Raw genomic sequence first — 115,343 nt, 5'->3', positions numbered from 1 at the left:
CATGACCACGGTGCGCGGGCCGGGCGCGGTGAACTCCGCGCGGACCGGGACGACCAGCCGCCCGGCGACCTTGAAGGAGACGTCCACCGTGAACGCGTCCGCCGGGCCCGCCGGGCCGCCCGCCACGGTCAGGTCGACGAAGGAGTACGGGTGGAACCACGCGCCGTGCCACGGGTCGAGCCGGTTGGCGACCACATCGTCCGGCTCGCAGCGCCCGACGCCGGTGTACACGGCCGTGACGGCACCGGCGGTGTCCGGGCGTTCGGGGACGCGGGGCCGGTCCAGCGGTTCCTCGCCCCCCGCCCGGTCCAGACGTACCCACACCAGCACCCCGTCGTCGTACACCGGATACGGCTCCCACCCGGCGAAGGGCCCGCCGTCCAAGGCGAGTCCGTGCCAGTGGCAGACGAGAGTGCCGCACCGCACGGGACTGTCCTTCAAGGGCGCGCCCAGGTGCGGGCAGGCTCCCGGGCCGCCGCGCAGCCGTCCGTCGGCGGCGCGCCACAGCACCACCTCCGTTCCGGCGATGGTCCGGCCCAGCGGCCGGTCCCGGCCGACTTCGCGCGAGCCGGCCACGGTGTACCAGTTGCCGGACGGCCGGGTCTTGGCGCGGGCCAGCGCGCCCGCGATCACGCCGGGTGCGGCGTCCCGCCAGGTCGGCCGCTGGCGGTCCCACGCCACGGGCCGCCGGCGCAGGCTCAGCGGGTAGCGGCCGCGTCCGGCGGGGCGGCGGGGAGCCTCCACGGTGCTTCCTCCGGGGCGTGCGGTGAAGCGCGCTGCGGTGCGTACGGATGTGGCGTGGCGCGCGGGTTCCGGGGGACGGGCGGAGGCCGGGGCGCCGGGCATGGTTCGCATGCGGGCGGAGGCCGGAGAGCCGGGCTGCCTGGTCCGGGTGCGGGCCGCCGTCACCCGTACCAGCCCGTCCAGGGCCACGGTCGCGCGGACCGGGCGCGACACGACGGCACGGCGGTGCAGGACCGCGTAACCGTCGGCCTCCACGGCGTCCAGGATGCCGCGGTAGAGGATGAACGCGGTACGGATGCACGGCCGGGACGCCGGGTCGAGCATGGCGACACCGGGCGCGGCCCGCCGGTAGACGCCGTGGGTGAGGTCGGCGGCGGCCCGCAGCGCGGCGGTGATCCGCGGGTCCGTGGCGCCCGTCAGCCTGCTCCACCGGAGCAGTTCCCGGTCGACGCCGTGCGCGGCCAGCAGGTCGGCGGGCAGGTAGACCCGGCCCCGGTCCAGGTCCTCGCCCACGTCCCGGAGGAAGTTGGTCAGCTGGAAGGCCGCTCCGAGGGCGGCGGCGTGCGGCGCGGCCTCCTCGCGGGGCGTGACCGTGCCGAGGACCGGCAGCATCTGGAGGCCGATCACCTCGGCCGAGCCGTACATGTAGCCGCACAGCGCGTCGTAGGTCGGGTAGTCGGTCACCTCCAGGTCGGCGCGCATGGAGGCCATGAACGCGGTGAAGTACGCCGGGTCGATGCCGTAGACGGCGCTGGTGTGGGCCAGGGCCCGTACGACCGGTTCGTCGCCGCCGCCCCGGGCGAGGCCCGCACGGAGCTGGGTCTCCAGAGCGCGCAGAGCCGCGGCGCGTTCCTGACAGGAGGCGTCGCCGTCCAGGCTGTCGACGATGTCGTCCGCCCAGCGGGCGAACCCGTACAGGGCGTGCACGGCGGGCCGGCGGGCGACCGGCAGCAGCCGGGTGGCCAGGAAGTACGTTTTGCCGTGCCGGGCGTTGAGCCGGCGGCAGTGGGCGTAGGCGGCGCGCAGCGCGGGCTCGGTGATGCCCGCGGCGTCGAGTTCCCGGGCGGTCACGAGGTCCCTTCCGGCGTACGGGTGGCGGGACGGCGCGCGCCGAGGTCGGTCACCCTGGCGGTCCTCGTGGGCCCGCCGCCCGTCACCCGAGCGGCGGCCAGCTTCCCCGAGACCAGCACGGTGGGCACCCCGACGCCCGGGGTGGTGCCGCACCCGGCCAGCACGGCGTTCTCGGTGCCGCGTACGAGGTTGCGGGGCCGGAACGGGCCGGTCTGCGCGAAGGTGTGGGCGGCGGAGAACGGCGTGCCCGCGCCGTGCCCCTGGCGGCTCCAGTCCGCCGGGGTGACCAGGCACTCCTCCTCGGCCGCCGCGCCGAGGCCGGTGAAGCCGCGCCGTTCCAGTTCGGCGAGGAGCGCGGTGCGGTAGCGGGGACCGAGATCCCGCCAAGCATGCACGCCGGGACCGATGTCGGTGTTGGGGCAGGGCGCCAGGACGTAGTGCAGGTGGCGGCCCGGCGGGGCCAGCGACGGGTCGGTGGCGGTCGGCCGGGTCAGCAGCAGCGAGGGGTCGCTCATCAGGGCGCCGCTACGGGTGAGTTCGTGGAACGTACGGTGCCAGGCGGCGCCGAAAGAGAGGGTGTGGTGGCCCGGTTCCGGCCAGGTCGCGGGCGTACCCGCGTGCAGGACGACGGCCGAGGGCGAGCGGCGCAGCGGCAGCGGGCGGCGCGGGCTGCGGCCGAGCAGGCGGTACGCCTCGGGCAGGTCGGCGGTGAGCACCACCGCGTCGCAGGGGACGCGCCCGCCGTCGGTGACGACGGCGGTGACCCGGTCATCGGAACGTTCCAGCGCGCGGACCTCGCACCCGTACCGGAACTCCGCTCCCGCCTCGGCCGCGGCGTCGGCCATGGCGCGGGGCAGCGCGTGCATCCCGCCGCGCGGGAAGTACACGCCGGCCACTGTGTCCATGTAGGCGATCACGGCGTACGCGGCGAGCGCGCGGGCCGGCGGCACGCCCGCGTACAGGGACTGGAACGAGAAGACGCGGCGCACCCGCTCGTCGCCGAGGAACCGGCCGATACGGGCGTCCAGGCGGCCGAAGCCGCCCAGCGCCGCGAGACGGGCCAGGTCGGGGGTGAGCAGTTGCAGCGGCGAGTCGAAGTTGGCGTCGATGAAGCGCCGCATCTGGACCGTGTACAGACGGCTCAGCCAGGACCGCAGCCGCCGGTAGCCCGCGGCCTCCCGGGCTCCGGCGAAACGTTCGATCTCGGCCTCCATCGCCTCCGCGCCGGTGTGCACGTCCAGCGTGCTGCCGTCGGCGAACCGCGCCCGGTAGGCGGGGTGCAGGGGCACGAGATCCAGCCGCCCGGCCATCGAGGCGCCGACCGCGGCGAACGCCTCCTCGACGAGGTCCGGCATGGTCAGCACGGTCGGCCCGGTGTCGATCAGATAGCCGTTGCGTTCGAGGCGCCCGCACCGGCCGCCGGGCCGGAGCGCCCGCTCGACCACGGTCACCCGCCGCCCGGCGCCGAGCAGGTGCAGCGCGGCGGACAGGCCGGACAGGCCGGCGCCGATGACGACGACATGGTCGGTACGGCCGGGGACGGTCTTCACCGCGCACCTCCCCGGGCCGCCACGACGGCCACCGGCGGGGGAGGGGCGCCGGGCGGGGAGCACGGACGGGCGCCGGCCGTGGCACGCAGCAGGTCGTGCAGGTGACGGCGGGCGGCCGGGTCGGCGGTGGGTACGGCGGCCAGGTGCGCCACGCTCCGATCGGCGAGGTTCTCGATTTTGTCCTCCAGTGCGGCGCGGGCCCCGGTCGAGACGAACACTTCCCGTACGCGGTCCACCGCGGCGGCCGAGAGAGCCGGATCGCCCAGCGCCGCGTCGAGGACACCGAGTGCCCCGTCATCGCCGGCGGTCTCCGCGCGGGCGCGGGCCACCGCGGTGAGGTACGTCAACTTGCCCTCGCGGATGTCGTCACCGGACGGTTTGCCGGTCTCCCGCGGGTCACCGAACACCCCCAGCAGGTCGTCGTGGAGCTGGAAGGCGAGCCCGGCGCAGCGGCCCGCCGAGCGCAGCGCGCCGGTGGTCCGGTCGTCCGCGCCGGCCAGGGCGGCACCCAGCAGCAGGGGGCGTTCGACCGAGTAGCGGGCGCTCTTGAGCCGGGCGGTGCGGACCGCGCGGGCGGGGGAGCGGGACATGGTGACCTGGCCGTGCAGGTCCAGGTACTGACCGGCGACCATCTCGGTCCGCATGGTCCGCCACAGCGCGTGCACCGCGGACCGCGCGTGGGCGGGGAAGCGGGTGTCCATGACGGTGTCGTCGGCCCAGGCGAGCGCGAGGTCACCGGCCAGGATCGCCGCGGCCCGGCCGAACGTTTCCGCCGAACGGGCGGAAGGGCCGGTTCCGCCCTGGTGGCCGTACTGCCTCCGGACCTCGACGTGCAGGGCCGGCCGGCCTCTGCGCAGCTCGGCGCCGTCCATCACGTCGTCGTGCACCAGCGCACAGGTCTGTACGAGTTCGAGCGCGGCGGCCAGCCGCAGCGCGGCCCCCGCCTCCTCGTCGCCGCCCCCGCAGACCCGCAGCCCCCACCACACGAACCGGCCGCGCAGCCGCTTGCCGCCGCCCAGCGTGAATCGTGCGACGCGTTCGGCGATGTCCCGGGTGAAGAGGGCGTCGGCCGCCGCGGCCGCGATGAGCCGCGCGCCCAGCACCTCGTCGAGCACCCATCCGATGGCGCCCGCGACATCCGCGTCCACCGTGCGGGCCCCGGCCGCGCCCTGGTGGTCCTCCGTCCGGCTACGGCGCATCACCCGTCCTTCCGTCGAACCGGTCGGTGCACGCTGACTCACACGTACCGCGGCCACCCCTCGGACACGCCGCCGGACGGACCGGGCGCGCGTCCCGTGCCGCCGGCGCCCGCGCCCGCAGTTCACCACGGGACCCGCGCGCCGCCGGGACGCCACGTCCGGGCCTGGTCCCTTCGGGGGACGCCCGGCCGGGGCGCGGACAACGGCTCTGCGCAACACATGACCAACGGGCGTCCCTTCGGCCGGGTGCGACGTTCGGCAGCGGGTACCCACGGTCGCCGGAGGAAACCCGGTGGCTCCGCCGACGGCGCGCCGGGGCAAAGGACCGGCCCTGGTGATGTTGTCCGGATATCGGCCATTGACAGGGCGGAAACCGGCCAAGTTGAACGCGCCCCCGAGGACGCGTCCGGACCGTCAGCCGCTGTTCTGCGCCAGCTGCAGCCGTACGAGGTGGGCGAGGGTCGGAGCCGGATGCTTGGCCCGTATGCGCCGCAGATACGTGCTGACCGTGTGCACGCTGATGCCCAGGCGCCTGGCCGTCTGGTCGTACGTCAGGCCGTCGGCGATGTGCGACAGTACCTCCCGCTCCCGGGGGGACAGCATCGGCGACATGGTGGACGCGCTGTGGTCCGGCATCTCTTCTCCAAAGGGGTGACGGTGGAGCAGGGAGGGTACGGCGGCCCGCGGCGTCAGGACGGTCGGTCCGGGGGCGCGGGAGGAGCGGGGCGAGGCCGCTGTACGGCCGCCGCGCTGTGGGGTGCTCGTGGGTTCATCGGCTCGTCGCCGGGAAGACGGCCCGAGCGGGAACGGACATGGTGCGCCCTCCCGCGGGGTACGGAGCGGAACTGCCGACGGTGCCGCGGGGGCAGCACATCCCCCGTGACATGCGGCTTGATCTAACCACGGACACGGCAAAACGCAAGAAGGCCGCGGCCGCGGTTCCCCCTGCCCTACACGCGGGGTAAAGCGCCGGTCAAGTCACCGGATGATGCGTCTCCAGGCGCCCCGCGAACCGGGTGACCGTAAGTGGGTCCTCCGCCGTCCCGCGTGGTGGACCGGGCCGGCACGGGGCACTGAGGAGGCACAAGAAGGTGGGGCACTTCCGGCTGCTCGTCGTCGGCAACGCCATTTCCGCGTACGGCAGTTATCTGAACATGGTGGCGCTGAACGTCTTCGTCTACCAGGTGACGGGCAGCGCGCTGACCGCCGGCCTGTTCATGGCCGTACGCCTGATCACCAGCGTACTGTCCGGATTCGTCAGCGGCCGGCTGGTGTCGCGGTACGACCGCAAACGGCTGATGGTGTGCGCCGACCTGACCCAGGCGGCCGCCCTGGTGGTGCTGCTCCTGGCGCCGGACGGCGCACGGGTCGCCCTGCTCTTCGCGCTGGCCGTGGGGACCGGCGCCTGCTCGACGCTCTCCCAGGTGGCGCTGCGCAGCAGCGTCCCGGAGATCGTCGGCGCCGACCTGCGGACCCGGGCCAACGGCCTGCTGGTCACCGGCCGTTCGCTGGCCATGATCGCCGGGTTCGCCTCGGCGGGCGTGGTCGTCGCGCAGTTCGGCTACACCGCGGCCTTCGCGCTGGACGCCGGCACCTTCGCGGCCTCCGCCACGATCCTCTTCCTGCTGCCCATCCGCACCCGGGCCGCCGAGAAGAGCGCGGCCGACGGCACGGCGGCGGACGCCGCGGACACCGGCCGCTGGGCCTCCCTCGCGCTCCTGAAGGCGGCGCCGCTGCTGGCCGTCATGGTCGCGGTCCGCGCGGCCGACGGCCTCGGCTCCTCCTCGCACAACGTCGCCCTGCCCATCTACTCCAGCGCCCTGGACCCGTCCCATCCGGCTACTTTCGTCAGCCAGTTCTGGGCGACCTGGGCGATCGGCAACATCGTGGCGCAGCAGGTGTGCTCGCGCCGCACCGGCAAGACCGGGTGGTCACCCGGGGAGCGCGCCTTCGCGATCGGCTCCTGTGTGATGTCGGTGGCGTTCATCGTGGTCTTCAGCGGCCTGCCGGCCGTGCCCGCCGCCATCGCCGCGCTCGTCGCCGGCATGGCCGACGGGTTCACGGAGATCGCGTACGTCTCCCGGCTGCAGGCCGCCCCCGACGAGCAGCGCGGCCGTCTCTTCGGCCTCTCCGCCTCGGCCGAGAACAGCGGCTTCGGCCTCGGCATGATCGTCAGCGCGGCACTGCTGGAGCGCTACTCGCCCCTGCAGGTGGTCGGCGCGTTCCAGGGACTGGCCATCCTCCTGTGCGTCGCCCTGCTCATCGTGCTGTCCCGGGGACGTTCGCTGTTCCCGCAGCGGCCATCGCCCCGGGAGAGCGGCGGCCCGGCGCCCGGCCGAGAGGTCTCCACCGCGGAGGGCAGCAGCTCATGAACGTACCGGCCGACTCGCGCGTCGCGGTCATCGGCATGGCCTTCCGCTTCCCCGGAGCGGACACCCCCGAAGAGTTCTGGCAGGTCATCCGGGACGGCCGGGACTGTGTACGGCGGTTCACCGACGAGGAACTGGCGGTCGCCGGCGTACCCGCGGAGAAGTACCGTGCAGACGACTTCGTGGGCGCCAGCGGCATCCTTCACGACATCGCCGGGTTCGACGCCCCCTTTTTCGGCATGAGCGTCCGCGAGTCGCAGCTCACCGACCCGCAGCACCGGATGTTCCTGGAGTGCGCCTACCACGCCCTGGAGGACTCCGGATACCCGCGGGAACGGGACGGGCTGCGCACCGGTGTCTTCGCCAGCACCGGCTACCACCTCTACACCATGGAGAACTACCTGCTGAACAACGTCCTGAAAGGCCCCGTCGGCGACGACTGGCTCTCCAGGATGCAGGTCATGGTCGGCAACTACACCGACTTCACCGCCACCCGCGTGGCCTTCCGCCTCAACCTGACCGGCCCGGCCATCAGCGTCCAGACCGCCTGCTCCAGCTCCCTGACCGCCCTGCAGCTCGCCGCCCAGTCGGTGCTGACCGGCGACAGCGACCTCGCGCTGGCCGGTGCCACGGCCGTACACGTGCCGCAGGTGCTGGGCTACCAGTACGTGAAGGGCTCCATCCTCTCCAAGAGCGGCCACCTGCGCGCCTTCGACGCCGGAGCGGACGGCACGGTGGGCGGCACCGGCGTCGCCGCCGTCGTCCTCAAGCGCCTGGACCGGGCCCTCGCCGACGGCGACACCGTGCACGGCGTCATACGCGGCTGGGGCATCAACAACGACGGCGCGGACAAGCAGACGTACACCGCGCCCAGCGCGCGGGGCCAATGTGGCGCGATCCGCCGCGCGCTGGACCACGCCGGCATCAGCGCGGATACCGTCGGCTACCTGGAGACCCACGGTACGGGCACCCTGAAGGGCGACCCGATCGAGTTCGATGGCGCCGTCTCCGCGTACCGCGCCGACACCGACCGCACCGGCTACTGCGCGCTCGGCTCGACCAAGGCCAACATCGGCCACCTCGACGTGTGCTCCGGCCTCGCCAGCTTCATCAAGGCCCTGCTCGTACTGAAGCACGGCGTCATCCCGCCGATGGCCAACTTCCGCGAGCCGAACCCCGCCCTCGACCTCGACCACAGCCCCTTCTACATCCCCGAGGCCGCACGCCCGTGGCCGCAGGGGGACACACCGCGCCGGGCGGGCGTCTCGTCGCTGGGCGTCGGCGGCACCAACGTCCACATCATCGTGGAGCAGGCCCCCGAGCCCGCTCCCCGTGACGCCACCGTGGCCCCACCGGACGTACTCGTCCTGTCCGGCCAGTCCGAAGCGGCCCTCACGGCCAACGCCCAGGCCGTACACGAGCACCTGACGCGGCATCCCGAGGCGGACCTCGCCGACGTCGTGACCACCGCGGCGGGCCGGATCCACCACCGGCACCGCCTGGCGGCCCGCGGGAAGAACCCCGCGGAGCTGGTTGCAGCCCTGGGCAGCTGGCTTGCGGGAACCGACGGCCCCGCCGCTGCCGCCGCCGTGACGACCGGCGAAGCCCCCCGGGAAGCGCGCGCGGGCATCGTCTTCCAGTTCACCGGGCAGGGCAGCCCGTACCCCGGTATGGCGCAGCCCATGTACGAGCGCTTCGCCGTCGTACGCGACCTGCTCCACACCTGCGACCGCCACCACCAGGCGCTTTACCGCAGCTCCCTGCTCGACATACTGCTCGACCCCGGCGCCGACCGCGCCACAGCGGAGAACACCCGGACCGCCCAACCAGCCCTCTTTGCCCTGCAGTACGCCCTCACCGGCCTCTGGCGCCACACCGGCATCACACCGGACATCGTCGCCGGACACAGCGTCGGCGAATACGCCGCCCTGTGCGCGGCGGGCGCCCTGTCGGTCGAGGACGGCCTGCGCCTTACCGCGGAGCGCGGCCGCCTGATGCAGGACCACTGCGCGCGCGGTGCCATGGCCGCGGTCCCGGTGGACCTGGACACCGTACGGAACCTGACCGCCGAGGTCACCGGCCTCGAACTCGCCGTCGTCAACGGAGAGCGGCGGCACGTGCTCGCCGGTCCTGTCTCCGCCGTCGACCGACTGCTGGCCCTGCTGGAGGAGCGCGGCACCACCGGAGAACGGCTGCCGGTGACCCGTGCCTTCCACACCGCGCTGATGGACCCGGTCCTGGACAAGTTCCGGGAACTGCTCGACAGCGTCACCTTCCGCCCGGCCACCACCGCCTTCGTCAGCTGCCTCGACGGGCGCCTGTACGAGCCGGGCTGGCTGCCCGACGCGGACTACTTCGTACGGCAGACACGCGAGCCGGTCCGCTACGACGCCGTACTGCGCACGCTCGGCGGGACGGACACCGCCGCACTGGTCGAGATCGGCCCGCACACCACGCTCAGCGGACTCGCCCGCGCCGCCCTCCCCGGCGTACGGGCGGCACCGACGCTGCGCCGGGGCGCCGGAGCCGCCCCCTTTTGGGGCGCGGTGGCCCAGCTGCACTGCGCGGGCGCGGACCTCGACTGGCCGGCGCTGACGGCCGGCAGCGGAGGCCGCCGGACCGGGCTGCCCGGCTACCGCTTCCAGCACAAGACCTTCTGGACGGGGCCGGAACCGACAGCCGTCCTGGCCGTCCGGGCCGGCGAACCAGCGAGAGAACCAGCGAGAGAAGAGGAAGACGTGGCACAGGACGAGGCAGTGTTCGAGAGGGTGCTCGGGCACGTCATCGCGTTGGTCGCCAAGCACCTCGGGCACGACGCGGACGCGATCACCGGCGACACATCCTTCTTCGATCTCGGTGCGGACTCCCTGCAGATGATCAGCGTGCTGCGCGAGCTGGAGCAGGACCACCAGGTCAAGGTCGCCATGCGGGAGCTGTTCGAGGAGGCGAGCACCTCGCGGCAGCTCGCGGAGCTGATCGTGGGGCGGATGGCGGGCGGTGACGCTGAGACCGTTCGCGCGGTGGAGCCGGAGCGGGCGCCGGAGCCGGAGCGGGCGCCCGAGTCCATCCATACGCCCGAGCCCGCGCCCGCGCCCGTTCCCGAGTCTGCGCCCGCGCTCGGCGAGCCGTCCGGGCTGTCGGAGCCCGTGACGCGCGCCGAACTGGCCGACCTCGTCCGCCAGGTGCAGCAGCTGTCGCAGATCCAGCTCCAGATGATGTCCCAGATACACCAGCTGTCCCAGCTGCTGACCGCGCAGGCGACGAGCGCCCTGACCGGCGGCGCGGTGGCCAACGGAAAGGCGGGCGGGGCATGACCGGGCCGAGCGCCGCCGCGGCCGCGGTGGACCAGGATCTCGCCGCCATGGCCGACCTCTCCCGGCGCATCGCTGAGCGGATCGAGGCCGCGGCCGGGAGCGCGGAGCGGCCGGCGGAGGCCGGAGCCGTCCAGGAGCCGCCCGCCGGGCAGCCGACGGACGGCGCGAACGGCCAGGTGCCCGCCGCCGAACGGCGGCAGCGCGTGCACGGCCCCCGGGTGACCGTCTCCCGCGGCTCCGGCATGGTCGGCGGGTCCGCCCCCGTATCCCAGCAGTCGCACCTCGACGATCTGGTACGCCGTTACACGGCCAAAACCGCCACGTCCAAGGAGATCGCCCAGCGGTACCGCCGGGTGCTGGCCGACAGCCGGGCCGTCGTCGGGTTCCGCAGCAAGACCAAGGAGATGCTGTACCCGATCGCCGGACGCCGGGCGCGCGGCTCCTGGCTGGAGGACGTCGACGGCAATCGCTATGTCGACATCACCATGGGCTTCGGCGTGCTCCTCTTCGGCCACGAACCGGAGTTCGTGAGCGAGGCCGTCCGCGAGCACCTCTCCCGGGGCATCCAGCTCGGCCCGCGCAACGTCGAGACCGGCGAGGCCGCCGAACTGCTGGCGGAACTGACCGGCATGGAACGGGTGGCGTTCGCCAACTCCGGTACGGAGGCGAACTCCGCCGCGATCCGGCTCGCCCGCGCCGCCACCGGCCGCCGTCGCATCGTCACCTTCCACGGCGCCTACCACGGCCACGCCGACAACGTCCTGGGCCGCTCCACCGGCACCGGCGCCGACCGGATCACCGTCCCCGTCTCCACCGGCATCCCGGCCGCCAGCGTCGCCGACCTGCTGGTCCTGGACTACGGGAGCGACGCGAGCCTGGAGGCCATCGCCGAGCACGCGGACGACATCGCCGCGGTCATCATCGAGCCCGTACAGAGCCGCCACCCGTCGCTGCGACCCGTCGAGTTCGTACGGAAGCTGCGCGAGCTGACCCGGCGCCACGGCATCGTGCTGATGTTCGACGAGATGCTGACGGGCTTCCGTCCGGCGCCGCGCGGCGCCCAGGAGCTCTACGGCGTCATCCCGGACCTCGCGACGTACGGCAAGCTGCTCGGCGGCGGCTTCCCGATCGGCGCCATCGCGGGCCGCGCGGACATCATGGACGGGGTGGACGGCGGCTTCTGGCAGTACGGGGACGGCAGCTATCCGCCCGCCGACACCACCTTCTTCGGCGGTACGTACATCCAGCACCCGGTCTCGATGGTCGCCGCCCGTGCCGTGCTGACGCACCTCAAGGAGCACAGCCCGCGGCTCCAGGAGCGGTTGAACGCCCGTACCGGCGAGCTGGCGGACTCGCTGAACCGTTTCTTCGAGGACGAGGAATTCCCGCTGCGGGTGAGCCACTTCGGCTCCCAGTTCCGCTTCGAGCACCGCGCGGACATGGAACTGCTGTACCACCACCTCATGCTGCGCGGGGTGCACGTCTGGGAATGGCGCAACTTCTTCCTGTCGACCGCCCACTCGGACGGGGACATCGAGTTCATCGCCGACGCGGTGCGCGGGTCGCTGCGGGAACTGCGCGCGGCCGGCTTCTTCCCCGGCGGGCCGAAGCCGCAGCCGACGGCGGTTCCGGCCGCTGCGCCGAGCGTCGCACCGGCGTCCGCGACCAGCACGCCTATGCAGGTCGCCGAGCCGCGTACGGCGCCTGCCGTCACCGCCACCGCCGTCACTGCCGCCGCCTCCGCCGTGACCGCGCGCCGCGCCCCCGACTTCAGCATCTACTTCTTCGGCGACTATCCCCAGAACGACGCTGAGGCCGGCGCCAGTGGTGAAGCCGGAGCCGGCTCCCCGGCCGCCGCGCAGGGCAAGTACGACCACATCCTGGAGACCGCCCGCTTCGCCGACCAGCACGGTTTCCACGCGCTCTGGATGCCCGAGCGGCACTTCCACTCCTTCGGAGGGCTGTTCCCCAACCCCGTCGTGCTCGCCGCGGCCCTCGCCCGCGAGACCCGCCACGTCCGCCTCAACGCGGGCTCCGTCGTCCTGCCCCTGCACGACCCGGTCCGGGTCGCGGAGGAGTGGTCGATGGCCGACAACCTCTCCGGCGGCCGGGTCGGCATCGGCTGCGCCAGCGGCTGGCACGCCAACGACTTCGTCTTCTTCCCCGAGCGCTTCGGCCGCCACAAGGAGCTGATGTACGAGCAGGTGGAGCAGGTCCGCCGGCTCTGGCGCGGCGAGGCCGTACGGCGCGTCGGCGGCGACGGCGAGACCGAGGTACGCCTGTTCCCGCGCCCCGTGCAGGACACACCGCCCGTGTACACGGCGGTGGTCGGCAACCCCGCCTCGTACGCGGCCGCCGCCCGGCACGACGTCGGCGTGGTCACCAACCTGATGACCCAGAGCGTCGAGCAGCTGGCCGAGAACATCGCGCTGTACCGCCGCACCCGCGCCGAGCACGGCCTCGACCCGGACGCCGGGCGGGTGGCCGTCCTGCTGCACACCTACCTCGCGGCCGACCACCGCACCGCGCGCACCGAGGCGTACGAGCCCCTGGCACGCTACATGCGCGCCTCGCTCTCCCTCTTCGGCAACGTCGCCAACAGCCTCGGCCACAACGTGGACCTGTCCGCGCTGACCGAGGACGACCTCGACGTGCTCTTCCGCCGCGCCTACGACCGCTACTGCGACCAGCGGGCACTCATCGGCACGCCCGACACCGTCGCCCCCGTGGTGGATGCGGTGAGCGCGGCGGGTGCCGACGAGATCGTCTCGCTCGTCGACTTCGGCGTCGAGCCGGCTGCGCTGCGCACCGGCCTCACCCACATCGACGCGCTGCGCCGCCACTACCACGCGCCGGGCGCGGGCGCGGACACCGGCGTGAGTTCGGGCGCAAGCGCGGGCGTGAGCGCGGGAGCGAATACGTCCGTCCCGCCCACACCCGCTCCGGCCCCGGTAGAGGCACGGGAACCCGTACGCGAGAGCACCGCCCCGCTGTCACCGGGCCAGCAGCGCATCTGGTTCCTCGAACGGATGCTGCCGGGCCGTACCGCCTACAACGAGACCAAGGCCATCCGCCTCGACGGCCCGCTCGACGTCCCCGCGCTGCGTACGGCGCTGCGCGGACTGGTGGCGCGGCACGAGGGCCTGCGGACCGTCTTCCGCGAGATCGACGACGAACCCTGCCAGCTCGTCCGCCCGCCGTCCGCACCGGACTTCGCGGTGCTCGACCGTACGGACGCGGGCGCGGACGGCGAGGACGCCGCGGTCCGTGCCGTGCTGGCGGAGGAGAGCGCGCGGCGTTTCGACCTCGTCAACGGGCCGCTGTTCGTCACCCGGCTGGTCAAGCTGGGGGAGGAGCGGCACGTCCTGGTCTTCTCCCTGCACCACATCGTCGTGGACGCCGCCTCCGCCACCGTCCTGGCCCGTGATCTGTCCGCCCTCTACCGCGCCGCGCACGACGGCTCCGCCCCGGACCTTCCCGCGCTGTCCGGCACCTACGCCGACCACGCGCGCGCCCAGCTCCGTACGCTGGGCGGCCCGGCGAGCGCCGCGAACCTGACGTACTGGCTGGACACGCTCGGCGGCGAGCTTCCCGTACTGGAGCTGCCCTGCGACCGCCCCCGCCCCGCGGCCATGACCTCCAACGGGCGGGCCGTCTTCCACCGTCTCGGCCCCGGGTTGTCCGCACGGCTGCGGGACCTGAGCAGGCAGCGGCGCGGCACCCTCTTCATGACGCTGCTGGCGGGCTTCACCGCGATGCTCCACCGGGTCACCGGTCAGCGGGACATCGTCGTCGGCACCCCGATGTCGGACCGCCCCCAGGGCACCGAGGACCTGCTCGGCTTCTTCGTCAACACCCTCGCGCTCCGCTTCGATCTGTCCGGCGACCCGGAGTTCGGTACGTTCCTGGACCGGGTGCGGGGCGTCGCCCTGGACGCGTACGACCATGCGGACGTGCCCTTCGAGGCGGTGGTGCGGGAGCTGGCGCCGGCGCGTACCACCGACCGCACGCCGGTCTTCCAGGTTCTCGCGGAGTTCGAGAGCAGCGATCCGTTCCGCTTCGATCTGCCCGGCGTCCGGGCCACCGTGCTCGACGCGGGACCCGACAAGGCCCTCACCGACCTCGCCGTGTACTTCACCGACCAGCCCGAGGGCATCCGCTGCCACCTGGAGTACAACACCGACCTGTTCGACGCGGGCACCGTGGACGGCTTCTTCCATACCTTCCGGGACCTGCTCGAAGCGGCCGTACGGGAGCCGGGGACCCGGCTGTCCCGCCTCGGCGCGACCGAGGGGCGGCAGGAAGCGGAGCCCGCCGGACCGGCCGTGACCGGCCGTCCGGTGTCCACGGCATCGCGGCAGGCCAGGAGCGCCGTCGCGACGGTGGAGCCCGTCGGGGAGCCGGCTGAGGAGCCGGTCGGGAAGCCGGTGCCCGCCGCGTGGCAGCAGGGCCCGGTCCGCCCGGTGGCGCGGGCCACCGTCCACGAACTCGTCGCCCGGCGCGCGGCGGACGCCCCGTACCGGACCGCCGTCCACCACGGCGAGAACCGGCTCAGCTACCGGGAACTGGACGCGCGGGCCGAGCGTCTGGCCGTCGTCATCCGCGAGCACCACGGGACGGCTGCCGCGGTCCCGGACGGTGCGGACGACGTGGTGGCCCTGTGGCTGCCCCGCTCCACCGACCTCATCGTGGCCATGCTCGCGGTACTCAAGTCCGGCCGGGCGTACGTCCCCCTCGACCCGTCGCTGGGACAGGCCAGGGCCACCACGGTGCTCGCGGAATGCGGCGCCCGTCTCCTGCTGAGCACCGGCTCCCGGGCCGACGCCCTCGACCTGCCCGACGGCCTGGCCGTCATCGACGTCACCGCAGGTGAGAGCCACACCACCGGCCGTACGAAGAAGGCGCTTTCGGGTATCACCGGTCCCGAATCACTGTGCTACGTCATCTACACCTCCGGCAGCACGGGCACACCCAAGGGCGTCGCGGTGCCCCATCGCGGAGTCGTCGACCTCTGCCAGTGGCACCACAAGCGCTTCGCGTTCACCTCCGCCGACCGCAGCGCGCTGGTGTGCAGCCAGAGTTTCGACGCCTCGGTCCTGGAAATCTGGCCCGCGCTGACCGCGGGAGCGTCCGTCGTCATCGCCGACGACGCGGTCCGTACGGACACATCGGCACTGGCCCGCTGGTACACGCAGCAGCACGTCACCTTCTCGATCCTGCCCACCGCCCTGGGCGAGGCGCTGCTCACCCTGCCGACTGCTGAACAGCCGCCGCTGCGCCACCTGCTGCTGGGCGGCGACGTGATGCGTACCCGGCCGCGCCCGGATGTGGCGTACGAAACGGTCAATGTGTACGGGCCGACCGAGACCACCGTGCTGTGCACCACCGAAATTGTCGGCCCGCGCACGTCCGGGACCGATTCGCGGCCGATACCGATCGGCCGCCCCGTCGACAACGCGCGACTGCGGGTTCTCGACGCGTCGGGCGCGCCGGTGCCGATCGGCGCGGTGGGGGAGCTGTACGTCGGCGGACCGGGGGTCGCTCGCGGCTACCTGGGCGCACCCGCTGCGGCCGAGGAACGTTTCGGCCCGGATCCGCTCCGGGCCGGCGCGCAGGCATCGTCGGACGGACCCGGCTTCCCCGACTTCTACCGCACCGGTGACCTGGTGCGATGGACCGAGGACGGCGCCCTGGAGTTCCACGGGCGCGTCGATGACCAGGTGAAGGTCCGCGGATACCGTGTCGAGCCGGAGGAGGCCTCCCGCGCGCTCAACGCCCTGGACGGCGTACGCGAGGCCGCCGTGCTGGCCCGCCGCGACAGCCGGGGCGAGGCCTACCTCGCCGCCTACGCCGTACCGGCGGACCAGGACGCGGGCCACACCACCACCGCGGCCGGCCGCCAGACGTTCGCAGACCGGCTGGCAGGCGAACTCGCGTCCCGGCTGCCGGAGTATCTCGTACCGAGGTCCTGGGCCGTCCTCACCGGACTGCCGCTCGCGGGCAACGGCAAGCTGGAACGCACCGCGCTGCCGGGTCCGGAGATCGTGACGGCCGCGCCATCCAGGCCCGCAGCCGGGAACTCCGGGCGGGACACAGGGCGGACGGCACCCGTCCCCCCACCGGCCGACGAGCCCGAACCCGGCCTCCACGCCCGGCTCGAACACCGCCTCCGCGCCCTCTGGGCCGACGCCTTCGACCTCACGGCCGACGCCATCGGCCCGGACACCTCCTTCTTCGACCTCGGTGGTCACTCGATCGCCGCGATCCGGCTGGTCAACCGCGCCCGGGAGGTGTTCGGCCAGGAGTACCCGATGGTGCGCTTCTACCAGGAGCCGACGGTACGGGCCATGGCGGCGTACCTCGCCGGTGACGCGGACGGCGCCTCCAAGGTGGCCGACCGGGCCCCCGCCCCCGAGGCGGCCGGCCGGGCACCGGCCCCCGAAGTGATCGACCGGGCACCCGCCACCAACCAGCAGCGGGCCTTCATCGACGGGCACCACCGGCACGCCCTGCCGCAGGTCTACAACGTCGCCCTGCGCATCACGCTCACCGGCGACCTGGACCTGCCCGCGCTGCGCACCGCGCTGACTCAGCTCGTGGCCCGCCACGCATCGCTGCGCACCCGGTTCGTCAAGGAGGGCGAGCAATGGTGGCAGGAGATTCTCCGGCCGCGCCCCGTCGACCTCCCGGTCGAGGACCTGACCACCGGCAGGGGCACCACAATCGGGTCCGCAGGCCTGGCGGGCGCCGACGGGACAGCGGACGGCGACGAGACCGAGCGGATCAGCGCACAGGTCGCGGCCACCCGGTTCGACCTCACCGAAGGAGTGGCACCGAAACTCCGTCTGGTGCGGACCGGCCCCTCGGCCTGGGCGCTGTTCCTCCTGCTGCACCACTCCACCTGCGACGGCTGGGCCGTCAGCATCCTGCTGAACGACTTCGCCGCGCTCTACGGTGCCGCGGTGACCGGAACGCCCCACACCCTGGGCAGCACGGTGCCGCAGCCGACCGAATACGCCCGCTGGCAACAGGAAACCGCCTCGGACCGGACCGACCGGCGCATCCTTGAGTACTGGGCCGGAGAACTGCAAGGGGCCCCCTTCCGGCACGCGCTGCCCCTGGACCGGCCGCGCCCGGAAACCCTGAGCGGACAGGGACGCGTCGCGCTCTTCACCGTGGACGCCGACCTGCGCGCCGACGTGGAACGGCTGGCCAGGAAGTGCGGCACCACGCCGTACGCGGTCACCGTCGCCGCCCTGGGCCGGCTCGCCGGCAAGCTTTCCGGCCGTGGGGAAGTCATGGTCAACGTCTCCTACGCCAACCGTGAGCGCCGCGCCTTCGAGTCGCTGGTGGCCTGCACGGCCGTGGGCCTCCCGCTGCGCATCCGGCTCGACCGGGCCGGGACCTTCACCGAACTCGTCCGCCAGGTCGCACACACCTCGATCGAGGGCATCGACCACATCATGCCGCTGCGCAGGCTCGCCGGGCCCCTGCGCGAGGAGATGGGGGTCGAGGTACCGGACCAGGTGCCGTTCGGGTTCCAGTACCAGAACTCGCTGGACACGGACATCGACCTGCCCGGCGTGGACGCGGCGGTCGAGGATCTGGCCGTCCCGGCCTCCCGGACGGAGTTCAACTTCGGGCTCGTCCCGGCGGGCGACACGCTGACCGGATACGTCGAGTACTCGACCGACCTGTGGGAGCACACCACGATCGAGCGCTGGACCGGCGACTACGTGACGCTGCTCGCCGAGGAGGTACGGGCCGCGCTGGCCGGCTGATCCGTTGCGTCGTTACGGCACCGTTCCGTCGGGGCGGTGCCGTAACGACGGTCCGCCACCGTGCCGACCAAGGGCGGTGTCTCCCCGCGGAGCGCCCGCGTGCGCCGGTGCCGCGCGGGGGCGGGCACCGGGCTGGACGTTCCGCCGCCGCTCGGCAATAGTATGGGCGGGACATCCACCGAATCGTCTCCGCCTTCGGCGAAAACCTCTGCCGGCACAGCCGGCGGGAACGGTGAGCCGCCGGGACGACGGCGACGGGGTGCGGAATTTGCGGGCAGTTGTGGAATTGGGGTCTGGGGCACAGTGATGGTTTCGGGCAAGGTCATTCGGTTCGACGAGGTACGCGGCTATGGATTCGTCGTCCCGGACGACGGCGGAGAAGACGTCTTCGTGCATGTGAACGACCTGGAATTCGACAAGGGGCTGATGGCCCCCGGCGTCAAGGTTGAATTCGTGGTCGACGAGGGAGACCGGGGCCCCAAGGCGTCCGAAGTGCGTTTCCTGGAAGGCGCCCCCGGCCGCTCCGGCGGTGCGCACCGCGCCCAGGGCGCGGCGCACGACGGCAATTTCGAGGACGGTGTCCTGTGCGACACCCTCTCCGCCCAGGAGTTCCTCGACGAGGTGACGGAACTGCTGGTCACCGGCGTGCCGAGCATGACCGGCGAGCAGATCCTGCAGGCCCGCCAGCGTCTGCTGAAGCAGGCCCAGTCCCACGAATGGGTCGACGCGTAGGAAGGTCCCGGCCCAGGGCCCGGATCGTCATGCCGCACCGTTCGCGAGCCATCGGCTCAGCCCCCTCCGCGTCCTCCGCCATTCCGCCCGCACGGCGGACAGCGGAGAGCCGGTGAGGCGGACATCGCGGCCCGCGGGGCACCGGTGTGCCGTATCGACGGCGATTGGTGACAACCGTGACGGACGGACACCGGCGGCACATCGCATGCCGGTACGACCGCCGCGCCGGGCAATTGCCGGTGTGTTCCCGTACATCCTTTGCTGATGCGCCGCGCCTGGCCCCCGGCGGGCCAACGCAGCAGTTTTCCGCAGCACGGCCGGGAGTTTCCTCGGAAACCCGGCCGTGGAATGCTGCACATCACCCGTTCGGGCCGGTGGCGACGAGTGGCCTCAGGGCGCCACGCGCAACACCAGCTTGCCGCGCGTACGGCCCTCCTCGCCCCGGCGGTGGGCCTCGGCGGCTTCGGCCAGCGGCAGTACGTCCTCGACCTCCACCGACACCGCCCCCTCGTCGATGAGAGCGCCGATACGGGCGAGCGCCGCGCCGTCCGGCTCCACCAGGAAGCCGCTCGCCCGCACCCCCTGGGCACGCGCCGCCTCCGTCAGCTCGGGCGAGGCCCCGGAGGGAACAGCGAGGAGCGTGCCGCCGGACCGCAGCGTACGCAGCGAACGGGTGCTGGTCGCGTCGTGCTCGTCCCCCACGAGGTCGATGACGACATCGGCGTCGCGCACCACCCCCTCGAAGCGGTCCTTGGTGTAATCGACCAGCTCGTCCGCCCCGAGAGACCGCAGCCAGTCGTGCTTGGCCGTCCGCGCCGTACCGATGACGTGCGCGCCCAGGTGCTTGGCGAACTGCACCGCGAAGTGGCCGACGCCACCCGCCGCCGCGTGGATCAGCACCCGCTGACCCGCCTTGACGTGCGCCGCGTCCACCAGGCACTGCCAGGCGGTGAGCGCGGCCAGCGGCACGGCCGCCGCGTGGTCGTGGTCGAGCGTGGCGGGCTTGCGGGCGAAGTGCCGGGAGGGCGCGGTGACGTACTCGCCGTACGCGCCGGCCTGCCGGGGGAACCACGGCATCCCGTACACCTCGTCACCCACCTCGACCGTGTGCACGCCGAAGCCGACCTCCTCCACGACCCCGCTGACGTCCCAGCCCACGGTGAACGGCGGGTTCCCGAGGACGCCGGCCATTCCGCCGCCCTGACGGGTCTTCCAGTCGACCGGGTTCACCCCGGCGGAGCGCACCCGTACGAGCACCTCGGTGGGCAGCGGCGCCGGCCTGGGCGCCTGTGTCAGGTGCAGTAGGTCGGGGCCGCCGACGGAGTTCTGGGTGATGGTGTGCATGGTCGGTTCGCTGCTCATACCGCTTCTCCTGAGGGGGCCGGGCCGTGCGGGCCGGTCCGGGTCGGTGATCATCGACGTACGGAAAGTACCGGAGTAGCCGCGAACGGGCGCCCGCACACCTCTGCGGCCGTCAGCCCCGTCCTCCGGTCCCGCTCCGGTAGGCGAACCGAGGCAGGAAAAACTGCGTGACCCGCCCGACCGTGAGGGCGTACAGCACGGTGCCGGCCCCCACACCGCCGCCGAGCAGCCAGCCCACGGCCAGCACGGCGACCTCGATCAGCGTACGAACGGAGCGCAAGGACCGCCCGGTCACGGCCGACATACCGGTCATCAGGCCGTCCCGGGGGCCGGGCCCGTACCGCGCGCCTACGTAGAGGGCGACGGACAGACCGTTCAGGAGAATGCCGCCGACGAGCAGCCCGATCCGCGCGGGAAGCTCCAGATCCTGGGGGAGGAGCCGCAGACCGAGGTCGGACGAGCATGCCAGCACGACGATGTTGGCCCCCGTGCCGAACGTCGGCCGCTGCCGTAGGGGGATCCACAGCAGCAGCACGAGCACGCCCACGACGGCGCTGACCGTGCCGAAGGTGAGTGTGGTGTGGCGCGCCAGCCCCTCGTACAGGACGCTCCAGGGATTGACGCCCAGTGAGGCTCTGATCAGGACCGACAGGCTGAATCCGTACAGGGCCAAACCGGTGAACAGCTGAGGCAGGCGCCTCAGCGGACGCTTGCCGAGAGGCACGTAGGTGAGGAGGAGCGGGGGTGTGCTCGCCCGGGCTCGTTGAGGCGAGTACGTCGAGCGCCGCCTCGCGGGCCGCCGCCGCCCTGCGTGCTCGTCGCCCACCGTATCCGCGTGTCCGTGCCGCATGTTCCGGCCGCCTCCATCCTCTTGTACTTGTCGTGTGCTGGGCCCGTGTGCCGGACCTGCGTGATTTCCAGGCCACCAGGGCGACTCTGTACAGTGATTGGCTGGCACAACATGGCCAATATCGGGGGAGTGGTATGGCAGACATCGGCCTGTCCCAGCCCGTGAACAGGGCAGGGCACCTGGACCGCACACTGGGCAGCAGGCAGTTGGCCGCGCTGCTGCCCGACCCGTCGGGAACCAGACCCGCCTACCGCCACTTGGCGCAGGCGATCAGCGAGCTGATCCTGGACGGGCGCATCGCGCTGCACGTCCGGCTCCCCGCCGAACGCGAACTCGCCACGGCCCTGAACATCAGCCGAGCCACCGTCACCGCCGTCTACGACCTGCTGCGCGAAGGCGGTTACGCGCGCAGCCGCCAGGGCTCCGGCACCTGGACGGCCCTGCCCGAAGGGCGCACCCCCCACGGCGTCACACGGCTCCTCGGCCCCCGGGACACCGCGATCGACCTGGCCAGAGCCGCCCCCGCGCTACCGCACCGAACGCTCGCCGACGCCCTCGCCAGGGTGTCCCCGCAACTGGCCGAACACGTCGACACGCCCGGCTACCACCCGTACGGCCTGCCGGAACTGCGCGCCGCCATCGCCGAACGCTTCACCCGCCGGGGCCTGGCCACCGTGCCCGAACAGATCCTCGTCACCTCCGGAGCCCAGCACGCACTCACGCTGGTCCTGGGCCTGCTGAGCCGCCCCGGCGACCGGGTCATGATCGAGAACCCGTCCTACCCGAACGCCCTGGAGGCCCTGCGGCGCGCCCGGCTGCGCACCGTGCCCGTCCCCGTGACCGACACCGGCTGGGACGCCGAAATCGTCGAATCGTCCCTGCGCCAGTCCGTGCCGCAACTGGCCTACCTGATCCCCGACTTCCACAACCCGACCGGCTGCCTCATGTCCGTGGAGCAGCGCGCCCGTATCCTGCGCGCCGCGCAGCGCTCCGGCACCTGGCTGGTCGTCGACGAGACCCTGACCGACCTCGCCCTCGACGTGCCCGCCCCGCCGCCCTTCGCCGCCGTCGCCGCACCGGGCGGGACCGGCCAGGTCGTCACCACCGGGTCGATGAGCAAGACCCACTGGGCGGGCCTGCGCATCGGCTGGCTGCGCGCCCCCGCCCGACTCGTCACCGAACTCGCCGGTCAGCGGGTCGCCACCGACATGGGCGGCTCGGTCCTGGACCAACTCGTGGCCCTGGACCTGCTGGACCGCTCCGAGGAACTGCTGCCGGCGCACCTGGAACGGCTGCGCACCCAGCGCGCCGCCCTCACCACCGCCCTGATCGAGCACCTTCCGCACTGGAGCTGGCAACTGCCGCCCGGCGGCCTGTCCCTCTGGGTCGACCTCGGCGAGCCCGTCGCCGCGGCACTGGCCGAACGCGCACTGGACTACGGGGTACGGATCGAAGGCGGCGCCTACTTCGCCACCGACCCGGGCGTCTTCGAACAACGCCTCCGCATCCCCTACACCACCCCTCCCGGCACACTCCGCGAGGCCGTGCACCGCATGGCCGCTGCACTCGCGGACGGCCTCACGCCCTCGTCCACCACCCGCCGACCGCACTGGATCGCCTGAGCCGATTCCCGGCTCCCCTGATTCACCACTTCCGGCCTGTCGGACGGGCCGTTGAACTGCTGGGTCACCTTCAGGTTCCCCAGTCACCGAAAAGTGCGTTCTTCCACGTCAGCGGCGACTCTCTTACGGTTCCCGAGTAACCACGAGAGGCCGGGGCGGACTTGGCCCGGAGGAAGAGGGCCCGTGCGGGCCCTCCCGTTGAGGAAGCGGACAGCACCATGGCCATCACCCTGATGAACCCCGACGGACTGCCGAAGATCGACGTCTACCGGCAGGTATCGGTCGCGACCGGATCGAAACTGGTCTTCGTCGCCGGACAGGTCGCCTGGGACGCCGAGGGAACCACGGTCGGCGACGGGGACCTCGCAGCCCAGGTCGAGCACTGCTACGTCAACGTCGGCACCGCCCTGGCCGCGGCGGGTGGTTCCTTCGACGACGTGGCGAAACTGACCGTCCACGTCGTCGACTGGACCCCCGACAAGATGCCCCTCCTCCTGGAGGGAATCGCGCGGGCAGCCGCCAAGCTGGGCACCACTCCGGCGGCGCCGGCCACGCTGCTGGGGGTGGCGGCACTGGACGTACCCGAGCATCTGGTCGAAATCGAGGCCACCGCGGTCATCGACTGACGAGCCCGGTCGAACGGCCCAAGCCGAGCGGCCCCGCGCGCCCCCTCGCGCCCCGGGCTCACGCCGTCACTCTCCCGCACCGCTCTTCTCGACTTGCCCAACAGGAAAGTCTGCGCTAACTTTCCTAGTGGGAAAGCTGGCGGTCGGGGAGTCGGCCGCGGGCCATGTGGCACGTCAAGGTCATAGGGGGCGATGTGCATGAGCACACCGGTGGATGCCGACCGGGCATGGGCGGACCTGCAAAGGATCCGCGTCCCGCAGGAGCGGGTCTACGACGAAATGGAGCGTTGCTCCGCGACGGGGCGGCGGTCATACCTGCCGATCGCGGCGGTCATGTGGGTATATCTGGCCGTCAGCGGGCTCGATCTGCCCAAGTGGTGCCTCTGGGCGGCGTTGGCGGCGTATGTGGTGGTGCTGGGCGCCATGGGGGTGCGAGCGAACCGCAAGTCGCGGGTGCGGCTGCACCGCTCGCGCTACACCTGGAGGGTGTTCGCGGTGTTCATCGCGGCCGCCACCCTGGGCGGGGCGAGCATCGCAGTCACCGGCCGTCTGATCGAGTGGATTCAACTCCCGTACGGCAGCCTGGTGCAGGCCACCATATGCGCAGGTCTCTTCCTGCTCGTCACCGCGCCCGCCAACCGGTGGGCCTTCGCCCCGATGCGCAGCTATGACGGGAGCCGTCGATGAGCACCCCCGCCGGATTCGACGAACTGATCCACCCCTCCACCCGGCTTTCGGTGGTCGCGCTGCTCGCCGCCACCGAATGGGCCGACTTCCCGTTCATCCGGGACAGCCTCTCGCTCAGCGACTCGGCGCTCTCCAAACAGCTGCACACGCTGGAGGAGGCCTGTTATCTGGAGATCCAGAAGGAGGGTGGCGGACGCAAGCGCCGTACGAAGGTCCGGCTGACCGACCGGGGCCGGACCGCTTTCGAGGGGCACGTGGCGGCGCTGCGCGCCATCGTCGAAGGTGCCGCCACCGGCCCGCCTCCCGAAAGCGCCGCGACGCCCACGCCCGATGCCGCCGGCGCCGCGCGTACGGACTCGGCCCGGACGCGGCAGACGCGGACGGAGGCCCGCCGGTGAGCGCGCCCGAGCCCGTGGTGCGGGTCCGCGACCTGCGCATGACCTACGGCTCCAGGGATGTGCTGCAAGGCGTCGACCTGGACATCCACCGCGGCGAGATCTTCGCCCTGCTCGGCCCGAACGGCGCCGGGAAGACCACCACCGTCGAGATACTCGAAGGCTTCCGCCGACGCTCGTCCGGTGACGTACAGGTACTGGGCACGGACCCGGTGCGCGGTGACGATGTCTGGCGCGGGCGGCTCGGCCTCGTCCTGCAGTCCTGGCGCGACCACGCCAAATGGCGGGTGGGCGAGCTGCTGGGCCACTTCGCCGAGTACTACCCCGCCCCGCGCGACCCGGTACGGCTGCTGGAACTCGTCGGCCTGACCGCGCAGACGGACCAGCAGGTGGGCCGGCTCTCCGGCGGCCAACGCCGCCGCCTCGACGTGGCCCTCGGCATCGTCGGCCGCCCCGAACTGCTCTTCCTCGACGAGCCCACCACGGGCTTCGACCCGGAGGCGCGGTACGACTTCCACGTACTGGTTGAGAAACTCGCCCGCGACGAGGGTGTCACCGTCCTGCTCACCACCCACGACCTCAACGAGGCCGAGCGCCTCGCCGACCGTATCGCCGTGCTGGTCAACGGGCGCATACGGGTCTGTGGCAGCCCGGCCGAACTGGCCCGGCAGGCCGCGGCCCGTGCCGAGGTGCGCTGGACGGCCGAGGACGGGACGCCGCGAAGGGAACGGCCCGACGATCCCTCCCGGCTGGTGTGGGAACTGCATCGCGACACCGGGGGACCGATAGCCGACCTGGAGGTGCGCCGCCCGACGCTGGAGGACACCTACCTGCACATGGTGAACGCCGAGAACCACAACCCGGGCGACTCCGGGGACCGAGAGGACAGTGCCGCATGAGGGGGACGGGACCGCAGCGCATCCTGCGGGCGGGGGTCCGGCGCGGGGGCATCGAGCTGCGCCAGCTCCTGCGCAGCAAGAAGGAACTGAGCGGCCATCTGGTGAACGTCGTGGTGGCCGTGGTGCTCGCCGTGACCATCAGCGACTCCGTGCCCGGCACGGAACTGCCGATGGGCCATCTGATGGTCGCCGGGTTCGCCGCCTACCTGCTCTTCCAGCTCGGTGTGCTGAACATCCCGCAGATGCTCGTCACAGAACGCGAAGAAGGCGCGCTGCTGCGCCTGCGGGCGACTCCGGGCGGCATACCGGCCTACCTCGTGGCCAAGGCGCTGCTGATCCTCGGCATGGCCGTCGGCACCCTCGTCCTCCTGCTCACGGCATCCGCGGTGCTGGCCGACGGTCCGCTGCCGACCGGTCCGGCAGAGTGGTTCACGCTGATCTGGGTCGCCGGTCTCGGTCTGCTCGCGGTCGTACCGCTCGGCGCGGCCATAGGCGCCGTCCTGCCCAACCCGCGTGAGGCGCTCGCAATGATCATGCTGCCGTCCATGGCGCTGCTCGTGATCTCGGGGACGATGTTCCCGGTGACCCGGCTGCCCTGGATCGTGCAGCAGATAGCCTCGTTCTTCCCGCTCAAATGGATGGCACAGGGCCTGCGGTCGGCGCTGCTGCCGGACAGCGCGCTCGCCGCGGAGGCATCGGGCTCCTGGCAGCTGCCCACGGTCGCGCTGGTGCTCACCGCCTGGGCCGTCTTCGGCTTCCTCCTCGCCGTACCGCTGCTGCGCCGGACGACCCGCCGCGAATCCGGCTCCCGGCTGGCGGGCCGCCAGCGCAAGGCGGCCATGGGAGGAGCGGGGGCTCCGGCGCGGTAGCAGGGCCCACGCCGGACCCGGGGGAGCAGCGTTACCGGTCGAACTCTGCCTCCGGGCACCGTGTCCACGGCAGCGCCTCTCGCCACCCGGGGCGATCGGCGGCCCAGGAGGCCAGCACGGACGCGACGATCTCGTGGCCGCGTTCGGCGAACGGGCCGAGTACCTGGGCCCGGAAGTGCTGTCCGGGCCCGCCGTCCCGGTACTCCACCTGACAGCTCATGTCGTCGTTGAGATGGACCTGCATGTAGTACTGGCCGGCTTCCGCTGCGTCGGACAGCCGCTCCACGATCACGAACCGGTACCGCAGGTTCATCTCGCTCAGCAGATCGAACAGCTCTTCCTCGGAAGGGGCATCGAAGGTCTGCCCGTCCCACGTCTTCGCCCGTATCACCGGTATCGCCATACGCGTCACCCTAACGGCGCCACCGCCACCGATCACCGTCACCGTCGGCCGTCGGCACCGGCCGTCCATCACCCGGACGTACGCCTGTCACCAGGCACGACACCCGGCGGGATGATTGCGGACGCCCCGTGTGTTGAGGAAGGGTCAGGACGGTTGCGGGCGGCCGGTGGGCCGTCGGCGGACCGTACGACACGACGCCCGCACGGGCGGACGACGATGTGACGAGACGATGGGACGGATGCCATGCCACTTGAGGGCGAGTACGAGCCGAGCCCGGAGAAGTGGGTACGTGACCAGGTCGAGCTGTACGAGAGCAGCGGCGGCACCAAAGGGACGACGATGCGCGGCCTGCCCGTCGTCATCCTGACGACCCGGGGCGCCAAGTCCGGCAAGATCCGCAAATCCCCGCTGATGCGGGTGGAACACGAGGGCACCTACGCCGTGGTCGCCTCCCTGGGCGGCGCTCCCAAGCACCCCGTCTGGTACCACAACGTCGTGGCGGACCCCCGTGTGGAGCTGCAGGACGGCCCCGTACGCGCGGACCTGGTGGCCCGTGAGGTGACGGGCGAGGAAAAGGCTCTGTGGTGGGAGCGTGCGGTCGAGGCGTACTCCGATTACGCCGATTACCAGAAGAAGACCGACCGCGAGATCCCCGTCTTCGTCCTGGAGCCCCCGCAGCAGAGCCACAGCTGACAGCGAGCCACGGCTGAACGCGATCCACAGCTGGCAGCGGGCGCACAGCCGACAGCGGGCACACAGTCAACAGTGGGCGCACAGTCGGCGACGGCCGGCGCAGCAGAGCGGCCCCGCTGCCGGGAGTTTCCGGCAGCGGGGCCGCTCTGTCCACGTTCCGTCATCCGCCACGGAGTGCCGGGACCGGGACCGTGGGGCAGGCTTGGTGCGCGACAGCGACCGCCGTCGTGATGCCCGGTGACGGGCACCCGAACGCGTGCGTGAAGGGGAGGGTGGCGGCCGGTGCCACGAGGGCCGTCGGCGTACGTCCGGACGGTGCCTGCGCGCCCCCGCGCCGCGGAACGGACGCGGGGCGCAGCCGTCGGCGTGCCGACGCGAGCAGGGTCCGGGTCAGCGCCAGACGGCCTGGAAGTAGCGGCCGTAGTCGAACTCTCCGGCCGTCCTGCTGTGGGCGTAGGCAGCACCGGTCGAGGTGACGCCCGAGGGACCGCCGACGTTGTGGTGGCGGTATCCGCCGAGCGTGTTCTCCGACGCGAAGGCGCCGGAGCCGTACGCGCCGCCCGCGGCGCCACCGCCCGTGTCGGCGGCAGCGGGCCCGGCAGCCAGGAAACCGGCCGCCGTGACACCGGCGAGGGTGATCGCGACGTTACGAAGCATGTGACTCTCCTGAAGATGAGGTGGGTGGACCTGACGAGATGACCTTGACCCAGCCCTCGCCGGTCCGCACGCCGGGATGGGCGAACGGGGTGACGGCGCCCGCACGGCCCGCTCGCCCACGGCTCTGTCACTGGCCGTCAGCATCACGCCCCGACGCAGTCCCGATGCAGCCCCGACGCAGGATGTGCCTGCGTACCGGCCGCACCACGGGACACCGCCGTGCCTCACCTCCGCCGCCTCCTGACGAAGCGCCAGTAATGTGACGGACGCACCACGGCAGGGCCCGGCTCGGCGCCTCGTGCCCGCCCCGCCCGCAACCGGCCCCGTGTCCAAGTGACCGAAGGGACGGAGCATCAGCCCGACGCCCTATGGTGTACGCCATGTCCGCCCCTGAACTGATCCGTATCGTCTCGCGTTCCTCTCCCATGGCCCTCGCCCAGGTGGACCGCGTACGGGCCGAGCTGGCCGCCCTGCACCCGGGAGTCCGAACGGAGGTCGTGCCGGTCACGACGTCCGGTGACCGCTGGATGGGTGACCTGTCCGTACTCGGCGGGAAGGGCGCCTTCACCAAGGAGGTGGACGCCGCGCTGCTGGCCGGTGAGGCGGACCTGGCCGTGCACTGCGTCAAGGACGTCCCGGCCGACCGCCCGTTGCCCGCCGGCACCACCTTCGCGGCCTTCCTCGCCCGCGACGACATCCGCGACGCCCTCATCCACCCCGGTGGCCGCACCCTCGACGAGCTGCCCGACGGCACGCGCATCGGCACGTCCTCCGTACGCCGTATCGCGCAGCTGGCCGCCTCGCATCCGCATCTGGAATGCGTACCGATGCGCGGGAACGCCAACCGCCGCCTGGAGAAGCTGCACGCGGGCGACGCCGACGCGCTGTTGCTGGCCGTGTCCGGGCTGGAGCGCATCGGCCGCCGCGACGTCATCACCGAGATCCTGCCGGCCGAGACGATGTGCCCGCCCATCGGCGCCGGGATCCTGGCCCTCCAGTGCCGTGCGGACGACACCGGCACCATCGATGCGGTCAGCGCGCTCGGCGACCGCGACGCCTTCCGGGAGGCGACCGCCGAACGGATGTTCCTGCATGTGCTGCAGGGCCACTGCAACTCGCCGATCGCCGGGTACGCGAAGACCGAGCGCAACGGCGAGCTGTCGCTGCGGGCCTGCGTCTTCACCCCGGACGGCAAGACCGTGCTCAACGCCCACGAGTGGGCCGGACCGCTCGACCCGGCCACTCTGGGCACGTCCGTCGCCGTCGCACTGCTGCGCCAAGGCGCGCGCGACCTCATCGACTCCATCGCGCACTGACGCACCGATCGGCGTACCGGACGCGGCAGGCCCGTCCGTAACTCCAATGGGTCTGCTTTTGGCGGATCGGGTCATGTATGGGACCGGCCGAACCTACGGTGCCGTTGTACGCACTCGGCACGGGAGGATCGCCATGACCCACTCCATCGACCTGGAAGAACTGGCCTTTGTCGCGGCCGTCATGGAACGGGCGCACCGGCTGCTCGACGCCGAGGAGAAAAAGCTTCCGCCACGCTCGGCGGAGAGCGGCGAAGGGCCCGGCAGCCCCCACCAGACGCTCCTCGGTGCCTGCGAGCTGACGCGCGGGACCAACGACGCGGTGCGGCGGATCGCCCTGGCGATGGGCTATGCCTGCGCCGGTCTGCACAGCCACGCGCTGCGGGCGGCGGACAGCGCGCATGTCGCGCCGCGCAGTGTGCCGGGCGGCACCGACCGCATGGCCAGGCCGCTCAGCTCGGGCACCATCGAGGCGCTGAAGCTGGTACGGCAGGTGTCCGACTTCTTCGGGGAGGGGCTGCGCGAGCACATCGACCGGTCGCTCGCCGCGCCCGAGGCGACGTGGCCGCCCGTGGACTGGAAGCAGTACGACGAGGACCGCATGAAATCCGCCGCTTCCGTCGCCTCCGCTTCCGCCTCCGTGCCGCACACCGCATCCGCTCTTTCCCCGGCGGCACCGCCCGAGGCGTAACCGACACCGCCCCCGCGCGGCGAAAGCGGCGCGGGAGCGGTGCGGAAGCGGTGTGGGAGGGTGCGGAGCCCAACGTCTGCGCGCAGGTCTGCGGTACGGCCTACGCGAAGGCGCTGTGGCCGGTGATGGACTTGCCGACGATGAGGGTGTTCATCTCGCGGGAGCCCTCGAAGGAGTACACCGCCTCCGCGTCGGCGAAGAACTTCGCGATCTCGTAGTCGAGGACGATGCCGTTGCCGCCGAACAGCTCACGGGCCCAGGCGACGCATTCGCGCATCCGGGTCGTGGTGAACGCCTTGGCCAGCGCGGCCTGTTCGGCACCGGCCCGGCCGGCGGCGGTGAGCTGGTTGAGGCGTACGACCATGCCGAACATGGCGGTGACATTGCCGAGGATCTTCACCAGCAGGTCCTGGATCATCTGGAAGGCACCGATCGGCTTGCCGAACTGCACGCGTTCGACGGCGTACTCACGGGCGAGTTCGTAGGCGCGTACGGCCACGCCCAGCGCCTGCCAGGCCACTCCACCGCGGGTGCGTGCCAGAACGGCGGCGGTGTCGCGGAAGCTGTTGATCCGCTGGAGGCGGTTGGCCTCGGGGATGCGGACCTCGTCCAGCGTGATGTCCGCGTTCTGCACGGTCCGCAGCGCGATCTTGCCCTCGATCTTCGTGGCGGTGAAGCCGGGGGTGCCCTTCTCCACCACGAAGCCCTTGACGTTGTTGTCGGCGGTGTCGCGCGCCCAGACCACGACCACATCGGCGAAGGTGCCGTTGCCGATCCACCGCTTGGCGCCGTTGAGCACCCAGGTGTCGCCGTCGCGCCGGGCCGTGGTGCGCATCCCGCCGGCGACGTCCGAGCCGCCTTCCGGCTCGGTCAGGGCGAAGGCGCCGATGGTCCGCATCGCGGCCATGTCCGGCAGCCAGCGGTCGCGCTGCTCCTGGTCGCCACCGCCGTGGATGCTGCCCATCGCCAGGCCGTTGTGCACGCCGGCGAAGACCGCGAGGGACGGGTCGACACGGTTGAGTTCCAGGTTCAGGAAGCCGGAGAACAGCTCACTGCGCGGCCGGCCGTCACCGTATTCGGGGTAGTTGTAGCCGGCCAGGCCCAGCTTGGCGATCTTGTCGACCGCCTCGAAGGGGAACTCCGCCCGGTCCCAGGCGTCGTTGGCCAGCGGCTTGATCTCGGTTTCCAGGTAGTCGCGTACGGCGGCGAGTTCGGCGCGCTCGCTGTCGTCGAGGAGTTCGGCGAAGCCGAAGAAGTCGGGGGTGGGGTTGGCGGGCTTGGGCATGGTGTGCTCCTGGCTGTACTGATTGTCGCTGTGGTGCGTGCGCGCGTGTGTGTGCGGGCCGGTTACGGGGCGGGCCCGGGGCTCAGACCTGGTCGGCCCGGCTGAGCACGTCGTTGAGGGCGAGCTGCTTGCGGTCGCGCAGCGCGGCGCGTTCGCGGTAGGCGCCGGGGCCTCGGCCGTACGCGGCTTCGGTCTGGGAGACGACCGTGGCGGTGGCGGCGGCGTCCAGTTCCGGGTGGCCGAGACGCTGCCAGCCCTCGACGAGACCCGGGCCGAGGTGTTCCATCATGTGCCGGATGCCGCCGGGGCCGCCGCCCAGGTGGAAGCTCTCGAACGGGCCGACGGTGGCGTACCGGCCGCCCAGCGACGCCTTCATCACGGTGTCCACCTCGCCGGCGTCGAGCACGCCGCTGAGCACGAGGTGCATCGCCTCCTGGAGGACGGCGCCCTGCAGCCGGTTGGCCGCGAAGCCGGGCAGCTCCTTGCGCAGCCGTACCGGGGACTTGCCCAACGCCCGGTAGAAGTCGGTGACGGCCTCGACGGCTTCCTCGGAGGTGCGTTCGCCGGGCACGATCTCCACGAGGGGGAGCAGGTGCGGCGGGTTGAAGGGGTGCGCGACCAGCAGCCGTGCGGCGGTCCCGTCGGGCAGCGGCTCGGCGATGGCGGTGGCGACGATGCCGGAGCTGGACGTGGCCAGCACGGCCCCGGCGGGGGCGTACCGCGCGATGTCGGCGAACAGCCGCTGCTTGAACTCCAGGTTCTCCGGGCCGTTCTCCTGTACGAGGTCCGCGTCGGCGACGGCTCCGGCCAGGTCGTGCGTCGTACGGATACGGCCGCGCAGTTCCCCGGCATCGGCGCCGGGCAGTCCTTCGGCGAGCAGCGGCAGCGCCTCGGCCACGGCTTCGTCCAGGTCCTCGCGCGGATCGGTGACGGTCACGCGCAGGCCGTGCGCGGCGAACAGGGCGGCCCAGGAGAGGCCGATGGTGCCTGCACCGACGAGGGCCACGGTGCGGATGGGGGAGGTGCTGTGGTGGTGGGTGGGGGACATGTGGTGCTCCTCAGACGCGAGCCAGGTAGTCGTGGACGGGTACGGCGCCGGCCAGCGTGAGGTCGGTGACGAGGTGACTGGCCGAGACGATCTCCCGTACCGGCAGGTCGGCGAGCGGGGCCAGCACGTGTTCGAACAGCTGCAGCCGGGCGGGGCCGGTGTACGCCTCCTTGACCACCAGGTCGGTGATCTCCGTACGGACCAGTTCGCAGACGCGCGGCTCGCCGTCGTAGCCCGGCACGATCTTGAGCATGTAGGTGGGTACGGTGATCTGCTCACGGGCAGCTTCGAGGTCCAGCGGGCGGTGCTTGTAGCCCATCGTCGCGGTGGCCACCCGTACGCTCCCGTAGTCCAGCGTCCCCACCAGCGCCGCGTGGTCGGCGTACAGCGCGGGCGAGCCCATCACCTTCGGGTAGGCGCTCACTTCGCGGCCCGCCGCGGTAGCCGGGAAATTGTCCAGGTACATCGCGTGGAGGTATTCGCCGCGCTCGTCCCCGTATCGGACCGGAATGGCCTGACCGGCCTCGACGTACGGGCCGTAGGCGGTCACATCGCCCATCTTCATGACCTCGAACCGCACCAGCGGCTCGTCGAAGCGCAAGGGCTCCGGTACGACCGCGCGCAGCGCCTCGGCGTCGGTGCGGTAGACGATGTTGAGGTACTCGCGGTCGGTGAACCGGGCCGCGGCGGGTGCGTAGGCCGGGGCGGTGAGCGGCGTGGCCAGGCTGGCGAGGATCTGTTCGCGGTTCATCGCGCGCTCCAGCGGGGCGCCCGCTTCTCGCCGAAGGCGCGTACCCCTTCGGCGAAGTCCTCGGAACGGACCAGCCTTCCGATCGCCTCGGCCTGCGCGGCGAAGGCGTCGGGCTCCGGTACGCCGTCCGCGCGACGGACGACCTCCTTCACGGCGGCCAGCGCCAGTGGCGCGTTGCGCGCGACCTCCACGGCGAGTTCGAGAGCGGTGGCCAGGGCCCGGCCGTCGTCGGTGATCTGGTTGACGATGCCGAGTGCGTGGGCGCGTTCGGCGGTGACGGTCCGGCCGGTCAGCAGCAGCTCCATCGCCAGGTGGTACGGGATGCGCCGGGGCAGCCGCAGCACGCCGCCGCCTCCGGCGATCAGGCCGCGCTTGACCTCGGGGAGCGCGAAGCGCGCGCCGTCCGCCGCGATCACCAGGTCGCAGGCGAGGGCCAGTTCGAAGCCACCGCCCATGGCGAAGCCTTCGACCGCCGCGATCAGCGGTTTGGTGGTGCGGGCTTCGACGAGCCCGGCGAATCCCTTGCCGGGTACGGTGACGCGCTCGCCGCGGGCCGCCGCCTTCAGGTCCATCCCGGCGCTGAAAGTGCCGTCCGCACCGGTGAGGACACCTACCCGCAGGGCGGGGTCGGACTCCAGTGTGTCCACGGCGGCGGCGATGCCCTCGGCGACCGCCGCGTCCACGGCGTTACGGGCCCGGGGCCGGTTGATGGTGATGACGAGTGCGCTGCCGGCGTCTTCGTCGCCCGCGCCCAGCGGCTCGTACCGTACCTGGACCGGCTCGTCGCCCGCTGCGGAGCCCGGGGAAACCGGGGTGCTCATCGCTGCTCCTCCTTCTCGGTGGCGTCGGACCGCGCGGACCGGGGCGCCGTCGTGGCGGTGGCGGTGGCGTTCGCGGAGCGGGCCAGTTCGGCGAGGACTTCCTCCGTGTGCTGACCGGGCAGCGGCGCGTGCCGGCGCACCGAGGCGGGCGTGGCGGAGAAGGCCAACGGCACGCCGACCACGCGGTAGGCGCCCTCGCTGGGGTGCTCGGCCACATCCATCAGGTGGCCCCCCTGGACGTACGGGTCATCGGGTGCCTCGTCGAGCCGCAGCACCGGCCCGACCGGGATGCTGTGCTTGGTGCACACCTCCATCCACTCGGCCGTGGTGAGCTGCGGCGTGACCGTCTCCAGCAGTTCGGCCAGCGCTTCCCCGTCGCGTACGGAATCGATGAACTCGCCGTTGACGCGCGGGTCCTCGGCCAGGTCGGCCCGGCCGGCGGCCGCGAACAGGTCGCGGAAGTTCTGCGGGCCGTACGGAATGATCATCGCGAGGCCGTCCTTGGTGGGCCGTGCCCGGTGCCCCTTGTTCATGGACAGCGGGAAGCCGGTCGGTCCCATCGGCGGTTCGTAGATGGCCCCTTGCAGGTGCTCGACCAGGTTGAACGCCAGCAGGGTGTCCACCATCGGCACCTCGACGTGCTGTCCCTGTCCGGTCGCCCGCTGGTGGACGAGGGCCGCCAGGGTCGCGTACACGATCGACAGCGCGGCGACCTTGTCGGCGAAGATGCTCGGCAGCACCACCGGGGCGCCCACATCACCCGAGCGCTCCGCCAGGTCCAGCAGCCCGGAGGCCGCCTGGACGGTCTCGTCGTACGCGGCCAGCTGCGCCCGGTCGGAATCGGGGCGGAAACCCTGCGCGTGGGCGTAGATCAGGTGGGGGCGTGCGGCGGCGAGGCTGTCGTAGTCCATGCCCAGCCGGCGTAGTGCGCCGATGCGCATGTTGGTGATGAGGATGTCGGCCGTGCCGATCAGTTCCAGGGCGCGGTCCCGGTCCGCGTCGTCCTTGAGGTTGAGCGTGACGCTGCGCTTGTTGCGGTTGACGTTGAGGTTCAGCGGCGTCATCCCGGGCGTACGGTGCAGGGCGCCGACGCGCACGGTGTCGTTCGGGGACTCGATCTTGATGACGTCGGCGCCGAGGTCGCCGAGGATCTGGGCGGCGTACGGGCCCATCACGACGGTGGCCATGTCGATGACGCGGACCCCGGCGAGCGGACCGGCGGACCGGCCCGCGCTGCCGTTGCCGCTGCCGTCTTCGTCGGCGCCGGGGCGCGCCGCGGTTTCTTCCGTGGGTGTTACGGGTGCCATCACCACTCCAGGTCGAAAAAGCTCCGGGACGAGAAAGGGGGAGGCGGTCGGTGCCGCGTTCCTTCGTCCACTGAAAACGCTAGACCTGTCGGGCGGATGCGCTCAATCCATGGGTGACACCGATACGCGAAGAACGGCGTGACCACAGTGGTCACGCCGTTCTTCGCGTCATTTATTCGAGGGTTTGGAGTGTGTTTTACGGGCTGCCGCCACCTCGGTCGTCCGCTCAGCCCTCCTCGGCCGCATCCGGCAGCGCACACCGCGCTTCGCGCACCAGGACATGCAGGTCACCATCCGGCTCGCCCCGGTCGCGCCGCCAGACCAGCCCGGTCGCCAGCGACGGGGAGAAATCCGCGAACGGCAGTACCACATTCGCGTCGTTTCCGTACGTGTTCGCGTTGTTCTCCCGCTCCAGCAAGGCGATCCCGAACGTCGAACCGTTCGCCACCATTTCCGCGACGCTCGCGTAATCGCCGATATTGAGGGTGATTTCCTTGTGAATGCCCGCGGCCTTCAGTCGTACCCTGATCTGCTCGAAATAGGTCGGCAGGGTTCCGGGCGCGGAACACACATACGTGTAATCGGTCAGCTCGCTCAAGGACACCGAGGCGCGCCCGTGGAAATCGGCGGCCGGCAACACTGCGCCCAGCGGCTCGTGCAGCAGCTCCACCACCTCGATGCCCTCGGCGTGTACGGGCAGGTGGACCAGGGCCATGGCCAGGTCGCCGCGCTGCACCGCGTTCAGGAGATTGCCGCTCTTGCCGGGCCAGCGCTTGACGTCGAACTCCTCGGCGCAGCGTTCCTCCAGCCGCGTCAGCCGCTCCCGCATCCGCGGGTGCAGCGCGGGCGGCACACCCACGTAGACGGCACGCCGCTCGGGCCCTATCTCCCGGCGCAGCCGCCAGGGGATGTCGTCGAACCGGCCCAGCACGTCCTTCGCGACCGGCAGCAGCGTCCGGCCGGCGGGGGAGAGGGCCACATGGTGGGAGTCCCGGTCGAAGAGTTTCTGGCCGAGTTCGCGTTCGAGATCCCGCACCCGCTGGCTCAGGGGCGAGGTCGCCATGTGCAGCTGGCGGGCGGCCTGCGAGAAACTCAGGTGTTCGGCGACCGCCACGAAGTAGCGCAGGTGGAAGATCTCCATCGCACGGAGCCTACTCGCCGGGGTACGGCGGCACCGGCACCCGGGTGCGTGCGGCGCCGGGGCGGGCGTCGGCGCTTCCCGGGCCCCCGCCCGTCCCCGCGCCCCGTTGCTCGTGCGCGGACGGTCGCTCGTACGTGGCCGAGCGCTCGTACGAGGACGGCCGTAGCCGCCCGGTCAGCGCGAGGAAGGCGACGAACGCGGCCGTGACGATCCAGCCGGGCCAGCCGGTGAGCCCCATGTGCAGCGGGTCCAGCGGAGCGTCCGGCGCGGCGCACACCTTGACCATGCCGACGCTCGCCGTACTCACGAAGGTGTGGCCGAGGACCGTGGGCAGCACCGACCCGGAGCGCAGGCGCAGCCAGGTGAAGACCGGCAGGATGAGTGTGCAGCTGATCACCATGGCGGGTACGGACTCGTACCAGGGCCGGCCGGGATACTGGCCGCCCATCAGGAGTGTGGGCAGGTGCCACAGGGCGAAGGCGGCGCCGGTGCCCACGTACGCCCGGACCAGGCGCGCGCCCTTGCCGTCCCCTGCCAGGCGGGGGAAGAGATAGCCCTGCCAGCCCAGTTCCTCACCGAAGAACAGCGGCAGTGAGACCACCATCTGGAGCAGCATGGCGGCCGCCCAGCCGCCGAGCCCGTCCCACCGCACATCCAAGGGGTAGTGGCCAGAGGCCGCACCGAGGCCGAGCGCGGCGGCGGTCAGCGCCGCCGGGACCGCGAGGGCGAGCAGGCAGGAACGGGTGGTGCGGCTCCAGGGGCGTGGCCACCGCAGGGCGAGGACGTCCCGTACCCGGCCGGTGCGTTCCACGTACCGGACCACGAGGAGCGCGGCGAGTGCCGGGGCGAACATCGCGGCCGCGATGCACACCTCCTCCAGCGCGCCGGTCCCCGACCGGGCGCTCTCCCGCTGGAAGCCCGTGACCAGGAGAGGTGTCATGGCCGCCCACATGCCGAGGTAGGCCACGGTGAGGAACACCGGCAGCCCGCGGCGGGGCGGGGCCGGAGACGGCAGCGGGAGGGTTCGTATTGAGTTGGTCATGGCAAGGACGCTAAGAGTGCGCCCGGGCGCGGAGAATGCGGCCGTCCCCCGGGCCGGACCTGGGGCCACCCCCACCACGCAAGGGTGCCGGACCGGCTGCCCGCAAGGAATAAGGGCCTGCCCGCGGCCGGAACGCCACGGGCAGGCCCTTTCCGTACGTCACACCTTGAAGCCGTAATCCAGCAGCTTCTTGGCGTCGGCGGTGCGGTTGGCCGCCGAGGAGGAGGCGAGGACCGTACCGATGACCGTCTTGCCGTTCCGGGTGGCGGCGAAGACCAGGCAGTACTTGGCCTCCGGGCCCGAGCCCGTCTTGACACCGATGGTGCCCTGGTAGCTGCCGAGCAGGTTGTTGGTGTTGGTCCACGACATGAAGCGGTAACCGCCGCTCTTCGTCATGACCTTCTGCTTGGTCGACTTGGTGCCCACCACCGCACGGAAGGTGGCGTTTTTCATCGCGCTGGAGGCCAGCTTCGTCAGATCACGCGGCGTCGAGTAGTTCGCACCGTTGCCGATGCCGTCGAACGAGTCGAAGCGCGTGTTCTTCAGGCCGAGGTTCTTGGCCGCGGTGTTCATCTGGCCGATGAACGACTTCACCCGCGCCGCCCGCGTGGACCCGCTGCCGAACTTGTCGGCCAGCGCGTACGCCGCGTCGCAGCCGGACGGGAGCATCAGCCCGTACAGGAGCTGGCGGACGGTGACCTTGTCCCCGACGATGAGCCGGGCCGACGAGGCGGTCTTGGCGACGATGTAGTCGCTGTACGCCTTGTCGACCGTGACCTTGGTGTCCAGGTTGAGCTTCTTCTGCGACAGCACCACCTGAGCGGTCATGATTTTGGTGGTGGAGCCCATGGAACGGCGGGTGTCCGCCGCTTTGCCGAAGGCGGTCTTGCCGGTGCCGTTGTTCATCGCGAAGCCGCCGGCCGCGGTGATCGCGGGCGCCTTGGGCGCCGCGGCCTTCACCGGGGCGGCCTTGGGTGCCGCGGCCTGGGCCGGGGCGACGAACGCCCCGGTCATCAGCACGGCCCCCGCGGCGGTGACGGCCGTCGCGGACAGGCGTCGCGCGCCCTTAATGCCAGTTTTCAACGTGTATTCTCCAAATGCCGCTGCAGTATGGCCACATGAGAAGGTGGCTTCCTCGTGAGACGCACGGGTCACGCCGAAGGATGCGCGTGCCGGGGAGTTTTCGCGGCCGTCCCGGGAGCGAGCGGGCGAGATCTTTCCGGGGTGGGTGACTCCGTCCCTGGTCACCGCCCTTCTACGACCCCTGCCCGACGCCCGCGCGACCGTACGGCAGCACCCGTCATCCACGCCGCTTCGCCTCTCTGTACGCATCCGACGGATGATTGCTCGATTTCTGTTATCGGCTCCGCCCCCGCAGCATCTCCTGTGTGTGGGACGGAAGAAGCCCGAGCTGAAAGAGAGTGGACAGAGCGTGAGCAGCGAACTCGACCCTGCGGTGATTGCGGCCGCGCAGGCGGGCGACGGGCAGGCCAGGGACCAGCTCGTCACCGCGTCCATGCCCTTGGTGTACAACATCGTGGGACGCGCGCTGCACGGACACGCGGACGTGGACGACGTGGCGCAGGAGACCATGCTCCGGGCGCTCGGCAGCCTCGGCGACCTGCGCGACCCGGCCAGTTTCCGGTCCTGGCTGGTGGCCATCACGATGAACCAGATACGGGCGCACTGGCGACAGGACCAGGCCGCACCCGTGAACGGCGGACTGGACGCCGCCTATGACGTCCCCGACCCCCGCGCCGACTTCGTCGGACTGACCATCGTCCGACTCGGCCTGTCCGGACAGCGCCGGGAGGTCGCCGAAGCCACCCGCTGGCTCGACGAGGGCGACCGCGCGCTGCTGTCCCTGTGGTGGCTGGAAGCGGCGGGTGAACTGACCCGGGTCGAGGTCGCCACCGCGATGGAGCTGACGCCCCAGCACACGGCCGTACGGGTCCAGCGGATGAAATCCCAGCTCGAAGCCTCTCGCGTGGTCGTGCGCGCGCTGTCCGCCACACCGCGGTGCGTCCTGCTGGACACGGTGACCGAACAGTGGGACGGGGCGCCCTCCGCGCTGTGGCGCAAGCGCATCGCACGGCACGCCCGCGAGTGCACCGTCTGCTCCTCGTTCTCGTCCGGGCTGGTGCCCGCCGACCGGCTGCTCGTCGGCCTGGCCCTGGTGCCGCTGGCCGCCGCCCTCGCGCCGGACACCATGGCGGCCCCGGTCCTCGCGGCCGCCACCGGCCAGCAGCCCGTCACGTCCGCGGCGGTGGGAGCCCCGGGAGGCGGCCGGGCCCAGCTCCGCGACGCGTTGCGCGAGAGCCGCCGCGTCCGCCGCCGTCGCGCCGTCACCGCGGCCGCCGTGGCCGCGGCCGCGCTCGCCACGGTGGGCGGCACCCTCCCCCTGATCACCGCCGGACCGGACGAGGAGCCCGGCCCCGCACGGGCTGCCACCGAACCCCAGTCGGCCCCGCTGGCCACCCCCGCGGCGACGGCGCCTGCCCCTTCCCCGTCCAAGACCACCAAGCGCCCGAGCCCCACCCCGTCGTCCGCTTCCCCCACCGCCAAGGAGCCGCACACCCCCAGGAAGAAGCGGGCCCCCGCCGACACGGCCACTCCCGCGCCGCGTCCTTCCTCCGCCGCCCCCGCGCCGGCCACCGGTTCCGGAGGCGGCGGGTCGCCCTTCGCCCAGCAGGTCACCGCCCTGGTCAACTCCGAACGCGCCAAACAGGGCTGCGCACCCGTCCGTGGCAACGACCAGCTCGTCACCGCGGCCCGGCGCCACTCCCAGGACATGGACGCGCGGAACTACTTCGACCACACCAGTCCGGACGGTACGGACCCGGGCGACCGGATCAAGGCCGCCGGATATCAGTGGAGCACCTACGGCGAAAACATCGCACGGGGCCAGCGTTCCGCCGACGAGGTGATGAAGAGCTGGATGAACAGCCCCGGCCACCGGGCGAACATTCTCAACTGCGACTTCAAGGAAATAGGCATAGGCACCCACGACACGTCCGGCGGTCCGACGTGGACGCAGGTGTTCGGCGCGCGCAACTAGCGAAGGACGGACACGTACGGGCGCGGGGCTGATCAGCTCGCCCCGTGCCCGTACGGCCGCGAAAGAATTCAAGGGAATTCGCTTCGGACAACCCCTCGCCTTTGTCCGGAGACGGGCCCGCTCCCCGTGCTGAGCAGGCCGGACAAGTGCTGGACAAGTCCTGGACAAAAGCCCCCTTCCCCGCCCCGGCGCACCGGCTCAGCATCAGCAGCACAACGGCATCTTCACGCCACCGACGCCCGGCACGGGAAACCGGGCGGGCTCCGACCGGAGATGCCGGGCGACCACGGTCACCCGGGACAACCCGGCCGTGGCGGCGCGGCGGCGGGCCACCGGCTTGGGGACGGGCCGTCGGTTTCCGGCCCGCCGCGCCGAGCGGTGCCGAAGCGGGGGAGCGCATACGACGCGCAATGTGCTCAGCCGACCGGAACCGTGCGCTTCCCGCCTTTTCTTCTTTTCGCCTTTCCACTGTCCTCAGCAGAAAGGCAGAGAAACGTTGCGGCACTCGCCTGTCGCACCGCCCCGACAGGAAAACCGGGGCGGACCCGGCCCACCCGTAAGCCGTCGAGCACTCCGAATCCGGAGCGCGAACGGGAAAACGCGGACCGAGGAGGGGCAATTGGAACCCGGACAGTCACAGGTCGACCTGGACACGGTCGTCGACGTCGAGACAAGCGCCTTGTCGGTGAGCGATTCGCCGAGGCTTGCGGGGGAGAACCGGCAGCACATCGAACTGCTGGCGGTGGCCGACGCACCACTGCCGCCCATCATCGTCCACCGCGGCACCCTGCGGGTCATCGACGGCGCCCACCGGTTGCGCGCGGCCGAACGGCGCGGTCAGGACACGATCCCCGTACGGTTCTTCGACGGTGACGACGCGGACGCCTTCGTCCTCGCCGTCGAATCCAACACCACCCACGGGCTGCCCCTGACTAAGGCGGACCGGAAACGCGCGGCCGAGCGCATCATCGCCTCGCACCCCATCTGGTCGAACAGGATGATCGCCTCGATCACCGGTGTCGCCCCGGCGACGGTGGCCAAGGTCCGCCGGCGGATGCCGGGCGGCGCGACGGCCGAACGCCGGCGCGTCGGCCAGGACGGCCGCTTCCGCCCGCTCGACGGCGCCGAAGGCCGCCGGCTGGCCGGCGAACTCATCGCCGAAAACCCCGGTCTCTCGCTCCGCCAGATCGCGCAGAAGACCGGGATATCCCCGGAGACCGCACGTGACGTACGCAACCGGATCCGCCGCGGGGAAGAGCCCCTGCTCGCCGACCGCGGCAAGCACCGAGGGCAACAGCGACGCGGCCCCGGCAGCCCCGTGGCACCCCGCCTGGCCACCGGCAGCGCGACACGCACCCGGATGCCCGCGGCGGACCGGCGCCGGGTGGTGAACCGGCTCAAGGGCGACCCGGCGCTGCGCTACAGCGACACCGGCCGCACCCTGCTGCGGCTGCTCGGCATCCACACGGTCAGCGCGGAGGAATGGGACAAGATCACGGCCGGCATCCCGCAGAGCCACCGGCGGACCGTCGCCCAACTGGCCCGCACCTACGCGGACAACTGGTCCGAACTGGCCCAGCGCGCCGCCGAACGCGACGCAGCCGAGTCCGTCGGCGCGTGAGCGGCACTCGCCGGGAGAGCACGGCGGGCAGGAGCGCGGACGGAGCCGGGATCGCAGGCCACCGGGCGGCCTGTGGTAGGCAGGGCCGGTGATCGGCAGACTCCCTCTCGACCGGCAACTCGACGCGCTACGCGCGACGCTCTCCCGCAACGACGTACTGACGGAGGTGCTGGCGCGCACCGCGACGCTGGACCTGCCCGGCTGGTACGTGACGGCAGGATGCCTGTTCCAGACCGTACGGAACGTGGTCACGGGCAGGCCGTCGACCGACGGGATCAAGGACTACGACGTCTTCTACTTCGACGACGGCGATCTTTCCTGGCAGGCGGAGGACGCCGTGATCCAGGCCGGACGGAAGGCCTTCGCCGGTCTGCCCGCCGAGGTCGAGATCCGCAACGAGGCGCGGGTCCACCTCTGGTACGAGGAGAAGTTCGGCGTGGCGTGCCCGCCGTACGACTGCACCGAGGCCGCCATCGACAGCTTCGCCGCGACGACGTGCTGCCTGGGAGTCCGTACGGAACCCGACGGCCGGTGGCGGGTGTACGCGCCGCACGGACTCTCCGACGTGTTCAACCTGGTCGTCCGCCCCAACCCGGTACTCGCTCCGCGCGCGGTCTACGAGACGAAGACCGCTCGGTGGCAGGAGCAGTGGCCCGAACTGACGGTCCTGGAATGGCCCGCGTCGAGCGTCGCGAGCGAGCGTGCGCCAGAGTGGGGGAATGCCTGAATCGCCCTTGCCGGGCGGCTTCGTCCAGCACGTCGTCCGCGTCGGCGCCACCCGCGCTACCTCGGCACTGACGGCGACGGTCGCGAAGTCCTCACTTACCTGGATGGGCACGTGGCCTGGAAACGCGGATGTCGCCGAAAGCGCGCGACGGCTGCGACTCGCCCTCCGCCTCCTGCCTTCTGTCTCCGCCCGCCGGCCCGCTTTCCCCCGATGCCAGACTGCTCCCGTGAGCGAGCACAACACAGCGGGTACGGGTACGGGTACGGGCGCGGCCGCGGAACGGGAAACGGCCACCGGGCGGGTCACGGCGCGCCGCGGGCGACCGCCCCGGCTCTCCCGCGACCGCGTCATCGAGGCGGCCCTGGACATCGTCACCAGGGAAGGCAGCCGGGCGCTGACCATGCGCCGGGTCGCCGAGGCGCTGGGCAGCGCCCCGATGAGCATCTACCGGCACGTACGGGACAAGGACGAACTCCTCATCCTCCTCCTGGACCGCATCGTGGCCGACCTGCCCCGGCCCGCGCTGCCCGACGAGCCCCGCGCCCGCTTGCTCGCCCTGCTGACCTGGCAGCGCGACGAACTGGCGGCCCGGCCCTGGATCGTGGACGTGCTGGGCCGGGGCGATCTGATGGCCCCCTCGGTCCTGTGGCTCCTGGAGGAGATCTACACCTCGTGGCAAGCCTGCGGCCTGTCGCTGGAGGAGGCGGCCACCGCCAACCGGATCGTCTGGAACTTCCTCCTCGGCGACCTCACCCAGCACGCCGACCGCCCCGCCGACCGTCCTCCGTACCAGGTGAGCGTGCCCGTCGAGGCCGACCCCGCCCAGTACCCCGCGGTGGCCGCGCTGCGCCCGTACTGGCGGTCCGCGGACCGCCGCGACCATTTCACCGGCGACCTCGCCGTCCTGGTGACCTCCCTGACGGCGCCGACGGAGGACCGGCGGCGTCCGATGCCGCAGCGCGGTGACTGACCGACACCGGTGACTGACCAAGGCCGGTCATTGACCCCATGCGTACGCGTACGCAAAATGAAGACATGGACGCCATCGCTACGCTCTACCGCCGCTGGCTCTTCGACCTGTGGCACGGCGACTTCTCCGCGGCCGAGGAGATCTTCGCCCCCGGCATCGTCGGCCACTGGCCCGCATTCGACGTGCACGGCCCACAGGGGATGACCGACCAGGTCCGCCAGTCGTACGCGTACTTCGACGACATCAAGAACACCCTGGACGTCGGCCCGATCGTCGGGGAAGGACTGGTGGCGGCACACTGGACCTTTCACGGCGTGTACCGCGGCGGCATCCCCGGCGCCACAGCCCCGGCCGGCACCCGGGTCTCCTTCGCCGGACAGGACATCTTCCGCGTCGCCGACGGCCGCTTCACCGAGTACTGGGTCGTCTCGGACGGCCTCGGCATGATGACCGCGCTCGGCGCCGTCTGACACGCACGTCCGCGGCGCCACCACCCGTACCCGAGGTGTGCGCCCGGCCCGTTCTCGGCCATCGTGTGAGGACCGTATGACGGGCTTCTCCGCAGTGTGTGACCAGCGGATGACAAGCGTCGTCAGGGCCCGTGCGCCGTGGTTGCCTCGAAGGCATGCACAGCAAGCACATGGAGCAGACCCCGTCCCCCGCACAGCAGCGGTCCACCACGCCCACCGCCCCGGAGCGCCGCTCCCGAGGGCTCAAGAACCCGGCCATGGCCGCCGGGGCCCTTCTCGTCGTGGGCGCGTCCCTTCTCGCTCTCACCGGCTGCGGCGGCTCGGCGTCCGGCGAGAAGAGCGGCGACGACGCGTCCGCCGCCGCGTCTCCCGCGGGCGACAAGGGCGGCAAGCCGTTCTCGAAGCTGCTCTGGATGGGCGACTCGATCGCCGATGCGGAGGCCCCCGCGCTGGACGCCGCCATGAAGGCCGGCGGCGTGGAGTTCAAGTCCATCGCCTCCGCGGGCGGCGGCACGGTCGTCAAGGGCGACGGCCCCACCGCCCAGTTCGCCGACGACACCTTCAAGAGCCTGTCCAAGGCGGTCGAGTCCTTCCACCCGGACGTCATCGCCTACCAGGTCACCACCTACGACTGGGGTACGCCCGCCCAGCAGAGCAGTTCGTACGAGCGCCTCGCGAAGGCCGCGAAGGACGCGGGCGCCCGGCTCGTCATCGTCTCCGCCCCGCCGTTCAAGATCGACGAGTTCTACAAGGGCCATGAGGCCGCCATCAAGTCCGCCCCGAAGGCGGCCAAGGAGGCGGCCGACAAAAACCCCGACCAGGCCCGTTTCCTCGACGCCTCCGCGCTGTGGGGCACCGACAACACCGCGGCCAAGGCGCAGCGCAGCCAGGACGGCATCCACTCCTGCCCCCAGGGCGCGGCATCGTTCGCCAACTGGTTCGGAGGCCAGCTGGGCAAGCACTACTCCTTCAAGCCCGCCCCCGCGGACCAGTGGGCGAAGGGTTCCTGGACCGGATCGAAGGTCTACAGCCAGCTCAAGTGCGGCTGAGCCGAGAGCTGAACCAGCCCCGTCGGGGCGTGCGGAATCGCGGCCTGTACCTGGCGTCGCCGGCGTCGCCGCTGCCCGTACGGCGGTCGCCCCCCTGACGGGGCGGACACCGGCGCGCCCCGACCGTGCGGCTCCGCACAACGCGGAGCCGCACCCGCTTCCCCTTTCCCCTTCCAAGGACCCGCACATGCCGACCTCTGCGACCGCGCCACCCTCCCAACTGCCCGTCCGTCGCCGCCACGGCCGCCCCCGCTCCCAGGTGGCCCGCCGGCACATCACGCCCCTGGACGGGCTGCGCGGCCTCGCGGTCCTGGGGGTGCTGTTCTTCCATGCCGGACACTTCGGCGGCGGCTTCCTCGGCGTGGACCTGTTCTTCGTCCTGTCCGGCTTCCTGATCACCGGCCTGCTGCTCAAGGAAGCCGACAGCCGGCGGGGCAGCATCGGCCTGGCCGCCTTCTGGGAACGGCGGGCGCGCCGCCTGCTGCCCGCGCTGACAGTAATGATCGTTGCGGCGCTGCTCCTCGCCTGGGCGGTCGGCCCGCCGTACCTGCTGGGCTTCGCCCTGGAGGACGGTCCGTGGGCGGCGCTCCAGGCGACGAACTGGCACTTCATCAGCGAGCAGGTCGGCTACTGGAACGACGCCGACACCCGCGTCTTCAGCCACCTGTGGAGCATCGGGGTCGAGTGGCAGTTCTACCTCGTCTGGCCGGTGGTGGTCGCCGCTCTGGCCCGAGGGCGGGCCACACGCCGCCTCATACCGGTGGTCGCCGCCGCCGGGGCCGTCGCCTCCCTTGCGGCCATGGTCGTCCTCGCGCACGGTCCGGACACCACGCGCGCGTACGAGGGCACCGACACCCGGGCCTTCTCGCTGCTGCTGGGAGCCCTGGTGGCCATGGACCCGGCCCGCCGCCTGTTGTCCAGGACACCGGTTCGCCTGGCCAACTGGCTCTGCGCCGTACTGGTATGCGGCCTCGGCACGTCCTGGTTCCTCACCGACGGACCGAACGCGCCCTTCCTCTTCCGCGGGGGCCTCTTCCTCCACTCCCTGGCCGCGGCCCTGCTCATCGCCCTGCTCGCGCACGCCCCGGCCGGCCCCGTCGGCCGTCTCCTGGGAAGCAGGCCCCTACGGTCGCTGGGTGCCGTCTCCTACAGCCTCTACCTCTGGCACTGGCCGCTCTACCTGCTCCTTTCTGCAGAGATTCTCGGATTCGGCGGCTGGGTCCGTACATCGGTCCTCATCGCTGTGTCCCTCGTCGCCGGGTGCCTTTCCAAGGTGTTGGTGGAGGACCCCGTACGTTTCAAAGCCAGGTGGGCCCGCGGCCGTACGGGTTCGGCCTGCCTGGCCGTCGTGCTCGCGGCCGTAGCCGCTGCCTGTCTCCTCATTCCCGCACCGCATACGGGCGCCGACGCGGTTGACCTCACACAACTCACCGCGGGCCCGGACTGACCGTCGCACCCCCCTTCAGTCAATTCCCCTTCCCCCCTCCGACGTTCGCAGTTTGACGCTCCGCGTACCGATCGGTACTGTTCAGGCGTACCGATCGGTACGGCCTGTGTCGTCAACCGTGAACCGGAGATTCGATGGCAGCAGAGCAGCAAAAGCACTCGCCGGCCGGCCAGCGCGTGTGGGAGACCGCGTGCGAACTGTTCTACCGGGAAGGAATCCGCTCGGCGGGAGTGGCCGAGATCGCGGAACGCTCGGGCGTCGGAAAACCGACCATCTACCGCAACTTCGCATCCAAGGATGGCCTCGCGCTGGCTTATGTGAAGGCGAAGGCGGTGCCGTCTCGCGTCTGGCTGGAAACGGCACGGGCCGCCTGCCCGGACGACCCGTTGGCGCAACTCCGTCACGTCATCGCCGAAATCGCGGAACAGATCAGCGAACCCGGCTACCGGGGCTGCCCACTGGTGAACGCCTCCGTCGAATTCCCCGACCGTACCCATCCGGTACGCGTGGCCGTCGACGAACTGAAGGCCACCTACCTGGAACTGCTGACGGAACTCGTCGCGCAGCTTCCCGTACGCGACCATCGGGCGCTGGGCTACATGCTCCAGATGCTGGTGGAGGGCGCCAGCGTCACCACCCAGGTCTACGCGGCCGAGAAATCCGCCCTCGCGCTGAAGGAAGCGGCGGACCGCCTCATCGACTCCTTCCTGGAGCAATGACCACTGCCTGGAGCAGTGGCCACTGTCCACCGGAACCGGCACCGACCGCGGACTTCCACACCTGCGAAACGAGAATCCCATGCCCAGCTCCACCGCCTTCTCACCCGACCACGCCGAAACGCTGATCCGCGCCCGGCGCGCGACCCGCGCGTTCGTCCCGGACCCGGTACCGGAAGACACGATGCGCGCCGTCTTCTCCCTGGCCGGCGCCGCCCCTTCCAACTCCAACACGCAGCCCTGGCACGTCGAGGTGGTCAGCGGCGCGGCCAGGGACCGGCTGGGCGCGGACCTGACCGCCGCGCACGCCGCCCAACGCATGTCGCTGGATTTCCCTTACCAGGACGGCCTGTACACGGGCGCGTACGCGCGGCGGCGCCACGAGGCGGGTGCCGCGATGTACGGCGCACTGGGCATAGGCCGCGACGACCACGAAGAACGCGAGGCCTTCAACGCCGAAAGCCTGAACTTCTACGGCGCTCCGCACGTCGCGTTGTTGTTCCTGCCGCCCCAGGCCGAAGAGCGCATGGCCGCCGACCTCGGCATGTACGGGCAGACGCTCCTGCTGGCCATGACGGCGTACGGCATCGCCAGCTGCCCGCAGGGACTGCTGAGTTTCTACGCCGACACCATTCGTGAGTCACTTGGTATGAGCGCCACCGGTAACGACAGGCTCCACAAGCTCCTGTTCGGTATCTCCTTCGGCTACGCGGATTCCACCGCGCCCGTCAACAACATCACCGTCCCCCGCGCCGGACTGCACGAGACCACCCGCTTCCACTCCTAGTCAGGTGAGCGTGGCCAGCACGTATTCAGCGGCCTGGGCGAGGAGCCGCTGGTCGTACTCGGCATCCTTGGCGGCCTTGCTGGACATGAGCGAAATGAGAAGCGGTGGCGCGGATTTCGACGGCCATACGACGGCGATGTCGTTGAGGGTTCCGTAATCCCCGGTTCCCGTCTTGTCGGCCACGGTCCACCCCCGGGGGACGGCGGCCCGGATGCGCCGGTCGCCGGTGGTGTTCCGTACCAGCAGGTTGCTGAGGAAGCCGCGTTTATCGGCCGTCAGTACGTTCCCCAGCACGATCTTTTGGTAATCGGTGCCGATCGCCCGGGGAGAAGTGGTGTCGCGGGGGTCTCCCGGCGTGGCTTCCGTGATGGCGGGTTCCATCCGGTCCATCCGGGTCACCGTATCGCCGAGGCCGCGGGTGAAGGCCGTCAGTTCACCCGGCCCTCCGAGATCGCGGACCAGCAGATTCCCGGCTGTTCCGTCGCTGTGACGGATAGCCGCGTCACACAGCCCCCGGATCGTCATACCCGTCGCTACCTGCTTCCTGGTAAGGGGGGAGTGCTTCATCAGGTCGGCCTCGGTGTACGTGACGACCGTATCCAGATGCGAGAGCGGATTGCGGCGCAGAACCGCCGCGGCCGCCAGTCCCTTGAACGTGGAGCAGAATGCGAACCGTTCGTCCGCCCGGTAGGCCACGGTGGCTCCCGTACCGGTGGCGAGGGCGTAAACCCCAAGCCGGGCGCCGTACTCCCGCTCCAACTCGCCCAGACGCCGGTGCGGGTCGCGCCCGGCGGCCGCGGAGGGGGCGGACGTGGGAGGCGAGACGGTGGCGGGCGGGGGAGTGGGGGGCCTGTTCGTCGTGCACCCGGCCAGCGGCACGAGCGCCGCCGCCCCCAGGAGAGCGCGGCGGGAAAGGGGCGGTGGCGATGGCGTCACGGTCTTCCTCCGCTGGAGCGCCGGAGCGCTGATGGTTGTTGGCTGTCGGTTGCCGGCCGGTTGCTGCTGACTGCTGACTGCTTTCCGGTGAGCGGTGAGCGGTGAGCGGTGAGTGGTGACTTGTGACTCGCGAAGAGGGTACGGCCGTACGGAAGCGACAGCCGACCGCGGCGATCGTTCTCGGAAAGTGCGTTGCGCCCCGGACCCGGCCCCCGGACAGTGGTCGCATGACCTCGCCCCGCACCCCGCCGCCCGGCCTGACCATACGCCCGGCAACGCTCGACGACGCGGCAACGGTGTGCGCGCTGCTCAACGAGATCGACCTGCTGGAGACAGGCCGTGCCGACACCGACCTGAGCGAGGTGCAGGCGGACCTCAAGCACCCCGAGGCGGACCTGGAACGGGATTCCTGGCTGATGTTCGACGCCGAGCGGCTGATCGCATACGGCCTGCTGTGGGACGAGTCCGGCGGCGAGCGCATCGACATGGACCACTACATCCTGCCCGGCAGGCCGGCAGGCGCCCTGCATCTGTACGACCTGATGGAGGCGCGGGCCCTGCGACGGGCGGCCGCCAACGGCGCGACGCGGGCGGTGATACACCTCCACCTCAACACCGCACCCACCATGGACCCGGACGCGCTGCGCGAACGGGGCTGGCGGACGGTGCGCCGCTACAACGTGCTGAACCGCACCCTGTCCACCGCCACCGACCGGCTGCCGGACCCGCCGCCCGGCGTGACCTTGCGCCCCTGCCGCACCGAGGCGGACCGCCGACGCGCCCACGCGCTGCTCCAGGAATCGTTCTCCGGGCACTTCGACTTCCAGCCCCGGACGTACGAACAGTGGCTGGACGATATCGACGCCGAGCGCGCGGACTGGTCACTGATATGGATCGCGCATGTCGACGGCCTCGGCGACGCCGCCATGCTGCGCACCCACAACGTCCGTGCCTCGAAGGCCTGGATCACCCACCTCGGTGTCCTGGCCGCGGCCCGCGGCCGCGGCCTCGGCAGCTACCTCCTGCGGCACGCCTTCGGCCACTACGCGGGCCTCGGCCGAAACCTCATAGGTCTGGGTGTCGACACCGACAACAGCAGCGGCGCCCTCGCCCTTTACGAACGGCACGGCATGACACTCGACTTCGCCGTCGACACCTGGGAACTGGTCCGCCCCGTCTGAATGCCTGACTGAACGCCCCGCCCCGACGCCCCGACCAGCGGCTCGGCCGCGTATGCGCCCCTGCTTTATGCCGAACTGCCGGTGATGGTACTCGGTGTTCCCACTTTCACGCTCGCGAGCTGGGCCGGTGTCCGGGCCGCCGTCGGCGACCGAGGCGGTCGCGGGGTGCGGGCCGCGGTGCCGGTGATAGCCGCGGTGGCCGCGCTCGTGGTGTCGGGGCTGGCCTGCCTGGCGTGGTGGGCGGCCCGGGACGCCGGCAGCACGCCGATCTGACCAGCGTGGGCCTGGCCCGATCCGCCTCACTCGACCTGCGTCCCTCGACCTGCCTCATTCGACCTGTATCCGGGCCCCGGCTCGGCGCGCAGCACGCGTATGTTCATGCTCCGCACATGCCCACGCCCGCTGTGCGTGGGACGGAGTGCACCCGATGCCGTGATCTTCACAAACGGCAGAACGACACCCCGCACCCATGCACACGGAGCCGCACATGGACCGCAGATCCCTTCTCGCCGCGGGCGGCGGCGCGCTGGCAGCCGCGGCCGGTGCCCCGCAGGCCCACGCAGCCCCATCCGGGACCCCGGGCCGGGATCACGGCCGGGGCGCCGTACGGTTCAACGTCATCAGTGACATCCAAGGAGACCTGCGCGACTTCGGCCGGGCTCTGGACGACATGGCCGCCGTCAATCCGCGCAGCGTCGGCCTCGCGGTCGCGGGCGACATCACGCCGCGCGGTTACGACGCCGAGTACGCCCAGGTCAGCGCCGAACTGGCCCGCCACTCCCACCCGCGCGACGTGGCCTGGGCGATCGGCAACCACGAGTTCTACGTACCGAAGTGGCGCGACCCCGACACCCTGTCCCAGGACACCTGGCCCAACGACACCACCGAGGACTCCCTCTTCCGCAGCTTCCACCGCTTCGCCGGCCGCGGCACGGTGCACTCGGAGACCTCCTTCGGCGGCGTCCCCGTCCTGACCCTCGGCACCGAGCGGTACTCGCACTACCACGACGCGAAACTCTGGGACGAGGTCTGGCTCAGCGACGCGCAGTTCAGCTGGCTGGAGGACCGTCTCCGGTACTGGTCGCGCCGCCGTAGGCCGGTCATGGTGATCACCCACCACCCCCTGCCCAACACGGTCTCCGGCACCCGCAACAAGCTCTACGCGAGCGACTACCTCCAGGCCGACCGCCTCCTGGGCCTGCTCGGCCGCCACCCGGACGTCTTCCTCTTCAGCGGTCACACCCACTGGGACCTGGGACTCTCCGACTGGGTGGTGCGCCGCGTCGTGCCGGGCATCGCGAACCTGAGCGGGTTCACGGTCGTCAACACCGGGGCTGTCCAGACCGGCTACCGGGACGACGGCAAGGGCGGCGAGGTCGCCGTCGGGGGCGCCTTCAACCAGGGACTCCAGGTCGAGGTGGGGCGCGACGCGGTGGTCGTCAAGGCCCGCGACTTCGCCCGCCGTACCTGGCTGAAGGAGATCACGGTACCGCTGGCGCGCGTCGGCCGCTGAAGCCCTTACCGCTGATCCAGAGCACTCGTCCCCTGCCACAGACAAACCCCGCGGCTTTGACATAGGTATGCCCTCATACCTAATCTGTCCGTATGCCCGCCTCCCGTGCGTCCGACCAGGACACCCGCCGTATCGCCTCCGGGCTCGCGGCCGTCCTGCCCGCACTGCACCGGGCTCTCGACCGGCGGATCGTCCAGGACATCCCGTTCCCCAGGCTCCCCGACAGTCAGATCGCGCTGCTGCGGTACGTCGCCGAACACGACGGCGCCACCGTGCGCGCGGCTGCCGACGCGCTGCTCGTCAAGCCCAACAACGTGAGCGCCCTGGTCACCCAGCTGGCCGCCCAAGGCCTGCTGGAGCGCAGGCAGGACACGGCCGACAAGCGGGTGGCGCACCTGCATCTGACGGCAGAGGCCCGGCGCCAGGTCGCCGCGGTCGGCAGTCTCGTGGACGGTTACCTCGTCGAGGCACTCCACACCCTCACGGACGGCGACCTCGACGCCATCGGGTCCGCCCTCGGCGCCCTCCAGGGACTGGCGCAGCAGATCCACCGTGCCTCGGACTGACGTCCCGAGCGGCCGACGGTAGCACCGCGCTCTCCTCTGCGAGGCGGGCATGTCCCTCCTCCCGGCAGCGCCGTACATCGCTCCTCACGGCAACGCCGTAATTCCCTCTTCGAAGAAGCAAGGCATCTCCATGTCCTCCTCCGTCATGGGCAGCTCACCCCTGCCCACCCACGCTCCGCCCGCGCCGGAACCGGCAGGCGGCCGACGCGGCCACCCCTGGCTGACGCTCATCGCGGTCGCCTTCGGCCTGTTCATGGTCGGCCTCGACGGCTCGGTCGTCTCGATCGCGAACCCGGAGATCGGCCGGGACCTGCACGCCTCCACCGCCGATCTGCAGTGGGTCACCAACTCCTACCTGCTCGCCCTGGCCGCCACGCTGATCCTCGGCGGCAAGCTCGGTGACCGGTTCGGCCGCCGTACGTACTACCTGGTCGGCGTCGCCGGCTTCGCCCTGGCCTCGGTGGCCATCGGCCTGTCGGGCTCGATCGAGGGCGTCATCGCCTTCCGCGCGGTGCAGGGCTTCTTCGGCGCCCTCCTCATGCCCAACACCCTGGGTCTGCTGCGCGCGGCCTTCCCGCCGAAGAAGTTCGGTATGGCGGTGGGCATCTGGGCCATGGTGTCGTCCGTGTCCACGGCACTCGGCCCGATCGTCGGCGGGCTCCTGGTCGAGCACGTCAACTGGCAGTCGGTCTTCTACATCAACGCTCCCATCGGCGTCCTGGCCCTGGCGTTCAGCGCGTTCGTCCTGCCGCAGAGCAAGAGCCCGGCGGGCCGCCACCGCTTCGACATCCCCGGCGTGATCCTCCTCGCGCTCGGCCTGCTCCTCGTCGTCTTCGGCGTCGTCAAGGGGGAGTCGTGGGGGTGGACCGCGGGCTCGACCCTCGGAGTGCTCGCGGCGGGCATCGTCGTCCTGCTGGGCTTCGGCTGGTACGAGACGCGTCTCGGGCGCCCGGCGCCGAACTCCCGTACCGGCTCGGACCGGGGGCACCCGATCCTGCCGATGCGGCTGTTCCGCAGCCCCGCGCTGACCATCGGTACGGTCATCACCGCCGTCAACTTCTTCGTCCTGCTCGGCGTGATCTTCTTCGTCATGCTCTACCTGCAGAACGTACGCGGCTTCACGCCCGTCGAGGCCGGCGTACGCACCCTGCCGCTGAGCCTGGCCTCCGTGGTCGCCTCACCCCTGGGCGCGAAGCTCACCGAACGGTTCGGCGCCCGGCTGTCGATGCCGCTGGGCATGGTGCTGCAAGCAGGCGCCTCCTTCGGCATCCTCGGCTGGGGCGTGCACTCCTCGTACGCGGCGATGTGGCCGCCGTTCATCGCGCTCGGCCTGGGCGTGGGCATGGTGATGGCCGCCTCCTCCGACGCGATCGTCGGCAACGCGCCCGTCAGTGACGCGGGGGTCGCCGGCGGCTTGCAGGCCACCGCGCTGCAGGTCGGCGGCGCTCTGGGGACGTCAGTCCTGATGTCCCTGATCAGCAGCAGGGTCGGCACGACCCTGACGGACGAGCTGACCTCGGCCGGGGTGCCCGCCCCCATGGCCGCGCATCTCCACGAGGCCAAGGACGCGGTGGCGATGGGAGCGTCGCCGGTCGGCGGCGACATGCCGGAACAGCTGAGGTCCGCGGTCGTCGAAGGCAGCGGCCAGGCGTTCATCAACGGTGTGCACACGGCGGCCCTCGTCACCGGCGTGCTGTGCGTGGTCGGCGCGGTCCTCGCCGCAGCCGGAGTCCGGCGCAACCCGGAGATGCCCGCAGAGCACTGATAGCGAGGACGGACCGGCCCGGCCGGGGCGCGCGCCTGAGTAGGGCGGGCGCCCCGGCCGGGCCGTCGTGGCTCTGTCGCGGACCTGGCGATGACTTCATCGCGGTTCGCACTATTCGGGGCAGCCACACTGCGGGCCCCGGAAGCAGCCGGCAGACTCCGCGCCCTGCTTGAGAAGTACGAGGCGGGAGCCCCGGAATTCCGGGTCGTCTACGACTGACGGGGAAGCTGCGCGCGCCCGCTCAGCCCTGCGGCACGTCCTTGATGAACAGGAGTCCGTCGTGCCTGGCCAAGTGCTCCGGGTCGAGCGGGAAGTAGCCGTAGTACGGTGACTCGCGCGGGTCGGGCAGCGTGTCGCCGAGGGCGGCCACCAGCCGGGGAGCGTCGACGACGCAGCGGTCCTCCAGAAGCGCGTACAGCAGTCCCTCGACGGTGCCCGGCGGCGGGGCGTCGACTCCCCGGTGCCGGATCGTGCCGAGTGCCGTGGCCAGAAAGGCGTACCTCTCGCCCAGGCGGGCGCTCACGATCGCGCCGGCGCCCCACCATTCCAGCGGCTCGTCGCCCATCCGCGTCATGGCCCTGTCCCGCTGGAGATGGAGGTTGTGGGCGTGGACCAGCACCGGGTCCCGTTCGGCGACGGCGAAGAGGTTGTCGGCCATCATCTGGTCCCGCACCCCGACCAGCCGCGTCATACGGGCCGGTGACGTGTCGGCCATCCAGAAGTGGTACCGCAGCAACCCGACGGCGGTACGCCCGTACAGGCGCGCCCGGTCCCAGCCGTCCCGCGAGGTCGCCGTGATCAGATGCGGCGACTGCTCGTCCAGCAGCGCCACCAGATCGTCGGTGAGCACCCGCAGCTCCCTGGCCTCGGCCGTCTGCCCCACGGACCGGGTCGGGTCCATCATCACGGCCGGATCGTTCCACCGGTCGTCGGCGCCGAGCAGACGGTCGAGCGTTTCCGCTGTGCAGGGCAGCAGGCCGGCGTCCACCCGGGCCGCGAGGTAGCCGTGGAGCGCGGTGAGGGCCTGCCGGGGGCTCGCGGCGCCGGTGATCTCCAGCGGGCCGTCGAAGCCGGCGAAGCGGACCCGCTCGGACGCGGGCCGGCCGTCGTTGTACGTCCGTATCCAGCGCACGAGTTCGCGGTTGGCCGCCGACGCGCCGAACCCGTGGCTGAAGCCGCGCGCCATGACCTCGTCGAGGGTGCCCGTCCCCGCGGTGACGTAGTCGTCCACGAGCAGGCCCAGCATGCAGTCGCTCTCGATCGCGATCGTCCGGTAGCCCTCCTGCTCGACGAGCTGCCGGAAGAGGTCGTTGCGTACGTCGAGCAGGATGTCCTCGCCGTGGGTGGGCTCGCCCAGGGCGAGCAGCCGCGGCCGGGCCGGAAGCAGCTTCAGTACGGCGGTGGCTTCGACGGCATGGGTGAAGTCCTTGATGTCAATTGCCATGGCCTCAACGGTATCGTTGAATCTTCGGTGGAAACTTTTGCGCGAAAGCTCCAGGATTTTGGGACGTAACCTTCAAAACGGCGATCGGCTCAGGCCGATCGACCTGGCGCGTGGACACGGTCTGTCCACGCAGGCCGTCAGGAACTACGAGGAGGCCGGCATCCTTCCGGCCGCCGACCGCACACCGCACGGCTACCGCACCTACACCCCGCTGCACGCGCGGGCCCTGCGCGCGTTCCTCGCCCTGGTGCCGGGCCACGGCCACCGGACGGCGGCATCGGTCATGCAAGCGGTGAACCAGGGCGCGGACGACGAGGCATGCCGCCTCATCGACGAGAGCCACGCCCAGCTCCTGGACGACCGGCGCACCCTCCAGGCCGTGGAAAGAGCCATCCACGACCTGGAGCCCCGCACGCCACCCGAGACCGACACGGCGCCCACCACCGGCGCCACCTTCATCGGACCGCTCGCCGACCTGCTGGGCATCCGGCCCGCGACCCTGCGCACCTGGGAGCGCGCCGGGCTGGTCCGGCCGCGCCGTGACCGGCTCACCGGATACCGCGTCTACGACGAGGCCGACGTACGGGACGCCCGACTGGTCCACCAGCTCCGCCGGGGCGGCTACCTGCTGGAGCAGATCGCCCCGCTGATCACCCAGGTACGGGCGGCCGGCGGGGTGGAGCCCTTGGAAGCCGCACTGCGCGACTGGCACGGCCGGCTGTCCACCCGTGGGCGCGCGATGCTGGCCGGCGCCGCTGAACTGGAGGCGTACCTCCGCGCGCGGGATGAGACTCAGCGGTCAGCTCGGGAAGTCTTTCCACCTGATCCAGTCAGAAAGCGTGCACGGACGTGTGGACCATGACGGCGTTCGGAAACGCCGTGGCAAGTCGGTCGGCGGCCTTCTGCCTCCAGCGGGAGGAGCCGTTGTCCACGATCCGGAACACGCCGCTCGCCGGCACTCGGTCGATGGTTACTTCGACCATGTCGCGCGATGCCGGCGGTGGTACGAGATGGCGACGGCGCCGAGCAGTGGCCCCCAGGCGACCAGGGGCAGGTAGAGGAATCCGACGATGACGTTGCCGAGCACGGTCATGCCGGGGTGGGGGATGGCCCACCAGGCGACGAACGGCGTCCACAGGACGGTCAGGGCGATGGCGCCGAGGCCGGCCGGGACGACGGCCGCCGTGGGGTGGACCCGGCGGCCGCCGAGCAGGGGTATCCAGCGCGGGAGCACCTCGCCCCAGGGCCGGGCGAGGCCGAGCGTGAGCAGTGCGAGTGCCTCGCCGGCCGCACTGAGGCCGACCACGTACACCGCACCCCAGCCGGTGAGGCCCATCGCCGCGTAGCCGGCGTCGGTGTACCCGGCCGGATGGCCGGCCGCCAGCAGGAGGCGCCAGATCCCGGTCGGCAGGGTGACGAGCGCGGCGACATGAGCAGCCCGGATTGCCCAGCGGGGCGCGGGCGGAACGGCGGTATCGAGCGCGACGGTGATCATGTCCACCATCCTGTCGGCATGCTGCCTTCACGTCGTCGGTTCCGGGTTTGAGCTTCCGGACCGGCCCAGGACGGAGACCCGTACAGTCACCTCCCCCATGAGGGGGGAGGGGCCCTCTTCCTCAACTGCCTGGCCGGCCCGGTACCTGACGAGACGCACACATGACACTGGCTACCGCGTCAACCCCCGAAGGACTTCGGCAGCCGACCACTTAGGGAGCCTCTCACCCCGGCCCGTTGAGCGGTTCGCACAGCAGTTGCGCGATTGCGATTCAGATACGGATGGAGCGCATGTCGGTGTCCCAATGCAGCTGCTGGATCAGAGAGTCGTCGCCAGGACGCTGCGGGGCTGGGCCGGGGCCCGTGCGTGACGGCATGTGGGTACCGCGTGAAATCTGGCCGCTGACGGTGATGTTGTGCTCCACGCGCGGGCGACGGCACGCCTCGTAGAGGGAAAGCGCGCCCTCCATGTCGGGCGCGTCCCGCAGGGACTTGGCCAGAATGACGGCGTCCTCCAGAGCCATCGAGGCGCCTTGGCCCGTCGCAGGCGACGCCGCGTGCGCCGCATCGCCGATGAGCAGCGTCCGCCCCGAGCGCCAGGGGGTGCCGGGCGGAAGCTCCGTCGCGTTGGTGGCCATGATGACGTCGGGGGAGGCCGCGACGATGTCCGCGGCGGGGGTGGCGTCTTCGCTCAGCAGCTCGACGAGTTCCGCACGCCGGCGCGCGGCGGCGGCCTCCGCGAAACCCTCGGCAGGGATGGCTTCGGCGACGACGCGGGCGAACCAGTACGTCTCCCTGTCCGGCGACACCGCGTAGCCGAAGGCGGCTTTGCTGCCGCGCACCATGGTGATGTGCCCGGTGTCCTCGGCCACCGGGGCGCTGCGGCTGTATCCGTAGAAGACGCGCTGCCCCGCGTACACGGGCTCCACGCCGGGGGCGATCGACCGCCGGACGGTCGAGTTCAAGCCGTCCGCGCCGATGAGCAGATCACCGGTGACGACATCGCCGTCCGCGAAACGCGCGGTCACCTGCTCCGGGCCGTCCTCGATGGACACCGACCGTGTCCCGTGCGACAGCCTGATGCCCCGGCGGACCGTCTCGGCCTGCAGAGCGGCGTTCAACTCGCCACGGCGCAGACACCGGAACCGCAGAAGCGCGTCGTCGGCCTCTCCCATCGGCGCGTGGGCCACCTCGCCGCCCCGGTCGTCGAGCAGCCGCAGCGAGCGCAGCGGAAAGCCGATCGAGGTGACCGCGTCCGAGGCGTCGAGCTGCGCCAAGGCGCGCATACCGTTGCTCGCCAAGGTCAGGAACGCCCCGATGTCCTCGGCCGTGTCGGGGTGCGCCTCGTGCACCGTGACGTCGAACCCCGCCTTGTGCAGGGCCAGTGCGGTCGCCGTGCCGGCGATCCCGCCACCGATGACCAGTATGCGATTCACGTTCCACTCCGCTCTTCTGTACGCGTTCCGTCCTGCGTGCAGTCAATGATGGGCCCGGCCTCGCCCGTTGGGGGCGGGGCCGGGCCGGGACGGTCCCGATCAGGCGGTCGCGTTCACGATTCTGATCCCGTTCTGCCCCGTGGTGCCGCCGTTGCAGGGCACGACGGTGCCGTCAGGGAAGCGGTAGTGATCCACGAAGGACGCGTCAACGCTGACGTCCCCCCAGGTCATGTGCGCCGGCAGATCCGCCGTGGCACGCAGGCGCAGCTCGTACGTCACGGTCTTGCCGGCCTTCAGGACGCCGTCGGTCACAAAGCCGCCGGACGCGTTCCTGTCCACCGGAATCCACTTGCCGGTCTGAGCCGACTTGTACTCGAACCGTATGAACGTGCCCAGTACCGGAGTTTCGTCCTCCACCTGCCGCCAGGCGAGTACGGAGACGTCGAGCGTCGACACGTCCTGGTCGCTGATGTTGGTCACCGACGCCCGGAACGACCGCCAGCCTCCGCCCCGTACGACGGGACCGTCCGCGTCGGTCTGCACGAGCTTGATGGTCTTCTGCTCGTAATCGCCGTACGCGGTGGAGACGTCGGTGCAGCTGGGCAGGTTCTCCTGGGCTCCTTCGGCGGCGTAGGCGGTGGGGGCTGCCAGCAGGGCGGCCGGCGCCAAGGCGGTAACGGCGACGGCTGTGGCCATGGTCCGGTGAAACTTCATCGGTTCCTCTTCCATACGGGCGTGCGAGGGCGCCAATTCACGCTCGTGTGACCGGTGAGCCGGACGAATGGTTGTGTTCGAGTGAGTTGCCGGTGGGAGGGGTGCCGGCCCTGTCAGACGGTCGGCTTCCGCCCCCATGCGGAGATCATCGGGGCCATGCCCAGGTCCAGGTCGCCCGCGGCGATATTGGCGAGATGAGTGTCGATCTCCGCCCGCGTCGCACGGCCGCCGGCCACCAGCTGATCGCTGACCTGTCGCACCGTGGCCGCCTCCAGGGCCGCACACGCCGGGCCCGTAACGGGGAAGTACCCGTCGGCCTGGACGTCGGTCAGGCCGCACTCGCGCAGCAGACGCGGCAGACGGCGACCGTAGGAAAGGTCCGCGCCGCGTTCGGCGAGGAGTTCCCGGAAGCTGTGGCGGAGCTTGTTGGCCAGGCGCTGCCGAGGTCCGGATTCGTCGGGGCAACTGAGCGGCTGGAGCGCCGGATCGGCGTCCTCCAGCAGGAGCCACCCACCGGGGCGCAGGGAGTTCGTCATCGTATGCAGGGCACGGCCGCGGTCGGCGACGTGGACGAGGACCAGGCGGGCATGGACGAGATCGAAGAGGCCGGCCGGCGGCTCGTCGACGGCGATGTCATGGCGGCGGATCTCGACCTGCGGCCCGGCCGCGGCCGCCGTCCACGACGTGTCGATGTCCGTGGCCAGCACGTACCCGGTGGGGCCGACGCGTTCGGAGAGACCGCGGACCACCGACGGCCCGCCGGCCCCCACCTCCCAGCAACGCGAGCCCGCCGTGACCCCGAGGTCGTCGAGGTGGCGGAAGGTGGAGGCGTCGAAGAGGGCGGCCAGCGCGTCGAAGCGCTCGCCCGCCTCGGGCTGCCGGTTGTCCAGGAGATAGCCGTTCGCGGCGCGTTCGTCCATGCGCCGAACATGCCCGGTCAGTCCGTGTACGTGAACGCATCGGCCGGACCGGTCGGTGAGGTGGCCACGCCGACCGTCACGGTGATGCCGACCGTGTCCGGGCCCAGGAGCGCCCGGCGTGGCGCCGTCGCCGTGAGCCGGGTCGGGGACGTGACGCAGACTCCGCTCGCGGCATGGTCCCTGAACCGAACGGTGGCGCCGTCGACGTACCCCGAGCCGTCGACGGTGACCTGGGTGCCGTCGCTTCCGCTGATGGGGGAGACCGCGCACCGGGTTCATCGGGCAGGTGCCCGCGGGCTGGGCTGCTGGACGTAGACGTTCTGCTTCTTGAGCAGGTCGATCTCCGGCAGCAGAATCTTCACGTCCGCGTTCGCCACCGGGCCCGTGGCCGGCGGATACCACGACGTGGCCGCGGGCAGGTCGCACCAGGCGAGCGGCACCATGTCGAAGTCCTTGACATAGCGCTGGTTCATGCTCAGCGGCAGGGAGTCGAGGTGATCGACGAAGTTCTGGGGGCCGGCGGTGGGGGCGGCGAAGGTGAGGAGCGCGAACTGCGGCGCGTTCGGCCGGCGTTGTGCCAGGAGGCACGGGTCCGGCATCGTCGCGATGCAACCGCCGAGGCTGTGGCCGGTCACGTGGACCGTCGGCCGGGGTGAGGAGAACGCGGACGTCAGGAGCTCGGCCAGGGCCTGGGAGAGGGTCGTGCCCGAGGCCACGGTGACGTGCGACCGGCCGGGAGGTCCTCCATGATGTCGGTCGGATTGCCGATCGCGCCGCGGACGGCCACGGCGAACTGGTTCGAACCGTCGAGGTGCCGGGCGAGGTACACGAGGTTCGCGTTGTCCGGGCTCAGCGCCAGCCACACCGGTTGCCAGGTGCCCCCGGTGGCGAGCGAGGCGTCGCCCAGTTGCGCGGTGATGCCGGAGAGGGCGCGCTGGGCCTGGTCGGCAGGGAGGGGGCATCATGTGTGCTCCTTACGGGGGCGACGTTGGCCATTGCGTGTGGCGCCGCTGTGGCAGCCCCGTGCGGGCGCCGCCGGCCCTCTCGTTGTCACCTGGCGCGCTGACCCTCTTCATCCCGATTCGCGATACGGCTGTCCGAGCCTTCGCGGCTCGTTCGAAGCTCCGGAATTCAGGCTGCCGGCGGAACGGGAGCGGTAATGGGCGAGGAACGGGCGAAGGCCGGGCGGGGAACGGGCGAAGAATGCGCGAGAAGGTCAGCTGATGGTGGACCGGTCGCGCGCCTTTCGAAGGGAATCGAGGCCGCCGGAGAAACACCTCCAGCAGGCGGCTGCCGCGCTGCCCGACTGCGCGTAACCCACATGGACTATCGGTCGTTTGCCACCGGGATAAGGCTTTGTCGGGTCTTCGCGGTCGAAGGAGGGCTCCTCTATGCGTTGGCGCCTCCGCCTCCGCCTGCCCGGATCCGCTGAGCTTCAGCGGGAGTGTGCAGGCGGTCATGCCGCCGGAAGGCGCTGGGCGGTACGGCATCCATGGCGCGGCGTGCCGGCCCCGCGAGGTGGCAGCCCGGAGAACCGGAAGGCGGGTGCCCTGCCCGGACGCTGAACGTACGACTCCGCCTCGACCGGGTCGTTCGTGCGGCGCACCCGTGAAGCGACGGCCCGAGGCGGTCCAACGATGTGCCCGAGGCTGCCGCCGAGCCCACCGGCGGCCTGCCGTCCGTCTCCGAAGAAAGCAGCTCGTACATGCAAGAACACATGGCCGCGGCCCCGGACCGGGCGGTCGCGGTGGTCGGCGCGGCCTGCCGCCTGCCAGGCGGCATCAACAGCCTCGACGGGCTCTGGACAGCGCTGGAAGAGGGCCGTGACGCGGTCGGCGAGGTGCCGGCGGACCGCTTCGAGGCCCGCCGCTTCGTCGACACCTCGATGCCGCGTCCCGCGAAGAGCTATACGGCGGCGGGCGGCTACCTCGACGACATCGCCGGATTCGACGCCGGTTATTTCGGCATCGCGCCGAAAGAGGCGTCTCGCATGGACCCCCAGCACCGGCTGCTGCTGGAGCTGGCCGTGGAAGCATTGGACGACGCGGGTATCGCCCCCGAACGCGTCGCGGGCTCGGACACCGCCGTGTTCGTCGGGGTGTCCGACGCCTCGTACGGCGGCCTGCAGATGATGATGCCGGACGCCGTCAACGCCTACACCATGTCGGGCGGCGCCTCGTCGATCGCCGCCAACCGGCTGTCCCACTTCTTCGACCTGCGCGGCCCGAGCATGGCGGTGGACACCGCCTGTTCCTCGTCGCTGGTGGCGCTGGACCGCGCCTGCCGCACCCTGCTCGACGGCACCAGCCGCGCCGTGCTGTCCGCCGGCGTCAACGTGCTGCTCAGCCCGTACCACTACGTGGGCTTCTGCCAGGCGTCGATGCTGTCGCCGACCGGCCGGTGCGCGGCGTTCTCCGCCGGCGCCGACGGATTCGTACGGGCGGAGGGCGGCGGCCTCGTGGTCCTCAAGCGGCTCGCCGACGCGGTGGCCGACGGCGACCGCGTCCACGGCGTCATCCTGGGCAGCGCGTCCAACAGCGACGGGCGGACCATGGGCCTGGCACTGCCCAGTGCCGAGGCACAGGAAGACCTGCTGCGCTCGGTGTACGAGGAGGCGGGCGTCGGGCCCGACGAACTGGTCTACCTGGAGGCACACGGCACCGGCACGCTCGTCGGCGACCCGCTGGAGTGCCGGGCCATCGGCGGCGCCCTGGGCCGGCACCGCAGCACGGGCGTGCTGCCGATCGGCTCGGTCAAGTCCAACATCGGGCACCTGGAGCCCGCTTCGGGCATGGCGGGCCTGCTCAAGGCGCTGCTCGTACTGCGCCACCGGACGGTCCCGGTGACGCTGCACGCCGACCCGCCCAACCCGGACATCGACTTCGAGGCACTCAACCTCGCCCCCGCCACCCGGCCGGTGGCGCTGGGCGCCGTCGAGCGGCCCGTCGTGGGCGTGAACTCCTTCGGCTTCGGCGGTGCCAACGCCCATGTCATCCTGACCGCGGCCCCGGCCGGGCCACCGGACGAGTGCCACTCCGGGGCCGACTCCGACGACGTTCACTCCGACGACGTTCACCCCGTGATCGTCTCGGCCCGCACCGAGCCCGCGCTGGCCGAGGCGGCGAACCGGCTGGCCGACCGCCTGGCGGCCGCGTCGCCGCAGGAGTTCTACGACATCGCGTACACCACGTGCCTGCGGCGGGGGAAGCACCCGCATCGTGCGGCCGTCCTGGGCGATGCTCGAACCGCGGCCGCCGAACTGCGCCGCTTCGCAGGGCAGGCGATGCCGCCCGCCGGGAAGCCGGCCGCCGCTCACGTACCGGCGCAGTCCACCGCCCCGGTTCAGCCCACCATCCCCGCGCAATCCGCCGTCCCGGCACGGTCCGCCGGTCAGGAGCCCGCCCCCCTCGTCGGCACCACCCCGCAGGCCGTCGCCCACGGGCGGGTCGCATTCGTCTTCTCCGGAAACGGCTCGCAATGGGCGGGCATGGGAGCCGACCTGCTGGCCCACAGCGCGGTGTTCAGGGCAGCGGTCGAGGCCGTCGACGCGGCACTCGCGCCACGGCTGGGCTGGTCCGTCGCCGGCGAACTGACCGTTCCCGAGGAGCGGTCCCGCCTGGCGCTCACCGAAATCGCGCAGCCGCTGCTGTTCGCCGTACAGGTCGGCGTGGTGCGCGTGCTGGCGGAGCAGGGCGTCGTCCCGCACACCGTGCTGGGCCACAGCGTGGGCGAGGTCACCGCCGCGTACGTCGCCGGTGCGCTGGACCTCGCCCAGGCGGCCCAGGTGATCGCCGAGCGCAGCCGTACCCAGGCCGCCACCGCCCACACGGGCCGGATGGCCGCCGTCGTCCTGCCGGCCCGTAAGGCGGAGAAGGAGCTGGCCGCATACCCGGGGCTGGAGCCGGCGGCGGTCAACAGCGGCCGCGACGTGACCGTCGCCGGGCCGCGGGACCAGCTCGGCCGCTTCGTCGACGCGATGACCGCGCAAGGAGTGGTGTGCCGGGACCTCGGCCTGCACTACGCCTTCCACAGCGCCGCGATGGACCCGATCCGCGAACCGCTGAGCCGTGGCCTGGCCGGCCTGCGCCCCGGCGCGGCGCACCTCGACATGATCTCGACCGTCACCGGCGGACCGGCCGACGGCACCGAACTGGACGCCGACCACTGGTGGCGCAACGTCCGCGAACCGGTCCGGTTCGCCGCTGCCGTGGAGCACGCCCTGGACGCTGGTACGGACGTGTTCGTGGAGGTCGGCCCCCACCCGGTGCTGGCCTCCTACTTGCGCCGGATCGCCCACACCAGGCCGCGCACCCCGGTGGCGGTGACCGCCTCGCTGCGCCGCGGCACCGACGGCCGCGCGGCCCTGCACCGTACGGTGACCACGCTCATGGCGCAGGGCGCCCGCCTGGACTGGGGTCGCCACTTTCCCCGTCAGGGCCGCGTCGTGCGGCTTCCGGCGTACCCGTGGCAGCGCGAGAAGCACTGGAACGGCACTCCGCAGACCTGGCTGCGCACCAGCGGCTCGGGGCTCCTGGACCACCCGCTGCTGGGGGAGCGGCTGCCCTCACCCCTGCCGACCTGGCAGGGCGCCGTCGAACCCGCGCTGGCACCCTGGCTGGCCGACCACAAACTGGCAGGCTCGGTCGTCGTCCCGGCGACCGCCTACGTGGAGATGGCGCTGGCCGCCGGGCGCCTGGTCCTGGGCGGCCCGGCCGAGGTGGACTGCCTGGAGATCACCCGCCCTCTGGTGGTGCCCTGGGCGGACGCCGGCAGCGTACGCGTACAACTCGCCCTGACACCGGACGACGGAACGGTACGCATCACCAGCACCGACGCACAGACCCGCCAGCCGCGCCCCCACGTGCGCGCGCGGGTGCGGGCCCTCCTCGGGCAGCCCCCCGCCGACGTGGACCTCACCGGCATCCGCGCCCGTTGCCCGAGGGTCGTCGGCGGCGCGGAACACTACGCGGCGGTGGGCGAAGCGGGCTTGCAGTACGGCCCGTCGTTTCAGGTACTGCGCGAACTGCATGTCGGGGACGGTGAGGTGCTGGCGGCCTACCGGCACGACACGCCCGGCGAGGAGTACACGGTCCACCCGGCCCTGCTGGACGGCGCACTGCAGGCCGGGGCGCCGCTGATCGCCCGAGCGGTGGCCGACGGCAGCGTGTACCTGCCGGCCGCCATCGGCACCGCCCGCGTCTGGCGTGCGCCCGCCGCGTCCGGCTGGGTGCACGCGCGCCGCCGCTCGCTGTCGGCCGTCGAGGCGTGCTGGGACATCACGGTCACCGACGAGGAAGGCGCGGTCAGCGTCACCCTGGACCAGTGCCGGCTCCGCCGCCTGGCAGGCGCCCAACGCACCCCGCTGACCACACATCACACGGTGCTGCGGGCCCGGCCGAACGGCGCGGAGACACCGGCGGACGGGCCGACAGCGACGCCCACGGCATTGGTGACCGCTGCCGCCGGGCGCATCGCGGCCCTGCGCGCCGACTGGCACTCACAGCCGTACGAACGGTTCGCGGAGTCCTTCAAGAAGGCGAGCGCCCACCAGCACGCGGCTGCCATCGCCTCGCTGCTATCCGACGCCCCCGACGACGCCACCGCCACCTTCGGCATTCCCGATCTGGTCGCGGCGGGCATGCCGGCGCGGCGGGTGCCCTACCTCGACATGATGCTCCCCGAGCTGGAGCGCCACGGTCTGCTGGAACGTTCCCGGACGGACCGGTACCGCCTGACCCGCACCGGGACAGCCGACGGGCCGGACGTGATCGACAGGATCGACGGGACGGAACCGCTGCGTCGCCTGCTCCTGGACTTCCCGCAGTTCTCCGTGGAAAGCCGGCTTGCCGCCAGCGGCCTGCAGGGCCTTCTCCCGCAGGGCGACCGGGACACCGGGGAACCCTTGGCCATCGATGGCAGTCACGCTCTCGCCGAGGTCGAGCAGCTGTACGACACCGCCGTCACCGGCCGCTTCCACAACAGGATCGCCCAGGCGCTCCTGCGGGAACTGGTCCGGTCATGGCCGGCCGACCGGCCGCTGCGCGTCCTGGAGGTGGGCGCCGGCACCGGAGGCACCTCGGCGGCGCTGCTGCCCCTGCTCCCGCCCGAGCGCACCCAGTACGTCTGCACCGACATCGCGGTGGCCTTCCTGGCCCGCGCCGAGCGCCGCTTCGCCGCGTACGACTTCGTGTCGTACCGCCCCTTCGACCTCGACACCGCACCGGCCGAACAGGGCCTGCCCGAGGCGGGCTTCGACCTGGTGGTGGCCGCCAACGCCCTCCACACGGCCAAGGACCTGAACACCGCGATCCGCCACGTGGCTTCCCTACTGGCACCCGGGGGGCTGCTGCTCGCGGTCGAGAGTCACGATCCGCACATGATCGCGCCGTTCTTCGGCACGCTGGACAGCTTCTGGGACCGTCGCGACCACGAGCAGCGACCGGAGTCCCTGCTGCTGCCCGGGGACCGGTGGCCCGACCTGCTGGAGCGAAACGGGTTCACCGACATCGTACGCACCGGCGACGACGTGCCACCGTGCCGCGACGACTTCTCGGTCCTGCTCGCCGCCGCTCCGCGGCGAGCCGCCGAAGCCCGGCCGCTGCCCGCCGCCCCACCGGGAAGCCGCTGGATCCTCGCGGCGGAAACCACCGGTGAACTCCCGCTGGCGCACGAGATCGCCGCGCTGATCGGGTCGGCCCGAGACGAACGAGCCCGGGGTGAACGGCCCCAGGGCGAAATGTCCCAGGCCGGCACGGACCGCGACGACGCGCCGCACGAAACCGCGGTCCAGGTGTGCGTGGCGGGCCCGGACCCCGCGGCCTGGGCAGCGAAACTCCACAAGACAGGAGGCCATGAAGGCCATGAAGGCCACGAAGGACAAGGCGGCGGCCACCTCTGCATCATCCTCGGCGACGAGAACCCCACCGACCCCGGCGAAGTGGTGGCGCTCGCCACCCGGCGCGCGGCCGCCATGCGAGGCGTAGCGAAGGTTTGTGCGAAGCTCGGCGACGAAGCGACGGCGTCGCTGACCCTGGTCACCCGGCCCAGCGGCGTACTACCGCCGCCCGAAAGGCCCCTCGCCGTGCAGGACGCGGCCGTTTGGGGCGTGGCGCGGAGCCTGAGCAACGAGGAGCCGCGGCTGACGGTCCGCGTCATCTCGCTGGACCGTACCGGCGTCGCCGCCGTCGACGCCGCCCGTGTCGCCCGCGAACTTCTGGTGGAGGACGAGGAGGGCGAAACCGTCATCACGGCCTGCGGGGGCAGATTCGTACCCCGTGAAGTACCACTGCCTCCCGCGACATTGATGGCGACGCGTACCGACACCCACCCCCACCCCCACACCAGCACGTCGGCCGGCTACACCCTGGAAGTACGCTCACCCGGCCTGTCCTACGACCTCGCCTGGGTGGAGAACTCCCCGCCCGTGGCAGGCCCCGGCCAAGTGGCCCTCGCTGTCAGGGCCGCCGCACTGAACTACCGCGACATGATGCAGGCGGTCGGGCTGCTGCCGCCGGAAGCGATCGAAGGCACTTGCACCGAAGCCGGGCTCGGTCTGGAATGCGCCGGAGTCGTCACCGCCGTCGGCCCCGATGTCCGCGGCTTCCGGCCCGGTGACCGGGTCTACGGCCTCGCGCCCGCCTCCCTCGCCTCCCACACCCTCACCTCCGAACACGCCCTCGGGCACCTCCCCGACGGCATGGGCTTCGCCGAGGCGGCGACCCTGCCCGTCGTCTTCGCCACCGTGCACTACAGCCTCGGACACCTGGCGAGGCTCCAGGCAGGAGAATCCGTTCTGGTGCACGGCGGAGCGGGCGGCATCGGCCTGGCCACCCTCCAGTACGCCCAACGGTGCGGCGCCCGGGTGATCGCCACCGCGGGCACCCCCGCGAAACGGGAACTCCTGCGCCACCTGCGGGCCGACCACGTCCTCGACTCACGCAGCCTGGAGTTCGCCCCCCGGGTCATGGACCTCACCGGCGGCCGGGGAGTCGATGTCGTCGTCAACTCCCTCGCCGGCGAAGCGATCACCCGCAGTCTGGAACTCCTGCGCCCCGGCGGTCGTTTCATCGAACTGGGAAAGCGGGACATCTACGAGAACAATCCGCTGCTGCTGCGCCCCTTCCGCAACAACATCGCCTTCTTCGGCGTCGACCTCACCACCCTCGCCTTCGACCCCGACCGCGGCGCGGCACTGTACGCGGAGGTCGTCGAACGGGTACGGGACGGGGCCTACCGCCCGCTGCCGTACAGCGTGTATCCCGACGCGCGGGTGGCCGAGGCGTTCCATCTGATGCAGCACTCCCGCCACGTCGGCAAGGTCGTCGTGGCCTTCGACCCGCTCGACGAAGATGTCAGGGCCGAGAGGCGGATGGCGGCGCCCGAGTTCGACCCGCACGGCGCCTATCTCGTCACCGGCGGCCTGAGCGGCTTCGGCGCCGCGACGGCCGGCTGGCTGGCCGACCGGGGCGTACGGCGACTGGCCCTGGTCGGCCGCCGCGGCCGGCAGACCCCCGGAGCCGCCGACCTGCTGGCCGGCTTCGCCGCGCGCGGCGTCCAGGCCACCGCCCACGCCGCAGACACGTCGGACCCGGCAGCCATGCGGCGCATCGTGGACGGCATCGAAGCCGGCGGCCATCCGCTGCGCGGCATCGTGCACTGTGCGATGTCCCTGGAGGACGACCTGCTGACCGGGCTCAGCGACGAGCGGTTCGCCGCGGCACTGGCCCCCAAGGCCGGCGGTGTCCTGGTGCTCGACCAGCTGGCCGACGAACGCGACGTCGAAACGTTCCTGACGTACTCCTCGGGAACGACGCTCCTCGGCAACATCCGGCAGGCCAACTACGTGGCGGCCAACCTCATCACGGAGGCCCTGGTACGCCGTCGCCGACGGGCCGGGAAGGCCGGGCAGGCGATCGCCTGGGGCGCCATCGGCGAAACCGGGTACGTCGCCCGCAACGACCTGACCCAGGCCCTCGCCTCCGTCGGCATGGAACCCCTCGCACCGCACGAAGCCTTCGCCGCGGCGGACCGGCTGGCCGGTCACGGCGGCGCCGAAGTGGCAGGCGTCGGACGCTACAACTGGGCACGCCTGCGCGGACTGCTGCCGACACTCGGCAGCCCGCGGCTCTCCCTCCTCCTGCCCGAGCGCATGGACGGCGCGGACCGTACCCGGGAGGAGATCCTCCAGGCGCTGGCGGCCATGCCCCCGGAGGACGCGGTACGCGCCATCGCCGAGAACCTGGCACACCTGCTCGCGGGCGTCCTGCACATGGACGAGCAGGACCTCGACCACGACCGGCGGCTCGACGAGTACGGACTGGACTCCCTGATGCTCGCCGAGATGCTGGTGTCACTGCGCCGGCGGTTCGACATCGAGATCCCCCCGCTCGAACTGCTGCGCAGCGGCGGCACCATCACCGATGTCGCCCACCTCGTACTCCTACGCCTCGGCCTGGGCACCGGCTCGTCGACGACCGGCTCGCCGGCCACTGGCTCGCCGGCCACCGGTTCCGGTGATTGGCCGACTGCCGCGGGAGAGACCGGCGGCCAGGGGGCGGCATCCGACCGGACGACGATGGAGCCGAGGCCCTGACACCCTGACAGCGGCGCACGCGTACCGGCTCACCGTCAGCCGGTACGCGCTTCGCCTTCGGGCGCGAGATCCGGCGCGACGGCGAGAGGCTTCTCGGCGGAGCAAGCACTCACAGACTCGTCAGCAGGTCGTCGAGCGGAAGCGGTACCTGTCCGGGGTCGAGGGCCTCGGCGAGGAGGCGGCCGTAGCGGATCTTGCGGCCCTTCTTCGTGCCGAGGAAGCGTCGTAGCTGCTGGTGCTGTGGCCGTCCGTGCTGTGCGGGCTGGCGCTGGAAGGTCTGCCAGGCGCGGAGGTCGTCCTCGGCCCGGATGATCTCCTCGACCCTTGCCGTGCCCAGTGCGCGGATCAGCTCGTCCTCCAGGTCCGTCACGCACACGAAGAAGTTCCGGCGTGGCGCCCGTGCCCGCTGCAGGCCGCGGTCGTAGAAGCGCTGTTCGCCTTCGTCGCACAGTCCTGCCAGGCGCAGGCCGAGGCCGGGCGGTCCGAGGAGTCCGGCGTAGCGGCCGACGCTCATGGCTCCGCCCATCGGTACGACGCACACGCCCTCGGCGGTCAGGTCCCGGCCGCGCCGATCGGCCAGCGCCTCGACGGCCGCCAGGTCGCTCGGCCCTTCCAGCAGCACCGCTGTCCGTACCCGCAGTCGCCCAGCCAGGTCGTTCGCCGGCCCGCCGGGGCCGCCGGCCGCCCAGCCGGTGACCGCGTCCCGGAATGCCCGCATGTCCGCCATGTCCGCCATGGAGTGAGTCTGCACTTCGGGCGGCGGCTCGGCACGGGATATTCGCCGGCGTCACCCGGTATGCCCGGTGATACGAAACCGGTCTTGGGGTCTCGTCGGTCGGCCGGCCGCCTGACGGGGCGTGAGGTTCTGGTGTGGAGGGCGGGGAATTGGGGTGGCGTTCCGCTGTGTTCGGCCCATGGCTACGTCCTCACGTGCCCCTTGAACAGGTCGGGAGATGCCCCTCATGCCGGAGCTGAAGATCGAAGCCGTCGTATTCGGCATCCTCGGTACGCTCGTTGACGAACCCGCCGGTATCCGCGCGGGCATCTGCGAGCTCGCCCCGTCGCTCGACGAGCCCGGGGTCGAGCGGCTGCTGTCGCTGTGGCAGCGGCACGTCGACCGCGAGCAGCGTCGCATCCTCGACGGTGCCCGGCCCTACCTGACGAGCGACGCGCTTGACCTGGAGGCCGCCCGGTCGGTGGCCGACGCCGCCGGAGTCGACGATCCGGCTGCCGTGGCGGCGCTGGCCGCGTCGGGCCGCCGGCTCCCGCCGTGGCCCGACATCGTGGCAGGGCTCGCCCGGCTCGCCGAACGGTTCCCGCTGATCGGCCTCTCCAACGCGAGCAGGGCGGCGCTGCCGGCTCTCAACGCCCACGCCGGGCGGCGCTGGCACCAGGCCCTGTCCGCCGAGGACGCCCGGTCCTACAAGCCCGATCCGGCCGTCTACGAACTGGCCGTCACCGTCTCCGGAGCAGCGCCGGAGCGACTGCTGATGGTCGCCACCCACGCGTGGGACCTGCGCGCGGCCCAGGCTCACGGCTTGCGTACGGCCTACGTCGCCCGTCCCGTCGGCGACCCGCCCACTTCCTCGGACCGGTTCGACCTGTACGCCGACGACCTGGCTGATCTGGCCGACCAGCTCGACAGGGCGTGTGTTTGCGCAACCGTAGTGGTGCGTTTACGGAGAGTGGCGAAGGGTGGGTGAGGTCGGGTGGTGGCGTCGGTGGTTCCGGGCGGGACACGTGTGACGGGTGGCGCGGACGGAGGCTGAGCGCAGGCGCCGTATAAGAGATCGATTGCGGGGTATTCGGATCGGGCCGGGCCCACGACGACGTGCGGGCCGGGAATTCCTGGAGGCGACTGCCGGTCACGGCCGTGAGAAAGGTGGGACGTGGCGTGAATGTGGGCCTGGAGACGAGACTCGTTCCGGATGCCGAAGAGGTGCGGCGGTCGGTGGCGGAACGATTCCGCGCCTGGGTGGACGCGGGGGCGCGGGAGCTGCCGCTGCCGGGTGCGGGACGGACTCGTGATCGTTTCGCCGCCTTGTACGCGCTGGGCCGCACCGACCTGTCGCTGGCCCGGCTGGCGGAGGGCCATGCCGATGCCACAGCCATCCTGAACGAGCTGGGGGAGACGGCACCCGGCCCCGGCGAGCGCTGGGGGGTGTGGGCCGCGCAGCCGCCCGGCACCGGCCTCCAAGCGCGCCAGGAGGGCGATCGGTGGCTGCTGGAAGGCCTCAAGGCGTACTGCTCGGGAGCGCACTCCTGCACCCACGGCCTGGTCACGGCCGACACCACGGAGGGGCGCAGGCTCTTCGCCGTCAGCACCGACCACCCCGGTTACGAACCGCTGGAAGGCACCTGGCAGGCCATCGGCATGGCGGGCAGCGACACCCCCGACGTGCGCTTCACGGCGGTGCCGGGCCGGCCGGTCGGCGGCGTGGGGGCCTATCTGGACCGGCCGGGGTTCCAGCACGGCGGCATCGGAGTCGCCGCCTGCTGGCTCGGCGGGGCCCGGGCGGTCGCCGACACACTGCAGGCGGGTGCCCGTACGCAAGACCCGCTGACCGCCGCGCACCTGGGCGCGGTGGACGTGGCGCTGCACGCGGCGGAGACCGTGCTGTGGGAGGCCGCGCGGGCCATCGACGCCGATCCGCTGGACCGCTCGGACACCGCCCGGCTGCGCAGCCTGCGGGTACGGGCGATCGCGGAACGGGCCTGCAGCGACGTACTGGACCGGGTCGGGCGGGCGACCGGCGCCGGGCCGCTGTGCCACGACCCGCGCCACGCCCGTAATGCCGTCGACCTGACGGTGTACATCCGCCAGCACCACGCCGACCGCAACCTCGCGGAACTCGGGGTCCTGGTCGGGCCGGAAGCGGGGCCGCGAAAGTGATCGGCTCCTTCGACCGTGAGGCCGCTGCCGGGGCGATCGACGCCCCCGGGACCCCGGAAGAGCAGTGGGCGGCCTGGTCCGGGCTGGCGCGGCTGCCCGTCACCCGGCCGCCGTCCGGGCCCGTCGTGGTGGTCGCCGCCCACCCCGACGACGAGGTTCTGGGGTTCGGCGGCACGATGGCCCAGCTCACGAGTGAGGTCCACGTCGTGACCGTCACCGACGGGGAAGGGTCGCACCCGCACCTGGAGGCGGGCAGGATCGCCGCGCTGCGTGCGGCCGAGCTGGAGCGCGCGCTCGGTGAGCTGGCCCTGCACCGACACCGTACGTACCGGCTGCACATCCCCGACACCGGTGTCGACGCCCATGAGGCGCAGCTGACACGGGAGCTCGGCACGGTGCTGCGGGAGACCGGTGCCGCGCTGTGCGTCGCGCCGTGGACGGGCGACCTGCACGCCGACCACGAGGCGGCGGGGCGGGCCGCGGCCGCTGCCGCCCGGCAGACCGGCACGCCGCTCTGGCACTACCCGATATGGATGTGGCACTGGGCGTCGCCCGACGACCCACGGGTGCCGTGGTCCGCCGCCCGCCGGCTGCCGCTGCCGCCCTCGGCGCAGGCGCGTAAGCAGGCGGCGATCCACCGGTTCACCAGCCAGATCGCTCCGCTCGGTGCGGACCAGGACGAGGTGATCCTGCCGCCCGGTGAACTCGCCCACCACATGCGCCCCTTCGAGGTGGTCTTCACATGAGAACGAACCGGGACCGGGCCACGCCCCCGTCCTACTTCGACACCATGTACGCCGGGTCGGCCGACCCCTGGGACCTGGCGGGCCGGTGGTACGAGCAGCGGAAGTACGCCCTGACCGTCGCCGCGCTGCCCCGCCGCCGCTACCGAAGCGCCTTCGAGCCGGGCTGCTCCGTCGGCGTCCTGACCAGGCTGCTCGCCGGGCGGTGCGGGAAGGTGCTGGCCGCCGACCGGGTTCCGGCGGCGGCCGAAGCGGCCGCCCGGCGCAACGAGGACCAGCCGCACGTCGAGGTACGGCCCATGGCGATACCGGACGAGTGGCCTGAAGAAACGTTTGATCTGATCGTGCTCTCGGAACTGCTGTACTACTTCGACGACGCCACGCTCCACGACATCCTCCAGCGGACCGTGGACAGCCTCCAGCCCGGCGGAACCCTCGTCACCGTGCACTGGGACCACCCGGTCGAAGACCACCTCCGTACCGGCACCCAGCTCGCCCCGCTGTTCACCGCGGTGCCCGGACTCGCCCCCGTCACCCGGCTGAACGACGCCGACTTCGTGCTGCAGACCTTCACCCGGCGACTGCCGGACGGCAGCGCCGCCCCCGCACCCGCGGCAGCCGAGGGGCTGGTGTGAACCACCCGGCACTTCCCCCGACAGCCCTCGTGGTCGCGGTCCCCGCGCACAACGAGGCCGCGGCCCTGCCGTCCGCACTGCACGCCTTGCGCAGGGCCGCTCAGCACCCCGAACTGGCGGCCCGGCGGGTGCCCGTGGTGACCGTGGTCGCGGCCGACGCCTGCACCGACGCCACCGCGTCACTCGCCCGACGGCACGGCGCGCACGTAGTGGAACTGGCAGAGCGCAACGTCGGCGCGGCCCGCGCCGCCGCCATCGCCCACGGTCTCGGCCTCCTCGGACCCGCCGCCGCGGACCGGGCCTGGATCGCCACCACCGACGCCGACACGCTCGTACCCGCCAGCTGGCTGACCCACCAGGTCGAACAGGCCGCTGCCGGATGGGACTGCGTGGTCGGCACCATACGTGTGGCCCCGCACCCCACACTGAGCGCAGCGGTCGCCCGACAACACCACACGCTGTACTTCGCCGGACGGCCGGAACGCGACCGCCCCTGGGCCCACCCGCACGTACACGGCGCCAACCTGGGAGTCGCGGCCGACGCGTACCACCGCGCAGGAGGATTTCCCGCGCTCGTGCACAGCGAAGACCACGCCCTGGTAAAGGCTCTGGAACGCGTCGGCGCCCGCATCCTCAGAACGGACCGCTGCCCGGTCCGCACCTCCGGCCGTACGGACCCCCGTGCCACCCACGGCTTCGGCACGTACCTGCAACAACTAGCCCTTACGCCGGCCGGCTGACCGCCGGCCAGACAAGGTGAAGGCGGACATTTGCCGCTCCACCGTGGGCGTTAGTGAAGCGTTAGCCGTACGGCGACAGATCATCAGCGGGATTCGGCAGTCTCGTTCTCAGCAAGCCGGAACACCGCTCGACGAGGCTCGGCTCCGCTCGACATCGCATGGAAAGAACGGGGACAACATGTCGCACCGCACCACACTCCGCCACGCCCGCAAGGCCGCCGCCGCCATGGTGATCACCGTTGCCGCCCTGGGGCTCACCGCCTGCCAGGAGGACGGCCGGGCCGGCGCGGCGTCCTCGTCCGCCGCTGCGAGCGCCCCGCAGCCCGGCAGTTCCACCGCCAAGGCCACCCAGGGGTCCGGCGACGGCGCCCAGTCGGGTGCGTCGTCGAAGAAGACGGACGGCCGGGGCACGTCGGCGGGTACCCCCAAGAAGTCCGGGGAGAAGTGCACCGACCAGATCAACTACGCGGGGGACCCGCGGTCGAACGCCGACATCAACTCGATCGGCGAGCAGACGGGCCGCTGCCCGGTGCCGGAGAAAGCGGACGGCGGTGGCGCGTCCTCGGGTGCCACCAAGCCGTCGGGCACCCCCAAGAAGCCCGGGGTGAAGTGCACGGACCAGATCAACTATGCGGCCGATTCGCGGTCCAACGCCGAGATCAACTCGGTGGGCGAGGAGACGGGTCACTGCCCGCCGGTCCGGCAGAAGTAAGGAAGCCGGCGCCGGTCCGCGACTCCGCGCGGTCGACCGTCCCCGCACCGCCGCGGCGGCCCGAACGGGCTGCCGCGGCGGTGCGTCCGCGTACTCCTCAGCCCAGGCCGTAAGCCCGGCCCACCTCCACGGCCACCTTCTCGGCGGGCGGTTGCACCACGCACCGGCCGCCGAGTTCGACCAGGCCGCCACCGGCCGGGGAGGTGCGGATGACCGAGCCCCGGCCGTGCAGGACCCGCAGCGGACGCTCGTGTTGGAGGGTGAGCAGCATCGACGCGCTGCCGCACGCCTCGTCCTCGCCCTTGCCGATACGCGGGGCCCACAGCCGTGCGCGGACCTCGCCGGCGGCCTCGTCCGTCCAGGCCCAGACCTGGGTGAAATCTTCCCCGGCGGGCAGTTCGGTCAGTGCGTCGATCTCCGCGGCGGACGTCATCCGCAGATGCCGCCACGGTTTGGACCAGGTGGCGGGGGCGGTGAGCCAACAGATGCCCGCGTCGTCACGGCGGCAGGCCACCGGTCCGGCCTCCGGGACGATCTCCTCGACCGTGTGTCCCAGGTGGTGAAGGGCTTCGAGCGTGCCGAGCACGGGGTGGCCGCCGAACCGGATCGGCAGCCCGTAGGAGCCGTGGATCGCGATCTGCGCGCGCCGCGCGGGCGGGGAGCGCACGAAGGCGACCGCGGGGATGCCGAGCCGGTCGGCCAGTTCCTGCCGCCGGTCCTGGGGGAGCCCCCCGTCGTTCGGTTCCCTCACGACGAGTACGGGATTCCCGAACTCCCCGTCGTCGTCGACGAAGGCGCGTACCAGTAAGCAGTCCACCATGGCCATCTCCTCATGTCCTCATGCGCTGTTGGAGCGGGTGTTCCGGCAGAGCATGCCGCATCGGAGGATCTTGTGGGCCGCCGCCTGGCGGCGGCGGAGGCCGCGCTCGGGCCTGCGGGACCGCGATGCCGCCGCCCGCACCGCCGAGGCCGCCGAGGCCGCCGCGGCGGCCTCGGCGGCCGGAGCCGGCGCGCTGGTCCTCACCGTGGACGCCCCTTACCTCGGGGCGAAACCCCGCATACGGCGCCCCCTGCCGCTCCCGGACAACGACCTGACCCGCGCCGTCGGCCTCCACACCCGCGGCCCCGGCCAGGAACAGGACCCCTCGACCGGACCGTGACACGGAGGGGCCGGGCAACCTGTGCGGCGAGCCGGACGCGGTAAGCGGTCACTGCTCGTTTCGCCTCGGCCGGTCCTGCTCCCTGCCGCACCCGTCGGTACACCATCGGGTGCGGCCTCAGCGATGTGGTGGTGTTTCCCGGGCGGGCGCAGGAGACTGGTGGTGGTGCATCCGGTCGTCCGGTCGTCCGGTCATTCCGAGGGAGTTGTGGTGGCGCATCGGCAGGAGCAGAACGGGCAGGTCGGCGGGGAGCATGCGAGTCCGGGGGATCCGGGCAATCCGGTGCCGGAGGATGATGCCCCGCCGCAGGACGAGGGCGACGAGTAGCCCGGCCCCGGGCCGGGATGGTGGACGCGGCGTCGCTGCGGCAAGCGTGCGCGGCGGCGATCGACGGGTACGACGGCGGGTACTTCCACGGCCGTGACTGGCTGCGTACCGCATTCCTGGCGGTGCCGCGGGAGGGTTTCGTCCCGGACCGGGTCTGGTGGCCCAACCCGCAGGACGGGCACTACCCGTTGCTGGACCGCACCGTACGGCCGCGCCAGTGGCTCCGGGCCGTCTACCGCCCGCTGACCGCGCTGATCACGCAGATCGACGACGGCCGGGTGCGGCCCGAGGACGGGCCCGCCGCCGGCGGAAGTTTCACCAGTTCCGTCTCCTGCAGCGCCGTCATCGTCGACATGCTGCATCACCTCGACCCGCAGCCGCACGAGAAGATCCTGGAGATCGGTACGGGCAGCGGCTACACCACCGCGCTGCTCGCCCACCGCGTCGGCGCACGCAACATCGTCACCATGGAGATCGACGACGCCCTGGCCCAGCGGGCCTCCGACAACCTCGCCGCGCTCCGACTGATCCCGCACACCGTGGTCGGGGACGGTGAAGCGGGCTACGCCGCGGCCGCGCCGTACGACCGGATCCTGTCCACGGCCGCCGTCCGCCGTATCCCCGCGGCCTGGCCACGGCAGGTGCGTCCCGGGGGCGTCATCGTCACCCCGCTCGACACGCCCTACAACACCGACGCCCTGCTCAGGCTCGTCTGTGACGGCCGCGGCAACGCCACCGGCCACCTCATCAAGGCCGTCTCCTTCATGAAGACCCGGGCCCAGCGCTCCCGCCGCTCCTACAAGGACCTCGGCTGGCCCGAATGGAACGACCATCACGTCACCATCGGCCCCGAGGGGCAGCACATCCGCACCAAATGACCGGCGGCAGCCGGTGTATCCCCACGGGGCCGACGCCGCCAACCGGCAACCGGCCATTGGCCGGAAGGCCCGAATGGGCGGCCCCGGAGCACCCCGTGGACGCCGTTCCGTACCCCGCATCCCAGGAGTCACGGGCCGGCACGGAGCGGCCGGTCGATCCGCGCCGTAGTCCGCATGGCGGCATTTGGTGGTGTACGGCGGCCGGGCGGCGCACCGATGGTGGGACGGCGCCTCAGAGCGCCTCGTCAGTACCGCCGGCCAACCGAGAGAGGAACACCTCCCATGGCTCCCGTCCCGGTGAACCCTGGTATCTACAAGATCCACGCCCACATCATCGGCCCCTCGGCCGTGCTGTCGGCCACCGAGTACGCCACCAAGAACGGCGCTCCCGTCATCACCGACCGCCTGCAGCCGTTCTCGGACGAGCAGGAATGGATCATCGAGCCCTTCGAGCCCGTCCCCGGGTCGCCGTACGTGATCCACCTCGCCCAGCACGAGTCGGCGGGCCTCGTGCTCCACGAGGACAAGCTCTTCGTCAACGCCGTACCGCGCGGCGAGTGGGCGAAGTTCACCTTCGAGAGGGTCCTCGGCGGGGTCAAGATCCTGTCGGACAAGGGCCTCGCCTTCCGCTCCAGTCACCGTGGCGCGCAGATCGTTCTGGTGCCGCCGAAGCCGGACTTCCAGGAGACGTGGACGCTGCAGTTCGAGAGCTCGCTCAACGCGTAGTGCGGGCCGGTCCGGGCGTCCGGCCCGTCGGGTCCGGACGCCTTGGCCGGGAGTCGCCGAACAGACCGCGGGTGCCGGTCAGGTCCAGGATCTGTTCGATGGCGCGGCTGCTGGTGCGGATGGTGACGGTCTTGTTCTGGTTCAGGGCCCGGCTGCGCAGCCGCAGCAGCGTGCCCAGGCCGACGCAGTCGCAGAAGTGCACGGCGTCGAGGTGCAGGTCGAGACCGTGAACGGCGTGGCCGAGGGCCGCGCGCAGGGCCGGTTCGGCGTGCCGGCCGGATTCCAGGTCGAGTTCTCCCCGGACCGTGACGTCGGCGCGGTCACCGGCCGCGGCCACCTCGACGGCCACCAGATACGGCTCAAGGCTTCCCGGTGCCGCCGTGGCGACGCGCCCGGTGCCTTGCCCCGTGCGGGGGAATGCGCTGTTTGCGGACTCCGGCATGGCCTGTGACATGGCCGTCCTCTTCCTTGTCGGCTCACCTGCCTCCGCATCCAGGCTCGGCCACCGGCTCACACCCGTCAAGCAATACATGAAGAATATTACGTGCATCTGGGTGCGCGAATTGCTGATCGGTAGGATCGGCGCATGAATGACGTGCCCGCGCCGCACGCCGGATGGACGTTCGTGACGAACCACGCCCGGGTGCTGGCCGCCATCGCCGACAATCACCATGCCCGCATCCGCGACATCGCGGCTCACTGCCGGCTGACCGAACGCGCCGTCCAGAAGATCATCGCCGACCTGGAGGGCGACGGTTACCTCACCCACGTCCGCGAAGGGCGCGCCAACGCCTACCACATCGAACCCGGCAAGATCCTGCGGCACCCGGCCGAAGCCGGACTGAGTGTGGCCTCGCTGCTCTCCCTGCTCGTCCAGGACGAAGCGGACCGCACGACACTCCCCGGCGAGGACCACCGGCCCGGCGCGACCTGACCTCGGCCCGCCCGCCCGCCTGCCTGTCCGCCCCGGCCACTGGTGCGCACCGGCCGATCGGCCGTCAGGCGCGGCAGCGCAGCATCTCCAGTGGGGGATTGGCGAGGCAGTCCGCCCAGAAGTCCGCACCGAACTCGCGCACACCGGCGTCGGAGATCTCCAGCGGCACCCAGGTCACCTTGCCGAACCCGGCTGCCCGCACACACTGTTCGTAGACCTCGCGGCGCGGGCAGGCCCCGACGAACGAGATCGGCGGGTCGAGCAGCGCGGTGATCCGTACGCGCGGCCCGGTCTCGATCTCCTCGCCGGTCGGCTCGCAGAGAAAGCCGTACTTGGCCAGTGACGGCCCGTCGAAGCGGTAGTCCGGCCGCTGGGCGAGCGCGAAGAACTCGGCGCCGGGCTGCAGACTCCGGTGCACGGTGCGGCACATCCGCTCCATCGCGGCGACGTCCGGCGCGTAGTTGAGCAGCTGAACCCCCGTGGCGACATCGAAGCGCCGCCCAAGGGGCCGCAGGTCCGCCACATCGCCCACCTCGTAGCGCACCCCCAGCGGATCACGCTCCTCGAAGGCCCGTGCCACGGCGACCATTTCACCGGAGATGTCGACTCCGAACACCTCTGAAGCGCCGCGCCGCTTGAACTCCCTGCTGTAGAAGCCCGTGCCGGAAGCCAGGTCGAGGACCGACTTGCCGCGTACGTCCCCGACCATGGCCAGGAAGCTGGGCACCTCCCCGTACCGCGCCAGTGGCAGGGTCTTGAAGCCCTCGAACGCCTCGCCGATCTCGTCGTACTGCTGCACGCTCACCGCGCTGTCCTCCTCCGCGCTTCGTCATGTCTCCGACGCGGCTGCCTCCCGGGGCGCGCCGCTGCCGTTGGCGGGCAGTCTTCCCGCACCCCGGCGAGCCGTCGTACCGGCGGAAGCCACAAAGATGCGGGCGTGGCCCCGGCGTCCCGTACGAGTCGGGGTGCGCGTACGGGCGTACGGACCCTGGTCATCGACCTCATCGAGAACACCGCACCGCTGTACTCGGACGAGACCTTCCCCCCGGCCTCCCGCCCCGGGGAGACGATGGCGGCGTTGGTGACGCACCTGCACACCGATCACGCCGACCCGGTGGCGATCCGCAAGGCGCTCGCCCCCGGCGCGCCCGTGTACCGGCCCGAGCCGGTCACCGGGCCGGACGACGACCTCAAGTGGACGTGTGAAGCGGAGGCTTCGCTCCGCGACCACGGCGTGGCGAGCGAGGTCGTGTGGCCGTGGGAGGAGCGCACCGTCGGCCCGTTCCGTATCGGCGCGGGGCCTTCCCTCGACGGGCTGGGGGACCCGCAGCTCTCCTGGGTGGTCGAGTGCGCCGGCCTGCGCGTCTTCCATGGCGGGGACACCATCTTCCACCACACCTGGGCCGAGATCGGCGGTCTCGGCCACGAGCGCCACCCGCTCGTGGCCGAGGCGGTACGGGAACACAAAACCCTGCTCCGCGCCTACTTGACCGAACTCGCCGAGGACTACCCCGACGCACGCGGCGTCGGCGAGCAGATCCACATCCTGGTCGAAGGCGCCATGGTGACCTCCTCGCTCCTGGGAGCGGACGCCGCCCGCCCGGCCCGCGACAGCGTCTCGGCCGTACTCACCGCGGCCGACGGCGCGCGCGGGGAGTGAGCGGGGGCGGAGGTTCAGGGGGTTCGGCGGAAGCGGGCTCCGACGTCCTCAGAGCCAGCCGCGCCGTGCCGCCTGAACTCCCGCCTGGAAACGGGTGGTGGCGCCCAGCCTGTCCAGGAGGGCGGCGACACGGCGTACGACGGTACGGCGGCCCACGCCCAGGTGCCTGGCGATCGCGTCGTCGGTGGCCCCACTGGCCATGAGGGTCAGGATCTGGCGGTCCCGGGCGTCGATCTGCGTACCGATGCCCACGGCCGACACCGGAACGGCGAGCCGCCACAGGGACTCGAACACGTTGGACAGCGCCTGGAACAGGCCGGACGGGCGGATCAGAAGCGAGACGACCCCGGGGTGGTCGTCGGCGGCGAGGGTGACCACCGCCAGGTCGCTGTCGCAGATGGCGAGCTTCATGGGCGGATCGTCGAGGGTCCGCGCCTGTTCCCCGGCCTCGATCATGCGGGCCATGTTGGGCCACGCGATGGGGTCGTCGAACGCGGACCCGTGGTAGATGGCCCGGTAGACGACTCCGGCGGCCATCCGCTCGCGCTGCAGCGCTTCCTGCGCGAGGTAATGGTCGGACGTGCCGGAATACGGCGGTACGTCGATGACCCGGATCTGGTGACGCGCCGACTGCTGGAGCTGCCGGCTGACCGCCAGGACGCGCGCGGGGTCCTCGACGACTTCCAGCGCGCCGTAGTGACCGGCGTCCCTCCTGGCGAAACGGTAGAGCCGGTCCAGCTCGGTACCGGTCCGGCGCAAGGCCGTCCGTAAGGCGTCATCGCGTTGCAGCAGCGTCTCGACGACCTGCGTGGGCGGCAACGCGTCCCAAGCGGCCTCCGCGGCCCCGGCGTCCGTCGGCACGACGATGTTCTCGGCGGCGAGTTCCGCGAGCACCGCCCGCACGGCCGTCTCGCTCAGTCCGGCCCGGGCCGCCAACCGTCCGGCGGACTCGCGCGGGTGACCGACCAGGGAGCGGTAGACCCGTCCGCGGTCGGAATCCGGGTCCAGCACGTCGTGCACGACTTCCCCCTCGCCGTACGGAGCCGGTCTGTCCGGCCACCGGAGCCTACTGCGCGGGTAGCGCACTCGCGCCACTGGCCCAACTGCGCCACATGCGCCTATGGCGTCGCGCGGGGCGATGCGATGGGATGCCCGGTGACCGGCTGAACCACCCGCCCCACGGCCTCCAGCCGGCCGTGTCGGTCAACCTGGCCCTCAGCCCACTCCGAAGGCCCCCGGTCCTCCGCCCCGCCCCGAGGACACATCGCCTCCAGCCCACCCCGAGGACACCTGATGAGATCAGCTCTGCCCGCCCGGCTCTCGCGTGCGAAGGCAGCAGTCGTCGCCGTGGCCGCGGCCCTCCTTCTCCTGGGCCTGCCGTCCCCGCGGGCCGAGGCCGCGGGCCCGCTCCCGCCGGAGATGACCGACGGCTTCGGCCTGACCCAGGCCGGCTCCGCCACCGGCTCCGCCACCAACTTCGTGGTCACCGTGACCACACCCGAGGTCGCCGGCGCGCACCGCATCCGGATCCTGCTGCCCCGCGATTACGCCGACAACCCCGGCAAGCGCTACCCGGTGCTGTACTTCCTGCACGGCGCGTCCGACGACCCGGGCAACCCGAACCTGGCCTATCCCGCCCTCACCGCGGCCCAGTCGATGATCACGGTGATTCCGGACGGCGGCCGAAGGGGCTGGTACGCCAGCTGGCTCGACCAGGGTACCGCCGCCGGCGCGCAGAACTGGGAGAACTTCCACATCGGCCAGGTGATCCCGTTCATCGACGCCAACCTCCGTACCGTCGCGGCCAAGAAGGGGCGGGCCGTCGCCGGCCTCTCGATGGGCGGCTTCGGCTCCCTGCACTACGCCCAGCGGCACCCCGGCCTGTTCAGCCAGGTCGCCACGCTCTCCGGCGCCAACGAACTCTCGATGAACCACGCCGTCATGCGCGCGGCCGTCGTCGCCACGCTCACCAATATCGGCGCTCCGCTCTGCGGCAGCTCCAACCCCACGTGCAGCCTCGACTTCGGGCCCCCGGTGTCCAGCGACGCGGTCTTCGGCACGCCGTACCCGATCCTGGGCGCCGACTGGCGCTGGAACGAGGCGGACCCGGTCTCGCACATGGACGTACTGGCCCGGGCCGGGATGGGCGTCTCGATCTACACCGGCAACGGCAAGGGCAGCTCCACCGAGCCGGAATTCTGGGTGCAGTCGGCGTCCCAGCACGCCAAGGAGCGTCTGGACGCGCTCGGTTACCCCTCGCACTACGTGGACTACGGCGACGGTTCCGGCTGGGGCGACACGTGCGACGGCGGCCACACCAGCGGCTGCTGGGCACAGGACCTCGTGGACTTCGTCCCGCGTCTCGAAGCGGCTTTCGCGTCCGCCTGACCTCCCGCTCCCGACCGCACCCGACCGTTCCCGACAGACAGGGTTCCGTACATGATCAAACGACTGTGCGTTCTGCTGCTGAGCCTCACGCTCATCTGGACCGTGGGAGCCGGCGCCGCCCGGGCCGAGGCGGGCAAGCGCGTCCACAACGGGATGCAGATCCTCTTCGGTCCGTCACTGCCGTTCCCCTTCTGCACGATCGGCGCGGTGGGCACCGACAAGTACGGGCACCGGATCGCCATTTCGGCAGGCCACTGCCTGCAGGACCCGGACGGCACGTACGCGGACCGCGAGATCCACGACAACGTGGCGCCCGTGTACGACCGGGCGGACACCGGCTTCGGCCCCATCGGGTATGTGCGCTACTTCAAGGACCCCGAGGGTTCGGGCACGGGGCACATGACCAAGGACTACATGATCATCGAGCTGGTCCCCGAGGTGACGCTCTCCGCGCAGGGCCCCTACCTGAAGCAGACCGGCGAGGTGAAGGTCCCCGGCGGGGCCGTCAGCCCGAACGCACCGCACCCCGCCCTCGACACCGAGCGACTCCTCGCGACCGGAGACAACGAGCTGATCGTCTCGGGCCAGACGGGTGTGTGGTTCGGCACCATCATGGACAACACCGACGGCATCTACCGGTCGGCGGCCGCGAACCTGACGGGCGACTCGGGCGGACCGGCCATCCGGCACGTACCGGGAACCGAACTCCCCTCCCAGGAGAACAACTTCCAGGCCTCGGGACCATGGGCGGGAATCACCAAAGCGATCACCTTGTCCCTGCCGCCGTTCGAGTACACCAGCTCGGCCAACATCCTCGCCGACCTGCGAACCCGGGACCGCGCCGTCCCCGCGGGCGTCTTCGGCGCGGGCTTCGAAGTGACCTCCAACCCGTGAGGCCGGCCGCCGGCACGGACATCCCACGAAACACCCTGAAGGAGGGGAAAGCGTTGCCCATCGGAATGCCGTCACGACGCGCGTTCACCACCGTACTCGGCCTGCTCGCGCTGGTCGCCGCGCTGCTCACCGCGGCGCCCCCGGCCCGGGCGGCCGCGGTCCCCGCGTTCGAACTCAGCCCGCTGGTCCCGGCCGGCGCCGACTACCCGCAGCGGCTGCGGGCCGAGGTGGACTACTGGACCCTCGGGAAGATGGCCGACGCCGGCCTCAACAACGAGGACCGGGACGCGACCGCGCCCCCCGGAGGCTGGGACGATCTCAGCAAGCCGTGGCCCCGGAAGCAGGGGCTGGTCTCGCGCACCGCCGGAAAGATCTTCATGGAGTACACGGACGTGGAGACCGGCGCCGTCTCGACGTCCTCGTGCTCCGGCAACGTGGTGACCAGCGCCAACCGCAGCGTCGTGCTGACCGCCGCGCACTGCCTGCGCATCCACACCCCGCTCAATGTGGGTTTCGGGAACGTCGTCGCCACCAACATGGTCTTCATACCGGGGTTCAACGGCGCCGGCCTGCCCCGTGACACGTCCAGCACCAAGCTGCCCGGCAAGGACATCGCCCCGTACGGGGTCTGGGGAGCCACCCGCCAGTGGATCACCAACACCTGGAGCCAGAGCGCCGACTGGCTGCTCGGGCGTGACATGGCCGCGGTCCTGGTGGACAACCCCGACGACCCGCGCCCGATCGAAGAGGTCACCGGAGGCCAGCAGGCCGGCTTCGACCAGCCGCAGAACCAGACCAACCACATCTTCGGCTACCCGACCATCAACGAACGCAACTACTACCGCCCCGGCAACGTGCCCGCCCCCCTCCAGCGGACCTTCGACGGCCGGAGCCTCATGGTCACCCAGGGCACCACGCGAAACGATCCCGTCTACTACAACGACGTGATGGCCGGGGCGCAGTCACCCGGATGCAGCGGAGGTGCGCTGCTGCAGAACTTCGATCCCGTCACGGGTACGGGCCTCCAGGTCGGGGTCTTCTCCCGCTACGACGACCCCGCCCAGATCATCGGCATCCTCGGCTGGGTACAGGGCCCCAACATGAGTTCCACCCACTTCGGCGCCGAGGAACAGGCCGTCTTCAACACCGCCCAGGCGGCGAGCCTGGCGTAGGCCGAAGGGAAAACGGGGGCGGCGAGCCGTCGCGTGGACCCGGCTCCGGCTTCACGCGACGGCCCGCCGGACCCCCGGCGGCGCGGTTCAACGGCACAGGGCCGCGTCCACGACGCCGTCCATACGCTCCTTGACCGCCTGGCTCGGCTGCGTGGTCACGGCGACCCCGGCGGCGCGGCCGTCCTCGGTGACGCCGCCCCGGGTCTCGTACCCCGTCATGCTGCCGCCGTGTCCCCAGTACACGCCGCCGCACGACAGCGGCGTGCTCACGATCCCCAGCCCGTAACGCGCACCGGAGGGGAAGGGGTGACCTGCGGGGACGGTGGTGCGCATCTGGACGCGCTGCGCCTTCGGGAGGAGACGGTCGGACGACAGCGCGGTGAGGAACCGGTTCAGGTCGGAGGTGGTGGACACCATCTGGCCCGCCGCCCAGGCCCAGGAAGGGTCCCATTCCGTGGCGTCGACCAGCGGCGCGCCTGCCGATGCGCGGAAGTACCCCCTGGGGTGGCGCTCCCGGATCGCCACCTCGCCGGGGGCGGGGAAGTAGGTGTGGCGCAACCCGATGCGCCGGATGACGCGCCGGTCGATCTCCGCGGGCAGCGTGCGGCCGGTGACGTGTTCCACGAGCAGGCCCGCCACCAGGTAGTTCGTGTTGCTGTAGGCCCATCGCGCGCCGGGGGAGAAGTCGGCCTGGTGCCGGAGGGCCAGGCCTAGGAGTTCGCGGGGCTCGTAACGGCGGATGTCGTCGCCGAGGTACTTGCTGTAATCGGGCAGACCGCTGGTGTGCTGGAGCAACTGGCGGACGGTGATGTGGCGTCCGTCGATCCCGTCCCCGCGCAGAACACCGGGCAGGTAGCAGTCGACCGGGGTGTCGAGGCCGACCCTGCCTTCGGCGACCAGTTGCAGCACGACCACCGCGGTGAACGTCTTGGTATTGCTGCCGATGCGCACCTGTCCGTCCCGCGGCACCTCCGCGCCGGTGGCCAGGTCGCCGCTTCCCGCGGTGTACGAGCGGATACGGCCCTCGCGGCCTTTGACGGTTGCCAGCGCGGCGGGTACGCCGCCGGTGCGCACCAGCGAGTTCAGGCCCTGCTGAACGGTTTCCGGCCTGGCGGCAGCGTACGACGCGGGCGAGGCCAGGGCGCCCACCGTCAGGATGCCGGCTGCCACCGCGGCCGCGGCCGACACGGCTCTCCGCCGTCCACCCCGCTGCCCGGACGAACGAATTCCTTGCCATGCCTGCTCACGCACGAGCCAACTCCTCCGGGATGGAAAACCGGGACACCAGTGGTACCCGCGGGGCCCAGCATCTCCGGCCGCGGCCGCCCGGAACGATCCTGCTGACCACCCGTCCGCAGGTGGGGCTAACCCCCGGCAGTCGGCCGCACCCACCCCGGTGTCCAGACCCCGCTCCCGGGACGGCCGGGGTAGGCGGAGGCCAGGTGGTCGCGCAGTGCGGTGAGGGCGGGGTGCGGGTTGTCGGTGCGCCAGATCAGTGAGTGCGGGTAGACCGGGGTCGGGTCGCGCAGAGGGATGCGCCGCAGGTCGTGGCCGGCCGGCCAGACCAGTGGGGTCTGCTCGCTGACGAAGGTCGCCAGCGTCGAGGAGTCCGCGATCGTGTCGAGGAGGGGCTCGATACCGAAGTTGGGGCCGACCGCGTCGATGGTGAGACCGAACGTGGCGGCGAGTTCGTCGTAATAGGCGGCCCACTCGGTGCCGGGCAGGTTGCCGGGCATCCAGATCCGGCGCCCGGCGAGCTGGGCGGGGGAGACCGCGCGGGCGGCGGCGAACTCGTGGGCCGGTCCGGTGAACAGGTACAGCGGTTCGTCGAAGACCGCGGTGGCCTCGACGCCGTCAGGGAGCTGCCGGCCCGGCATGGACACGGCGCGGAAGGTCGCGTCGATCGTCCCGGACCGGACGGCGGCGACGGCCGTGTCGAAGTCGAACAGGGTCACGACATCGAGATCGGTCCCGGGATACGCACGGTGGAAGTCGCGCAGCAGACCCGCCACCGAGAGCCGGCGGCCGATCACGTCGACGCGCAAGGCCCGGCGCCCCGGCCGTACGGAAGCGGCCGCCCGTTCCTCGGCCTGCAGGAGAGCCCGGGCGTACGGGAGGAACGCCTGCCCGTCGATGGTCAGCTGGGCCCCGCGGGCCGTACGGCTGAACAGTCGCACGCCGAGGTCCTTCTCCAGCACGGCGATGCGCTTGGACACCGCCTGCGGGGTGATCGACAAGTCGGAAGCGGCTTCTTGGAACTGTCCGGCATCCACGGCGGTGACGAAGGTGCGCACGGCGGTGAGGTCCATGCCGCCCATCCTAGGCGGACAACCAACGGTTGGGTGTGGCCGGGGAAACGGTTGCTTGATCGCAGGCCTCCGCGCTCGATTTGATGTCGTCGGTCAACGCCTGGTTTGGCGCCGGCCTCGCGGAAGGCCGGCGGCCGGGCGCGACGGGCCGTACAGCCGCCTGCCGAAGCCGGTGCGGCCGGCCACCGACAGGGCCACCCTCGCGTCTCGGGCCGGGACGGTGGCCACCCCCTCACCCTGGAGGCGACCCGCACGTGCCGGATTCCTTCGTTCACCTGCACAATCACACCGAATACTCGATGCTGGACGGCGCGCAGAGGCTACGGCCGATGTTCGGCGAGGTGGCCCGGCAGGGGATGCCGGCGATCGCCATGAGCGATCACGGCAACATGTTCGGTGCTTATGAGTTCGCGCAGGTCGCCAAGGGGTTCGAGGGGATCAGGCCGATCATCGGCATCGAGGCGTACGTGGCCCCTTCCTCGCGTTTCGCCCGGAAGCAGGAGTTCTGGGGGCCGGGCGGCCGCCGCGCCGTGAACGCGGACGGTGAGGGGTCGAAGGACGTCTCCGGCGGCGGCCGCTTCACCCACATGACCATGTGGGCACGGAACAGCCAGGGCCTGCGGAACCTGTTCCGGCTCAGCACCCAGGCCAGCTACGAAGGCCAGTTCCCCGCCGGAAAGCCGCGCATGGACCGCGAGCTGATCGCCGGACGGCCGGACGGCATCATCGCCACCACCGGCTGCCCCTCCGGCGAGATCCAGACCCGGCTGCGACTCGACCAGTTCGACGAGGCGAAGGCCGCCGCCGCGGCCTACCAGGAGATCTTCGGCCGGGAGAACTACTTCCTGGAGCTGATGGACCACGGCCTGGACATCGAGCGTACGGTCCGGGACGGCCTGCTGCGCCTGGCCGGGGAACTGGACATCCCCCTCCTGGCCACCAACGACGCCCACTACGTCACCGAGGACCAGGCCGACGCCCACGACAGCCTGCTGTGCATCGGCGTCGGCAAGAACAAGGACGATCCGGGCCGCTTCCGCTTCAGCGGCTCCGGCTATTACCTCAAGAGCGCCGCCGAGATGCGCGCCCTGTTCGCGGAACTCCCGCAAGCCTGCGACAACACCCTGCTGATCGCCGAGCGCATCGAGTCCTACGACGAGGTCTTCGACCATGTCGACGAGATGCCGCGGTTCCCGGACGTCCCCGAAGGCGAGACGCAGGAGTCGTGGCTCCGCAAGGAAGTCCTCGACGGGCTGGCCATGCGCTACGGGACCCCGGTCCCTCAGCACATCCTGGACCGCTTCGAGACCGAGATGACGGTCATCGGCCCCATGGGCTTCAGCTCCTACTTCCTCGTCGTGGCGGACATCTGCCGCCACGCACGGAAGAACAGGATCCCGCTCGGGCCGGGCCGGGGCTCCGCCACCGGCTCCATCGTCGCCTACGCCACCCGCATCACCGAGCTGTGCCCCCTCGAACACGGCCTGCTGTTCGAACGGTTCCTGAACCCCGAGCGCATCAACCCGCCGGACGTGGACCTCGACTTCGACGACCGTCAGCGCGACCGGATGGTCCGCTACGTCACCGAGAAGTACGGCGAGGAGTACACCGCCATGGTCAACACGTTCGGCAGGATCAAGGCCAAGAACGCGATCAAGGACTCCTCCCGCATCCTCGGCTACCCCTACGCCCACGGCGAGCGGATCACCAAGGCACTCCCGCCGGACCAGAACGGCAAGTCCGCCCCGCTGGCCGCCGTCTTCGACGCCTCCCACGAGCGGTACGGCGAAGCCGGCGAGATCCGGCAGCTGTACGACAACGAGCAGGACGTGCGGCGGGTCATCGACACCGCACGCGGGGTGGAGGGTCTCACCCGCGGCACCGGCGTGCACGCCGCGGCGGTGATCCTCTCCAAGACGAAGCTCACCGACCGCATCCCGCTGCACATGCGCGCCGCGGACGGCGTGAAGATCACCGGCTTCGACTATCCCTCCTGCGAAGCCATGGGCCTGATCAAGATGGACTTCCTGGGGCTGCGGAACCTGGGCGTCATCGACCAGGCGATGGAGAACATCCGCGAGAACCGCGGCATCAGCCTGGCCACCGTCGACCCCCTGGACGACGACCCGTCCACCGTCGTGATCCCGCTGGACGACGCCAGGACGTACCGGCTGCTGGCCGAGGGCAACACGCTCGGTGTCTTCCAGCTCGACGGCGGCGGTATGCGCGTCCTGCTGAAGCAGATGGAACCCACTCGCTTCGAGGACATCGCGGCGGTCAACGCCCTGTACCGGCCCGGCCCCATGGCCGCCAACGCGCACACCAATTACGCGCACCGCAAGACCGGCCGCCAGGAGATCACCCCGATCCACCCCGAACTGCGCGAGGCTTTGGAGCCGATCCTCGGCAACACCTTCCATCTGCTCGTCTACCAGGAGCAGATCATGGCCATCGCCCGGGAGCTGGCCGGGTACACCCTCGGCGGCGCTGACCTGTTGCGCCGTGCGATGGGTAAGAAGAAGCCGGAGGTGCTGGCCGCGGAATGGAACAAGTTCCACGACGGAATGCGGAACAACGGATACAGCGAGGAGGCCGTCAAGGCCCTGTGGGACGTCATGCTCCCGTTCTCCGGATACGCGTTCAACAAGTCGCACACCGCCGGCTACGGCCTTGTCTCGTACTGGACCGCCTACCTCAAGGCGAACCATCCGGCCGAGTACATGGCCGCCCTGCTCACCTCGGTCGGCGACGACAAGGACAAGGCCGCGGTCTACCTCGCCGACGCCCGCAAGAACGGCGTCCGCGTCCTCCAGCCCGATGTGAACGAGTCCGTCGCCGAGTTCACCGCCGTCGGCGACGACGTACGGTTCGGGCTGCGGTCCGTACGCAACGTCGGCGACAACGTCATCGAGGCCATCGTCGACGCACGCCGCCGGAAAGGGGAGTTCACCTCCTTCGCCGACTTCCTCGACAAGGCCGATCTGCCCGCGCTGAACAAACGAGCCGTGGAGTCCCTGATCAAGGCCGGTACGTTCGACTCGCTGGAGCACTCCCGCAGAGGCCTCACCGCCGTCCACGAAGAAGCCATCGACGCGATCATTCCCGTGAAGAAAGCGGCGAGTTTCGGCCAGGACGATCTCTTCGTCGACCTGGGCGGAGAAGGAAACAGCGAACCGGCCTTCGGCCTCGACTTCGCCATCGGCGACGCCGAGTGGCCCCGCAGGCAGCTCCTGGCGACCGAACGCGACATGCTCGGCCTCTACGTCTCCGCCCACCCGCTGGACGGCGCCGAACACATCCTCTCCGGCGCCCGGGACTGCTCCATCGCCGAACTGCTCGCCTCCGGCCGTACCACCGGGGACGTACGGCTCTCCGGGCTGATCACCGGCATCCAGCTGAAACTGACCAAACAGGGCAACGCCTGGGCCATCGTGCACCTCGCGGACCGTGACGCCGTCATCGACGTCCTCTTCTTCCCGGCCGCCTATCAGCTCGTGCAGCACGCGCTGGCCGAAGACAACGTCATCTCCGTCAAAGGCAAGATCGAGGACCGGGACGGGACCGTGAATATCTTCGGGAGGGAACTGGCGGTACTGGACGTCTCCTCCGCCGAGCACGGCGGGAGACCGCCCGTGCGGCTCGCCCTCCCCGCCCACCGGATCACCGTACGGTCCGTCCGGGAGCTCAAGCGCATCCTCGCGGACCACCCGGGCGACAGCCCCGTCCACCTCAACGTCCGCAGCCCACGCAGGACGACCGTGTACGCCCTGCGGGCCAAGGTGAACGCCGCCACCGTCGCGTCCGACGTGAAAGGCACCTTCGGTGCCGACGCCTGGGCGGGCCCGGCATGACACCGAAGACCGACGAGGCGGCCGCCGCCGAACTGCGGATTTCCGGGACCGGAACGGCCGCCGCCTGCCCACGCTGCGACACCCCGGTGGTCCTGGTGGCCCGCTACCCTCACTCCTGGCGCAACCGGGCCGGAGAACGGGTCCACGGCTTCACGGAGACGGTTCTCTGCCGGGACTGCGATTCCGGCAGCCCTGCGGCGGCCGGGCTGTTGGCGGAGCCGGCACGGCCGGCAGGGCTTGCCGCAGACGGCCAACTGGGTGCGGTACGCGGTGAAGCGCTCGACGAGCGCGTTCACGACTGGCTGGATACCGTACGCGACCGCATACCGAACCGCGCGGACCTGGACGCGGAGGAGGCTCGGTGGAGAGCCGGCACGCTGTAGCTGCTGGCGGCGGCGGGCCATCGGACAGATGACACAAAAGCGTCCGTGGTCTTTCATGCACCTGTATGACGTAAGAGCGCTGGGGGTCTGCGAGAGTGCCGTGCGCGCAACTCCGTCGGAAGGCGCCCCGGGCCGTTGCCCCATGGATGACCGTCGGTTGCGAGCGAGCGGGAACGTATGTGAGCGATTCACTTCAGGAGGCCGTGGTGGCGGAAGAGCCGGACGAGAACAGGACGCGGAAGAACGGCCTGTACCGGGGCGTGAGCACCGAACTCGCCGCGAACATGAAGCAGGGCTGGGCGGACACCGAGCGGCGTGACCTCGACCCCATTCCGCAGGCGGCGCACACCGCGCGCCGCCGGGCGGCGCTCGCCGCCCGATTCCCCGGTGAACTGCTGGTGATACCCGCCGGAAACCCCAAAGTCCGCTCCAACGACACCGCTTACCCGTTCCGGCCCTCGTCCGACTACGTTTACCTGACGGGAGACCAGTCCCAGGACGCCGTGCTGGTCCTGGAGCCCGGCGAAGACGGCGCGCACCGGGCGGACGCCTACCTGCTGCCCCGCTCCGACCGCGAGTCCGGTGAGTTCTGGCTCGACTACCACGGGGAACTCTGGGACGGCCGCCGCAACAGCCTCACCGAGAACGAGCGGCTCCTCGGCCTGCCCTGCCACGACCTCCGCACACTGACCGGCCGGCTCGCCGCTGCCACCGGGCCGATCCGCCTGCTGCGCGGTCACGACGCGGGCGTCGACGCCGCCCTGCACGACAAGGTGACCGCCGAGCGCGACACCGAGTTCCGTGCCGCGCTCTGTGACCTGCGCCTGGTCAAGGACGAGTTCGAGATCGCCGACCTGCGCCACGCCTGCCAGGCCACCGTCCGTGGCTTCGAGGACGTCGTGCGCGTCCTCGGCACCGACACGCCGACTCCCGAGCGGGCCATCGAGGGCACGTTCTGGACGCGTGCGCGGACCGAGGGCAACGACGTCGGCTATACGTCGGTCTGCGCCGCGGGGCCGCACTCCACGACCATGCACTGGGTCCGCAACGACGGCGAGGCCCGGCCGGGCGACCTGCTGCTGCTCGACGCCGGAGTGGAGAGCCGCAATCTCTACACCGCCGACGTCACCCGCACCCTACCGGTCGACGGCCGCTTCACACCGGTCCAGCGCAAGGTGTACGACGCGGTGTACGAGGCACAGTCGGCCGGTATCGCCGCGGTCCGGCCCGGTGCCAAGTACCGCGACTTCCACCACGCCGCCCAGCGGGTGCTGACCGAGCGCCTGGCCGCCTGGGGCCTGTTCGGCGACCGGTCGGTGGGCGAGGCGTACGAGCTCGGGCTGTTCCGCCGCTGGACGCTGACCGGCACCGGTCACATGCTCGGCCTGGACGTCCACGACTGCGCCAAGGCACCCACCGAACTGTACGTGGACGGCACGCTGGAAGCGGGCATGGTGCTCACCGTCGAGCCCGGCCTGTACTTCCAGTCGGACGACCTGACCGTTCCCGAGGAACTCCGCGGCATCGGCATCCGGATCGAGGACGACATCCTGGTCACCGAAGACGGCAACGAGAACCTCTCGGCCGGTCTGCCCCGGGCCGCGGACGAGGTGGAGGCCTGGATGGCCCGGCTGCGGGGCTGACCACGACCGCCCGTCCGTTGCGTGGACCGCGCGACGCGGCTCCGGGAGTGACCGGGGCCGCGTCGCGCGGATGCCGACTGCGGTACGCGCCCGCCCGTCGACGACTGTCACGCACCGTCGTGCTTGTCTTTCCTGCCGTTCGTTCCCTTCAACAGGAAAACGGTGCGCATCGACGGGAGGAATCCCTTCCCGTCGCCGCTGCCGGTATCGGCGGGTGCGTCCAAGCCGCTCCGAGTGCCCTCCGCGGCGACCAGGACGTACGCGAGGGCGAGGTTTTTCAGCGCCTTGCCGGACCGGCCTTTGCGTTTGGCCTTGCGGAGGGCGGTGGCCTCGCCGGCGATGGCCTTGAGGAGTTTTTCACGGGCGACGGCCGCGGGCGCCCGGCGGGCGGTGGTGCGTACGAGGCCCGCTTCGGCCGGCTCGTCCTGCCGGACAGCGTCGGCGAATGCGTCGCTCGGTTCCGTAGGCGGCTCGGCCTTGGAGCCGGACTTCTTCTTGGCCATACTGGTTCCTTTCTCACTGGGGGCCGGTACGGCTTCGGCGAGGCACGGCTCGTCCATGCAACGGGTGCCGCTGAGAGGAAAGCGTCGGTTACGGAAGGAAAAGTGTGGCGATCCGGTCGGATACGGTCGCGTCGCCGCTCACCGGCTCACGACTCGAACGCGCTCCCCGTTCCCGGGAATTCGCCGACGTCATCAGCAGGTTTCCCAGCGCTGGGGGTACCTATGCCTGCTTGTGCATTCCGTTGACCGGCTCTGCGGCCGTACGGCGGGGACGGCCACCGGCTGTGGGGGAGTGACCCCGAACGCCGGGACCGCCGTAACGGAACCCGTGCCGCCGGTTCGCGCGTCCTCCTGGGAGCAACCGCCGGAACGAGTTTCGAGGAACACCGTATGAAGCGCATCATCATCGCCCTGGCCGTGGTCGTCGTACTGGCGGCAGGCGGGGCGGTCGCCTTGAGCCTGAACACGGGCAACGGCGGGGCGGTCCTCACCGCGAGCGGAGCGGACCATGTGGTGCCGCGCGCGGAGGTGGAGAAGCAGGCCAAGGATCACCCCTTCCGTGGCGAGGCGCCGGATTCGGTGAGCTGCCCGGGCGGTCTGCGGGCGAAGAAGGCGGAGAGCGTGCAGTGCACCGCCGTCTACCAGGGCCGGCCCAAGCCGATGACGATCTCCGTGGCCGAGGTGAAGGGCGATGAGGTGACGGTCGACTTCGCCATACTGGACAAGAACCCGGAGGGCGACGGCCAGGGGGCCCAGGGCGGAGCGGGCAAGAGCGAGTAGCGGCCCGCCGGCCGCGGGGGCGCAGAGCGCCGCGGCCGGTTCAGCTGTCGGGGGCGGAGACGGCGGAGACAGCGGAGACTTCCGATGACGGAATAACCACTTGGACGCTGCGCAATCGCCGGATGCTGGGTCCCGAACGGAACAGGAGGGACCGTGGACGACCCCAGCCGCCAGTCAGCCCGGAACCCGGCACCCACCGGCGCGGGCCCAGACGCTTCCGGCCGGGCGGGCGTCATCGGCATCGCACTCGCCGCCGTACTGACGGCCGCACTCGCGCAAGGCTCGTGGCAGTGGTTCGCCACCTACATCGGGGTGACGCTTCTCGCGGTGATCCTCGTCTTCTACCGGCTGCCGACGTGGACGCCGGGCCTCAGATCCGCGTACGTACGGAACCTGGCGGCGTATGCGCTGGTCGTCGGCCTGTGCGCAGCCATCGCTCTGGCCCCCATGCTGCAACGCTGGGCGTGGCTGTTCCCGATGCCGGACACCCGCGACAGATGCCCCGCGCTGGGCACCTACGAAAGCCTCCGAACGGAGGCAGAACTGGCGAACCTGGCCGGCCGCGACGGCGCCGCCCTGGCTCAAGCACAGGACGTCCACGGCCATGCCGCCGTCGCCGACTGCCTCTCCGCCACCACGACCCTGTGGCTGCCGGTCTACGCGGCAGGAGTGGCCGTGCTGGTGGGCCTTGGGACGTGGTCCGTCGACCGAGTACGGACCTCGTCCCCACGCGACCCCAGTGGATGCAAGGAGCCCTGAACGACTCCGGCGCGTCAGGAATTCCGGTGCGAACCTGTACGCAAGGCGGGACCGCGGGTCAGGAAGGCGGCCACGATCAAGGGCACCGCACACACGCCCTGCATCACGGCGTACCACAGCGGGCAGACGCCGGGGATCGCGTCGACGACGATGATCGCGATCGGCATGACGGCGGTGAGCGTGCGCACCCGCTCGAAGTGCCGTTGCTCTCCCTGCGCGGCACGGACGGTCAGCCGGTGCAGCACGGGGGCGATCGCGAGCAGAATGACGGCCCGGACCCACATGAACGTGGATACCGCCTGACCACTGACCGCCACCGCGGCCACCCCCAGGAGGGCGAGGGCGCAAAGGACGCCGTAGAGCTGTACGCACGTCCTCACTCTGCCGAAAGCCCTGCCGACAGGCTGCTGGGTGCTGGGGTGGTCGCGGTGTGCGGCTTCGGCCGTGGTGTTGTCGGTGTTCCTGGTATCCCTGATGTTGCGAGTGTTCGCCATGTCTACCTCCGTGATGTCGTGTCACCGACGCTACGGAGCGCGTGGACGCCGAGGTACGGGTCCAGGCGTACGGAGGGGTGGGTCCAGGCCCACTCCACACCGACCCGACAAGAATTCCCGCACACGGCTTGTACACAGGCGCCGGCCGACCATCAGCGGCCCGGACAGGCAGGCCGGCCGGACTGAGGGGTGACTCACCCTCAGGGCCGGTTCTGCCACCACCAGAGCAGGGTGGTGACACTCGCGCTGCCTGCGGCGTACGCGGCGCCGCGGGCGGCCTGAGCAACGAACGGGCGTGACCGGCGAGTCCACGACGACCGCCTCGGCCGGTCAGGGGCAGGTGCGGAGGGCGGTTGATTCGTCGTGTGGTCCGTAGACTCGTGCACAGGAGCCTCTTCTTTCCGTAGGAGGGCGTTCCTGGGAGAGCCCCACCGGGCCGAAGGTTGCGAGCCACGAGGCCCCGGTGCGGGCTCTCTTGTATGGGGCCAACCCTGGCACACGCTGCCCGTAGCCCGTCATGAGCCGTATGTGTACAAAACACGGTGCCCAACTGTGCCGGTATGCACAGGGACCTGCTCGGTCAATACGGCGGGGGAGTGCATCAGAGGAAGCTGATGTCAGTCACGGCAGCTCAGCGCCACGTATGACACTCCGAAAAGCCATGGCCAACGCATCGCGCTCCTGACGTTTCGCCTCGGCCCTCGGGCGCCTCCCGCCGGGTACGTCAACGAGCCCCGGCACACGTTGTGGGACTGGAAGGGCACGCTGAGCCCCCTACCGGCACGGCTGCCCTGACCTGCCCGCCGCCACCTTGAGGTCGCCCTCGGTGCGTGGCTCTCGCGAGGCTGAACGGCTAATCGTGGGGCGGCAACTGGCCGATCCGGTGGTCGGCGACGCTCAGCGCCTCGGCGACCAGGCGTTTGAGGTGGCCGTGCTGGAGGCGGTAAACGACCCGGCGGCCGTCCTTGCGAGTGGCCACCAGTCCGGCCAGGCGGAGTTTGGCCAGGTGCTGGCTGACCGAGGGGCGGGCGGCACCGCTCGCGGCGGTCAGGGTGGCGACGTCCGCCTCGCCCTCCGTGAGGTGTTGCAGCAGGGCCAGCCGGGTGCGGTCGGCGAGCAGCGCCAGGACGGCCGCGGCGGTCTGCAACCGCTCGTCGTTGTCCTGTTGTTGCGTGGGGTGTGCAGTTGCAGCATGCACGCGTGCGCTCATGCGCACATGGTAGGCGCCGCACCACGTACCGGGCCCCGGTCACAGAACCTCGAACGGGAAGTCAGTCGGTCGCGGTACGCACCGGCCAGCGGCGGTGCAGGTCATCGATGACGAAGTCGTGCGCATGCCACCACCCGCCATCGGCCCGGTGCGCGTCGGCCAGGTGCGGATGCCCGTGGTCCAAAGCCGTATGCACGTGGGCCAGGTGGCCGGGGTCCGCAGCGGGCCACAGTCGCCAGGCCGCCAGCGCCGCGGCCAGTGCCACGATACCGAGGGCGAGCGCGGCAGCGGGCAGCCCGGCCGTGGCGCCGAGCCACCCGGCGAGTGGGTAGGCCACCAGCCAGCAGCCGTGGGAGAGGGAGAACTGGGCGGCGAAGGCGGAGTTCAGGTCCCCGGTCGCGGCCGAGCGGCGCACCAGCCGCCCGGTGGGCGTCATGACGAGGGACTCCGTGACACCGAAGGCGGCCCAAGCGGCCAGCAGGGCCGGCCACGTCCATCCGCCGGGCGTGGCCCGGGTGGCGGCGGCCGAAACGAGGAGCAGACCGGCCGACACCAGGGCGGCGGGCAGCATCAGAGCGCGGTCGCCGATACGGCGCAGGAGGAAGGGCAGCAGTAGTGCGGCGCCGATGGATCCGGCGCCGTAGGCGCCCAGGGCCAGCGGCACGTCCGAGGTGGTGCGATGCAGGTGATCGCGTACGTAGACGATGGTGTTGACCATCACCATGGCGCCGCCCGCGGCCACCGCGAGGGTCAAGGCCAGCAGCGCGCGCAGGCGCGGGGTGGCCAGGAACAGCCGAGCCCCTCGGGTAGCCCGGACCGCGAAGCCCGTGCCGTCGTTCGGCGCTTGTCGGGAGGCTGGGGGAAGGGCGGCCGACAGGACCAGCACAGCGGAGGCGAGGAACCCGGCCACGGTGCCTGCGAACAGCCAGTTGTACGTGATCCAGGACAGCAGCGCGGCGGCCAGCGCGGGGGAGAAGAGCATTTCCAGGTCGTACGCCAGGCGGGACAGGGAAAGGGCCCGCGTGTAGTCCTCCTCTTCGGGCAACACCTGGGGAAGCAGGGACTGGAAGGCGGGGGTGAAGGTGGCCGAGGCCGCCTGCAGCGCGAAGATCAGGACGTAGACCTGCCAGACCTCGGTGACGAACGGCAGACCGCATGCCACCGCCGCCCGAACCAGATCGGCGCCGACCAGCAGCGGGCGCGCCGGCAGCCGGTGCGCGAGCGCACTGATGACCGGCGCGAGCCCCACGTACGCCACCATCTTGATCGCCAGCGCGGTCCCCAGCACCGATCCGGCGCCCGGGCCGGCGATGTCATAGGCGAGCAGACTCAGGGCGACCGTCGACAGCCCGGTCCCCACCAGTGCGATCACCTGCGCGGTGAACAGACGACGGTACGTGCGATGACGCAAGACGGACAGCACGAGTCCTCCCGACCGGTCGACCCCTCAGCCACGTCCACCATAGAGAACATGTGCGCACCCATGCACGCGATGGCGGGAACCGCCCTGCCCAAACACCGATTTCACGTCAGCGGGAACCGTCACTCACCACCCACCGCCGGGGTGAGCTGAGCGATGAAAGCGGTAGGGGAGAAACACATCATGAGCCAGCCGGAAGTGCAGTTTCCGGGAATGCGTGAGAGGGCCATCTCCGCCGTGCGAAGACTTTCCGACCCCCAGTACCAGCAGAAAGTCTGGATAGGCAAGGAATACCCGCATGCCGAGTTCTACGACGATTTCACGCTGACGTTCCACTCCCTGGAGGACACGGGTGTTCTCGACGACACACGTGCAGCCATCGGCATCACGCTCGCAACGTCTGCAGAAGCCGCAGCGGTGCAGCACCTCGCGGACCGCCTCGACGAGATCCTGGACGCTGTCGGCGGCCAGGCCCCCGACAGTGCTTTCCTCGCTTCTCCTCTGTGGCGCGACGTCGTCGACGCATCCCAGCGAGCCCTTGAAGTACTGACCCGGTAGGCGAAAAGCGACAGCGGCCCCGGCTTCACTTCTCCGCCCGTTAACCAAAGCCGCCGAAACCCTCACAACCGGCACCGCTGGTTCACAAACGGTCGACGGTAGTGTCATCGCCGTCCCCGTCACTCCCGTATTGGGGGAAAACAGACATGGCATCGAGAACGCTCACGAAAGCGCTGTTAGGAACCCTCACGGCCGCCGCTCTCGGTATCGGCGCCCTCGCCGGCGCAACCGCAGCCACGGCCGCCCCCACACAGCAGACGCCCACCCGGCCCCTCACCATCCAGGCCGTCAACAATCTCGGTCTCGACACCTCCGAGGCCAAGAGCGTGCAGTGCTACGTCCGCGACGCCGGATTCAACCCGGGCTCGGTGGACGGTCAGCTGGGCTCCAACAGTTGGAAAGCCTGGCAGCGTTTCCTCAACGACCGCGGATACAACGCCGGAACCGTCGACGGCGCCGTCGGCCCCAACACCATCCGCGGCCTCCAGCGCTTCCTCACCTACCTCGGCTACGACACCGGCGGCATCGACGGCGTCGCCGGAACCAAGACCAAGGCCGCCTGGAAGTCGTTCTCCCACCTCGGCGGAGGCTGGTGCTGACCACCCGCCGCGACGTACGACGGCGATTGGCACCGCGCAAGCGTTCTTCCGCTCCATGCAGCCCGCATCGGGCGGACCGACCCGTTCGCTCTCATCCTGGATGGTGGTGACGGTGGCGCCGCGAACCACCGGCCGGGGGGCCGGGAGGCCGGGACAGGGGGCAGCGCCCAGCGGTGTGGCCGCGACTGGGGCGTCACGACGCCTCAGTCGCGGCTGGCTGTGTCAGTGTCTTCGGGTGCCGTTTCAAGGTGACTCCCGGAGTCGTTTTGGCGAGTTGCACATGATCAGTGTCAGCGTCTCTTGGTGTCGCATGCGCGTGCGATTGGCGGGTTCCGCCGGGGCAGCCTGCTCGGCATGAATCGAGCCCGCCTGCTCATCGAGAGCACGCTGAGAGCCCACCTTTGAACCCGCACCCGCCGATGCCGCGGAAGGCCTCGCCACCGCAGGCGTCCGTCTCGCTTGACCTCTTGCGCGTCAGTCCGGCAGCCAGTGCAGCTCGTGCGCCAGGGTTTTGGCGACGGCACGGATGCGGCGGTGTAGCGGCGACTGCTCGCGTGGGAGGACCAGGTGGATCGTCAGACTGGGCGCGCCTCGCAGCGGTCGCCAGGTGAGACCGGCCGGTTGTGCCGTGGCCGCGGCTTCTCCGGCCGGGGCGAGGGTGACCCCGTCGCGCAGGTCGCGCTGAGACATGTCGAAAGAGACCGCGGGCGTGTGGATCCGGGGGTGTGGTCGGGTGTCTCGGAACAGTGCGGACAGCTGATCGTGGATCACGGGGTTGGCCGCACGGTCCGGGAGTCGCAGCGGATACGCGGCCGCGTCGGCGATCTCGATCTCCGGGTGTCCGGCCAGCGGATGGTGCTGCGCCAGCTGGACCCCGATGCGCGCACGCCGCAGCAGGAACCGGCGCACGCCACGGCCCGGCTGTTCACCGCGGGTGATCCCCGCATCGATGCGGCCGTCGGCGACCGCGGGGGAGATCTCCGGTGTCGCCATCGGGACCGCGCCGACCTCGAGTCCGCTGTTGCCGCGCATCAGCCTGTCCACCAGGGCCGGTGCCGTCTCGGCCCCGGCGCTGAGGCTGTATCCGATGCGCAGTGTGCCCAGTTCACCGGCCGCCGCGCTCCGGGCGGTGTCCCATGCCCGGTCCAGCGCCGCCAGCGCGGGCGGCGCGGACTCCGCCAAAGCCGCACCGGCCGTGGTCAATACGACGCTACGCGTGTTGCGGACCAGCAGGACCGTACCGAGTTCCGCCTCCAAGCGGCGCATCCGGGCGCTGAGTGCGGGCTGTGCGATACCGATCCGTGCGGCTGCGCGGGTGAAGTTCAACTCCTGCGCCAGCACGAGAAAGTACCGCAGGCTCACCGTATCCGGCGCCACGTGCCCTCCCCGCCGATTGATAACGACCCGTTCTGAGTCTATCCCGTACCGGTCTTTCCCCCGACCGCAGATCAAGCCCTAACCTGCGCATATGACGATTCAACTGACCGCAGTACCCGTCGCCGGAATCGATCGATCCGAGTGTCAATACGAAGTCGGACATGTCCGGCCGAATACTGGAGGTTTCCATGGCTAAGGGGTACTGGGTCAGTGTCTACCCCGCCCTTTCCGACCCTGAGAGGCTGGCTGCCTACGACAAGCTGGCCGGTACGGCTGTCCAGGCTGGGGGCGGGCGCGTCCTGTCCCTCCTCCCGTCCCGTGGCGGTCGAGTCGTCGCCCACGAGGCCGGAATCACGCAACGCGTCGTTCTGATCGAGTTCGACAGCTTTGAACAGGCCGTCGCGGCATATGAGAGCGAGGCATACCAGAAGGCGCTGGTGGTCCTCCCCGACGGCGTCGAGCGCGACTTCCGCATCATCGAAGGCATCGACTGACCGGCGGCCCAGCCATCGCTGAGCATCCGTAAGCCGGTCGCCTGGCCACACCACAGGCACCACCCTCACCCGAAAGCTCGGGCAGAGTGTCACACACTGCACACCGTCGGGCAGACCCACCCGGGCCTGCCCGACAGGCCGTCTCCGGAGAGATCCCACACAGCTTGTCAGCCCATGGCGAGAAGGCTGAGTTCGGGCCGCTGTCGGGAGGCTCTCCCGCGTGACAGCCGGTCAGCTGGCTCCGGCGCGCTCGGCCACCGCCTTCGTGCGGGCGAGCCGGTAGGACTTGGGCCAGTTTGGATGATCGCGCCGTTGCAGGTCAGCCGGTCGACGATGGCCGCGCGGAGCCGCGGATCCGTGGACGTCTTCGTCCAACCGGAAAACGACTCGTTGGAAGCAATCGCGACGCTGTTCTTCTCTTCCCGCTCCGTCAGCACCTGGAATGGCACTCGGCTCCGCGCCAGTCGAGTTCCCTGTAGCCGAGCTCGTCAATACAGAGAAGATCGACGCGCCCGTAGCGGGCGATGGTCTTCGACAGCTGCTTCTCGTCGGCGGCCTCGACCAGTTCGTTGACCAGCTTCGTGGCCGGCACGTGGCGGACTGGGCAGCCGAGCATGGCGGCCTCGGCCCCCACGCGATCAGCAGGTGGGACTTGCCGGCGCCGGAGTCGCCGATCAGACAGAGCGGTTCGCCCTTCTCGACCCAGTCGCGGGTGGCCAGTGTGTCGACGCTGGCCGGGTCGATACTGGGTTGGTATCGAAGCCGAAGACCCTCAGCGACTTGTCCCGGGGGAAGGACGCGGCCTTGATCCGGCGTTCGGAGCGTCGCCGTGCCCGGTCGTCGCACTCGGCCATCAGCAGTTCCGCGAGGAAGGCGCGGTAGGACATCTGGTTGCGGGCAGCACCTTCGGCGAGGTCGTGGAACTGCTGACGGATGGAGAGCAGCCGCAGCACTCGGCATGCCTGGTCGATCGAGGCGGTGGCGGCTTCTTCGGTCAGGCCGCGTTTGCGTGGCCTCAGGACCCCTCTTTCTCGTCGGCCGCCCGGCCGTGCCGTTGGCGCAGGTCCCCCAGAACGGGGCGCCCCGCAATGAGTCATCGGCGACGAGGTTTCCGTCGTCTCGCCCTGTGAGGCCTTGCGCGCTTCCAGCGCGACCGCATCCGCGGTTAGTGCCCCCGCTCGGTGGGCGGCCGCGAGTCCGTTGACGACGTGGTCGTGCTCCATGTGCCGGGCCAGCAGCAGCACCTCGATCAGGGCCCGGGTGCCCGCGGCCTCGCCGTGGGCTGCGCGGGCGGCAGCCCACCACTTGTCATGGATCGGGGTCAACCTTCCCGCTGCTTTCACCTGTTCGAGCGGCATCGACCCGGGAGAAGGCGCCGGGTTTGCGCATCAGGGCGTCCAGGTAGTGGTCCAGGACCATCCGCGAGCCCCCGCGGCCCACTACCCGTTCACGACGGGCGACTTCCTCGCGGCCGTCGTAGACCGCCAGATCGTTGGCGTGCAGCAGCACGCGCATCTGGCGGCCGATGAACCGGACGGGAACCGAGTAGGCGTTACTGCGGACGGTGATCTGGCTGAACCGGTTCACGCGCAGGGTGAACCAGCGGCCGGTCTCGAACACCTCTCGGGGGAGGGGCTTCAGCAGCGGTTGCTCCTGGGTGAAGGACTCACCGGTCGAGCGGGTGCGAGACCGCAGCCGGCGGCTTCCGTCCGCCACGTCCCACCGGTCGACCATCACGTTCAGCTCCGCCAGCGAGGCGACTTCGGGAACTAGGACAGCCGCAGCGAGAAGAGGAAGACCTTCGTGGGCACCCCGGCCGGCACGATGTGGACGTCGCCGAAGCCAACCTCTGCCTCGGCTCCGGGAAGGTGTGTCTGCGGGATGAACGCCGCATCAGGTCCCACCTCTGCCTGGCGCCGGCTCTCAGGCCAGCGGGCCTTCACGTAGCCGCGGACCATTGAGTACGAGACGTCATCCACCCCATGCCCTTCGACCAGCCGGTCGAAGATGCGCTGTGCGGTGTGGCGCTGTTTGCGTGGAGCGTCCAGGTCCGCGCGCAGCATCCCGTCGATCAGCGGCTTGTAGGCATTGAGCCGGGACTCCTTGCGCCGCTGCTTCTTCTGGGCCTCGGGCCAGCGCCCGTCCAGAGCCCGCCGCACCGTACGCCAGACGCGTTGTGCGTCTGCGGCTAGGACCACTGCGACAGCCCCAGCAGATGATCGCGACGAATCGCCGCGTAGAGCGCGACCTTGGACTGCGAAACACCCATCGGGCCTCCAGCGGGAGAAGCACACCTCACCGTCCCACCGCAAGCCCTCGACTGACTTCAAAACAAACTGACATCGCAAAGTCGGTCAACCACCGACTTCCACAGTCACCGCGAAACGACTCCCGAAGTCACCGCTGTAACCACGCGGCCGACGCGGAATGACCTGATTCTCGATGCGGCCGTTGTCGCAGGCGGATTGGCGAGAACCTGTCTCAGCTCAGTCGTCCCGCCCGACTAGGGTCCCACTCAAGGGGACTCCAGGTCCTCCGACCACTCGCGCGAATGTCTCACCCCTCGGAACTCTTCGAACCCGCCCGAGCGAAGAAAGCGAGAGGACATGCCCGACATCTCGGCACAGGGGGCCAACGGCCCGTTCATGCTGATCCACGAAGTCACCGGTACGTACCTGGAGACGGACAATTACCACGACGCCCTCGGCCAGGGTATCCAGACCTGGAACCTCGACCCGCTGCTGACCAACAAGGGCCAGCTGGGGCACCTCTGGTACATCGAGCCCGTAGGTGACGGCACCCACCTGATCAAGAGCTACGAGAACAGCCGCTGCCTGGCCGCCTCGGCCGCGAGGGCCGGCGGGCTCCCCGTTCTGGAGACTCCCGACAAGGGCATCCGGCAGAAGTGGGAGTTCCGCAAGGTACTGGACTTCCCCGGCCACGAGGACAGCTACGCGATCGTCTCGAAGGCGTACGCGGACTACGCACTCGGGCTGCTGGGGCATGCTGCCCAGAACAACGTGTACGTCGTACCGACCCGCATGTACGACGCGCCGCCGTCCCTCTCACAGACCTGGAAGATCATCGACCCGCCGGGCGGCGCCGGCGTGTGACCGACGCCGGCGCCTGACCGGCAGTGGGGGACGGCTCCGTCCGGGGCTGTCCCCTCGTCTGTCGGCAATGTCCGCGCCACAGCGACATTCGGCCTGGCACGCCCCGTCGTCCGTCCGCTCTCGCATCGGTCTGGGGCTACCGAAAGAGCACGTCCACCATCACGTCCGCGAAGGACGGCTCCCTTCGTTCACCTCGCCCGCAAGAACTTCGCCGGCGACAGCCAAACACACGCGCGTCCGCCGCCCGGTGGGGCCGCGGCGGACAGGAGCCCAGCCCGCCGCGGGATGACCGTGGCCCGTCTCCGGCGTCCTCGCTGCTGACGACATGCGCAGCGAAGGTACTGCAGGCCGCTATCGACACGCCTGGCAGCCGCCCGGCAGCCGCCGCACCCGTCGCAGACTCTCAGATCACCAACGATCACCCACAACACGCAAGACCGAGAGGGCATCCGGACGCTGCCACGAGCCGATCCCCGCAGCTCACCAGCCCACACCTCGCTCGCCGGCCCCCTCCTCCGTATGCCAGCCGCCGAGAAGAGGCCCTTGCGAGGCGGGCCGAGGCGCACTCGTTTGGCCCTGGCAGGTGGCGGGCGGCCGGTGCTGCGCGATCATGAACGTTGTCGGTGCCTGAACCGGTGCGGACGACTGCGCCTCGGCCGATGGACCTGTGGGCAACGGGTGGCGGCACGAAATGCCCCGGCGGCGTGTGCCCACGGCGACCCGGGGACCGAGGAGGGCGACTGGTGATCGGCGGATACGTTGCCCCGCTGGCGGGGAAGAAGGCGCTCGCCCTGGTCGACGGCGAGCATTACCCGGACGTGGTCCGGGAAGCGCTGCGCCTGCTGCCGTGCCGGGTCGTCGGCGCCCTGCTCGTAGGGGGAACGGAGAAACTGCGCGGGGCACCGGACTTCGGCGTGCCGCTCCTGTCGGCGAGCCTGGCGGACGCGGTGGCGGCCTGCGGGGCCGAGGTGGTGGTGGACCTGTCGGACGAGCCCGTGGTCGGCGGACGCGAGCGCATGGAGTACGCGGCCTGTGCGATGGCGTGTGGCGTCGGGTACGCGGGGGCGGATTTCTATTTCGCGCCGCCCCGGCCGGCAGCGTTCGACGTCCCGGCGATCAGTATCGCCGGCACCGGCAAGAGGATCGGCAAGACCGCGGTCAGCGGGCACACCGCACGGCTGCTGGCGAGCAGGTGGAAGGTCGTGGTCGTCGCGATGGGACGGGGCGGCCCCGCCGAACCCATGGTGATGACCGCCTCCCCGGATCTGACCGGCCTGCTGGAGCTGTCCCGCGCAGGCCGGCACGCCGCGTCGGACTACGTCGAAGACGCGGTGTTCGCCAAGGTGCCCACGGTGGGGGCACGGCGCTGCGGCGGCGGTTTCGCGGCCACGCCGTTCACCTCGAACATCGATGCGGCCGCCGCTCTCGCCGCCCGGCTCTCGCCGGATGTGGTCCTGTTCGAAGGCAGCGGCACCGTGCTGCCCCCGGTGCAGGCGCGACGGCGGATTCTGGTGGTCGGAGGCAGCCAGTGCCCCGAACGCGTGCTCGGCTTCCTCGGCAGCTACCGGGTGCTCGTATCCGACTTGGTGATCCTTACGCTGGCCGATCCGCACATCGATGTGCGGCCGCTGCGCAAGGCGATCGGGCAGGTCCGTGACGTGCCGCTGATCGCAGCCGCCCTACGCCCGAGGCCGACCGCGGACATCTCGGGACGCCGCGTCGCGTTCTTCACCACCGCCCCTCCCTCCGCCCTGCCCGGCATGGTTGATCACCTGGTCACCTCCTACGGCGCCCGCGTCGTCCACGCCAGCAGTGCTCTCGCCGACCGCAACCGGTTGCGTGCCGAGCTGGACGAGACTGATGCGGAGGTCTACCTCGTAGAGCTCAAGGCCGCCGCCGTCGACATGGTCGCCGAGCACGCCGAGCAGCGGGGTGTCCCCGTCGTGTTGTGTGAGACGCAAGTGTGCCCACTGCCCGGCGAGCCCGACCTCGACCAAGCCCTCCTCACCCTGGGCTGTGAAGCAGTCGCACACCTCACAGAAGGCCGCGAGGACAGGGCGGGTCGGACTCATGAGGCGGCAAGCGAGGCGACCCTGATGCCTTGGCCAGCCGGTCTGTCCGCAGCGACGCCTTTAGGGACTGAGGCTGTCGCTGAGGAACGGCCCCTGCCATGAAGGTGGTCCTGATGCCGCCAGGGCGAGACACCCCGCCTGACGAACGCCGCGCACACCACTTCGCTGACCTGCCTACCCCTCGGCAACTTACAGGCGAGTGCCGTGAAGACGCCATCGACCTGCTCCTGGACGCCAGCACCGCGCAGGGATGAGCCGAACGCCGCCCGCCATAGGTCTGCTTGGGGGACCTGGGACCTGGGGTCTGGACCTGGGACCTGGGATCTGCCTCAAGCCCGGCGAACGGCGTCGGTCTGCTCACGCAGGATGTCGCTGTGGCCGGCGTGGCGCGCGAATTCCTGGATCATGAGCAGGTAGACCCATCGCAGGCTCACGGTGCCGCAGGCAGGGTGCTGTCGGGTGGCGTCGAGGTCGACGTCCGCGGCGATCGTTCGTGCGCGGTCGCCGGCGCGCTCGAATTCGGCGATCACGTCGGCGACCGTTTCATTGTCGCTGACCACAAAACTGGCTTCACCCACCATCGAACCGTCGCATTCGGATTCCGGCAAACCCCCCAAGATGTGCTGGAACCACTTCCTTTCTGCGAACGCGGCGTGTTTGACCAGCCCGATCGACGTCGTCATGGACGGAACGAGACGGCGGCGGGACTCTGCCTCAGACAGGCCGCGCACCGTGTCGATCAGTTCGGCCCGGGTGTGGTCAAGCATGTATTCGAGCATCTGGCGCTCGGGGCAGTGGGTGATACGAGTCGGGGTGTTCATCTCCGTTGTGTTTCCTTTCGTGGACAGCATGGGAGTTCAAGATTCCGGTCGATCGGGCTGTCGGCCTTGCCGGCCGCACGGCCGCATCGAGGCGATGTTGCACAGCATCGGAGTGGCCGGCGATGACGCCGAATCCAGCAAGCCGACCAGTAGGCGGTGATGACTTCGCTCGCTTACGGGCAACTGGGCCGAGCCGATCGTTTCGGTGTCGCACGCGAACCGGATACCGACCGAAATTCCTGGCCGAGAGGGATGTCGTCGACGACCAACATCTGGGCCATCGAGACGACGAGACCGGCTTCTCTCCGAACGCGGTGTCCGGACTGCCGCAGAGGTCTCACCGCACATCAGGCTACCTCGCCAGACGACACGAGACCATCCCGATAGCCCGACCCCGTCCACGGTCGATCGGCCTGGCCAGGCCCGCTACGGCAGCCAGCGACACCGTACGGAGCGATATCAGGGTGGGTTCCATCAGGCCCCGGCCGTCCATGACGTGCTGCCGGGGAAGCGCTGGGCCCGAGGTCCCCTGGGGGTTCCGTCGAAGAGCACGTGCCAATACGGTGGCCCGGTGATGTCGATCAAGAAGTTCCAAGTCACCTTTGACTGCGCGGAACCTGAGCGCCTCGCCCGTTTCTGGTGCGAGGTGTTGGGGTATGTCGTGCCGCCGCCACCGGAGGAGTTCGCCACGTGGGACGATTTCAAGAGTTCCCAGCCGCCTGAGCAGCAGGACGCATGGTTTGCCTGCGTCGATCCCTCGGGCGTGGGCCCGCGGCTGTACTTCCAGCGCGTCCCCGAAGGGAAGGCCGTCAAGAACAGGGTGCATCTTGACGTGCGGGTCGGCACCGGACTCGTGGGGGAGGAGCGCCTCGCCGCACTGGAGGCCGAGTGCGCACGACTGATCCCGCTCGGAGCGGTCCACGTGCAAACGCTGTATGACGGCAATGATTCGTGCATCCCGATGCTGGACATCGAGGGCAACGAGTTCTGCATCGACTGAGGTTGCGAACGTGTCCTCGCTCGGTGATGTCCCGCGGAGCGGTGTAGTCGCGCGCCGGCGCCCAGCCCCCGCAGTTCAGCGGCTTGGTGCCCGCGGGACATGCGGGATATGCGGGACACGAGAGAGGGACCTGTTACACCATTCGGCGACGGCGATGCGCCCCTGAACACCCGTCTTCGGCTCCCGCCTTGGCCAGCGTGCTGGACCTGCCGGGCAACCGGCGCGCATGCTACCGCGACGCTCTCGCCGACGTACCGCAGGTGAAGCCTGCCGACCGCACCATTTCGCTTCTGCCGCCCAGCTGGTTCCGTAGCTCCTGTTCGTCAGCTCCTGAAGGTCACGCGCCGCTTGTTCCAAGCCGTGGCCAGGTCCTACGCCACAATGGTGCGTGGCAGACGACGCGACTCATCGGTCACCTCCCGCCGAAGGACGATGCCCGCTCCTGGAGAGCGCGGATCAACGTCGCGACCTGGGGCTGGTGGCGGCTACGGGCGGTGGCGACGCCGATATGGCGAGCCGGACCCGGCGGCTTGACCGGGACGGTGCGCAGATTCGCCGGCGCCGGGGTGAAGGCAATGGCCGGGACCAGCGAGATTCCCACGCCTGCGGTGACGAGCGAGCAGGCGAAGAAGTAGTCGGTCGTGCTCCCTCGTATGAGGGGTTCGAAGCCGGCGAGTTCGGCATAGCGCCGAAGGTAGGTCTCGGTCTTGCGGCAGCCGAGGACCCAGGGTTCGGCCGCGAGTTCGGAGAGGTCCAGGGAGCTGTGCCCGGCCAGCCGGTGGCTCTGGGGCAGGACGACGTACAGCGGATCGTCCAGCAGCTCGGTCCACTCCATGCCCGTACGGTCGCCAGGCCGCACCGGAAGCGGGCCGTCGAAATGGTAGGCGAGCGCGAGGTCCGCGGTGCCCTGCCGGACCAGAGGGAGGGTGACTTCGGGCTCGCCCTCCACGACGTGGATCTCGGTGTCCGGATGCTCGGCGGTCAGCCGGACCAGGGCACCGGGCAGCAGAAACCTGCCGCCGCTGGTGAACGTGGCGACGGTGAGCCTGGTCCGGCCCGTACCGAGCCGGTCGATCTGCTGCTTGGCGTGCGCGAGTTCCGCGATGACCGCCTCCGCGGCCTCGACCATGATCTGGCCGGCCCGGGTGAGGGTGACGCCCCGTGTGCTGCGCGCAGCGACCTGGGTGCCGAGAGCGCGTTCCAGAGCTGCCACCTGCTGGGAGACGGCTGACGGGGTGATCAGCAGGACCGCGGCGGCCTGGTTGAAGCTGCCGTGCTCGGCCACCGCTTTCAAGATCCGCAGCCGCTGGACGTCGATCAACAGTATTCCTTAATGCGTGTGCAGTAGGTCAGCACTTCTGCTGGTGGCTCCAGGTTGCCAGGGTGAGGGTGTGCAAAGCATCTGTGTCGTCGGCGGCAGCGGCACTTCGGCACGGTCCCGGTCCGGCGACCGCATGCGGCCGGCCAGCGGGTCACCGTGATCATCCGGGGCTCCGGCACACCGCCCCCGGGCGCCGGACACCTCATCGCCGACCGCGTGGACGGGGCCGCCCTCGCCGCATCCGGCATACCCGTACCGGCTGCCGTACCCGCCATACGCCCCATACGCGCCGTACCGACCGCCTGACCAGGAGCACACTCATGCAGTACCGCACCATCGCAGACACCACCGTCAGCGCCATCGGCCTGGGTGCCATGCCGCTGTCCATCGAAAGCCGCCCGAACGAAGAGCGTGCCATCGCCACCCTCCACGCGGCCCTCGACGCCGGCGTCACGCTCATCGACACCGCCGACAGTTACCACTGGCACGCCGGCGAGACCGGGCACAATGAACTCCTCGTCGCCCGCGCCCTCGCCCGCTACGGCGGTGACAGCTCGGACGTTCTCGTCGCCACCAAGGGAGGGCGGGGCAGGCCTGGCGACGGGAGCTGGACGGTCACTGGCAGCCCCGAACACCTAAAGCGCGCCGCGAAGTCCTCGCTCAAGCGGCTCGGTGCCGAGGCGATCGGCCTCTACCAGCTGCACAAACCGGACCCGGCCGTGCCCTGGGCCGACTCCGTGGGCGCGCTGCGCGAGCTGCTCGACGCGGGTACGATCCGCGCCGCCGGGATCTCCAATGTGAACACCGGCCAGATCCACGAGGCTCACGCGATTCTCGGCGACGGGCTGGTCTCCGTACAGAATCAGTACTCACCGGCCGTCCGCGACAGTGAGGCCGAGCTTCGGCTGTGTACGGAGCTGGGCCTGGCCTTCCTGCCATGGAGTCCCCTCGGCGGCATCTCCCGCAGCTCCCTCGACGGCGCTTCGGGCCCGACCTCCGCGGGTACGGCTTTCCATCGGATCGCGGCCGAACGCGGCGTCAGCCCGCAACAGGTGGCGCTGGCCTGGCTGCTGGCCCGCTCACCGGTGGTGATCCCGGTACCAGGGGCCAGCCGCCCGGCGTCCATCCAGGACTCGGCCCGGGCCGCCGAACTGGAACTGAGCGAGGTGGAAATCAGGGAGCTGGACGGCACACCGCCGGGCCAGGGCCCGTCGCCGAACGGACCTTGCCCGGAGCAGAAGTGATGTGAGGATGAACGCTGCTTCGTATAGAGCGAGTGACTCTTCGCCCGGGTGGCGATGCAGCGGAAGCTCTCCAGCTGGTTGGAGCAGCGTTCGAGGAGGGCGCGCTCGCGGCGACGGACCCACGCAGCAGGCCACGACTCCTCCGACCGCACGGCGTCGGTGTACTGCTCGGGTTACGTGGTGTTTCGCGTGCGGGGCGCTGCTAAACCGACGCGTCGACGGCGGAGCGGGGCCCCTCGAAAATGGTCTTGTTGAACTCGATAGTAGTTTTGATGATGCTGATTACTTCCGGGGCTTCCTTCGATGCCACTCGGAGCAGGCCGTTTTGCGGGGCAGCCGAAGTCAGTGGCGTGGCAGAGCCGATCAAGGCAAGCGCCGAGGCCGCAACGATGAATGATTTCCTCATAATCCGTTAACGCACCCCGACTGGTTCCGTCACTGACGAACCGTCTCCGGCCTATAGGAGATCTCTTGTGAGATATGGCGCAGCCAGCTGACGGCTACCTCGGTGACGACGAGGGGCGGGCCTTGGCGTGGCCACGCAACTCCGCGCGGCGCAGGCGGCCCCCCAGCTGGTAGGGCCAGACGGTCACAGGCAGCGCTCGCGGCCGGGGCGGCGGGGACTCGGCTTTCGGGCATGATTGTTCGGCCCTCCGTGCCCGTGCGGCACATTCAAGAGGGCCCGCTGGTAGGCGGGCCCTCTTGAGACGGTGGTGTGACGCGTTAGTTGGGTGCGGGTCCGCCGCGGCGAACCACCGTGCCGGAATCAGGACTCAGAATGGATTCATGCCCATCCTCGAAGCGCACGCGATACGGCGGCTCCCCATTGCTACCGAATACTTCAATGACCTGAACTTCTCGACCAGACCCTGCGCCGACTCGATCTGCTAGGACAAGGCGGTCACCTACTTGAGCGTGCACTGGGTGTCCCCTCTCCGCCGTACGGGTCAACAGGTGGTGACGTTGCCCATCGCGTCGGTCGCGATCTGCATCAGGTGGTTCTTGTACGTCTTGGAGCGCGGCTCAGGTCGCCGTAGGTGAAGACGGTGGCTCGGGACTCCACCGTGGTGATCCTCTCCAGGCGGCCGCTGCCGTCGTAGCCGGAGGTGGTGGTGCTGTGCTCGGCGTCGGTCGTGCGGATCAGGGGGCCTGTGCCGTCGAGTTCGTAGGCGGCCGTACGGCCCGCGTTGTCGGTGGCCCTCCAATGTGTCGCGTCCGTCTTGGCCAGATCGGCGGCAGTCGACGCTACGCGCTGCGCGATGTGCAGTCCTCTATCGCCCCGGCATGCTCGCCCGGCGGCGAACCGTCGCGCCGCCGAGCATCAAGAGGACCGCGTTCCGATCGCGTCCGTATGCGCCGGCCGCGCGTTGATCATCCGAGCGGGATCCAGACCGGACCAGGTTTCGACCGGTGCTGAACGGCCTGGGAAGCGCCCACCGAAGGTCAAGCTCAGCGGCTGACAGCAGTCTCCTGCACCACACGCGACAGTTTCTCGGGATTGCGGACATGGTAGGCCCCGGTGACGCAGCCGTTCTCGACCCGCACAGCCACCACGCCGTCGACCTCCCCGTTGACCCGGACGAGCAGCCCCGGGCCGCCATTGATCTGAACCGGCTCGACCGTCCTTTCGGCGTCGCGCTTCCACCAGCCGCCCGCCAGCAGGCGGGCCACCTTGTCCGCGCCGACGATGGGCCGCAGCAGGGCGTGTTTGACTCCGCCGCCGTCGCTCAGGGCGACGACATCCGGCGCGAGGATGTCGAGCAGTCTCTGCAACTCGCCGGTTTCGACCGCTCGCTGGAAGGCCTGGAGCGCGGCTCGAGTCTGGGCCGGGGAGACGGTGCCGCGTGGACGGCGCGCGGCGACGTGTGCCCGTGCCCGATAGGCGAGCTGGCGGACCGCGGCCGGGCTCCTGCCGACGGCTTCGGCGACCTCGTCGTACTCGAGATCGAACACCTCGCGCAGCACGAACACCGCCCGTTCGACCGGCGCGAGCGTTTCCAGCACCAGCAACATCGCCATCGAGATGCTGTCGGCCAGTTCGATGTCCTCGGCCACGTCCGGCGCGGTCAGCAACGGCTCGGGCAGCCATGGCCCGACGTACGACTCCTTACGCCGGCCGAGCGCACGCATCCGGTCCAGTGCCTGTCGGCTGACGATCCGCACCAGATAGGCACGTTTCTCCCGCACGGTCGCCGGATCGACACCCACCCATCGCAGCCAGCTCTCCTGCAAAACGTCTTCGGCGTCGGCAGCCGAACCGAGCATCTCGTAGGCGACGGTGAACAGCAGATTGCGGTGGGCGACGAACACCTCGGTGGCGGAGTCCACCGACCCCGCCCGGTCGGCACGGTCAGGCGGCTCGGCTGCGCCCGTGGTGCGTTCGCTGCGCTCGCTCATACCCGGCTCCCGCCTGTTCGTTCCCAGCCCTGCTCTGCCCACGAGACGCCGGCCCCCGACGTTCTGTAACACCCCCGATCGGTGGCCTACGTCACATGACCGCGGCTGTTACAGGCGCCGGGGAGCCGGCGTCTCGTGTTCGTCAGGACGCCGCGCGAACAAACGACCCGGAGCGGCACGCAACACCACGAGTTGAGTTCGAAAGGGGAGGGCCTCGCCATGTCCACACCCATGGCCGACCCGACGACCATGCGGAAGGGCAGCATCACCGCCGTGGCGACCTGGCGGGACGCCACGTACTTCACCGACGCCGAACGGGTCGCGCTGGAACTCGTCGAGGCCGTCCTGACCCCCAACCCGTCCGGGGAGCGGGTCCCCGATGAGCTGTACGCCAAGGCGTCCGCGCACCACGGCGACAAGGCGCTGTGGACGCTCATCATGGCGATCGCCCATATCGGCTTCTTCACCCCCGCCGCTCTCATCGCGAAGCCGATTCCCGGTAAGCCCCCCGGCCAGAACTACAGCGGGTAACGCTCAGCAGGCTCAGGCCAGGGGCGGGCACCACCGGCCGGCCGCGCGGTGGCGCGGCGGGGGCGGGCCCTGCCAGCGAGCGCCGAAGAAGTCGATGAACACGCCGTACGGCGCGGGTACCTCCGTATCTGAATGCGAGTGAACCGCGTAACAACCGAGCCTGCCCGACGACACGACCGGGCCCGTACGACGCCGGTCGATACGGGCTCGGAGCGGATGTGGTGCGGTGGCCCGCTTGCGGTGCTGCTGGCTGGTGGCATCGGTGTGATGCGGTGAGCGAGCTGCCCTGGTCAATGCCTGCAAGGCAGCCTGGCAACAAGCACGTGCCACCGCTGCTGCGGTGCGCCTCGCCGTGGTGGCATCCGCCGCCCAGGCTCAGGAGCTTGTACTTCATACGGCCCCGGGTGTAGCTCCGTTGTAGTGACCGTGCTGATCAGGCCGTGAGCCCGTATTGGTCCTGGTCGGCAGTTTGGTGGATGCGGTGGTGCTCCCGGGCGAGGTGATAGCGCCAATAGGCGTCAAGGTCGCTGTTACTGATCAGTGCGCGGAGTTTAAGTACGGCTTCGGCGCCGGGCAGGCCCCAGCGGGCGCCGGTGATATCGAGTCGGTCGGCAATGAGGTGGCGGCAAGCGCCTTCGATGACGCCGGTCGCGACGGGCCAGCCCGCCGTGAGCGCGCGGTCGTATTGGAGGAAGGATTCCTTGCTGGTGAGGTAGCGGATGCAGGCGTCCGCGCCTCGACGCTGAAGGGCCGTCAGGGCTGCGATCTTGGTCTGGGTTTCGATCGCCTCAGCGGTGTGCAGGGCCCCGCCGGCCAGGATGTTCAGTGCGTGGTCGGCGACCCAGTCCTCAGCGGCGGGGTCACCGCTGTGGTGGAGACTCCATGCGGCGCCCCAGAGGTATTCCAGGACGTGGACGAAGTCGATGACGATGTGGATGGTGACACCCCGCACGGCGGCTTGGGTCTGGATGAGA

Annotated in this window: 99 protein-coding genes and 3 pseudogenes (1 of these 102 running past the window's edge); 57 read left to right on the top strand and 45 right to left on the bottom strand. The window is 71.0% G+C overall.

The features are described 5' to 3' along the window. The 5 genes and pseudogenes from ACZ53K_RS28390 to ACZ53K_RS28370 form a co-directional block, all read right to left on the bottom strand. Window positions 1-744 carry the 5' portion of a DUF5914 domain-containing protein gene (locus tag ACZ53K_RS28390; RefSeq protein ID WP_468841854.1) on the bottom strand. 264 nt of this gene lie to the left of the window's left edge, so only the first 744 of its 1,008 coding nucleotides appear in the window; it begins with the start codon at window positions 742-744; the stop codon falls past the left edge of the window. 63 nt (window positions 745-807) lie between these two features. After that, window positions 808-1,815, bottom strand: a pseudogene (locus ACZ53K_RS28385) (phytoene/squalene synthase family protein); the annotation flags it as partial. Beyond that, window positions 1,812-3,365, bottom strand: coding sequence for a phytoene desaturase family protein (gene crtI / locus ACZ53K_RS28380; RefSeq protein ID WP_468841810.1), 1,554 nt, complete (start codon window positions 3,363-3,365; stop codon window positions 1,812-1,814). The pseudogene ACZ53K_RS28385 and the gene crtI, both read right to left, overlap by 4 nt. Then, window positions 3,362-4,564, bottom strand: coding sequence for a polyprenyl synthetase family protein (locus tag ACZ53K_RS28375; RefSeq protein ID WP_468841808.1), 1,203 nt, complete (start codon window positions 4,562-4,564; stop codon window positions 3,362-3,364). The genes crtI and ACZ53K_RS28375 overlap by 4 nt, the downstream gene beginning before the upstream one ends. A gap of 414 nt (window positions 4,565-4,978) precedes the next feature. Then, window positions 4,979-5,200 carry a response regulator transcription factor gene (locus ACZ53K_RS28370; RefSeq protein ID WP_468841806.1) on the bottom strand — a complete coding sequence of 74 codons (222 nt, stop codon included), beginning with the start codon at window positions 5,198-5,200 and terminating at the stop codon, window positions 4,979-4,981. Between the two features lie 455 nt (window positions 5,201-5,655). On the opposite strand from ACZ53K_RS28370, the gene ACZ53K_RS28365 reads away from it, so the two are divergent. The 4 genes from ACZ53K_RS28365 to ACZ53K_RS28350 all read left to right on the top strand — a co-directional run bounded on the left by ACZ53K_RS28365 (window position 5,656) and on the right by ACZ53K_RS28350 (window position 18,760). Beyond that, a complete protein-coding gene (locus ACZ53K_RS28365; RefSeq protein ID WP_468841804.1) occupies window positions 5,656-6,936 on the top strand; it encodes an MFS transporter in 1,281 nt (426 codons plus the stop codon). After that, window positions 6,933-10,247, top strand: coding sequence for a type I polyketide synthase (locus tag ACZ53K_RS28360; protein ID WP_468841802.1), 3,315 nt, complete (start codon window positions 6,933-6,935; stop codon window positions 10,245-10,247). The genes ACZ53K_RS28365 and ACZ53K_RS28360 overlap by 4 nt, the downstream gene beginning before the upstream one ends. After that, complete coding sequence (locus ACZ53K_RS28355) at window positions 10,244-18,028, top strand: MupA/Atu3671 family FMN-dependent luciferase-like monooxygenase (protein WP_468841800.1); 7,785 nt, start codon at window positions 10,244-10,246, stop codon at window positions 18,026-18,028. Before ACZ53K_RS28360 ends, ACZ53K_RS28355 begins: the two co-directional genes overlap by 4 nt. 306 nt (window positions 18,029-18,334) lie before the next feature. Next, entirely contained in the window at window positions 18,335-18,760 is a 426-nt protein-coding gene (locus ACZ53K_RS28350) for a cold-shock protein (protein WP_468841798.1), read from the top strand. Between the two features lie 390 nt (window positions 18,761-19,150). On the opposite strand, the gene ACZ53K_RS28345 is transcribed toward ACZ53K_RS28350, so the two are convergent. Beyond that, complete coding sequence (locus ACZ53K_RS28345; protein WP_468841796.1) at window positions 19,151-20,122, bottom strand: NADP-dependent oxidoreductase; 972 nt, start codon at window positions 20,120-20,122, stop codon at window positions 19,151-19,153. Between the two features lie 112 nt (window positions 20,123-20,234). Further along, window positions 20,235-20,846 carry a membrane protein YczE gene (gene yczE / locus ACZ53K_RS28340; RefSeq protein WP_468841794.1) on the bottom strand — a complete coding sequence of 204 codons (612 nt, stop codon included), beginning with the start codon at window positions 20,844-20,846 and terminating at the stop codon, window positions 20,235-20,237. Between the two features lie 260 nt (window positions 20,847-21,106). On the opposite strand from yczE, the gene yczR reads away from it, so the two are divergent. The 6 genes from yczR (at window position 21,107) to ACZ53K_RS28310 (ending at window position 26,070) form a co-directional block, all read left to right on the top strand. Next, window positions 21,107-22,594 carry a MocR-like transcription factor YczR gene (yczR, locus tag ACZ53K_RS28335; protein ID WP_468841792.1) on the top strand — a complete coding sequence of 496 codons (1,488 nt, stop codon included), beginning with the start codon at window positions 21,107-21,109 and terminating at the stop codon, window positions 22,592-22,594. 218 nt (window positions 22,595-22,812) lie between these two features. Next, window positions 22,813-23,220 (top strand): RidA family protein, encoded by a 408-nt coding sequence (locus ACZ53K_RS28330; RefSeq protein ID WP_468841790.1) that lies wholly within the window; start codon window positions 22,813-22,815, stop codon window positions 23,218-23,220. 198 nt (window positions 23,221-23,418) lie between these two features. Beyond that, window positions 23,419-23,907 carry a hypothetical protein gene (locus ACZ53K_RS28325; protein ID WP_468841788.1) on the top strand — a complete coding sequence of 163 codons (489 nt, stop codon included), beginning with the start codon at window positions 23,419-23,421 and terminating at the stop codon, window positions 23,905-23,907. Then, window positions 23,904-24,305: a transcriptional regulator gene (locus tag ACZ53K_RS28320; protein WP_468841785.1), complete on the top strand. Its 402-nt coding sequence runs from the start codon at window positions 23,904-23,906 to the stop codon at window positions 24,303-24,305. The genes ACZ53K_RS28325 and ACZ53K_RS28320 overlap by 4 nt, the downstream gene beginning before the upstream one ends. Before the next feature lie 38 nt (window positions 24,306-24,343). After that, window positions 24,344-25,201 (top strand): ABC transporter ATP-binding protein, encoded by an 858-nt coding sequence (locus ACZ53K_RS28315; protein ID WP_468841852.1) that lies wholly within the window; start codon window positions 24,344-24,346, stop codon window positions 25,199-25,201. After that, window positions 25,198-26,070: an ABC transporter permease gene (locus tag ACZ53K_RS28310; protein WP_468841783.1), complete on the top strand. Its 873-nt coding sequence runs from the start codon at window positions 25,198-25,200 to the stop codon at window positions 26,068-26,070. Before ACZ53K_RS28315 ends, ACZ53K_RS28310 begins: the two co-directional genes overlap by 4 nt. Before the next feature lie 31 nt (window positions 26,071-26,101). Here ACZ53K_RS28310 and ACZ53K_RS28305 read toward each other — a convergent pair whose 3' ends face one another. After that, on the bottom strand, window positions 26,102-26,473 hold the full coding sequence (locus tag ACZ53K_RS28305; protein ID WP_468841781.1) for a hypothetical protein: 372 nt from the start codon (window positions 26,471-26,473) through the stop codon (window positions 26,102-26,104). Between the two features lie 243 nt (window positions 26,474-26,716). Between ACZ53K_RS28305 and ACZ53K_RS28300 the strand changes: the two genes are divergently transcribed. Next, window positions 26,717-27,166: a nitroreductase family deazaflavin-dependent oxidoreductase gene (locus ACZ53K_RS28300; protein WP_468841779.1), complete on the top strand. Its 450-nt coding sequence runs from the start codon at window positions 26,717-26,719 to the stop codon at window positions 27,164-27,166. A gap of 390 nt (window positions 27,167-27,556) precedes the next feature. Here ACZ53K_RS28300 and ACZ53K_RS28295 read toward each other — a convergent pair whose 3' ends face one another. Then, a complete protein-coding gene (locus tag ACZ53K_RS28295; protein ID WP_468841777.1) occupies window positions 27,557-27,823 on the bottom strand; it encodes a hypothetical protein in 267 nt (88 codons plus the stop codon). Between the two features lie 380 nt (window positions 27,824-28,203). Between ACZ53K_RS28295 and hemC the strand changes: the two genes are divergently transcribed. Then, window positions 28,204-29,139 carry a hydroxymethylbilane synthase gene (gene hemC, locus ACZ53K_RS28290; protein WP_468841776.1) on the top strand — a complete coding sequence of 312 codons (936 nt, stop codon included), beginning with the start codon at window positions 28,204-28,206 and terminating at the stop codon, window positions 29,137-29,139. Window positions 29,140-29,272: 133 nt separating this feature from the next. Next, window positions 29,273-29,827: a hypothetical protein gene (locus ACZ53K_RS28285; protein ID WP_468841774.1), complete on the top strand. Its 555-nt coding sequence runs from the start codon at window positions 29,273-29,275 to the stop codon at window positions 29,825-29,827. A gap of 100 nt (window positions 29,828-29,927) precedes the next feature. On the opposite strand, the gene ACZ53K_RS28280 is transcribed toward ACZ53K_RS28285, so the two are convergent. The 8 genes from ACZ53K_RS28280 to ACZ53K_RS28245 all read right to left on the bottom strand — a co-directional run bounded on the left by ACZ53K_RS28280 (window position 29,928) and on the right by ACZ53K_RS28245 (window position 38,305). Then, the gene (locus ACZ53K_RS28280) at window positions 29,928-31,112 is read right to left on the bottom strand and encodes an acyl-CoA dehydrogenase family protein (protein ID WP_468841773.1); all 1,185 of its coding nucleotides are present in this window, start codon (window positions 31,110-31,112) and stop codon (window positions 29,928-29,930) included. 82 nt (window positions 31,113-31,194) lie between these two features. Then, entirely contained in the window at window positions 31,195-32,160 is a 966-nt protein-coding gene (locus ACZ53K_RS28275; RefSeq protein WP_468841772.1) for a 3-hydroxyacyl-CoA dehydrogenase NAD-binding domain-containing protein, read from the bottom strand. Window positions 32,161-32,170: 10 nt separating this feature from the next. Beyond that, window positions 32,171-32,911, bottom strand: coding sequence for an acetoacetate decarboxylase (locus ACZ53K_RS28270; RefSeq protein ID WP_468841771.1), 741 nt, complete (start codon window positions 32,909-32,911; stop codon window positions 32,171-32,173). Beyond that, complete coding sequence (locus tag ACZ53K_RS28265; protein ID WP_468841769.1) at window positions 32,908-33,732, bottom strand: crotonase/enoyl-CoA hydratase family protein; 825 nt, start codon at window positions 33,730-33,732, stop codon at window positions 32,908-32,910. Before ACZ53K_RS28265 ends, ACZ53K_RS28270 begins: the two co-directional genes overlap by 4 nt. After that, window positions 33,729-35,039, bottom strand: a complete 1,311-nt coding sequence (locus tag ACZ53K_RS28260) for a CaiB/BaiF CoA transferase family protein (RefSeq protein ID WP_468841767.1) — start codon at window positions 35,037-35,039, stop codon at window positions 33,729-33,731. The genes ACZ53K_RS28265 and ACZ53K_RS28260 overlap by 4 nt, the downstream gene beginning before the upstream one ends. Before the next feature lie 226 nt (window positions 35,040-35,265). Beyond that, window positions 35,266-36,180: a LysR family transcriptional regulator gene (locus ACZ53K_RS28255; protein WP_468841765.1), complete on the bottom strand. Its 915-nt coding sequence runs from the start codon at window positions 36,178-36,180 to the stop codon at window positions 35,266-35,268. A gap of 10 nt (window positions 36,181-36,190) precedes the next feature. Further along, window positions 36,191-37,222: a CPBP family intramembrane glutamic endopeptidase gene (locus ACZ53K_RS28250; protein ID WP_468841763.1), complete on the bottom strand. Its 1,032-nt coding sequence runs from the start codon at window positions 37,220-37,222 to the stop codon at window positions 36,191-36,193. A 159-nt stretch (window positions 37,223-37,381) separates the two neighbouring features. Next, a complete protein-coding gene (locus ACZ53K_RS28245) occupies window positions 37,382-38,305 on the bottom strand; it encodes a D-alanyl-D-alanine carboxypeptidase family protein (protein ID WP_468841761.1) in 924 nt (307 codons plus the stop codon). Window positions 38,306-38,654: 349 nt separating this feature from the next. Here ACZ53K_RS28245 and ACZ53K_RS28240 point away from each other — a divergent pair, with 349 nt between their 5' ends. The 9 genes from ACZ53K_RS28240 to ACZ53K_RS28200 all read left to right on the top strand — a co-directional run bounded on the left by ACZ53K_RS28240 (window position 38,655) and on the right by ACZ53K_RS28200 (window position 48,067). Next, window positions 38,655-40,280, top strand: coding sequence for a sigma-70 family RNA polymerase sigma factor (locus tag ACZ53K_RS28240; RefSeq protein ID WP_468841759.1), 1,626 nt, complete (start codon window positions 38,655-38,657; stop codon window positions 40,278-40,280). Window positions 40,281-40,899: 619 nt separating this feature from the next. Beyond that, complete coding sequence (locus ACZ53K_RS28235) at window positions 40,900-41,901, top strand: streptomycin biosynthesis protein (protein WP_468841757.1); 1,002 nt, start codon at window positions 40,900-40,902, stop codon at window positions 41,899-41,901. 88 nt (window positions 41,902-41,989) lie between these two features. Then, window positions 41,990-42,628 carry a nucleotidyltransferase family protein gene (locus tag ACZ53K_RS28230; RefSeq protein ID WP_468841755.1) on the top strand — a complete coding sequence of 213 codons (639 nt, stop codon included), beginning with the start codon at window positions 41,990-41,992 and terminating at the stop codon, window positions 42,626-42,628. A gap of 226 nt (window positions 42,629-42,854) precedes the next feature. Then, window positions 42,855-43,598 (top strand): TetR/AcrR family transcriptional regulator, encoded by a 744-nt coding sequence (locus tag ACZ53K_RS28225; RefSeq protein WP_468841753.1) that lies wholly within the window; start codon window positions 42,855-42,857, stop codon window positions 43,596-43,598. Between the two features lie 65 nt (window positions 43,599-43,663). Next, window positions 43,664-44,068: an ester cyclase gene (locus ACZ53K_RS28220; RefSeq protein WP_468841751.1), complete on the top strand. Its 405-nt coding sequence runs from the start codon at window positions 43,664-43,666 to the stop codon at window positions 44,066-44,068. Window positions 44,069-44,223: 155 nt separating this feature from the next. Continuing rightward, window positions 44,224-45,117, top strand: coding sequence for an SGNH/GDSL hydrolase family protein (locus ACZ53K_RS28215; RefSeq protein WP_468841749.1), 894 nt, complete (start codon window positions 44,224-44,226; stop codon window positions 45,115-45,117). A 187-nt stretch (window positions 45,118-45,304) separates the two neighbouring features. Continuing rightward, window positions 45,305-46,564 carry an acyltransferase family protein gene (locus ACZ53K_RS28210; RefSeq protein WP_468841747.1) on the top strand — a complete coding sequence of 420 codons (1,260 nt, stop codon included), beginning with the start codon at window positions 45,305-45,307 and terminating at the stop codon, window positions 46,562-46,564. A 134-nt stretch (window positions 46,565-46,698) separates the two neighbouring features. Continuing rightward, entirely contained in the window at window positions 46,699-47,283 is a 585-nt protein-coding gene (locus ACZ53K_RS28205; protein WP_468841745.1) for a TetR/AcrR family transcriptional regulator, read from the top strand. Between the two features lie 79 nt (window positions 47,284-47,362). Beyond that, window positions 47,363-48,067, top strand: a complete 705-nt coding sequence (locus ACZ53K_RS28200; protein ID WP_468841743.1) for a nitroreductase — start codon at window positions 47,363-47,365, stop codon at window positions 48,065-48,067. Here ACZ53K_RS28200 and bla read toward each other — a convergent pair whose 3' ends face one another. Then, on the bottom strand, window positions 48,068-49,003 hold the full coding sequence (gene bla / locus ACZ53K_RS28195) for a class A beta-lactamase (RefSeq protein ID WP_468841741.1): 936 nt from the start codon (window positions 49,001-49,003) through the stop codon (window positions 48,068-48,070). Between the two features lie 227 nt (window positions 49,004-49,230). On the opposite strand from bla, the gene ACZ53K_RS28190 reads away from it, so the two are divergent. The 5 genes from ACZ53K_RS28190 (at window position 49,231) to ACZ53K_RS28170 (ending at window position 54,028) form a co-directional block, all read left to right on the top strand. Then, entirely contained in the window at window positions 49,231-50,184 is a 954-nt protein-coding gene (locus tag ACZ53K_RS28190; protein WP_468841739.1) for a GNAT family N-acetyltransferase, read from the top strand. Between the two features lie 84 nt (window positions 50,185-50,268). Further along, a complete protein-coding gene (locus tag ACZ53K_RS28185) occupies window positions 50,269-50,457 on the top strand; it encodes a hypothetical protein (protein WP_468841737.1) in 189 nt (62 codons plus the stop codon). A 214-nt stretch (window positions 50,458-50,671) separates the two neighbouring features. Further along, window positions 50,672-51,697 (top strand): metallophosphoesterase family protein, encoded by a 1,026-nt coding sequence (locus ACZ53K_RS28180; RefSeq protein WP_468841735.1) that lies wholly within the window; start codon window positions 50,672-50,674, stop codon window positions 51,695-51,697. Between the two features lie 92 nt (window positions 51,698-51,789). Further along, window positions 51,790-52,263 carry a MarR family winged helix-turn-helix transcriptional regulator gene (locus ACZ53K_RS28175; protein WP_468841733.1) on the top strand — a complete coding sequence of 158 codons (474 nt, stop codon included), beginning with the start codon at window positions 51,790-51,792 and terminating at the stop codon, window positions 52,261-52,263. Window positions 52,264-52,393: 130 nt separating this feature from the next. Then, window positions 52,394-54,028 carry an MFS transporter gene (locus tag ACZ53K_RS28170; RefSeq protein WP_468841731.1) on the top strand — a complete coding sequence of 545 codons (1,635 nt, stop codon included), beginning with the start codon at window positions 52,394-52,396 and terminating at the stop codon, window positions 54,026-54,028. 241 nt (window positions 54,029-54,269) lie between these two features. Here the strand turns inward: ACZ53K_RS28170 and ACZ53K_RS28165 are convergent, their stop codons facing one another. Next, on the bottom strand, window positions 54,270-55,472 hold the full coding sequence (locus ACZ53K_RS28165) for an erythromycin esterase family protein (protein WP_468841729.1): 1,203 nt from the start codon (window positions 55,470-55,472) through the stop codon (window positions 54,270-54,272). Window positions 55,473-55,530: 58 nt separating this feature from the next. Here ACZ53K_RS28165 and ACZ53K_RS28160 point away from each other — a divergent pair, with 58 nt between their 5' ends. After that, complete coding sequence (locus ACZ53K_RS28160) at window positions 55,531-56,334, top strand: TioE family transcriptional regulator (RefSeq protein ID WP_468841727.1); 804 nt, start codon at window positions 55,531-55,533, stop codon at window positions 56,332-56,334. Between the two features lie 108 nt (window positions 56,335-56,442). Here the strand turns inward: ACZ53K_RS28160 and ACZ53K_RS28155 are convergent, their stop codons facing one another. The 6 genes from ACZ53K_RS28155 to ACZ53K_RS28130 form a co-directional block, all read right to left on the bottom strand. Next, window positions 56,443-56,967, bottom strand: a complete 525-nt coding sequence (locus ACZ53K_RS28155) for a hypothetical protein (protein ID WP_468841725.1) — start codon at window positions 56,965-56,967, stop codon at window positions 56,443-56,445. A gap of 271 nt (window positions 56,968-57,238) precedes the next feature. Further along, on the bottom strand, window positions 57,239-58,402 hold the full coding sequence (locus ACZ53K_RS28150; RefSeq protein WP_468841723.1) for an FAD-dependent oxidoreductase: 1,164 nt from the start codon (window positions 58,400-58,402) through the stop codon (window positions 57,239-57,241). A gap of 99 nt (window positions 58,403-58,501) precedes the next feature. After that, window positions 58,502-59,116, bottom strand: coding sequence for a hypothetical protein (locus ACZ53K_RS28145; RefSeq protein WP_468841721.1), 615 nt, complete (start codon window positions 59,114-59,116; stop codon window positions 58,502-58,504). Between the two features lie 113 nt (window positions 59,117-59,229). Then, entirely contained in the window at window positions 59,230-60,036 is an 807-nt protein-coding gene (locus tag ACZ53K_RS28140) for a methyltransferase domain-containing protein (RefSeq protein ID WP_468841719.1), read from the bottom strand. Between the two features lie 17 nt (window positions 60,037-60,053). Continuing rightward, window positions 60,054-60,290 (bottom strand): IPT/TIG domain-containing protein, encoded by a 237-nt coding sequence (locus ACZ53K_RS28135; RefSeq protein ID WP_468841850.1) that lies wholly within the window; start codon window positions 60,288-60,290, stop codon window positions 60,054-60,056. Window positions 60,291-60,311: 21 nt separating this feature from the next. Beyond that, the gene (locus ACZ53K_RS28130; protein WP_468841717.1) at window positions 60,312-60,752 is read right to left on the bottom strand and encodes a lipase family protein; all 441 of its coding nucleotides are present in this window, start codon (window positions 60,750-60,752) and stop codon (window positions 60,312-60,314) included. A gap of 989 nt (window positions 60,753-61,741) precedes the next feature. Between ACZ53K_RS28130 and ACZ53K_RS28125 the strand changes: the two genes are divergently transcribed. Continuing rightward, window positions 61,742-69,628 (top strand): beta-ketoacyl synthase N-terminal-like domain-containing protein, encoded by a 7,887-nt coding sequence (locus tag ACZ53K_RS28125; protein WP_468841715.1) that lies wholly within the window; start codon window positions 61,742-61,744, stop codon window positions 69,626-69,628. A gap of 109 nt (window positions 69,629-69,737) precedes the next feature. Here ACZ53K_RS28125 and ACZ53K_RS28120 read toward each other — a convergent pair whose 3' ends face one another. Further along, window positions 69,738-70,355, bottom strand: a complete 618-nt coding sequence (locus ACZ53K_RS28120; protein ID WP_468841848.1) for a TOPRIM nucleotidyl transferase/hydrolase domain-containing protein — start codon at window positions 70,353-70,355, stop codon at window positions 69,738-69,740. Window positions 70,356-70,590: 235 nt separating this feature from the next. Between ACZ53K_RS28120 and ACZ53K_RS28115 the strand changes: the two genes are divergently transcribed. The 6 genes from ACZ53K_RS28115 to ACZ53K_RS28090 all read left to right on the top strand — a co-directional run bounded on the left by ACZ53K_RS28115 (window position 70,591) and on the right by ACZ53K_RS28090 (window position 75,351). Then, the gene (locus tag ACZ53K_RS28115; RefSeq protein WP_468841713.1) at window positions 70,591-71,331 is read left to right on the top strand and encodes a haloacid dehalogenase type II; all 741 of its coding nucleotides are present in this window, start codon (window positions 70,591-70,593) and stop codon (window positions 71,329-71,331) included. Between the two features lie 191 nt (window positions 71,332-71,522). Then, the gene (locus ACZ53K_RS28110) at window positions 71,523-72,521 is read left to right on the top strand and encodes an acyl-CoA dehydrogenase (RefSeq protein WP_468841711.1); all 999 of its coding nucleotides are present in this window, start codon (window positions 71,523-71,525) and stop codon (window positions 72,519-72,521) included. After that, window positions 72,518-73,267: a PIG-L deacetylase family protein gene (locus ACZ53K_RS28105; protein WP_468841709.1), complete on the top strand. Its 750-nt coding sequence runs from the start codon at window positions 72,518-72,520 to the stop codon at window positions 73,265-73,267. Before ACZ53K_RS28110 ends, ACZ53K_RS28105 begins: the two co-directional genes overlap by 4 nt. After that, window positions 73,264-73,899: an SAM-dependent methyltransferase gene (locus tag ACZ53K_RS28100; RefSeq protein WP_468841707.1), complete on the top strand. Its 636-nt coding sequence runs from the start codon at window positions 73,264-73,266 to the stop codon at window positions 73,897-73,899. Before ACZ53K_RS28105 ends, ACZ53K_RS28100 begins: the two co-directional genes overlap by 4 nt. Beyond that, entirely contained in the window at window positions 73,896-74,639 is a 744-nt protein-coding gene (locus tag ACZ53K_RS28095; RefSeq protein ID WP_468841705.1) for a glycosyltransferase, read from the top strand. Before ACZ53K_RS28100 ends, ACZ53K_RS28095 begins: the two co-directional genes overlap by 4 nt. A 178-nt stretch (window positions 74,640-74,817) precedes the next feature. Beyond that, window positions 74,818-75,351: a hypothetical protein gene (locus ACZ53K_RS28090; protein WP_468841703.1), complete on the top strand. Its 534-nt coding sequence runs from the start codon at window positions 74,818-74,820 to the stop codon at window positions 75,349-75,351. 97 nt (window positions 75,352-75,448) lie between these two features. Here ACZ53K_RS28090 and ACZ53K_RS28085 read toward each other — a convergent pair whose 3' ends face one another. Continuing rightward, window positions 75,449-76,171: a PhzF family phenazine biosynthesis protein gene (locus tag ACZ53K_RS28085; protein ID WP_468841701.1), complete on the bottom strand. Its 723-nt coding sequence runs from the start codon at window positions 76,169-76,171 to the stop codon at window positions 75,449-75,451. Between ACZ53K_RS28085 and ACZ53K_RS28080 the strand changes: the two genes are divergently transcribed. The 3 genes from ACZ53K_RS28080 to ACZ53K_RS28070 all read left to right on the top strand — a co-directional run bounded on the left by ACZ53K_RS28080 (window position 76,170) and on the right by ACZ53K_RS28070 (window position 78,442). Further along, window positions 76,170-76,511 (top strand): hypothetical protein, encoded by a 342-nt coding sequence (locus ACZ53K_RS28080; RefSeq protein WP_468841699.1) that lies wholly within the window; start codon window positions 76,170-76,172, stop codon window positions 76,509-76,511. The two genes, ACZ53K_RS28085 and ACZ53K_RS28080, sit on opposite strands and share 2 nt — an antisense overlap. A 344-nt stretch (window positions 76,512-76,855) precedes the next feature. Next, window positions 76,856-77,716, top strand: a complete 861-nt coding sequence (locus tag ACZ53K_RS28075) for an rRNA adenine N-6-methyltransferase family protein (protein WP_468841697.1) — start codon at window positions 76,856-76,858, stop codon at window positions 77,714-77,716. Window positions 77,717-77,998: 282 nt separating this feature from the next. Further along, complete coding sequence (locus ACZ53K_RS28070) at window positions 77,999-78,442, top strand: hypothetical protein (protein ID WP_468841695.1); 444 nt, start codon at window positions 77,999-78,001, stop codon at window positions 78,440-78,442. Here ACZ53K_RS28070 and ACZ53K_RS28065 read toward each other — a convergent pair. Further along, window positions 78,432-78,896 (bottom strand): STAS domain-containing protein, encoded by a 465-nt coding sequence (locus ACZ53K_RS28065; protein ID WP_468841693.1) that lies wholly within the window; start codon window positions 78,894-78,896, stop codon window positions 78,432-78,434. The two genes, ACZ53K_RS28070 and ACZ53K_RS28065, sit on opposite strands and share 11 nt — an antisense overlap. A gap of 132 nt (window positions 78,897-79,028) precedes the next feature. On the opposite strand from ACZ53K_RS28065, the gene ACZ53K_RS28060 reads away from it, so the two are divergent. Next, on the top strand, window positions 79,029-79,376 hold the full coding sequence (locus ACZ53K_RS28060; protein WP_468841691.1) for a helix-turn-helix transcriptional regulator: 348 nt from the start codon (window positions 79,029-79,031) through the stop codon (window positions 79,374-79,376). Between the two features lie 64 nt (window positions 79,377-79,440). On the opposite strand, the gene ACZ53K_RS28055 is transcribed toward ACZ53K_RS28060, so the two are convergent. After that, window positions 79,441-80,181, bottom strand: a complete 741-nt coding sequence (locus ACZ53K_RS28055; RefSeq protein ID WP_468841689.1) for a class I SAM-dependent methyltransferase — start codon at window positions 80,179-80,181, stop codon at window positions 79,441-79,443. Window positions 80,182-80,313: 132 nt separating this feature from the next. Between ACZ53K_RS28055 and ACZ53K_RS28050 the strand changes: the two genes are divergently transcribed. Then, complete coding sequence (locus ACZ53K_RS28050) at window positions 80,314-81,036, top strand: MBL fold metallo-hydrolase (protein ID WP_468841687.1); 723 nt, start codon at window positions 80,314-80,316, stop codon at window positions 81,034-81,036. Between the two features lie 48 nt (window positions 81,037-81,084). On the opposite strand, the gene ACZ53K_RS28045 is transcribed toward ACZ53K_RS28050, so the two are convergent. Further along, window positions 81,085-82,056: a LuxR C-terminal-related transcriptional regulator gene (locus tag ACZ53K_RS28045; protein ID WP_468841685.1), complete on the bottom strand. Its 972-nt coding sequence runs from the start codon at window positions 82,054-82,056 to the stop codon at window positions 81,085-81,087. A gap of 273 nt (window positions 82,057-82,329) precedes the next feature. Here ACZ53K_RS28045 and ACZ53K_RS28040 point away from each other — a divergent pair, with 273 nt between their 5' ends. Genes ACZ53K_RS28040 through ACZ53K_RS28030 form a run of 3 tightly spaced genes read left to right on the top strand, consistent with a single transcriptional unit; the run spans window position 82,330 to window position 85,490 of the window. After that, window positions 82,330-83,424, top strand: a complete 1,095-nt coding sequence (locus tag ACZ53K_RS28040; protein WP_468841683.1) for an alpha/beta hydrolase — start codon at window positions 82,330-82,332, stop codon at window positions 83,422-83,424. Window positions 83,425-83,475: 51 nt separating this feature from the next. Beyond that, a complete protein-coding gene (locus tag ACZ53K_RS28035) occupies window positions 83,476-84,318 on the top strand; it encodes a chymotrypsin family serine protease (protein WP_468841681.1) in 843 nt (280 codons plus the stop codon). 53 nt (window positions 84,319-84,371) lie between these two features. After that, window positions 84,372-85,490, top strand: coding sequence for a trypsin-like serine peptidase (locus tag ACZ53K_RS28030; RefSeq protein ID WP_468841679.1), 1,119 nt, complete (start codon window positions 84,372-84,374; stop codon window positions 85,488-85,490). 87 nt (window positions 85,491-85,577) lie between these two features. Here the strand turns inward: ACZ53K_RS28030 and ACZ53K_RS28025 are convergent, their stop codons facing one another. Then, window positions 85,578-86,678 carry a serine hydrolase domain-containing protein gene (locus ACZ53K_RS28025; RefSeq protein ID WP_468841677.1) on the bottom strand — a complete coding sequence of 367 codons (1,101 nt, stop codon included), beginning with the start codon at window positions 86,676-86,678 and terminating at the stop codon, window positions 85,578-85,580. Between the two features lie 176 nt (window positions 86,679-86,854). Continuing rightward, window positions 86,855-87,799 carry a LysR family transcriptional regulator gene (locus ACZ53K_RS28020; RefSeq protein ID WP_468841675.1) on the bottom strand — a complete coding sequence of 315 codons (945 nt, stop codon included), beginning with the start codon at window positions 87,797-87,799 and terminating at the stop codon, window positions 86,855-86,857. A gap of 254 nt (window positions 87,800-88,053) precedes the next feature. On the opposite strand from ACZ53K_RS28020, the gene dnaE reads away from it, so the two are divergent. From dnaE to ACZ53K_RS28005, 3 genes are all read left to right on the top strand, one after another. Next, entirely contained in the window at window positions 88,054-91,650 is a 3,597-nt protein-coding gene (gene dnaE / locus ACZ53K_RS28015) for a DNA polymerase III subunit alpha (RefSeq protein WP_468841673.1), read from the top strand. Next, window positions 91,647-92,033, top strand: coding sequence for a DUF6300 family protein (locus ACZ53K_RS28010; protein ID WP_468841671.1), 387 nt, complete (start codon window positions 91,647-91,649; stop codon window positions 92,031-92,033). The genes dnaE and ACZ53K_RS28010 overlap by 4 nt, the downstream gene beginning before the upstream one ends. A gap of 146 nt (window positions 92,034-92,179) precedes the next feature. Beyond that, complete coding sequence (locus ACZ53K_RS28005) at window positions 92,180-93,676, top strand: aminopeptidase P family protein (protein ID WP_468841669.1); 1,497 nt, start codon at window positions 92,180-92,182, stop codon at window positions 93,674-93,676. A 107-nt stretch (window positions 93,677-93,783) separates the two neighbouring features. On the opposite strand, the gene ACZ53K_RS28000 is transcribed toward ACZ53K_RS28005, so the two are convergent. Beyond that, window positions 93,784-94,179 (bottom strand): hypothetical protein, encoded by a 396-nt coding sequence (locus ACZ53K_RS28000; RefSeq protein ID WP_468841667.1) that lies wholly within the window; start codon window positions 94,177-94,179, stop codon window positions 93,784-93,786. A 390-nt stretch (window positions 94,180-94,569) separates the two neighbouring features. On the opposite strand from ACZ53K_RS28000, the gene ACZ53K_RS27995 reads away from it, so the two are divergent. Both ACZ53K_RS27995 and ACZ53K_RS27990 read left to right on the top strand, forming a co-directional pair. Then, a complete protein-coding gene (locus ACZ53K_RS27995; RefSeq protein ID WP_468841665.1) occupies window positions 94,570-94,959 on the top strand; it encodes a DUF4333 domain-containing protein in 390 nt (129 codons plus the stop codon). Window positions 94,960-95,112: 153 nt separating this feature from the next. After that, complete coding sequence (locus ACZ53K_RS27990) at window positions 95,113-95,718, top strand: hypothetical protein (protein WP_468841663.1); 606 nt, start codon at window positions 95,113-95,115, stop codon at window positions 95,716-95,718. A 14-nt stretch (window positions 95,719-95,732) separates the two neighbouring features. On the opposite strand, the gene ACZ53K_RS27985 is transcribed toward ACZ53K_RS27990, so the two are convergent. The 3 genes from ACZ53K_RS27985 to ACZ53K_RS27975 form a co-directional block, all read right to left on the bottom strand. After that, a complete protein-coding gene (locus ACZ53K_RS27985; RefSeq protein WP_468841661.1) occupies window positions 95,733-96,212 on the bottom strand; it encodes a hypothetical protein in 480 nt (159 codons plus the stop codon). 853 nt (window positions 96,213-97,065) lie between these two features. Then, window positions 97,066-97,422, bottom strand: coding sequence for an ArsR/SmtB family transcription factor (locus ACZ53K_RS27980; RefSeq protein ID WP_468841659.1), 357 nt, complete (start codon window positions 97,420-97,422; stop codon window positions 97,066-97,068). A 61-nt stretch (window positions 97,423-97,483) separates the two neighbouring features. Then, complete coding sequence (locus ACZ53K_RS27975; RefSeq protein WP_468841657.1) at window positions 97,484-98,845, bottom strand: MFS transporter; 1,362 nt, start codon at window positions 98,843-98,845, stop codon at window positions 97,484-97,486. Window positions 98,846-99,025: 180 nt separating this feature from the next. Here ACZ53K_RS27975 and ACZ53K_RS27970 point away from each other — a divergent pair, with 180 nt between their 5' ends. Continuing rightward, window positions 99,026-99,400, top strand: a complete 375-nt coding sequence (locus tag ACZ53K_RS27970) for an SCO4402 family protein (protein ID WP_468841655.1) — start codon at window positions 99,026-99,028, stop codon at window positions 99,398-99,400. A gap of 146 nt (window positions 99,401-99,546) precedes the next feature. Next, window positions 99,547-99,999 (top strand): peptidoglycan-binding domain-containing protein, encoded by a 453-nt coding sequence (locus ACZ53K_RS27965; protein WP_468841653.1) that lies wholly within the window; start codon window positions 99,547-99,549, stop codon window positions 99,997-99,999. A gap of 474 nt (window positions 100,000-100,473) precedes the next feature. Here the strand turns inward: ACZ53K_RS27965 and ACZ53K_RS27960 are convergent, their stop codons facing one another. After that, window positions 100,474-101,376, bottom strand: coding sequence for a LysR family transcriptional regulator (locus ACZ53K_RS27960; protein ID WP_468841651.1), 903 nt, complete (start codon window positions 101,374-101,376; stop codon window positions 100,474-100,476). Window positions 101,377-101,564: 188 nt separating this feature from the next. Here ACZ53K_RS27960 and ACZ53K_RS27955 point away from each other — a divergent pair, with 188 nt between their 5' ends. Then, on the top strand, window positions 101,565-101,870 hold the full coding sequence (locus ACZ53K_RS27955) for a DUF1330 domain-containing protein (protein WP_468841649.1): 306 nt from the start codon (window positions 101,565-101,567) through the stop codon (window positions 101,868-101,870). A 167-nt stretch (window positions 101,871-102,037) separates the two neighbouring features. On the opposite strand, the pseudogene ACZ53K_RS27950 reads toward ACZ53K_RS27955, so the two are convergent. The 3 genes and pseudogenes from ACZ53K_RS27950 to ACZ53K_RS27940 all read right to left on the bottom strand — a co-directional run bounded on the left by ACZ53K_RS27950 (window position 102,038) and on the right by ACZ53K_RS27940 (window position 104,068). After that, a pseudogene (locus tag ACZ53K_RS27950) lies at window positions 102,038-102,967 on the bottom strand (ATP-binding protein). Window positions 102,968-103,178: 211 nt separating this feature from the next. Continuing rightward, window positions 103,179-103,604, bottom strand: a complete 426-nt coding sequence (locus ACZ53K_RS27945) for a Mu transposase domain-containing protein (RefSeq protein WP_468841846.1) — start codon at window positions 103,602-103,604, stop codon at window positions 103,179-103,181. A gap of 35 nt (window positions 103,605-103,639) precedes the next feature. Beyond that, window positions 103,640-104,068 carry a hypothetical protein gene (locus ACZ53K_RS27940; protein WP_468841647.1) on the bottom strand — a complete coding sequence of 143 codons (429 nt, stop codon included), beginning with the start codon at window positions 104,066-104,068 and terminating at the stop codon, window positions 103,640-103,642. Between the two features lie 408 nt (window positions 104,069-104,476). Between ACZ53K_RS27940 and ACZ53K_RS27935 the strand changes: the two genes are divergently transcribed. Then, window positions 104,477-104,983 (top strand): RICIN domain-containing protein, encoded by a 507-nt coding sequence (locus tag ACZ53K_RS27935; RefSeq protein ID WP_468841645.1) that lies wholly within the window; start codon window positions 104,477-104,479, stop codon window positions 104,981-104,983. A 743-nt stretch (window positions 104,984-105,726) separates the two neighbouring features. Beyond that, window positions 105,727-107,157 (top strand): hypothetical protein, encoded by a 1,431-nt coding sequence (locus ACZ53K_RS27930; protein WP_468841643.1) that lies wholly within the window; start codon window positions 105,727-105,729, stop codon window positions 107,155-107,157. 227 nt (window positions 107,158-107,384) lie between these two features. On the opposite strand, the gene ACZ53K_RS27925 is transcribed toward ACZ53K_RS27930, so the two are convergent. After that, on the bottom strand, window positions 107,385-107,876 hold the full coding sequence (locus ACZ53K_RS27925) for a DinB family protein (RefSeq protein ID WP_468841641.1): 492 nt from the start codon (window positions 107,874-107,876) through the stop codon (window positions 107,385-107,387). Between the two features lie 571 nt (window positions 107,877-108,447). Here ACZ53K_RS27925 and ACZ53K_RS27920 point away from each other — a divergent pair. Then, on the top strand, window positions 108,448-108,876 hold the full coding sequence (locus tag ACZ53K_RS27920) for a VOC family protein (RefSeq protein ID WP_468841639.1): 429 nt from the start codon (window positions 108,448-108,450) through the stop codon (window positions 108,874-108,876). Between the two features lie 412 nt (window positions 108,877-109,288). Here ACZ53K_RS27920 and ACZ53K_RS27915 read toward each other — a convergent pair whose 3' ends face one another. Next, entirely contained in the window at window positions 109,289-110,197 is a 909-nt protein-coding gene (locus tag ACZ53K_RS27915) for a LysR family transcriptional regulator (protein ID WP_468841637.1), read from the bottom strand. Window positions 110,198-110,353: 156 nt separating this feature from the next. Here ACZ53K_RS27915 and ACZ53K_RS27910 point away from each other — a divergent pair, with 156 nt between their 5' ends. Both ACZ53K_RS27910 and ACZ53K_RS27905 read left to right on the top strand, forming a co-directional pair. Beyond that, complete coding sequence (locus tag ACZ53K_RS27910; RefSeq protein WP_468841635.1) at window positions 110,354-110,503, top strand: hypothetical protein; 150 nt, start codon at window positions 110,354-110,356, stop codon at window positions 110,501-110,503. Window positions 110,504-110,517: 14 nt separating this feature from the next. Next, window positions 110,518-111,441, top strand: coding sequence for an aldo/keto reductase (locus tag ACZ53K_RS27905; protein ID WP_468841633.1), 924 nt, complete (start codon window positions 110,518-110,520; stop codon window positions 111,439-111,441). A 723-nt stretch (window positions 111,442-112,164) separates the two neighbouring features. On the opposite strand, the gene ACZ53K_RS27900 is transcribed toward ACZ53K_RS27905, so the two are convergent. Both ACZ53K_RS27900 and ACZ53K_RS27895 read right to left on the bottom strand, forming a co-directional pair. Continuing rightward, on the bottom strand, window positions 112,165-112,362 hold the full coding sequence (locus ACZ53K_RS27900) for a DUF1918 domain-containing protein (protein ID WP_468841631.1): 198 nt from the start codon (window positions 112,360-112,362) through the stop codon (window positions 112,165-112,167). A 528-nt stretch (window positions 112,363-112,890) separates the two neighbouring features. Beyond that, the gene (locus tag ACZ53K_RS27895; protein WP_468841629.1) at window positions 112,891-113,838 is read right to left on the bottom strand and encodes an RNA polymerase sigma-70 factor; all 948 of its coding nucleotides are present in this window, start codon (window positions 113,836-113,838) and stop codon (window positions 112,891-112,893) included. A 219-nt stretch (window positions 113,839-114,057) separates the two neighbouring features. On the opposite strand from ACZ53K_RS27895, the gene ACZ53K_RS27890 reads away from it, so the two are divergent. After that, window positions 114,058-114,369, top strand: coding sequence for a carboxymuconolactone decarboxylase family protein (locus ACZ53K_RS27890; protein ID WP_468841627.1), 312 nt, complete (start codon window positions 114,058-114,060; stop codon window positions 114,367-114,369). A gap of 433 nt (window positions 114,370-114,802) precedes the next feature. Here the strand turns inward: ACZ53K_RS27890 and ACZ53K_RS27885 are convergent. After that, a pseudogene (locus ACZ53K_RS27885) lies at window positions 114,803-115,343 on the bottom strand (ISKra4 family transposase); the annotation flags it as partial.

The sequence above is a fragment of the Streptomyces sp. NPDC033221 genome (genome assembly GCF_055577005.1).
This window is presented reverse-complemented; position numbering and strand designations above follow the sequence as displayed.

Bases quoted from the DNA above. Each gene is read 5' to 3' on its own strand.
- ACZ53K_RS28205 (WP_468841745.1), top strand. From the start codon at position 46,699: ATGGCAGCAGAGCAGCAAAAGCACTCGCCGGCCGGCCAGCGCGTGTGG.
- ACZ53K_RS28000 (WP_468841667.1), bottom strand. From the start codon at position 94,179: ATGGCCAAGAAGAAGTCCGGCTCCAAGGCCGAGCCGCCTACGGAACCG.
- ACZ53K_RS28185 (WP_468841737.1), top strand. From the start codon at position 50,269: ATGGTACTCGGTGTTCCCACTTTCACGCTCGCGAGCTGGGCCGGTGTC.
- hemC (WP_468841776.1), top strand. From the start codon at position 28,204: ATGTCCGCCCCTGAACTGATCCGTATCGTCTCGCGTTCCTCTCCCATG.
- ACZ53K_RS27935 (WP_468841645.1), top strand. From the start codon at position 104,477: ATGCCCGACATCTCGGCACAGGGGGCCAACGGCCCGTTCATGCTGATC.
- ACZ53K_RS28005 (WP_468841669.1), top strand. From the start codon at position 92,180: ATGACCGTCGGTTGCGAGCGAGCGGGAACGTATGTGAGCGATTCACTT.
- ACZ53K_RS28350 (WP_468841798.1), top strand. From the start codon at position 18,335: ATGGTTTCGGGCAAGGTCATTCGGTTCGACGAGGTACGCGGCTATGGA.
- ACZ53K_RS28070 (WP_468841695.1), top strand. From the start codon at position 77,999: ATGGCTCCCGTCCCGGTGAACCCTGGTATCTACAAGATCCACGCCCAC.
- ACZ53K_RS28300 (WP_468841779.1), top strand. From the start codon at position 26,717: ATGCCACTTGAGGGCGAGTACGAGCCGAGCCCGGAGAAGTGGGTACGT.
- ACZ53K_RS28075 (WP_468841697.1), top strand. From the start codon at position 76,856: ATGGTGGACGCGGCGTCGCTGCGGCAAGCGTGCGCGGCGGCGATCGAC.
- ACZ53K_RS28155 (WP_468841725.1), bottom strand. From the start codon at position 56,967: ATGATCACCGTCGCGCTCGATACCGCCGTTCCGCCCGCGCCCCGCTGG.
- ACZ53K_RS28275 (WP_468841772.1), bottom strand. From the start codon at position 32,160: ATGTCCCCCACCCACCACCACAGCACCTCCCCCATCCGCACCGTGGCC.
- ACZ53K_RS28355 (WP_468841800.1), top strand. From the start codon at position 10,244: ATGACCGGGCCGAGCGCCGCCGCGGCCGCGGTGGACCAGGATCTCGCC.
- ACZ53K_RS28125 (WP_468841715.1), top strand. From the start codon at position 61,742: ATGCAAGAACACATGGCCGCGGCCCCGGACCGGGCGGTCGCGGTGGTC.
- ACZ53K_RS28180 (WP_468841735.1), top strand. From the start codon at position 50,672: ATGGACCGCAGATCCCTTCTCGCCGCGGGCGGCGGCGCGCTGGCAGCC.
- ACZ53K_RS27945 (WP_468841846.1), bottom strand. From the start codon at position 103,604: ATGGTCGACCGGTGGGACGTGGCGGACGGAAGCCGCCGGCTGCGGTCT.
- ACZ53K_RS28165 (WP_468841729.1), bottom strand. From the start codon at position 55,472: ATGGCAATTGACATCAAGGACTTCACCCATGCCGTCGAAGCCACCGCC.
- ACZ53K_RS28220 (WP_468841751.1), top strand. From the start codon at position 43,664: ATGGACGCCATCGCTACGCTCTACCGCCGCTGGCTCTTCGACCTGTGG.
- ACZ53K_RS28370 (WP_468841806.1), bottom strand. From the start codon at position 5,200: ATGCCGGACCACAGCGCGTCCACCATGTCGCCGATGCTGTCCCCCCGG.
- ACZ53K_RS28330 (WP_468841790.1), top strand. From the start codon at position 22,813: ATGGCCATCACCCTGATGAACCCCGACGGACTGCCGAAGATCGACGTC.
- ACZ53K_RS28085 (WP_468841701.1), bottom strand. From the start codon at position 76,171: ATGGTGGACTGCTTACTGGTACGCGCCTTCGTCGACGACGACGGGGAG.
- ACZ53K_RS28190 (WP_468841739.1), top strand. From the start codon at position 49,231: ATGACCTCGCCCCGCACCCCGCCGCCCGGCCTGACCATACGCCCGGCA.
- ACZ53K_RS28360 (WP_468841802.1), top strand. From the start codon at position 6,933: ATGAACGTACCGGCCGACTCGCGCGTCGCGGTCATCGGCATGGCCTTC.
- ACZ53K_RS28215 (WP_468841749.1), top strand. From the start codon at position 44,224: ATGCACAGCAAGCACATGGAGCAGACCCCGTCCCCCGCACAGCAGCGG.
- ACZ53K_RS28060 (WP_468841691.1), top strand. From the start codon at position 79,029: ATGAATGACGTGCCCGCGCCGCACGCCGGATGGACGTTCGTGACGAAC.
- ACZ53K_RS28115 (WP_468841713.1), top strand. From the start codon at position 70,591: ATGCCGGAGCTGAAGATCGAAGCCGTCGTATTCGGCATCCTCGGTACG.
- ACZ53K_RS27905 (WP_468841633.1), top strand. From the start codon at position 110,518: ATGCAGTACCGCACCATCGCAGACACCACCGTCAGCGCCATCGGCCTG.
- ACZ53K_RS28140 (WP_468841719.1), bottom strand. From the start codon at position 60,036: ATGGACGAACGCGCCGCGAACGGCTATCTCCTGGACAACCGGCAGCCC.
- ACZ53K_RS28210 (WP_468841747.1), top strand. From the start codon at position 45,305: ATGCCGACCTCTGCGACCGCGCCACCCTCCCAACTGCCCGTCCGTCGC.
- ACZ53K_RS28270 (WP_468841771.1), bottom strand. From the start codon at position 32,911: ATGAACCGCGAACAGATCCTCGCCAGCCTGGCCACGCCGCTCACCGCC.
- ACZ53K_RS28065 (WP_468841693.1), bottom strand. From the start codon at position 78,896: ATGTCACAGGCCATGCCGGAGTCCGCAAACAGCGCATTCCCCCGCACG.
- ACZ53K_RS28305 (WP_468841781.1), bottom strand. From the start codon at position 26,473: ATGGCGATACCGGTGATACGGGCGAAGACGTGGGACGGGCAGACCTTC.
- ACZ53K_RS28120 (WP_468841848.1), bottom strand. From the start codon at position 70,355: ATGGCGGACATGCGGGCATTCCGGGACGCGGTCACCGGCTGGGCGGCC.
- ACZ53K_RS28260 (WP_468841767.1), bottom strand. From the start codon at position 35,039: ATGGCACCCGTAACACCCACGGAAGAAACCGCGGCGCGCCCCGGCGCC.
- ACZ53K_RS28295 (WP_468841777.1), bottom strand. From the start codon at position 27,823: ATGCTTCGTAACGTCGCGATCACCCTCGCCGGTGTCACGGCGGCCGGT.
- ACZ53K_RS28170 (WP_468841731.1), top strand. From the start codon at position 52,394: ATGTCCTCCTCCGTCATGGGCAGCTCACCCCTGCCCACCCACGCTCCG.
- ACZ53K_RS28175 (WP_468841733.1), top strand. From the start codon at position 51,790: ATGCCCGCCTCCCGTGCGTCCGACCAGGACACCCGCCGTATCGCCTCC.
- ACZ53K_RS28255 (WP_468841765.1), bottom strand. From the start codon at position 36,180: ATGGAGATCTTCCACCTGCGCTACTTCGTGGCGGTCGCCGAACACCTG.
- ACZ53K_RS27995 (WP_468841665.1), top strand. From the start codon at position 94,570: ATGAAGCGCATCATCATCGCCCTGGCCGTGGTCGTCGTACTGGCGGCA.
- ACZ53K_RS27895 (WP_468841629.1), bottom strand. From the start codon at position 113,838: ATGAGCGAGCGCAGCGAACGCACCACGGGCGCAGCCGAGCCGCCTGAC.
- ACZ53K_RS28250 (WP_468841763.1), bottom strand. From the start codon at position 37,222: ATGACCAACTCAATACGAACCCTCCCGCTGCCGTCTCCGGCCCCGCCC.
- ACZ53K_RS27965 (WP_468841653.1), top strand. From the start codon at position 99,547: ATGGCATCGAGAACGCTCACGAAAGCGCTGTTAGGAACCCTCACGGCC.
- ACZ53K_RS28265 (WP_468841769.1), bottom strand. From the start codon at position 33,732: ATGAGCACCCCGGTTTCCCCGGGCTCCGCAGCGGGCGACGAGCCGGTC.
- ACZ53K_RS28375 (WP_468841808.1), bottom strand. From the start codon at position 4,564: ATGCGCCGTAGCCGGACGGAGGACCACCAGGGCGCGGCCGGGGCCCGC.
- ACZ53K_RS28035 (WP_468841681.1), top strand. From the start codon at position 83,476: ATGATCAAACGACTGTGCGTTCTGCTGCTGAGCCTCACGCTCATCTGG.
- ACZ53K_RS28320 (WP_468841785.1), top strand. From the start codon at position 23,904: ATGAGCACCCCCGCCGGATTCGACGAACTGATCCACCCCTCCACCCGG.
- ACZ53K_RS28145 (WP_468841721.1), bottom strand. From the start codon at position 59,116: ATGAAGTTTCACCGGACCATGGCCACAGCCGTCGCCGTTACCGCCTTG.
- ACZ53K_RS28020 (WP_468841675.1), bottom strand. From the start codon at position 87,799: ATGGACCTCACCGCCGTGCGCACCTTCGTCACCGCCGTGGATGCCGGA.
- ACZ53K_RS28200 (WP_468841743.1), top strand. From the start codon at position 47,363: ATGCCCAGCTCCACCGCCTTCTCACCCGACCACGCCGAAACGCTGATC.
- ACZ53K_RS27980 (WP_468841659.1), bottom strand. From the start codon at position 97,422: ATGAGCGCACGCGTGCATGCTGCAACTGCACACCCCACGCAACAACAG.
- ACZ53K_RS28310 (WP_468841783.1), top strand. From the start codon at position 25,198: ATGAGGGGGACGGGACCGCAGCGCATCCTGCGGGCGGGGGTCCGGCGC.
- ACZ53K_RS27890 (WP_468841627.1), top strand. From the start codon at position 114,058: ATGTCCACACCCATGGCCGACCCGACGACCATGCGGAAGGGCAGCATC.
- ACZ53K_RS28325 (WP_468841788.1), top strand. From the start codon at position 23,419: ATGAGCACACCGGTGGATGCCGACCGGGCATGGGCGGACCTGCAAAGG.
- ACZ53K_RS28080 (WP_468841699.1), top strand. From the start codon at position 76,170: ATGGCCATCTCCTCATGTCCTCATGCGCTGTTGGAGCGGGTGTTCCGG.
- ACZ53K_RS28100 (WP_468841707.1), top strand. From the start codon at position 73,264: ATGAGAACGAACCGGGACCGGGCCACGCCCCCGTCCTACTTCGACACC.
- ACZ53K_RS27970 (WP_468841655.1), top strand. From the start codon at position 99,026: ATGAGCCAGCCGGAAGTGCAGTTTCCGGGAATGCGTGAGAGGGCCATC.
- ACZ53K_RS27925 (WP_468841641.1), bottom strand. From the start codon at position 107,876: ATGAACACCCCGACTCGTATCACCCACTGCCCCGAGCGCCAGATGCTC.
- ACZ53K_RS28280 (WP_468841773.1), bottom strand. From the start codon at position 31,112: ATGCCCAAGCCCGCCAACCCCACCCCCGACTTCTTCGGCTTCGCCGAA.
- ACZ53K_RS28040 (WP_468841683.1), top strand. From the start codon at position 82,330: ATGAGATCAGCTCTGCCCGCCCGGCTCTCGCGTGCGAAGGCAGCAGTC.
- ACZ53K_RS27985 (WP_468841661.1), bottom strand. From the start codon at position 96,212: ATGGCGAACACTCGCAACATCAGGGATACCAGGAACACCGACAACACC.
- ACZ53K_RS28285 (WP_468841774.1), top strand. From the start codon at position 29,273: ATGACCCACTCCATCGACCTGGAAGAACTGGCCTTTGTCGCGGCCGTC.
- ACZ53K_RS27955 (WP_468841649.1), top strand. From the start codon at position 101,565: ATGGCTAAGGGGTACTGGGTCAGTGTCTACCCCGCCCTTTCCGACCCT.
- ACZ53K_RS28315 (WP_468841852.1), top strand. From the start codon at position 24,344: ATGACCTACGGCTCCAGGGATGTGCTGCAAGGCGTCGACCTGGACATC.
- ACZ53K_RS28345 (WP_468841796.1), bottom strand. From the start codon at position 20,122: ATGAGCAGCGAACCGACCATGCACACCATCACCCAGAACTCCGTCGGC.
- yczR (WP_468841792.1), top strand. From the start codon at position 21,107: ATGGCAGACATCGGCCTGTCCCAGCCCGTGAACAGGGCAGGGCACCTG.
- ACZ53K_RS28010 (WP_468841671.1), top strand. From the start codon at position 91,647: ATGACACCGAAGACCGACGAGGCGGCCGCCGCCGAACTGCGGATTTCC.
- ACZ53K_RS28090 (WP_468841703.1), top strand. From the start codon at position 74,818: ATGTCGCACCGCACCACACTCCGCCACGCCCGCAAGGCCGCCGCCGCC.